At 38.4% G+C, this 115,343-nt stretch carries 111 protein-coding genes (2 of these 111 running past the window's edge); 49 read left to right on the top strand and 62 right to left on the bottom strand.

From position 1 onward, the window contains the following. The 3 genes in view from LVD16_RS07290 to LVD16_RS07300 are tightly spaced (each overlapping or abutting the next) and all read left to right on the top strand, a layout consistent with a single transcriptional unit that may run on beyond the window. Nucleotides 1-414, top strand: partial view of an NAD-dependent epimerase/dehydratase family protein gene (locus LVD16_RS07290; protein WP_233773264.1) — the 3' portion only. Its footprint begins 252 nt before the window's first position; 414 of the gene's 666 nt are visible here — the last part of the coding sequence; the start codon falls outside the window, past its left edge; its stop codon occupies nt 412-414. Continuing rightward, the gene (dtd, locus tag LVD16_RS07295) at nt 414-866 is read left to right on the top strand and encodes a D-aminoacyl-tRNA deacylase (RefSeq protein WP_233773265.1); all 453 of its coding nucleotides are present in this window, start codon (nt 414-416) and stop codon (nt 864-866) included. The genes LVD16_RS07290 and dtd overlap by 1 nt, the downstream gene beginning before the upstream one ends. Beyond that, the gene (locus LVD16_RS07300) at nt 863-1,189 is read left to right on the top strand and encodes a nucleotide pyrophosphohydrolase (RefSeq protein ID WP_233773266.1); all 327 of its coding nucleotides are present in this window, start codon (nt 863-865) and stop codon (nt 1,187-1,189) included. The genes dtd and LVD16_RS07300 overlap by 4 nt, the downstream gene beginning before the upstream one ends. On the opposite strand, the gene LVD16_RS07305 is transcribed toward LVD16_RS07300, so the two are convergent. The 12 genes from LVD16_RS07305 to LVD16_RS07360 all read right to left on the bottom strand — a co-directional run bounded on the left by LVD16_RS07305 (nt 1,190) and on the right by LVD16_RS07360 (nt 12,406). After that, nucleotides 1,190-1,897: a 2-phosphosulfolactate phosphatase gene (locus LVD16_RS07305; RefSeq protein ID WP_233773267.1), complete on the bottom strand. Its 708-nt coding sequence runs from the start codon at nt 1,895-1,897 to the stop codon at nt 1,190-1,192. A gap of 9 nt (nt 1,898-1,906) precedes the next feature. Continuing rightward, nucleotides 1,907-2,989 (bottom strand): glycine cleavage system aminomethyltransferase GcvT, encoded by a 1,083-nt coding sequence (gene gcvT / locus LVD16_RS07310; RefSeq protein WP_233773268.1) that lies wholly within the window; start codon nt 2,987-2,989, stop codon nt 1,907-1,909. A gap of 29 nt (nt 2,990-3,018) precedes the next feature. Then, on the bottom strand, nt 3,019-6,036 hold the full coding sequence (locus tag LVD16_RS07315; protein WP_233773269.1) for a tetratricopeptide repeat protein: 3,018 nt from the start codon (nt 6,034-6,036) through the stop codon (nt 3,019-3,021). A 9-nt stretch (nt 6,037-6,045) separates the two neighbouring features. Next, nucleotides 6,046-6,333, bottom strand: coding sequence for an Asp-tRNA(Asn)/Glu-tRNA(Gln) amidotransferase subunit GatC (gene gatC, locus LVD16_RS07320; RefSeq protein ID WP_233773270.1), 288 nt, complete (start codon nt 6,331-6,333; stop codon nt 6,046-6,048). Continuing rightward, nucleotides 6,320-7,054, bottom strand: a complete 735-nt coding sequence (locus LVD16_RS07325) for a lysophospholipid acyltransferase family protein (RefSeq protein WP_233773271.1) — start codon at nt 7,052-7,054, stop codon at nt 6,320-6,322. Before LVD16_RS07325 ends, gatC begins: the two co-directional genes overlap by 14 nt. Before the next feature lie 78 nt (nt 7,055-7,132). Beyond that, the gene (locus LVD16_RS07330; RefSeq protein ID WP_233773272.1) at nt 7,133-7,687 is read right to left on the bottom strand and encodes an acyl-CoA thioesterase; all 555 of its coding nucleotides are present in this window, start codon (nt 7,685-7,687) and stop codon (nt 7,133-7,135) included. Nucleotides 7,688-7,744: 57 nt separating this feature from the next. Continuing rightward, on the bottom strand, nt 7,745-8,338 hold the full coding sequence (locus LVD16_RS07335; RefSeq protein ID WP_233773273.1) for an SET domain-containing protein: 594 nt from the start codon (nt 8,336-8,338) through the stop codon (nt 7,745-7,747). 194 nt (nt 8,339-8,532) lie between these two features. Then, nucleotides 8,533-8,823 carry a hypothetical protein gene (locus LVD16_RS07340; protein WP_233773274.1) on the bottom strand — a complete coding sequence of 97 codons (291 nt, stop codon included), beginning with the start codon at nt 8,821-8,823 and terminating at the stop codon, nt 8,533-8,535. 83 nt (nt 8,824-8,906) lie between these two features. Continuing rightward, entirely contained in the window at nt 8,907-9,680 is a 774-nt protein-coding gene (locus LVD16_RS07345; protein WP_233773275.1) for an acyl-CoA desaturase, read from the bottom strand. 99 nt (nt 9,681-9,779) lie between these two features. Beyond that, a complete protein-coding gene (locus tag LVD16_RS07350) occupies nt 9,780-10,397 on the bottom strand; it encodes a sigma-70 family RNA polymerase sigma factor (RefSeq protein WP_233773276.1) in 618 nt (205 codons plus the stop codon). A gap of 59 nt (nt 10,398-10,456) precedes the next feature. Continuing rightward, a complete protein-coding gene (locus LVD16_RS07355) occupies nt 10,457-11,818 on the bottom strand; it encodes an MATE family efflux transporter (RefSeq protein ID WP_233773277.1) in 1,362 nt (453 codons plus the stop codon). A 33-nt stretch (nt 11,819-11,851) separates the two neighbouring features. Further along, the gene (locus LVD16_RS07360; protein ID WP_233773278.1) at nt 11,852-12,406 is read right to left on the bottom strand and encodes an NUDIX domain-containing protein; all 555 of its coding nucleotides are present in this window, start codon (nt 12,404-12,406) and stop codon (nt 11,852-11,854) included. 118 nt (nt 12,407-12,524) lie between these two features. On the opposite strand from LVD16_RS07360, the gene rnhB reads away from it, so the two are divergent. The 6 genes from rnhB (at nt 12,525) to LVD16_RS07390 (ending at nt 16,883) form a co-directional block, all read left to right on the top strand. Next, a complete protein-coding gene (gene rnhB, locus LVD16_RS07365) occupies nt 12,525-13,124 on the top strand; it encodes a ribonuclease HII (protein ID WP_233773279.1) in 600 nt (199 codons plus the stop codon). Nucleotides 13,125-13,130: 6 nt separating this feature from the next. After that, nucleotides 13,131-13,877 (top strand): NRDE family protein, encoded by a 747-nt coding sequence (locus tag LVD16_RS07370; RefSeq protein ID WP_233773280.1) that lies wholly within the window; start codon nt 13,131-13,133, stop codon nt 13,875-13,877. A 296-nt stretch (nt 13,878-14,173) separates the two neighbouring features. Next, on the top strand, nt 14,174-14,899 hold the full coding sequence (locus LVD16_RS07375; RefSeq protein ID WP_233773281.1) for a LytR/AlgR family response regulator transcription factor: 726 nt from the start codon (nt 14,174-14,176) through the stop codon (nt 14,897-14,899). A gap of 120 nt (nt 14,900-15,019) precedes the next feature. Next, nucleotides 15,020-15,406 carry a LytR/AlgR family response regulator transcription factor gene (locus LVD16_RS07380; RefSeq protein WP_233773282.1) on the top strand — a complete coding sequence of 129 codons (387 nt, stop codon included), beginning with the start codon at nt 15,020-15,022 and terminating at the stop codon, nt 15,404-15,406. Between the two features lie 141 nt (nt 15,407-15,547). Beyond that, nucleotides 15,548-15,697, top strand: a complete 150-nt coding sequence (locus LVD16_RS07385; protein ID WP_233773283.1) for a hypothetical protein — start codon at nt 15,548-15,550, stop codon at nt 15,695-15,697. Then, complete coding sequence (locus LVD16_RS07390; protein ID WP_233773284.1) at nt 15,669-16,883, top strand: hypothetical protein; 1,215 nt, start codon at nt 15,669-15,671, stop codon at nt 16,881-16,883. Before LVD16_RS07385 ends, LVD16_RS07390 begins: the two co-directional genes overlap by 29 nt. Nucleotides 16,884-16,944: 61 nt before the next feature. Here the strand turns inward: LVD16_RS07390 and LVD16_RS07395 are convergent, their stop codons facing one another. Both LVD16_RS07395 and LVD16_RS07400 read right to left on the bottom strand, forming a co-directional pair. Then, on the bottom strand, nt 16,945-17,637 hold the full coding sequence (locus LVD16_RS07395) for a LytR/AlgR family response regulator transcription factor (protein WP_233773285.1): 693 nt from the start codon (nt 17,635-17,637) through the stop codon (nt 16,945-16,947). Next, complete coding sequence (locus LVD16_RS07400; RefSeq protein WP_233773286.1) at nt 17,634-18,677, bottom strand: sensor histidine kinase; 1,044 nt, start codon at nt 18,675-18,677, stop codon at nt 17,634-17,636. Before LVD16_RS07400 ends, LVD16_RS07395 begins: the two co-directional genes overlap by 4 nt. Before the next feature lie 193 nt (nt 18,678-18,870). On the opposite strand from LVD16_RS07400, the gene LVD16_RS07405 reads away from it, so the two are divergent. The 11 genes from LVD16_RS07405 (at nt 18,871) to LVD16_RS07455 (ending at nt 30,333) form a co-directional block, all read left to right on the top strand. Continuing rightward, nucleotides 18,871-20,130 (top strand): nuclear transport factor 2 family protein, encoded by a 1,260-nt coding sequence (locus LVD16_RS07405; protein ID WP_233773287.1) that lies wholly within the window; start codon nt 18,871-18,873, stop codon nt 20,128-20,130. 107 nt (nt 20,131-20,237) lie between these two features. Continuing rightward, the gene (locus tag LVD16_RS07410; RefSeq protein WP_233773288.1) at nt 20,238-20,834 is read left to right on the top strand and encodes a TetR/AcrR family transcriptional regulator; all 597 of its coding nucleotides are present in this window, start codon (nt 20,238-20,240) and stop codon (nt 20,832-20,834) included. Nucleotides 20,835-20,872: 38 nt separating this feature from the next. Next, nucleotides 20,873-21,760, top strand: coding sequence for an alpha/beta fold hydrolase (locus tag LVD16_RS07415; protein ID WP_233773289.1), 888 nt, complete (start codon nt 20,873-20,875; stop codon nt 21,758-21,760). A gap of 103 nt (nt 21,761-21,863) precedes the next feature. Beyond that, the gene (locus LVD16_RS07420; protein WP_305038999.1) at nt 21,864-22,574 is read left to right on the top strand and encodes an ABC transporter ATP-binding protein; all 711 of its coding nucleotides are present in this window, start codon (nt 21,864-21,866) and stop codon (nt 22,572-22,574) included. A 5-nt stretch (nt 22,575-22,579) separates the two neighbouring features. Continuing rightward, nucleotides 22,580-23,128, top strand: coding sequence for a cob(I)yrinic acid a,c-diamide adenosyltransferase (locus LVD16_RS07425; protein WP_233773290.1), 549 nt, complete (start codon nt 22,580-22,582; stop codon nt 23,126-23,128). Nucleotides 23,129-23,199: 71 nt separating this feature from the next. Further along, nucleotides 23,200-24,264: a branched-chain amino acid aminotransferase gene (locus LVD16_RS07430; protein WP_233773291.1), complete on the top strand. Its 1,065-nt coding sequence runs from the start codon at nt 23,200-23,202 to the stop codon at nt 24,262-24,264. Nucleotides 24,265-24,345: 81 nt separating this feature from the next. Next, entirely contained in the window at nt 24,346-24,840 is a 495-nt protein-coding gene (locus LVD16_RS07435) for a hypothetical protein (RefSeq protein WP_233773292.1), read from the top strand. A 68-nt stretch (nt 24,841-24,908) separates the two neighbouring features. Further along, nucleotides 24,909-26,010 (top strand): peptide chain release factor 2 gene (gene prfB, locus LVD16_RS07440; protein WP_233773293.1). Its coding sequence is split into 2 segments (ribosomal slippage): nt 24,909-24,968 and nt 24,970-26,010, totalling 1,101 coding nucleotides; the frame shifts between segments, so codons are not numbered across the junction. After that, on the top strand, nt 26,010-27,176 hold the full coding sequence (locus tag LVD16_RS07445) for an MFS transporter (RefSeq protein ID WP_255697873.1): 1,167 nt from the start codon (nt 26,010-26,012) through the stop codon (nt 27,174-27,176). Before prfB ends, LVD16_RS07445 begins: the two co-directional genes overlap by 1 nt. A gap of 92 nt (nt 27,177-27,268) precedes the next feature. Then, entirely contained in the window at nt 27,269-29,908 is a 2,640-nt protein-coding gene (locus LVD16_RS07450) for a PAS domain-containing protein (RefSeq protein ID WP_233773295.1), read from the top strand. A gap of 11 nt (nt 29,909-29,919) precedes the next feature. Further along, a complete protein-coding gene (locus tag LVD16_RS07455; RefSeq protein WP_233773296.1) occupies nt 29,920-30,333 on the top strand; it encodes a response regulator in 414 nt (137 codons plus the stop codon). 78 nt (nt 30,334-30,411) lie between these two features. On the opposite strand, the gene LVD16_RS07460 is transcribed toward LVD16_RS07455, so the two are convergent. After that, entirely contained in the window at nt 30,412-31,101 is a 690-nt protein-coding gene (locus LVD16_RS07460; protein ID WP_233773297.1) for a head GIN domain-containing protein, read from the bottom strand. 126 nt (nt 31,102-31,227) lie between these two features. On the opposite strand from LVD16_RS07460, the gene LVD16_RS07465 reads away from it, so the two are divergent. Both LVD16_RS07465 and LVD16_RS07470 read left to right on the top strand, forming a co-directional pair. Further along, nucleotides 31,228-32,124 carry a DMT family transporter gene (locus tag LVD16_RS07465; protein WP_233773298.1) on the top strand — a complete coding sequence of 299 codons (897 nt, stop codon included), beginning with the start codon at nt 31,228-31,230 and terminating at the stop codon, nt 32,122-32,124. Then, nucleotides 32,111-32,728 carry an IMPACT family protein gene (locus LVD16_RS07470; RefSeq protein ID WP_233773299.1) on the top strand — a complete coding sequence of 206 codons (618 nt, stop codon included), beginning with the start codon at nt 32,111-32,113 and terminating at the stop codon, nt 32,726-32,728. Before LVD16_RS07465 ends, LVD16_RS07470 begins: the two co-directional genes overlap by 14 nt. On the opposite strand, the gene LVD16_RS07475 is transcribed toward LVD16_RS07470, so the two are convergent. The 3 genes from LVD16_RS07475 to LVD16_RS07485 are packed head-to-tail and all read right to left on the bottom strand — an operon-like array spanning nt 32,725 to nt 35,936. Further along, nucleotides 32,725-33,363 (bottom strand): 3'-5' exonuclease, encoded by a 639-nt coding sequence (locus tag LVD16_RS07475; protein ID WP_233773300.1) that lies wholly within the window; start codon nt 33,361-33,363, stop codon nt 32,725-32,727. The two genes, LVD16_RS07470 and LVD16_RS07475, sit on opposite strands and share 4 nt — an antisense overlap. Further along, nucleotides 33,311-34,768 (bottom strand): Na+/H+ antiporter NhaC, encoded by a 1,458-nt coding sequence (nhaC, locus tag LVD16_RS07480; RefSeq protein ID WP_233773301.1) that lies wholly within the window; start codon nt 34,766-34,768, stop codon nt 33,311-33,313. Before nhaC ends, LVD16_RS07475 begins: the two co-directional genes overlap by 53 nt. Nucleotides 34,769-34,808: 40 nt before the next feature. Further along, nucleotides 34,809-35,936 carry an NAD(P)/FAD-dependent oxidoreductase gene (locus LVD16_RS07485; protein WP_233773302.1) on the bottom strand — a complete coding sequence of 376 codons (1,128 nt, stop codon included), beginning with the start codon at nt 35,934-35,936 and terminating at the stop codon, nt 34,809-34,811. An 84-nt stretch (nt 35,937-36,020) separates the two neighbouring features. On the opposite strand from LVD16_RS07485, the gene LVD16_RS07490 reads away from it, so the two are divergent. From LVD16_RS07490 to LVD16_RS07505, 4 genes are read left to right on the top strand one after another with little or no spacing between them, the layout of a single operon-like run. Continuing rightward, a complete protein-coding gene (locus LVD16_RS07490) occupies nt 36,021-36,530 on the top strand; it encodes a DUF4442 domain-containing protein (RefSeq protein ID WP_233773303.1) in 510 nt (169 codons plus the stop codon). A 40-nt stretch (nt 36,531-36,570) separates the two neighbouring features. Further along, nucleotides 36,571-37,050 (top strand): Mpo1 family 2-hydroxy fatty acid dioxygenase, encoded by a 480-nt coding sequence (locus LVD16_RS07495; RefSeq protein ID WP_233773304.1) that lies wholly within the window; start codon nt 36,571-36,573, stop codon nt 37,048-37,050. Between the two features lie 8 nt (nt 37,051-37,058). Further along, complete coding sequence (locus LVD16_RS07500; protein WP_233773305.1) at nt 37,059-37,445, top strand: sugar 3,4-ketoisomerase; 387 nt, start codon at nt 37,059-37,061, stop codon at nt 37,443-37,445. Then, entirely contained in the window at nt 37,442-38,365 is a 924-nt protein-coding gene (locus LVD16_RS07505; protein WP_233773306.1) for a GNAT family N-acetyltransferase, read from the top strand. Before LVD16_RS07500 ends, LVD16_RS07505 begins: the two co-directional genes overlap by 4 nt. On the opposite strand, the gene LVD16_RS07510 is transcribed toward LVD16_RS07505, so the two are convergent. The 3 genes from LVD16_RS07510 to LVD16_RS07520 are packed head-to-tail and all read right to left on the bottom strand — an operon-like array spanning nt 38,352 to nt 41,746. Beyond that, nucleotides 38,352-39,539 carry a glycosyltransferase gene (locus LVD16_RS07510; protein WP_233773307.1) on the bottom strand — a complete coding sequence of 396 codons (1,188 nt, stop codon included), beginning with the start codon at nt 39,537-39,539 and terminating at the stop codon, nt 38,352-38,354. The genes LVD16_RS07505 and LVD16_RS07510 overlap by 14 nt on opposite strands. Continuing rightward, nucleotides 39,540-40,817: a lipopolysaccharide biosynthesis protein gene (locus LVD16_RS07515; protein ID WP_233773308.1), complete on the bottom strand. Its 1,278-nt coding sequence runs from the start codon at nt 40,815-40,817 to the stop codon at nt 39,540-39,542. Next, nucleotides 40,814-41,746, bottom strand: coding sequence for a hypothetical protein (locus LVD16_RS07520; protein ID WP_233773309.1), 933 nt, complete (start codon nt 41,744-41,746; stop codon nt 40,814-40,816). Before LVD16_RS07520 ends, LVD16_RS07515 begins: the two co-directional genes overlap by 4 nt. A gap of 12 nt (nt 41,747-41,758) precedes the next feature. On the opposite strand from LVD16_RS07520, the gene LVD16_RS07525 reads away from it, so the two are divergent. Next, nucleotides 41,759-42,616 carry a glycosyltransferase family 2 protein gene (locus tag LVD16_RS07525; RefSeq protein WP_233773310.1) on the top strand — a complete coding sequence of 286 codons (858 nt, stop codon included), beginning with the start codon at nt 41,759-41,761 and terminating at the stop codon, nt 42,614-42,616. Here the strand turns inward: LVD16_RS07525 and rsgA are convergent. From rsgA to LVD16_RS07545, 5 genes are all read right to left on the bottom strand, one after another. Further along, entirely contained in the window at nt 42,613-43,530 is a 918-nt protein-coding gene (gene rsgA, locus LVD16_RS07530) for a ribosome small subunit-dependent GTPase A (RefSeq protein ID WP_233773311.1), read from the bottom strand. The genes LVD16_RS07525 and rsgA overlap by 4 nt on opposite strands. Beyond that, nucleotides 43,520-44,458 carry a 3-deoxy-D-manno-octulosonic acid transferase gene (locus tag LVD16_RS07535; RefSeq protein ID WP_306309403.1) on the bottom strand — a complete coding sequence of 313 codons (939 nt, stop codon included), beginning with the start codon at nt 44,456-44,458 and terminating at the stop codon, nt 43,520-43,522. The genes rsgA and LVD16_RS07535 overlap by 11 nt, the downstream gene beginning before the upstream one ends. 13 nt (nt 44,459-44,471) lie before the next feature. Next, nucleotides 44,472-44,768 carry a glycosyltransferase N-terminal domain-containing protein gene (locus LVD16_RS27840; RefSeq protein ID WP_306309388.1) on the bottom strand — a complete coding sequence of 99 codons (297 nt, stop codon included), beginning with the start codon at nt 44,766-44,768 and terminating at the stop codon, nt 44,472-44,474. Nucleotides 44,769-44,830: 62 nt separating this feature from the next. After that, nucleotides 44,831-45,460 (bottom strand): peroxiredoxin, encoded by a 630-nt coding sequence (locus tag LVD16_RS07540; RefSeq protein WP_233773312.1) that lies wholly within the window; start codon nt 45,458-45,460, stop codon nt 44,831-44,833. A gap of 29 nt (nt 45,461-45,489) precedes the next feature. Next, nucleotides 45,490-45,933 (bottom strand): Fur family transcriptional regulator, encoded by a 444-nt coding sequence (locus tag LVD16_RS07545; RefSeq protein ID WP_233773313.1) that lies wholly within the window; start codon nt 45,931-45,933, stop codon nt 45,490-45,492. 199 nt (nt 45,934-46,132) lie between these two features. Between LVD16_RS07545 and LVD16_RS07550 the strand changes: the two genes are divergently transcribed. Then, nucleotides 46,133-47,173, top strand: a complete 1,041-nt coding sequence (locus LVD16_RS07550) for a DUF6588 family protein (RefSeq protein ID WP_233773314.1) — start codon at nt 46,133-46,135, stop codon at nt 47,171-47,173. Nucleotides 47,174-47,229: 56 nt separating this feature from the next. Here the strand turns inward: LVD16_RS07550 and LVD16_RS07555 are convergent, their stop codons facing one another. After that, nucleotides 47,230-48,003, bottom strand: coding sequence for an enoyl-CoA hydratase-related protein (locus LVD16_RS07555; protein ID WP_233773315.1), 774 nt, complete (start codon nt 48,001-48,003; stop codon nt 47,230-47,232). Nucleotides 48,004-48,237: 234 nt separating this feature from the next. Between LVD16_RS07555 and LVD16_RS07560 the strand changes: the two genes are divergently transcribed. Continuing rightward, a complete protein-coding gene (locus LVD16_RS07560) occupies nt 48,238-48,729 on the top strand; it encodes a low molecular weight protein-tyrosine-phosphatase (RefSeq protein WP_233773316.1) in 492 nt (163 codons plus the stop codon). Here LVD16_RS07560 and LVD16_RS07565 read toward each other — a convergent pair. Then, nucleotides 48,716-49,966 carry an aspartate kinase gene (locus LVD16_RS07565; RefSeq protein ID WP_233773317.1) on the bottom strand — a complete coding sequence of 417 codons (1,251 nt, stop codon included), beginning with the start codon at nt 49,964-49,966 and terminating at the stop codon, nt 48,716-48,718. The genes LVD16_RS07560 and LVD16_RS07565 overlap by 14 nt on opposite strands. Before the next feature lie 87 nt (nt 49,967-50,053). Between LVD16_RS07565 and fbp the strand changes: the two genes are divergently transcribed. Further along, nucleotides 50,054-51,043 (top strand): class 1 fructose-bisphosphatase, encoded by a 990-nt coding sequence (gene fbp / locus LVD16_RS07570; protein ID WP_233773318.1) that lies wholly within the window; start codon nt 50,054-50,056, stop codon nt 51,041-51,043. Here fbp and LVD16_RS07575 read toward each other — a convergent pair. From LVD16_RS07575 to yihA, 3 genes are read right to left on the bottom strand one after another with little or no spacing between them, the layout of a single operon-like run. Continuing rightward, nucleotides 51,040-51,351 carry a hypothetical protein gene (locus tag LVD16_RS07575; protein WP_233773319.1) on the bottom strand — a complete coding sequence of 104 codons (312 nt, stop codon included), beginning with the start codon at nt 51,349-51,351 and terminating at the stop codon, nt 51,040-51,042. The genes fbp and LVD16_RS07575 overlap by 4 nt on opposite strands. Next, complete coding sequence (locus tag LVD16_RS07580; protein WP_233773320.1) at nt 51,351-51,794, bottom strand: DUF5606 family protein; 444 nt, start codon at nt 51,792-51,794, stop codon at nt 51,351-51,353. Before LVD16_RS07580 ends, LVD16_RS07575 begins: the two co-directional genes overlap by 1 nt. Nucleotides 51,795-51,847: 53 nt before the next feature. Further along, nucleotides 51,848-52,447: a ribosome biogenesis GTP-binding protein YihA/YsxC gene (gene yihA, locus LVD16_RS07585; protein ID WP_233773321.1), complete on the bottom strand. Its 600-nt coding sequence runs from the start codon at nt 52,445-52,447 to the stop codon at nt 51,848-51,850. A 188-nt stretch (nt 52,448-52,635) separates the two neighbouring features. On the opposite strand from yihA, the gene LVD16_RS07590 reads away from it, so the two are divergent. The 4 genes from LVD16_RS07590 (at nt 52,636) to LVD16_RS07605 (ending at nt 57,094) form a co-directional block, all read left to right on the top strand. Beyond that, nucleotides 52,636-54,807, top strand: coding sequence for an OmpA family protein (locus tag LVD16_RS07590; RefSeq protein ID WP_233773322.1), 2,172 nt, complete (start codon nt 52,636-52,638; stop codon nt 54,805-54,807). Nucleotides 54,808-54,918: 111 nt separating this feature from the next. Further along, nucleotides 54,919-55,644, top strand: a complete 726-nt coding sequence (gene ubiE / locus LVD16_RS07595) for a bifunctional demethylmenaquinone methyltransferase/2-methoxy-6-polyprenyl-1,4-benzoquinol methylase UbiE (protein WP_233773323.1) — start codon at nt 54,919-54,921, stop codon at nt 55,642-55,644. Further along, complete coding sequence (gene porT / locus LVD16_RS07600) at nt 55,593-56,330, top strand: type IX secretion/gliding motility protein PorT/SprT (RefSeq protein ID WP_441715993.1); 738 nt, start codon at nt 55,593-55,595, stop codon at nt 56,328-56,330. Before ubiE ends, porT begins: the two co-directional genes overlap by 52 nt. A 5-nt stretch (nt 56,331-56,335) precedes the next feature. After that, nucleotides 56,336-57,094 carry an SDR family NAD(P)-dependent oxidoreductase gene (locus tag LVD16_RS07605; RefSeq protein WP_233773325.1) on the top strand — a complete coding sequence of 253 codons (759 nt, stop codon included), beginning with the start codon at nt 56,336-56,338 and terminating at the stop codon, nt 57,092-57,094. Here the strand turns inward: LVD16_RS07605 and LVD16_RS07610 are convergent. From LVD16_RS07610 to cdd, 12 genes are all read right to left on the bottom strand, one after another. Next, nucleotides 57,086-57,727 carry an alpha/beta hydrolase gene (locus LVD16_RS07610; protein WP_233773326.1) on the bottom strand — a complete coding sequence of 214 codons (642 nt, stop codon included), beginning with the start codon at nt 57,725-57,727 and terminating at the stop codon, nt 57,086-57,088. The two genes, LVD16_RS07605 and LVD16_RS07610, sit on opposite strands and share 9 nt — an antisense overlap. 62 nt (nt 57,728-57,789) lie before the next feature. Then, complete coding sequence (locus LVD16_RS07615) at nt 57,790-58,221, bottom strand: hypothetical protein (protein WP_233773327.1); 432 nt, start codon at nt 58,219-58,221, stop codon at nt 57,790-57,792. Nucleotides 58,222-58,239: 18 nt separating this feature from the next. After that, the gene (locus tag LVD16_RS07620) at nt 58,240-59,139 is read right to left on the bottom strand and encodes a hypothetical protein (RefSeq protein ID WP_233773328.1); all 900 of its coding nucleotides are present in this window, start codon (nt 59,137-59,139) and stop codon (nt 58,240-58,242) included. A gap of 75 nt (nt 59,140-59,214) precedes the next feature. Beyond that, nucleotides 59,215-62,298, bottom strand: coding sequence for an ATP-binding cassette domain-containing protein (locus tag LVD16_RS07625; RefSeq protein WP_233773329.1), 3,084 nt, complete (start codon nt 62,296-62,298; stop codon nt 59,215-59,217). Nucleotides 62,299-62,354: 56 nt separating this feature from the next. Further along, complete coding sequence (locus LVD16_RS07630; RefSeq protein WP_233773330.1) at nt 62,355-62,717, bottom strand: DUF1987 domain-containing protein; 363 nt, start codon at nt 62,715-62,717, stop codon at nt 62,355-62,357. Between the two features lie 38 nt (nt 62,718-62,755). Then, a complete protein-coding gene (locus LVD16_RS07635) occupies nt 62,756-63,286 on the bottom strand; it encodes a SiaB family protein kinase (RefSeq protein WP_233773331.1) in 531 nt (176 codons plus the stop codon). A gap of 105 nt (nt 63,287-63,391) precedes the next feature. Further along, a complete protein-coding gene (locus LVD16_RS07640) occupies nt 63,392-66,991 on the bottom strand; it encodes a PAS domain S-box protein (RefSeq protein WP_233773332.1) in 3,600 nt (1,199 codons plus the stop codon). A gap of 11 nt (nt 66,992-67,002) precedes the next feature. Further along, entirely contained in the window at nt 67,003-67,863 is an 861-nt protein-coding gene (locus tag LVD16_RS07645; RefSeq protein ID WP_233773333.1) for a GAF domain-containing protein, read from the bottom strand. Further along, nucleotides 67,863-68,456 (bottom strand): chemotaxis protein CheB, encoded by a 594-nt coding sequence (locus LVD16_RS07650; RefSeq protein WP_233773334.1) that lies wholly within the window; start codon nt 68,454-68,456, stop codon nt 67,863-67,865. The genes LVD16_RS07645 and LVD16_RS07650 overlap by 1 nt, the downstream gene beginning before the upstream one ends. 16 nt (nt 68,457-68,472) lie before the next feature. Continuing rightward, nucleotides 68,473-69,291, bottom strand: a complete 819-nt coding sequence (locus LVD16_RS07655) for a CheR family methyltransferase (protein ID WP_233773335.1) — start codon at nt 69,289-69,291, stop codon at nt 68,473-68,475. Nucleotides 69,292-69,371: 80 nt separating this feature from the next. Continuing rightward, nucleotides 69,372-71,786 (bottom strand): PAS domain-containing protein, encoded by a 2,415-nt coding sequence (locus LVD16_RS07660; protein ID WP_233773336.1) that lies wholly within the window; start codon nt 71,784-71,786, stop codon nt 69,372-69,374. Between the two features lie 65 nt (nt 71,787-71,851). Beyond that, a complete protein-coding gene (cdd, locus tag LVD16_RS07665; RefSeq protein WP_233773337.1) occupies nt 71,852-72,334 on the bottom strand; it encodes a cytidine deaminase in 483 nt (160 codons plus the stop codon). A 119-nt stretch (nt 72,335-72,453) separates the two neighbouring features. Here cdd and LVD16_RS07670 point away from each other — a divergent pair, with 119 nt between their 5' ends. Beyond that, complete coding sequence (locus tag LVD16_RS07670) at nt 72,454-73,785, top strand: saccharopine dehydrogenase family protein (protein WP_233773338.1); 1,332 nt, start codon at nt 72,454-72,456, stop codon at nt 73,783-73,785. On the opposite strand, the gene LVD16_RS07675 is transcribed toward LVD16_RS07670, so the two are convergent. Continuing rightward, on the bottom strand, nt 73,782-74,297 hold the full coding sequence (locus LVD16_RS07675) for a HEAT-like fold family protein (RefSeq protein ID WP_233773339.1): 516 nt from the start codon (nt 74,295-74,297) through the stop codon (nt 73,782-73,784). The two genes, LVD16_RS07670 and LVD16_RS07675, sit on opposite strands and share 4 nt — an antisense overlap. Nucleotides 74,298-74,351: 54 nt before the next feature. Between LVD16_RS07675 and LVD16_RS07680 the strand changes: the two genes are divergently transcribed. The 5 genes from LVD16_RS07680 to LVD16_RS07700 all read left to right on the top strand — a co-directional run bounded on the left by LVD16_RS07680 (nt 74,352) and on the right by LVD16_RS07700 (nt 76,783). Beyond that, a complete protein-coding gene (locus LVD16_RS07680; protein WP_233773340.1) occupies nt 74,352-74,828 on the top strand; it encodes a DUF456 domain-containing protein in 477 nt (158 codons plus the stop codon). An 85-nt stretch (nt 74,829-74,913) separates the two neighbouring features. Next, nucleotides 74,914-75,378, top strand: a complete 465-nt coding sequence (locus LVD16_RS07685; RefSeq protein ID WP_233773341.1) for a Spy/CpxP family protein refolding chaperone — start codon at nt 74,914-74,916, stop codon at nt 75,376-75,378. Nucleotides 75,379-75,385: 7 nt separating this feature from the next. Continuing rightward, the gene (locus LVD16_RS07690) at nt 75,386-75,985 is read left to right on the top strand and encodes an RNA polymerase sigma factor (protein WP_233773342.1); all 600 of its coding nucleotides are present in this window, start codon (nt 75,386-75,388) and stop codon (nt 75,983-75,985) included. A gap of 5 nt (nt 75,986-75,990) precedes the next feature. Beyond that, nucleotides 75,991-76,314, top strand: a complete 324-nt coding sequence (locus tag LVD16_RS07695; protein WP_233773343.1) for a hypothetical protein — start codon at nt 75,991-75,993, stop codon at nt 76,312-76,314. Beyond that, the gene (locus LVD16_RS07700) at nt 76,307-76,783 is read left to right on the top strand and encodes a Spy/CpxP family protein refolding chaperone (protein WP_233773344.1); all 477 of its coding nucleotides are present in this window, start codon (nt 76,307-76,309) and stop codon (nt 76,781-76,783) included. The genes LVD16_RS07695 and LVD16_RS07700 overlap by 8 nt, the downstream gene beginning before the upstream one ends. A gap of 4 nt (nt 76,784-76,787) precedes the next feature. Here LVD16_RS07700 and rnhA read toward each other — a convergent pair whose 3' ends face one another. From rnhA to LVD16_RS07725, 5 genes are all read right to left on the bottom strand, one after another. Continuing rightward, nucleotides 76,788-77,249 carry a ribonuclease HI gene (gene rnhA, locus LVD16_RS07705; RefSeq protein WP_233773345.1) on the bottom strand — a complete coding sequence of 154 codons (462 nt, stop codon included), beginning with the start codon at nt 77,247-77,249 and terminating at the stop codon, nt 76,788-76,790. Continuing rightward, nucleotides 77,249-77,818: a MarC family protein gene (locus LVD16_RS07710; protein ID WP_233773346.1), complete on the bottom strand. Its 570-nt coding sequence runs from the start codon at nt 77,816-77,818 to the stop codon at nt 77,249-77,251. The genes rnhA and LVD16_RS07710 overlap by 1 nt, the downstream gene beginning before the upstream one ends. Nucleotides 77,819-77,901: 83 nt before the next feature. Further along, complete coding sequence (locus tag LVD16_RS07715) at nt 77,902-79,563, bottom strand: M1 family metallopeptidase (RefSeq protein WP_233773347.1); 1,662 nt, start codon at nt 79,561-79,563, stop codon at nt 77,902-77,904. Between the two features lie 173 nt (nt 79,564-79,736). After that, nucleotides 79,737-80,354, bottom strand: coding sequence for a bifunctional nicotinamidase/pyrazinamidase (gene pncA / locus LVD16_RS07720; protein WP_233773348.1), 618 nt, complete (start codon nt 80,352-80,354; stop codon nt 79,737-79,739). An 8-nt stretch (nt 80,355-80,362) separates the two neighbouring features. Then, the gene (locus LVD16_RS07725; RefSeq protein WP_233773349.1) at nt 80,363-81,772 is read right to left on the bottom strand and encodes a nicotinate phosphoribosyltransferase; all 1,410 of its coding nucleotides are present in this window, start codon (nt 81,770-81,772) and stop codon (nt 80,363-80,365) included. A gap of 181 nt (nt 81,773-81,953) precedes the next feature. Between LVD16_RS07725 and ahcY the strand changes: the two genes are divergently transcribed. Beyond that, nucleotides 81,954-83,255, top strand: coding sequence for an adenosylhomocysteinase (gene ahcY, locus LVD16_RS07730; protein ID WP_233773350.1), 1,302 nt, complete (start codon nt 81,954-81,956; stop codon nt 83,253-83,255). Nucleotides 83,256-83,307: 52 nt separating this feature from the next. Here the strand turns inward: ahcY and LVD16_RS07735 are convergent, their stop codons facing one another. From LVD16_RS07735 to LVD16_RS07750, 4 genes are all read right to left on the bottom strand, one after another. Continuing rightward, nucleotides 83,308-84,141 (bottom strand): phosphatase PAP2 family protein, encoded by an 834-nt coding sequence (locus LVD16_RS07735; protein WP_233773351.1) that lies wholly within the window; start codon nt 84,139-84,141, stop codon nt 83,308-83,310. Between the two features lie 34 nt (nt 84,142-84,175). Beyond that, entirely contained in the window at nt 84,176-85,906 is a 1,731-nt protein-coding gene (locus tag LVD16_RS07740) for an MASE1 domain-containing protein (protein WP_233773352.1), read from the bottom strand. 129 nt (nt 85,907-86,035) lie between these two features. Further along, nucleotides 86,036-87,352 (bottom strand): sensor histidine kinase, encoded by a 1,317-nt coding sequence (locus LVD16_RS07745; RefSeq protein WP_233773353.1) that lies wholly within the window; start codon nt 87,350-87,352, stop codon nt 86,036-86,038. A 5-nt stretch (nt 87,353-87,357) separates the two neighbouring features. Further along, nucleotides 87,358-88,725, bottom strand: a complete 1,368-nt coding sequence (locus LVD16_RS07750; protein WP_233773354.1) for a sigma-54-dependent transcriptional regulator — start codon at nt 88,723-88,725, stop codon at nt 87,358-87,360. Between the two features lie 202 nt (nt 88,726-88,927). Between LVD16_RS07750 and LVD16_RS07755 the strand changes: the two genes are divergently transcribed. Together LVD16_RS07755 and LVD16_RS07760 are read left to right on the top strand one after the other, a co-directional pair. Continuing rightward, a complete protein-coding gene (locus LVD16_RS07755) occupies nt 88,928-91,330 on the top strand; it encodes an ABC transporter permease (protein ID WP_233773355.1) in 2,403 nt (800 codons plus the stop codon). Nucleotides 91,331-91,352: 22 nt separating this feature from the next. Then, entirely contained in the window at nt 91,353-93,755 is a 2,403-nt protein-coding gene (locus LVD16_RS07760) for an ABC transporter permease (protein ID WP_233773356.1), read from the top strand. A 40-nt stretch (nt 93,756-93,795) separates the two neighbouring features. Here LVD16_RS07760 and LVD16_RS07765 read toward each other — a convergent pair whose 3' ends face one another. Together LVD16_RS07765 and LVD16_RS07770 are read right to left on the bottom strand one after the other, a co-directional pair. Further along, entirely contained in the window at nt 93,796-94,098 is a 303-nt protein-coding gene (locus tag LVD16_RS07765) for an HPF/RaiA family ribosome-associated protein (protein ID WP_233773357.1), read from the bottom strand. A gap of 13 nt (nt 94,099-94,111) precedes the next feature. Then, the gene (locus LVD16_RS07770) at nt 94,112-94,258 is read right to left on the bottom strand and encodes a lmo0937 family membrane protein (protein WP_233773358.1); all 147 of its coding nucleotides are present in this window, start codon (nt 94,256-94,258) and stop codon (nt 94,112-94,114) included. A gap of 154 nt (nt 94,259-94,412) precedes the next feature. Between LVD16_RS07770 and LVD16_RS07775 the strand changes: the two genes are divergently transcribed. From LVD16_RS07775 to LVD16_RS07785, 3 genes are all read left to right on the top strand, one after another. After that, nucleotides 94,413-95,234, top strand: a complete 822-nt coding sequence (locus LVD16_RS07775) for an aminotransferase class IV (RefSeq protein ID WP_233773359.1) — start codon at nt 94,413-94,415, stop codon at nt 95,232-95,234. A 10-nt stretch (nt 95,235-95,244) separates the two neighbouring features. Further along, nucleotides 95,245-96,018: an exodeoxyribonuclease III gene (locus LVD16_RS07780; protein WP_233773360.1), complete on the top strand. Its 774-nt coding sequence runs from the start codon at nt 95,245-95,247 to the stop codon at nt 96,016-96,018. Nucleotides 96,019-96,123: 105 nt separating this feature from the next. Then, nucleotides 96,124-97,083, top strand: a complete 960-nt coding sequence (locus LVD16_RS07785; protein ID WP_233773361.1) for an aspartyl protease family protein — start codon at nt 96,124-96,126, stop codon at nt 97,081-97,083. A gap of 51 nt (nt 97,084-97,134) precedes the next feature. Here LVD16_RS07785 and LVD16_RS07790 read toward each other — a convergent pair whose 3' ends face one another. Both LVD16_RS07790 and hemA read right to left on the bottom strand, forming a co-directional pair. Beyond that, entirely contained in the window at nt 97,135-97,905 is a 771-nt protein-coding gene (locus LVD16_RS07790) for a S1/P1 nuclease (RefSeq protein WP_233773362.1), read from the bottom strand. A gap of 70 nt (nt 97,906-97,975) precedes the next feature. Then, nucleotides 97,976-99,247, bottom strand: a complete 1,272-nt coding sequence (gene hemA, locus LVD16_RS07795; protein WP_233773363.1) for a glutamyl-tRNA reductase — start codon at nt 99,245-99,247, stop codon at nt 97,976-97,978. Nucleotides 99,248-99,463: 216 nt separating this feature from the next. Here hemA and LVD16_RS07800 point away from each other — a divergent pair, with 216 nt between their 5' ends. Together LVD16_RS07800 and LVD16_RS07805 are read left to right on the top strand one after the other, a co-directional pair. After that, nucleotides 99,464-100,369, top strand: a complete 906-nt coding sequence (locus tag LVD16_RS07800; protein WP_233773364.1) for a helix-hairpin-helix domain-containing protein — start codon at nt 99,464-99,466, stop codon at nt 100,367-100,369. 110 nt (nt 100,370-100,479) lie between these two features. Continuing rightward, nucleotides 100,480-104,511, top strand: a complete 4,032-nt coding sequence (locus tag LVD16_RS07805; RefSeq protein ID WP_233773365.1) for an AAA domain-containing protein — start codon at nt 100,480-100,482, stop codon at nt 104,509-104,511. On the opposite strand, the gene LVD16_RS07810 is transcribed toward LVD16_RS07805, so the two are convergent. From LVD16_RS07810 to LVD16_RS07825, 4 genes are all read right to left on the bottom strand, one after another. Then, nucleotides 104,506-105,327 carry an ion transporter gene (locus LVD16_RS07810; RefSeq protein WP_233773366.1) on the bottom strand — a complete coding sequence of 274 codons (822 nt, stop codon included), beginning with the start codon at nt 105,325-105,327 and terminating at the stop codon, nt 104,506-104,508. The two genes, LVD16_RS07805 and LVD16_RS07810, sit on opposite strands and share 6 nt — an antisense overlap. A 13-nt stretch (nt 105,328-105,340) precedes the next feature. Then, entirely contained in the window at nt 105,341-109,588 is a 4,248-nt protein-coding gene (locus LVD16_RS07815; protein ID WP_233773367.1) for a CHAT domain-containing protein, read from the bottom strand. Between the two features lie 120 nt (nt 109,589-109,708). Then, the gene (gene scpA, locus LVD16_RS07820) at nt 109,709-111,838 is read right to left on the bottom strand and encodes a methylmalonyl-CoA mutase (RefSeq protein WP_233773368.1); all 2,130 of its coding nucleotides are present in this window, start codon (nt 111,836-111,838) and stop codon (nt 109,709-109,711) included. After that, the gene (locus LVD16_RS07825; RefSeq protein ID WP_233773369.1) at nt 111,838-112,968 is read right to left on the bottom strand and encodes a methylmalonyl-CoA mutase family protein; all 1,131 of its coding nucleotides are present in this window, start codon (nt 112,966-112,968) and stop codon (nt 111,838-111,840) included. The genes scpA and LVD16_RS07825 overlap by 1 nt, the downstream gene beginning before the upstream one ends. A gap of 271 nt (nt 112,969-113,239) precedes the next feature. On the opposite strand from LVD16_RS07825, the gene dnaA reads away from it, so the two are divergent. Further along, nucleotides 113,240-114,664 (top strand): chromosomal replication initiator protein DnaA, encoded by a 1,425-nt coding sequence (dnaA, locus tag LVD16_RS07830; protein WP_233773370.1) that lies wholly within the window; start codon nt 113,240-113,242, stop codon nt 114,662-114,664. Here dnaA and pdxR read toward each other — a convergent pair. Further along, a protein-coding gene (gene pdxR, locus LVD16_RS07835) for a MocR-like pyridoxine biosynthesis transcription factor PdxR (protein WP_233773371.1) crosses the window boundary here: on the bottom strand, nt 114,661-115,343 show its 3' end. 772 nt of this gene lie beyond the right edge of the window; the window shows 683 of its 1,455 coding nt (coding positions 773-1,455); its start codon lies beyond the right edge, outside the window; it ends in the stop codon at nt 114,661-114,663. The two genes, dnaA and pdxR, sit on opposite strands and share 4 nt — an antisense overlap.

The raw sequence follows: 115,343 nt of genomic DNA on the forward strand, positions 1-115,343 counted from the left end.
AAGGAGCAGTTTCGAAAGATTGACTATGAATACCCTCTAAAAGTAGCTGAGATGCTTCCTGCAAAAAAGGACGTTCAGTTTCTGATTGTCTCTGCCATGGGCGCTAAAAGTTCTTCGAAGATATTTTACAGCCAGGTGAAAGGTGAAGTGGAAGATGCTTTGAAGCTAATCAAGTTCAAAGCTTTACATATATTTAGGCCCTCTTTATTGTTGGGTGATAGGGAAGAAAAAAGAGCGACAGAAAAAATTGCTATAATACTTTTTAAGGTGTTTGAATTTGCCTTTGTAGGGCCATTAAAGAAGTATAAAGGAATTGAAGCTAAAAAGGTAGCCGAGGCTATGTATGCTTCAGCAAAAAAGAACTTATTGGGGCTACATGTCCATGAATCAATAGAAATAGAAAACATAGTTTAATGGTTGCAGTAATTCAGCGTGTTACCGAGTCATCGGTGAAGATAGAAGGAGAGGTAAAGGGAGAAATAGGCTTAGGACTTACCATACTTTTGGGTATAGAGGAGGCTGACAATCAGGAGGATATAGAGTGGTTAAGTCGGAAGATAACTAACATGCGCATTTTTAATGATGACGAAGGTGTAATGAATAAAAGTGTGCAGGATGTTGAGGGAGATATATTGCTGATTAGTCAATTTACGCTTCATGCCAGTACTAAGAAAGGAAATAGGCCATCATATATAAAGGCCGCCAAGCCGGACGTGGCCATTCCACTTTATGAACAGTTCATAAAGCAAGTGGAGGCGGACCTGGGTAAATCAGTACAGACTGGTGAGTTTGGAGCGGATATGAAGGTTTCTCTGGTTAATGATGGCCCTGTAACTATTATTATTGATACAAAGGATAAGAAATGACCCTGGAAGAAGCTCAGAAGATCGTAGATGAATGGATTAACACCACTGGTGTGAGGTACTTTAATGAACTGACCAACACTGCCATTCTCACAGAGGAAGTAGGGGAGGTTGCTCGTATTATGGCCAGAAGATATGGCGAACAATCCGAAAAGGAATCTGATAAGAATAAGGACCTTGGCGATGAAATGGCTGATGTGCTATGGGTGCTCATCTGCCTGGCTAACCAAACCGGGATAGATCTTACCGAGGCTTTTAAAAAGAACCTTGAAAAGAAATCTATCCGCGATAAAGATAGACATAAGAATAATGAGAAGTTGAAGTAATTAAGCGCTCAGGCAGATTTCGCCATCTCTAATTACTGGCACTACATCATATTCATCCATTTTCATGCAAAACTCAATGTCCTCATGTATGTTGAGGTTATTCAATCTTTTAGCATGAGAAGAGCCTTTGATAACATCAAGCAACTGAGCTTCAGAGTATTCGAAGGCTGTGTGTGCGAAAAGCGGTGCATCGCATTCATTTACGAACTCGCCTTTCAGCCTTTTTACCAAGGCTCCTGCGAATAATGAATCTTCCATATTCACTTTACCTTTCCAGCCAGCACAGAAGATCAGAGCGTCTTTGTCCTGCTTTTTTAGGTAGTCAGCCACAGCTGATATGTTTAAGAAAGATCCAATGATGATTTCAGCCGCTTCGGCAGATTTTTCTATGGCTACGGTGCCATTGGTGGTGGTAACGGCCACTTTCTGGTTTTTAACATTCTCCGCCATATAGTCGAAAGGAGAATTGCCCAAATCAAAGCCTTCTACCTTAATGCCATTTCTTTCTCCGGCAATGAAATATCCTTGCTCACGCATTTTAATGCAGGCATCTCTATCCGCAAAAGGACGGATGGCCTTTACCCCGTGTGCTATGCCGGTAGTCATGCAAGAGGTGGCGCGCAGAATATCTACGATCACCACCACTTTACCTTTTAGATCAAATAAGTGTATAAGCTCAGGGCTTAAACAGACATCTATTTTTTTCATATATGACTCTTAGATCAGAGGTAATTTGTTTACAACGGCCTTTAAAGCCTTATTTCGTACTGATATGAAAATCTCTGACCCGCTTGTAGCAAATTCTTTCTCCACATAACCTAGACCAATTCCCTGACCTAGCGTTGGAGACATGGTGCCTGAAGTTACTTTTCCAATTACCTTACCTTCACTATCATGGATTTCGTAGTCTTTTCTAGGAATACCTTTGTCTTCCATTTTAAAGCCTACAAGCTTTTTAGTTACACCTTCTTCTTTTTGTGCTTTCAAAGCTTCAGAGTTAGTGAAGTCTTTAGTGAACTTGGTGATCCAACCCAGACCAGCCTCAAGAGGAGAGGTAGTGTCATCTATGTCATTTCCATAAAGGCAATATCCCATTTCCATTCTTAAAGTATCTCTGGCACCTAATCCGATAGGCTGAATGCCTTCTGGCTCTCCAGCTTTAAGGATTTCGTTCCATATTTTTTCTGCGTCAGAATTTTTCACGTAAATCTCAAATCCACCTGCACCTGTATAACCGGTAGCCGACATGATTACGTCAGTTACACCACCGAACATACCTACTGTGAAGTGATAAAATTTGATAGCTGAAAGATCAGTTGTAGTTAGTTTTTGAAGCACTTGAACAGCCTTTGGTCCTTGCACTGCGAATAGAGACATGTCATCAGATATGTTAGTCATATCCACACCTTCAGTATTGAATTTAGAAATCCAATTCCAGTCTTTTTCTATATTAGAGGCATTCACTACAAGCATATACTCTTCCTCAGCCATTTTGTAAACCAGAAGGTCATCTACAATACCGCCGTCTTCATTGGGCAGGCAAGAATACTGAGCCTGACCAATAGTAAGCTTTGAAGCATCATTGCTGGTCACGCTCTGGATCAGGTCTAATGCCTTTGGTCCTTTAAGCATAAATTCACCCATGTGCGATACATCAAAAATACCCGCACCTGTTCTCACCTTCACATGCTCCTCTATGTCTTTCGTGTATCTTACAGGCATGTTATAACCTGCAAATGGAACCATTTTGGCTCCTAGCTTTTCGTGTATATCGTTAAGCTGTACTTTTTTTAATTCCATGGATTTTAATTTAAGGCCTTAGGCCAGGGTTAAAAATTTGCTTCCTCTTCTGCCACCTGTTTTACCAGCTGGTTATAATCATTTACAAAGTTTTGAAAAGCCTTATCAGAGATGAGAGGCTTTAAATCTTCCATGCTTAGCTGAGCATAATTGTCTAGCTGAACACGCGCGCACTGCAAAATATATGCTTTTAAAAGCTTTACTGATCTAGGATTGATCTCAATAGCATTGATCAAAATATTATAAGCTTCAAACTTATCACTTACATTTAAGAAGTTTGCTGCCGCAATAGTTGCCTCTTCTTTAAATGGATTCATATAGGCAATCAGTTTGTAGTTTTCAGCAGCCTTGGTGGTATCTCCACTGGCTTCACTTACTAACCCACTGAAATAATGCTTTTCTATTGCGTGCTCCTTGTCAAATTCAATGCCTTGGTTAATCTTGGTGGCCAATCCGCGAACGTTGCCTTGTGCAGCCAGCATGTTGAGCTCAAACCATTGTATCTTGTCAAATAGAGTCTTGTCAGTGATTTGTAAGCCGGCAACAGAAGCATAGATATCAATGGCAGCTTCATTTAAGTCCTTCTTCCAGAGCTTGTTAGACATATCTAAAATAGCCTGACCTTTGTAGTTGGCATCTGTAATATTGTCAATCAGACCTTTAAAGAGAGTAGTGTCTTTATAACTAAGCTGATACCTGAGGAATAAATACTTTTTATTGTCCGGTAAATCAGAAAAACTCTGCTGTGGATTGAGTATCTCTAACATCATTTTGGCTATCTCACGAGTGCCTTCTGGTCCGGTAGAAGATAATTTAACCCATTCTTCCATAGCTTGCGGAATGTGGCTGGCTTCTGTTAAAGCAATAGCTTTGTTGAATGGAGCATCTTTGAAGAACCTTTCTGAAGCCCAGGAGAAATGATCAATAGCCGTTTCTGATGCTCCTTGCTCCAGAGCCCATAAGCCCAAAGTATTAAAGAATTTACCTCCCTGGATAGGACTGTTGTTAGCCAACCAGTTAAGTTTTCTAAAAGCCTGAGTGATATTGTTTTGCTTGTACCAATTGATGCTAAGTCCGAAAGAAAGCATCTCATAAGCCTCAGCATTTTCTGGTCGACTGGCTAAGCTTAAAATAGGTTTGCTGCTAAGGGAGTCAGTAGCAAAAAGCTGATTGAAACTCTGGTTGTATAAAACGGAAGCTTCTAAAAATGAAAGGCTTGAGTCTTTCGGCCAGTAGTCAGATGAGAAATGATCTCTGTTCTGATTGTAAAGTGCCAATTCATTATTCATAGCAATAAGATCTCCCTTACTATCCCAATCACTAAAAATAGAGTCAAGATCTATATCTAATTTGTTTTTAGCCAACAATGCTACCAGGTTGCTTTGCGCCGTCTTGGCAGTGATCTCGTAGTTGGTGGCTTTTTCAATATAGAAAGATGCAGTGTCTACAATGTTGGTTTTAGCGTAAACTATACCGAGGTTGTTCTCTAGTCTGGGATTGTTAGGAAGTTTAGCATTACCTTCATTCAAAGTGAATAGAGCATCAAAGAAGTTGCCTTGAGTAAGATACAGATTGCTTAAGTTGGCGTATGCCTGAGGTGAAGGGTTTTTAGCTATTGCTGTTTTGTAGTTGATAGCCGCATTAATATCATCTCCTCTCTTTTCGGCCAGGTTGGCTAGCATATAGTGAGATTTATGATTCTGATAACCATAAAAAGCTCCTTGCTTGTAGTAGGTGTCAGCCAGTGGAAATTCACCATTAATGTAGTGCATGTCAGCTATGCTGTTATAATATGCTGAGTAGCCTTTATGCACATAGATGCTCCATCCTGCTGTGAATACTAATGCAGCACAGGCAATAAGGCCCGCAAAGCAATAAGTGAAATACGGCATATTGCTAGGCTTGTAAAGCACTTTGTACACTTGCATATTTTTGCCTAGTGGCTCTATAAAATTGCTGGTGATGTAAACCAGGAAAATCACGCCAAATCCCAAATGAGCATATATGATAACATCTTCGATAACATATAATGCGGGATCATTAAAAGTAGCCGTGAAATGTGCTATAGTGGCAAAGCATACCACAAACATGATGATGAAAATCAAAGCTCCATTTACTGAAGCCCCTAAAATATTGGCAAATTGAGCAGCTCTTCTCTGGAATCCCCAAATGCCTATGATGGCAGAAACCGCTAGTAGTAAATAGGTATTGATATAGACAATGTTCCAATCAATAATACCTCTGTCATGCAAATAGAGCAATAACACGTTGATCAGGTAAATAGAACTGATCAGGTAGAAATGAGTTAATGAGTTTTTGGAGCTGGCACTGTTTGATCTGGTAAGTAGATAAACAAAACTAGCAATGATCTCATGCGAGACCATGATGATGAAAACCAGTGACACTAACAGCGGGTTGATTATGCCATAAACAGACATGTAAAGGAACGGAGTGTTCACTTCAGCTGTATAGTAAATAATCGCTCCGAGCACTAAAGTGATAAGAGTGAAGGTGGCTAATCGTGTTAGAAACGAGAAGCTATCGTTAATTTTATTAAAGAAATAGGCCGCTGAAAAATATATAAGAATGGTGCCTATTAGTCCCCACTTTTGAGAACTCCCGAAGAGTAGCAGCACTTCAAATTTAAAATTGACCAAAAGGCCGAGGAATACAGTAAGACCCACGAAAAACCAGAAACTTGGTAAGTCAGATACTACTGTAATGAAAATAACCATCCCAATAATGGTAATGGCAAACAGTAAATAATAAGACGTGGGAGAATATAGAGCCTCTGAACCAGTGAAATTCTGAAAAAACAGAATGTTATCATCGGTGGTGTTCAGGGTAAAAGGCCCTAGTTTAAAAGAGTCTATGAGGGTGCTGATACGTTCAGTCTTGGCCATGGTGTCCCAGCCAATAATTCCTTCTGTACCAATAAAATAGTTGTAGCCAAACCAAACTAATGTGCCTGCTGCCATCAGTAAAAGCAGAAGGTATACTGCCTGCTGCGGTTTTGGCCATTCTTTCCAAAAAAGCCTGGATTGCATAATAGTAATTTACTCTAGAACTTTAGGTACTCTGAAATAGTCAGAGTCCTTTTTAGGGGCGTTTTCAAGCGCTTTTTCATGGCTTAGATGTGGTTTTACCTCATCTTCTCTTAAAACGTTTATTTCATGAGACATGGTAGTGAGAGGTTTTACGTCATCAGTATCCAACTCATTGAGTTTTTCTACCCAAGTAAGGATCTTCGTCATATCAGCCATCATTTCCTCGGCGGTGTCCTCGTCAAACTCCAACCTGGCCAAATGGGCTATTTTATTCAGAAGGTCTCTATCTATATTCATGTAGTTGTTTATTTAATTCAGCACTAATTATATCATAAGTCTTTTGTTTTAGCATGGGCAGGTCATCAATAGTTAACCCTTCAGTGCTAATTGGCTCATGATAAATGATCTTCATTAAATGACGCCAGGGCAACAAGGTGTGCTCTGGCAAAATTATCCAATTAAAGGGAATTGTTACAGGAATAATATCAATTTGTTTATCTATGGCTATCCTGAAAGCACCGTCTTTAAAGCGGGTCATTGAGGGTGGTTCTTTAGTAAGAATGCCACCTTCAGGAAATATAACCAGATTCTTGCCCTGATCAATAGCTTCTCCTCCTTTTACAAAAGTAGAATAACGACTTTTTAAGCTGTTGCGGTCTACCGTTATGTGAAGCCTTTTATACATAAATCCGAAAAGAGGAATCTTCTCCATGTCATTTTTGCCCACAAAAATGCTGTTGAAAGGATTTAGGCCCATGGCAGGAATATCCAGATAGGAAGCATGGTTAGGGCAGAAAACATAGCGCTTTCCTTTCTCTCTTTTGAATCTCACTTCGTTTTTGAAAGGGATGAATATCAAGGTCAAAAAAGAAGCGGCCCACCAGCGATTAGCTCTGCCTACCCATTGGTGCTGACTAGGGAATAATACCGGAATCATAAGCAGAGGGAAGAAAAGAGCAAAGAGTAACGCGAAAGCTAAAATAGCATAAGCAGCATGGATACCGCGTATGAGCTTCATATATAAAATTTTATGGTTAAGGCTATGAGGCGAATATAAATGTTATCATTCAAATATGAATTATATTATCACCATGATTTATGAGTCGAACTGAATTATGCATTTTTGATCTTTAATTAGTAGAAGGGCCTTATCAAGATCTAGAGCTGCCTTGGTCTCATCCATTTTTTGATTAAAAGAAAACTTTAGCTCTTTTCGCTTCATGGCCTCAAAGAATCGCCTCACTTCTACTTTATTCTCAAGAATGAGAGGAGGCACTGAGGTAGGTTTGTCGTGATCATCTTTAGCTACCATGGTCACGTAAGAAGTATTGGTATGTTTTACGCTGCCGAGCTTCACATTTTCAGCTATCACCTTTATGCCTATAACTAATGAGGTGTTTCCCACATAGTTAACAGAGGCTTTTAATGATACCAAATCTCCCACGTCTACAGGTTGTAGAAACTCAACATTATCTACAGATACCGTTACGCAATAGTTGCCTGCGTGTTTAGAAGCACAGGCATATGCCACTTTGTCTATCAGTGATAATAAAATACCACCGTGAATTTTACCCCCAAAGTTGGCATATGCCGGTATCATGAGCTCAGTGATAGTGGTCTTAGAATAACTTACTTTTCTTCCAGGTTGCATGCCTTTAAGATAGTATTTAATTTAAATTGACCCTAAAAAATTGATCTTCTCTTTCTTTTAAGCGCTGGCTGCATGATAATAGCAGGTGATCAGAGAGTCCATGCTTTCTTCACCGGCTATAATAGCTTCAATTTTATTCCATCTCAAATCATCAATCAAAGGCCTCAATGGCTGCTGATGCTTCAGGATTTTCATAAATGAAGGGGTTAACTTTTTATCCCAGATTTTAGAATACTTTAAGAGGTCGTCTGGGTAAACTACTTTTCTTTTCGTGCCCTCGGGGATGCCTCTAAAAGGCTCACTGATATTCAGATAGCCGTAATCATCAGTGAGTTGCTCTCCGGGGTGAATGTCTCTAATGGCGATTTCAAAATCATAGGGTGTGGTAAAGCAGTTAGAGTTAAAGCTATGATTTACAAAGCGGCCATTATCCCAGCACAGTACATAGTTGCCTTTGTTGTTTCTGTAACTGTAGGTGTCTAAAATATCTTTGTAGATATCGTCCAAAGCATCGAGCTGCATTGGGGTGAATTCTTGATCCAGTTTGTCTAGTGCCCAGGTGATAGTGCCGGCAGGTATAAAACTAGTGGCAATTACTCCATACCCCAGTTCCTTGCTGATGTATTGAAGTCTTGTGTTAGGGTGAATCATTTATCTTATTAGGTCATAGACTATAAGATAAGTACAATATATAATTAGTTGTATCAGGTAGTTGCCATTATTTTTTCGGGGGAATTCAAAGTAATGTTTTGCCGTGGGTGCAGCGGTGTTAAATTTTCATTGCAATGTGCTTATTCTCAGATATATACTAACGATTATTTGTGCTGATTACAGTTTGGAAATCTTTAGCCAAGGTTAGCATCTAAGGCTTCGCTTTCAAAACTTTTGCCTTTTCTTCCTGCATTTTTTGCTATTAGATAAGAAATGAAGCCGCCCAAGCAGGCACCAGCCAAAGCACATACATAATTTATAAGTACATCGTCGAACAGGATATCGCTAATCACTGCTCCTGCTAGTTCCAGTCCCACCCACAGAATGATAGTGATTAAAATGAATAGCAAAGGTTTTAATCCCTTTTTCTTAACAATCGCAATATTCGTTTTACATAGAAAAATGATGGCAATAATCTCTAACATCTCTTTAAGGTTTGTACAAAAAATAAGGGTGACAATATATTAAATATCATCACCCTCTACAAGAGATATATTTTACTAAAGCCTTAGGCTGCTACCTTATTGGCTTCTGATAATTCTATTTCTTTAGGCTTCACTATTTTAACAATACCTACTTTGTCAAAAATCTTAATGGCAATGTAAGTAGGGTCAATTTCGTGCCATCTTACCCCACCGAAGTTAGCTCTGTTGCCATGCTTGTGGTGATTGTTATGATAGCTTTCTCCCATCATAAGAAAATCAAATGGTAGGAAGTTTTTGGATGTATCCCCAACTTTATAGTTAGTGTAACCATACTTATGAGCAAACCAGTTAATTATTGCTCCGTGAATAGGAGAAAGTAAAAACTGGATAGGTAATAATAACCATAACCACCAGTGTGTGGCGAACACAGCGTATACTGTAATATAAACACCGGCCCAAATTAATCTAGAGAACCATGATCTGGCAAACTTGTCAAATGCAGGCCACTCCGGCACATCTTTAGTGAATCTTGAATCTACTGTTACCTTTTTGCTGGTAATGTCAGAGTAAATAGTTTTTGTTTTCCACATCATTTTCCAAATGCTCTCATCGTATTTAGGAGAGTGTGGGTCATTAGGTGTATCTGCATAGGCATGGTGCATGCGGTGCATAATACCATAACCGTAAGGGCTCAAATAGTTAGATCCCTGGAAGAACCAGGTAAGTACGAAGAATACTTTCTCCCAGCCTTTGCTCATAGTAAAAGACTTATGAGAGGCGTATCTATGCAGGAAAAAGGTTTGGAAAAATAGCGACAAGTACCAATGCGCTACAAAAAATATCAGTATTACTTCCATCGATTATTTTGTTTAGTATGCGTACAAAGGGTGATGTAAAAGCCCTTTTACCTATAGACAGCACTTTTTTCAGTTTGTGACAAAAAAGATGAAATTTTTTTAAAAATTACTTTCTAGCTTGTCCATGATTTCCTGCTTCACGTTTTTTATAAGATCTGCAGGTGACCCAAAATGGCAGGCCTTTTTAAAGCTTTCCAGTAAATTGGTCTGCGGTAGGTCTATTTTTATCTTACTAGTTTCTTGTGAGAGTTTGTCCTTCGCCCTGCTAAATAGCTGGCGGCAGTTGTCTTTCTTTTTATCGAAAATAATCTGAAGCTCTTCGTATTCAAAGTTGAAAAACTCACGAAGTAAATAAATGCCTTTTTCCACTGGCTCCAGCTTTTTATGAATAACATCCAGGGCAGCAGAAATTTCGTTTTCCATATCAAAGTTGAAAAACTCCTTTTCCTTATACCAGTCTATCAGTTCGGCAGGCTTAATGTTTTGAAGGCATTCATCTTTCTTTCTTTTTAAGGTTTCAAGATGATTCAAACAATTATTGGTGACTGCTCTTATAAGATAAGCCTTGGTATTTTCTATCTTTTCTGTGTTGATGGTAAGCCATTTTAGGAAGGTGTCCTGCACAATATCTTCTGCATCAGCAAGTGACCCTACCATTTTGTAGGCAATCTGCTGCAATACAGGCTGATACAGTGCTATCGTCTGGCTTTTGTTCATGAACCTCAAAGATACACCTTAATTTCAGCAAAAAACAATATATGTACTGCTTTAAAGCATTATTTGAGGTTTTGTCGGGCGGATAGTTTTCGTGTAAGTATATAAAATCTTGTGATCATTATACTTGCTACCAAGGAAAGCCCGATTAACAGCCCATACCACACCCCCTGAGCTCCCATGTCCATGTGAAATGCCAGATAATATCCGATAGGAAGAGCTAAAACCCAGTAGGCAATAAATGTAAGAATTGTAGGTGTTTTTACGTCTTCCAGACCCCTCAGGGCACCAAGAGATACTACTTGTATGCCGTCAGATATTTGGAATAATCCCGCGATTATAAGTAATGAGGAGGCGAGCTCAATTACTTCAGCATCGTTGATGTACAATGTGGGTAGCCAATACCTGCCTATGATAAATGTAAGCGCTGTGGCAGACATAAACATGACGGCCATGATAAATAGCGTAGAAGCAGCGATTTTTAAGGTACCAATGTTCTTTTTTCCCAGCTGATTACCTACTCTAATAGTAGCAGCTGCAGATAGCCCGGAAACCATCATATAACTTACTGCGGCCAGGTTTATCGCAATTTGGTGTGCGGCAAGCTGCTTGGTGCCTATCCAACCGATCATAATTACGGCAAAGCCAAATGCGCCTACTTCAAACACAAATTGAAAACCAGCAGGGAGACCAATGGAGAGTAGTTTTTTGAAAATCTTCCTACTGTAGTCACCCAGGCTAAATCCTGATCTATAGGCTTGAAAAGCCCTTCCTTTGTAAATATATAGTACCATCCATAAAGCCAATATTACCCTGGCTATAAAAGAGGCCCAGCCGGCGCCATTCAGCCCCATCATAGGTATGTTCAGACTGTCTGAGCCATAAATGAATAAATAATTTAAGCCTACATTGGCCAGGTTAGACCCTATCACCACAATCATGGCTTGCTTGGTGAAAGATAGCCCTTCGGCAAACTGTCTGAATGTTTGAAATACCATCAGAGGTATTAAAGACAGCATGATGATATTCAAATAAGGAATGGAAATTTTTACCACTTCAGGGGGTTGATTGATGTGGTAAAGTACCGAACTGCCCAATTTTACCCCAATAAATAGAATTATGCCGGTAATGACATTTATAACCAGAGCATGTTTAAGATATGAGCTGGATTTCTCAGTGTCTTTTTCTCCATCCGCGGCAGCTACTAGTGGAGTGATGGCATAGGAAACACCAATCCCAAACATCAATAGAAGATTAAAAACTACCATGGCCAATGAGGCTCCTGCTAAAGGTAGAGCGCCGAGCCTGCCCACCATCATACTATCAGCTACGTTTACCATCATATGGCCGAGCTGGCTAAGCATAACCGGGTAGGCAAGAAGGAAATTCTTCTTTAAATGACCTATAAATAGCTTTTTTTTCATGAGTTAGGGGCAGTAATTGTAGTATTCTAAAAATTATATGCCGAGTATTCTGGCCACTTTTAATATGCCTGCCACACTCATACTGTCGGTAATTTCCTGATTCATCACCATCTCCAAAGCGTCTTTAAAAGGCAGCTTTTTAAGTAGTAAATCAGATTCTGATTCTTCAAGATTTTGCTCGCCCATACTCAGGTCACGTGCTAGAAATATCCTGCCTTCCTCATCTGTCACTGAGTTTGAGGTGTGAAAGCGCATGATCATTTCCCATGAATTGGCAGATAAACCGGTCTCCTCTTTTAATTCTCTCTTAGCGGCATCTAGCGGGTCTTCTTTTAAAGGGCCACCGCCTTCAGGAATTTCCCAGGAGTATTCATCTATTGTGTATCGGTATTGACCAACGAGCCAGGTGTTGCCCTCCTCATCTATAGGAATAATACCAATGGCCTTATTTTTAAAAAACACCTTACCATAAATGCCTTCACCGCCGCCAGGATTAATAATCTGGTGCTCCTCAAGCTTTATCCAGGGATTATCATAAATCTGATTGGTTGATAGCGTTTTCCAGGGATTTTCATTGGTGTTTTTCATAAAGCGGATACATTGAATCGGCTGCAAAGCTATTAAATACTAGGTAGCAGTTACGAGGTGTGCGTTAAAAGTAGGTTAATATTTTTGGTTGTAACGGAGGTCATCTATTTTTGTTAGCATGTTATTATCGTTTTTTAGTGAAGACAAAGTAGAGGCAGGCTGCGACGAAGCCGGTAGAGGCTGCCTTGCAGGACCCGTAGTGGCAGCAGCTGTAATATTACCCCGAGATTATAAGCACGACGTCTTAAACGATAGTAAGCAGCTAAGCAGAAAGCAGCGAGAGCTTTTTCGCCTGGAAATAGAAAAAGAAGCCATAGCTTGGGCTGTTTCTTTCGTAGATAATAACGAAATTGATGAGGTGAATATCCTTAACGCTTCATTTCTGGCCATGAATAGAGCAGTAGATCAGCTTACAAAAGCTCCGGAACTATTGCTTATAGATGGAAACAGGTATAAACCACACAATGAAATTCCTTTTGAATGTATCATAAAAGGTGACGGAAAGTATTACTCCATAGCCGCCGCTTCTATCCTGGCCAAGACTTATCGTGATGAGTATATGTACGATTTGGCTGAGAAACATCCTGAATATCAATGGAATAGTAATGTAGGTTATCCTACTACTGCTCATAGAGCGGCTATAAAAGATTTTGGGGTAACGGATTATCATAGAAAATCTTTCAGATTATTACCCGAACAGTTAGAGCTTTTTGAATAAAAACCCATGTGTTTAATACTTCTGGCATATAAGACTCATCGTGAATATCCACTAATTATAGCGGCCAACCGTGATGAATTTTATGACCGGAAAACTGACCATGCGCATTTCTGGGAAGATCATGATCAAATACTGGCAGGGAGAGATCGGGAAGCCGGGGGCACTTGGATGGGTATAACCCGATCGGGTAAAGTGGCCATGCTCACAAACTATCGGGACCTCTCCCATATCAAGGAAGGAGCTCCTTCACGTGGTCACTTGGTATCTGACTTTTTGAAAGAAGATATAGAAGCAGAGACCTACTTGCGAGAAATTGAAACCGTAGGAAGGAGGTATAATGGCTTTAATCTTATTTGTGGAAGTGCAGATGAACTTTATTACTATGGTAATTATCAGGAGGGCGTGCATGAGATCAAGCCTGGTATTCATGGATTAAGCAATGCTTTGATGGATACACCATGGCCTAAAGTAGAAAGAGGCAAAAAGGAACTAGCTGATCTCATTGAGAAAGACGAACTCAGGGTGGAGGATTTTCTGGAAGTGCTTCATGATGATATAAAAGCTCCTGATGATCAGCTGCCGGAAACGGGAGTGGGGATAGAAATGGAACGCATGCTCTCACCTATGTTTATCAAAAGCCCGAATTACGGTTCCAGATGTTCTACTGTAGTATTGGTTAAAAAAGATGGGTCGTTCAGCTTCTTAGAAAGGACTTATGATCGAGAGGGAAATAAGAGAGATTATATTTTTTGATAGAAAGGGAATAATACCCTTGACTGATATTGTCAGAAGTTTTTACATTTGAAAGAACCTCATTGAACCTGAGTGTAGTGTATTTATTTTCTACAACACTAACCAAATTCACTCATGGTATATCCATTATTAACATACTGTTTTTAGTCAGATAGCCATTGAACTTTCGTGTTTCGAGTAGGTCAGATTTTCTGATAATCGGAGATGTAGTTAGGTGTATTTGGTGTCATTATTTAGTGCGATGAATGGTCTGTACAGGTCATCCAGAGCTAGTTAGGAAATTAAATTAGATAGAGATGAAAAGCAACCTAAACCTTATTGTAGTAGAAGATGATCCTATTATTGCTGAAGACATAAGAGAAACACTTATACATCTGGGGCATCATGTAGTAGACTGTGTATATAATGCTGAGCAATGCCTGGCCCTGTTAAAATGTAGTAAGGTAGATATGCTAATTATGGATGTAGATCTGGGTAGAGATGAAATGGACGGTATTTCTTTAGCCAGAAAGGTGAAGCAGGAATACGGATATCCCTTTATATTTCTCACTTCATATTATGACGATGATACTTTGAAGCGTGCAGCAGATACCCAACCAAGAGCTTATGTGCTCAAACCTTTTGTTGAGAAAGACTTAAAAGTTGCTTTAGAAGTATCCATGGCCAGAAACGCTATTAGTAGGAATGTTACAACGGGTCATAGTTATGAAAATGATCGGCTCTTCGCTAAAGATCATGGTGTGCTGCAAGCTATTGCTATTAAGGATATTATCTACTTTAATTCTTGTGATAATTACTGTTACATTTTCGTGAAAGGAGCCAAGTATATGGTGCTCCATCGATTAAAAGATTTTCTGGATTTATATGGTCATTATGGGTTTCGACAGGTACACCGCTCTTTTGTAGTAAACCTCCATCATCTGGACCAAATCACTGAAGATTATGTCCATTTAAATGATTATAAAGTGCCTATAGGAAAGTCTTACAAGAAAGACTTTTTAAACAGCCTTACGGTGGTATAACTTTTACCAAGTTATAAGCATACTTCACCAATTATTAGCCAATGATGGCCAATTATTCATTGATTGTAGCTAACGGGATGTGGATCTTGTACACATGTTCAACCCACAAAAAGTTTCAATATGATAACGCGCATCAATGATCTAGAAGAGGAATTAGTAGTAGAGGATGCTTTTCCTAAATTATTCCGAATAGCAGTACCTACGCTTGAAGGAATAACCTTCGTTTCTGTAGAAAAAATAATTTTTTGTAAGGCAGATAGCAACTATACTGAGTTGATTATGACTGACCATAAAAAGTTATTAGTTGCCAAGAGTCTCAAGCAATTTGAAAGAATATTAATGGGCTCTGGTTTTTTTAGAATTCATCATAACGCCATAGTGAACCTGAGCCATATACAAAAATATGTGCGAGGCAGCGGCGGTTATGTTGTGCTTACTGAGGGGCATCACCAGGATGTGTCCCGACGGCGAAAACACTCTTTTCTAAAGACTGTAGATTACCTCTAGAATAAAGCTCCTTATGGAGCTTTTTTTATTTCACATCCACTTGCTAACCGGAGTGTTCCACTTGCTCATTGGTGGTATGAAGGCCTTCCCCGACTGCCTAATTTCAGGTTTATATACATTTTTAACTAACTAAATAAATTTATGAAAACACTTAGCAAATCATTAATTCCTGTGGCTATGAGTCTGCTTGTGATGGTGGGAGCTATCTCTTCTTGTCAGGAAGAAGAAATAGCAGCTCAGCAGGAAGAAAAAGGTCAGGTGGATGCTTTTTGGGGGAAGCACCATGGCTAGAACTGATGGAAAGGCACAAATGGCAGATGTCCTGGCGCGATCCTTGGCAAAAAGCTTAAGAGATGAGAGAGTACGAGCTCTTGTAAAGCGAGAAGTTTTAGAGAAACGGGATGGAGATTATAATGTGCTTTTTGCTCGTATAAAAGATGTAATAGTTCCTAATTCTAATACTCCATTTTATGAGGTATTGGGAAGAAACAGTGGTATGAATAAAGATCAATGGAAGCAGTATTTAGATGAAGTAGAAAGTAATTTTCCATTATTACAAATCGCAGTACCTGAGTTGCCTGAAATTAAACCTGAAGAATGGAATATTGGTGAGCACATACCAGCGGTCGCTATCAATAATTTAGCAGGTTATACACCTACATTAAAAGGTTATTCTAATGAGGTAGAGCCTATGCTGTTTGATACTGATGTGCCTCCGGAGGAACTTACAGTTGTGGTAAGTGAGAACGAACGACTATTGGTTTTTTCTGCGCATGGACCTGATATTGAAATTCCTCCTTTCTATTACAATAAGCTCCATATCCTTATTGAAAAAATAAAGTATTATGATTGGAAATGGTTACACTGGGATGACGGTGGCTTCGGTGATGGGGATGATGATGGAGATGACAACGGTGGAGGATCTGGAGGAGATACAGAGGTTGACTGCGATGGTAAAGATGGAGATAGAATTACCAATAATGATAAAGATAACTATAACAAATGGAAGTTTACAACGTCCAAGAATGCAAAGAAGGCTGAGCCTTGGGCTTCAGGGGCATTTGAAATGAGAGCAGTAATTATTAGATCGAATGTTTCTAATGAATCTCTTGTGAAGATTGAGAAATTTGTAATAGCCCCTCGAGCAGACGTTATAGATTGTAATGCATGGGGAAATAACTGTAGTTTATTTTGGTTTAATGTAGACGCCGAAGTCATTACCTGGGAACCCGAACTGCATGGTTTAGAAATGATGTATGAATTTATTGAGGAAGATTCAGGTCCTGATATCACTCTTACTCTTGGGGCAACACTTCAAGCAACAGAGGCTTTGGAAATTGAAGGTGGTGTACAGGTGAATATTCCTGTAAACCATGATAAATTGGGTAGCTCAATAGTTGAATACTGTGATAATACTGACGGAGAAGGAACGAAATATAACACCGGTTCACTTTACTTCTACGTAAACCAGCAATAACCAAGTCAATGTTTAGTACAAATAAGTTGAGGTGTTCCAATGGGGGATGCCTCAATTTGCTTTATAACTTCTCCTCAAACTCTTTGCTCACACTCTCTTTATATTGTTCACCTATCGGTATTTCTATATCATCAATTTCTACATCTGCTTTGGTGAAAGCCGTCACTTTTTCGGTGTTGATAATATAGCTTCGGTGAATTCTCAGAAACCTGTTATCCAGCTGATTATGAAAAGCACTGAGGCTTGTTTTGATGAGAAACTGTTCGTCATGCTTTACTATTTTCACATAGTCCTTTTGGCTTTCAATGTATAAAATATCCTGAAGCAATAGCTTGATATTCTTCTTGTTACGCTTTACAAAAATGTATTCTTTAGTAAGATTGTCTAGTTTGGAACCACCACTGGATAAGGTGAAAAACTTCTCTATGGCCTGAAAAAACCGCTCGAACACTATGGGCTTCAGTAAATAATCAACTGCATTGAGTTCAAAACCCTGAAGTGCGTAATCTCTGTGAGCGGTGGTGAAAATTACCTGAGGCTTCTCATGGAGGTTTTTGATGAAATCGGTGCCTTTCAGAAGAGGCATTTCGATATCCAGGAATATCAGATCTATAGTTCTGGTTCTCAATACCTGATGTGCTTCAATGGCATTGGCGCAAGAGGCAACCAGTTCTAAACTAGGTACTCGTGAAATGTGCTTCTCCAATAATTCTCGAGCTAGTTCTTCATCATCTACTACCATACATCTGATCATGATAATTCTAGTTTTAAGGTAACTTTAAAAAACTCCTGCGTTTCCTCAATATGCAAATGGTGCTTTTCAGGATAGAGTAAATTCAGTCGTTTCTTTGCATTGGCTAATCCAATGGCCTCTCTGTTTAGTTGTGGCCCATCGGAAACTATCTGCGGTTTACTGTTCCTTGCGGTGAAAGCAATTATTTCAGAAGAAGCCTTCAAATCAATATCAATACTTGCTACTTTAATTTCCTCTTTTACCCCATGTTTAAAAGCATTTTCAATGAAAGTAAGCATAAGTAGAGGCGCTATTTCTGCAGTGGATTCTACCTTATGAGTAAAATGTACTTGAAGCCTTTTTCCATATCTCACTTTCTCCAGCGCTAAATAATTTTCCAGTAAACTAATCTCTCCACTTAAAGGCACAAACTGGTCGTTGCACCGGTAAAGCATATAATCAAAGATGTCCGAAAGCCGGGCGATGACATCAGGCGTGTCATCAGACTTTTTTAGTGCCAGAGTATACAGGTTGTTCAGAGTATTGAAGAGAAAATGTGGATTGAGTTGGTTTTTAAGCAGATTGAGTTCTGTGATTTTTTGTTGCTCTCGTAGCTCTACCAATTCCCGTTGTCGGGTATAGTAAGACCAGGAGGCCAGTAATAGGGTAGGGAAAATATGCCAGATGATTTCATTAAAAAACACTTTGAAGTCGGTTACACGCCACCAGTAGCTGGCATCAGGCACACGAAATGAGGAAGCATATTCTATTTCCAGATAGTAATATCTAAGGGTAATCATTAAAGCAAATGACAAATACAGATAGGCCAGCACCGATAATGTAAACAGGATTTTATTTTTATGCAGTAGCTTCGGCACCAGCAGATATAAAATTCCATAGGCGCTAAACATCTGTGATAGCAGCTTATAAAAATCCAGAATCATCAAAGTGCTTCTGTCTTCTACTAAAACCCAGGCTGTGCTAACATAAAATACGTAGATGCAAATCCAAAAAAGGACATGACGGACATAGGTTTTTTGTAAAAGGCGGGATAAGGTCATCTATAATGGTTTGGAGGTAAATATATAATTAAAAGATTAATCCTAAGTCTGAGAAAGTAAAGGTTGGGCCATATGAACTGATGGTTGGTAGACTGTAATTGATTGTTTGTAGGCAGTTGTCTCCAGTACGTCTATTATTTGTAAGTAGCATGCCACTAAAAGATAGATTAGGGCATAATCTAAAACGAATCAAATGATGACCAATCTAAAAATCAACCTGCTACTGAGTTTATCGATAGTAATCTTCACGTTAAGTCATGCTTCAGCTGAAGAGCATTATTACCGCCAGCTTTTGTACAATCATGTCTCTCCTTATGTGCCGATTGTAGGTATTCATGAAATAAGTAAAGAGGAGGCCATGGGCGAGTCTCACTACCTTTTTAAGTATGACAAACAAGGAAGAATAAGCGAAATTATCAGTAATTATTATCTGGACGGGCGACTTCATTTTTTAGCGTCTATAGGTGCATATAGAGCAGTGTTTACTTATGAAACAGGCAAAGAAATACGCACTTATTATGATAAAAACAATCAGAGAATAATCAATGCAATGAATGTTTATAAGGAAGTCTATAATGTTGATAGCAAGGGATTTAAATATGCTCTGCATTATTATGATCTGGATGATGAACCTATGGAGTCTGTTTGGAATATCTCCAGGTATGAGTGGAAAAGACATAAGAATATGGTAGTGGAAAATCGCTATAACCTAAAAGATGAACCAATGCAGATCTCTTTGTTTTTTGAATTTAAAACAACGGGCATTGTGTATGATAAAAAAGGTTGGCCAAAGGCACAATACAATCTGAATGATGACTTGGAAATAACGGATAATAGCATTGGCGTAGCAGCCTATCTGGATGAATATGCTGAAAATGGTGATCATGCAAAAGTATCATATCATAATAGCAATGGAAATTTGGTGCTGAGCATGAAAGGAGGTTGTGCAGTAATTGAAGCGTATTATAATGAGAATGGCGTGGAAATAGGGAGCACTTGTTTTGATGTTAACAAAAATGAAATCAAGAAGATAGATGTCAATGAGGTGAAGCTGGCAGCACTAGCCAGTGTCAGGGATTCTGCCGAAATAAAAAGAATAGCTTTGGATTATATGGTTGCTCTCCAAGAGCAGAAACCTGAGCTGATGAGAGACGTAGTACATCATCAACTATCGCAGAAGACCTTCGCTTTTAACAGAAGGGAAAAGAAAGAGGAGGTACAGAATACAAATTATGATGAAATGGTGGAGAGGGCGACATCGTTTAATAAGGCCAATAATATGTTTCCTCAAAGCCCCGCGAATCAGATAGTGGTGCTTGATATTTATAACAGGATAGCCACGATAAAACTAGTATCTGATAGCTGGGTGGAATATATGCAAATGATCAAAATGGAGGATAAATGGAGTATTATCAATCAGGTATGGCAATATAAAATTCTTAAACTCTACTAACTGTCGTAGCCTAAAATAGAGCCCGATGGACCATTGTTAAGTCGGGCTCTTTTTGAAATGAAAAGTTATTTATTTACCTTAGAGACCAATCGGTCTTTTTTGAATTTATGAAAGGAGCAGCAACCAAGGATAAGATCATCAAGCAGTCGGCAGAGTTGTTTAATATTTATGGCTATCACGGCTGTTCGTTAAATCATATTATGGATGCTACCCAATTAAAAAAAGGAGGCATTTATAATCATTTCAAAAATAAGGATGAAATAGCTCTGGAGGCTTTTAACTATAACTACAATCGTGTTTTAAAGCGGTTTAGAGAAAGGCTGGATAAGGATACCACTTCTTTGCAAAAGCTTCATTCTGTGATAGATGTGTTTGTTTCTTATTATGATGATCCTATGGTGAAAGGTGGAGGCTGTCCAATTTTCAATACGGCCACAGATTCTACCAATACCCATCCGGAGCTTAAGAAAAAAGCGCAAGAGGGCATCAGGGGTTTACAGACTTACATAGAAATAAAACTGAAGGAAGGAATAAAGGCCGGTGAGTTTGTTAGTGATATTGAGCTGTCAGAGATATCGACACTTTTTATAGCCACTTTAGAAGGAGCGTTGATCATGTCTCGTTTGCACGATGATAGAAAAAGTATTGATTTTGCCGCAGATTATCTGCGTAAATATATAGTTGATAAGGTTTTAGCAAAATAAAAAATTTTGACCAAAAACAGACCGATCGGTCTTTAATTATGAAGAAAAAACAAATTAAGCCGCCTCTTGCCCTGCGTATGGTAGGGTGGTTATTTCCTAAACTTGAAAAAGTAGCTCCATTTTTGGCCAAAAGGTGGTTCGTTCGAGTGTTTTTCACGCCTGTGAGATATAAAATGCCTTATGGAGAGGTGGATGCCATGAAAGAAGCCAGCATTCATCAGCTGGAGTTTGAAAATAAGAAAGTACAATATTATAAGTGGGGTACAGGCAAGCCTATCTTATTCTCTCATGGTTGGATGGGGCGTGGCACCCAATTTAGAAAGTTCATTCCTGTGTTTAACCAGGCCGGATATCAGGTAATATCTTATGATGCTACTGGGCACGGAAAGTCAGAAGGAAAAAAATCTCACCTAATGGAGTTCGTAGGCATTATCGAAAAGCTTCATGAATTGGAAGGGCCTTTCGAAATGATAGTAGGGCACTCTCTTGGCGGCGTGGCTTCCATGCATGCTATCCACAGAGGCCTTCCCACAGATAAGCTCGTGATGATAAGTAGCCCTACAATTGCTGATAAAATTGTAGGAGAATTTCTGTTGAGGTTAAATGCTTCAGACGTTTGTAAAGATTATTTTGAAGCTTACATCATGAAGAAATATGGTAAGCCTTTTTCTCACTATTCGGCTTCATATATCGTGCAGAGCCTCAGGCCTGTAGACTTACTTCTTATTCATGATGAAGATGATCCTGAAGTAGGTATTGAAAACCCTGAAGCTATCCTTTCTTTATATCCATCAGCCACTCTGGTGAAAACTCAGGGCTTGGGGCATACCAGAATTCTAAAGGATGAAAAAGTGATAGAAGCCTGTCTCAATTATTTAAAAAAGGAGGCTTCGTCGGTCGAGGCAATTAATCACTCAATAGGATAATTTACCGTTCAAGTAATATTTATACACTATAGAGCAGGCCTTTACGTTATTAGCGGTTGATAGCAATATTTATTATTTTTGAAAAGATCAGCCTTTATTAGATATGACAAAGATTATTGAAACAAGCGAAATTTCTAAGATTTATAAAATGGGTACACAAACAGTGGAGGCCCTTAAATCTATTTCAATCAGTATTGATAAAGGTGAATATGTAGCTTTTATGGGACCTTCTGGTTCTGGTAAGTCTACGTTAATGAATATCATCGGCTGCTTAGATACCCCAACTAACGGTACTTACATTCTTAATAATCATGATGTAAGCGACCTTACTGAAAATGAGCTGGCTGAAATCAGAAATAAAGAGATTGGTTTCGTATTCCAAACCTTTAACCTTCTTCCAAGAGCATCTTCTTTAGAAAATGTGGCATTGCCATTGATTTACGCTGGTTATGGAAAAGCTGAGCGTGAAGAAATTGCTATGGAAGCGTTAAATAACGTAGGGCTGGGAACAAGATTTGATCACAAGCCTAACGAGCTTTCTGGTGGTCAGCGCCAAAGGGTAGCTATTGCTCGTGCTTTGGTGAATAACCCGAGTATTATCCTGGCGGATGAGCCTACAGGTAACCTGGATACCAAAACCTCATATGATATTATGGACCTTTTTCAGCAACTGCATGATAAAGGGAACTCAATCATTATGGTAACTCACGAAGATGATATTGCTCACTATGCTCATAGAATAATTAGGCTGAGAGATGGATTGGTAGAAACAGATGTGATCAATGAAAATGTAACTCGACCTGAGCGAGTATGAGCTAAATGAAGATATATACAAAGACGGGAGATAAAGGAAGTACTGCCCTTTTTGGTGGGCAGCGTGTTTCAAAAGCAAACTTAAGAATAGATACTTACGGTACAGTAGATGAGCTTAACTCATACATCGGCCTGGTAAGAGATCAGGAGGTGAATGAAAGTAGAAAGGATTTTTTAATAGAAATTCAAGACAGGCTTTTCACTCTGGGATCTATCTTAGCCACTGAGCCCGGAAATACCAAGGTAAAAACCCCACCTCTTACTGATCAGGATATTGAAGCCCTGGAGAAGGAAATAGATAAAATGGATGAGGCTCTCCCACCCATGCGCAGCTTTGTGCTTCCAGGTGGTCATCAGTCAGTTTCTTTTTGTCATGTCACCAGGTGCGTTTGCCGCAGAGCGGAGCGCCTTACAGTGGCACTAGCCGATCTGGAAGAGGTTCAGCCCAATGTAATTCAATACCTTAACAGACTTTCAGATTATCTATTTGTGTTAGGTAGAAAAATGTCTGCCGAACTGAATGCAGAAGAGACTCCCTGGAAACCAAAAATGTAGAAAAATTCAGCTTCGGTCCTGAATTTTTTTGATATTTTTGTTAACCCACCATAGAATTAAATATTTACGTTATGATAGATACTCACAATATAAACGTACAGAAAATAGATAGTAGTAAAATAGGTCAGGTAGACTTTAATAATATCCAATTTGGTAAAGTTTATTCAGACCACATGTTTGTAGTAGATTATAAAGATGGCGAATGGAAGAATCTGAATATTAAGCCATATGCGCCAATCACTATGAGCCCGGCTAACCCTACCTTGCATTATGGGGTGTCTATCTTTGAAGGACTAAAAGCTTACAAGCATGAAAATGGCGATGTGGCTGTTTTTCGTCCAGATAAAAACTTTGAAAGACTTAATTTCTCAGCGCGCAGAATGTGCATGCCTGAGCTTCCAGAGTCAGTTTACTATGAAGGTTTAGATACCCTTTTGGCTTTGGATAAAGCATGGGTGCCTTCTGTTACTGGTACATCGCTGTATATCCGTCCATTCATTATCTCTGATGATGATTTTATTGGCGTTACTCCTTCTTCAAACTTTAAGTTTATGATCATTACCTGTCCGGTAGGTTCATACTATGCCAAGCCGGTAAGAGTGAAGATAGAAACAGATTTTGTAAGAGCGGTACAAGGTGGTAGCGGCGCTTGCAAAACAGGATGTAACTATGGACCAACCCTTTATCCGGCTCAGCTTGCAAGACAAAATGGTTATGATCAGCTGGTTTGGACAGATGGTAAAGAACATAAATATGTAGAAGAGTCAGGTACTATGAACCTGATGTTTATCATTGATGGTAAGCTTATAACACCAGCCACTGGAGATACCATTCTTAACGGTATTACCAGAAATAGTGTGATTAATATGGCTAAAGACTGGGGCTTAGAAGTGGAAGAAAGAAAAGTAGAAGTAGCTGAGGTGATCTCTGCTATTAAAGACGGATCATTGCAAGAAGCATTTGGTGCGGGTACTGCTGCTACCATTGCACATATTGAGCTTATCGGTTTTGATGGTACAGATTACACTTTACCTCCAGTTGAGAACAGAGAATTCTCAAATAAGGTGTTAAAAGAGTTAGATGATATTAAATACGGCAGAACTGTAGATAAATTCGGCTGGTTAAGAAAGATATAAACACAATAAAATTTCTAAAAAGAGGTTGCTAATTCAGTAACCTCTTTTTTTTGTCTTCGTTTTAATAATTTAACTAATCTAATGAATTATATGAATCTTAAAGTGACGATGCTTTTCGTTCTCTGCCTGCTATTTTCTCATTTTACGTTTGCCCAGCGCAGGCTCATAGTAGCAAAGAAATTTCGTCCTCCCAAGTATTCATTCTATGAAGGCCAAACCATTAGATTTAAAATAAAAGGCGAGAAATATTGGAATAAGGGCCTAATTCAGGGGCTTGGTGATGATTTTATAAGAATGCACTATGCTAAGATCATGCTTAGCGAAATTGAAGCCATTGATATAAGATCTCAGCAAAAGAATTTTTTAAATACACTTACCGGCATTTTAGCCATAGGGGCTATTGGATTTCCCGGGCTGGATACTATTAATGGGGTATTAGTGCATGGTGAAAGTGTAGATGGGAAATCATGGCTCATAGGAGCATACCTGGCTACGGGCGCTGTTATTTTATACTTTATACAAAAGCGTAAGGTGAAAATTGGTAAGAAATACCTACTTAGGGTGGGGGAAATTTAATCCTGGATACATGTCTTTATATTTCTTATTTAAATCCTAAATTTGCGTCTTTTAAATTAATATAGAATATGACTACAGACGAGTTGAAAGACTTGAAGGCGCGAATTGAAGCCTTGAGGAGGTATCTTTGACTACGATAAAAAGTTAGCCGAAGTACAAGAAGAAGAGCTGGTTACCGCCCAGCCCGGTTTTTGGGATAACCCTTCCGAAGCCGAAAAAATAATGAAAGGCATAAGAGCCAAAAAAACCTGGACAGATAGCTTTACCAATGTTTACACCCTTATGGAAGACCTGGAAACTCTAAACGAGTTTTATCAGGAAGATGAGGTAAGTGATGAAGACATGGATAAAGAGTATGCCAAAGTTGAGAAAGCTGTAGAGGATCTTGAGTTCAAAAAGATGCTAAGCAGCGAAGAAGATCAGCTGGGAGCTATTCTGGAAATTAACCCTGGAGCCGGTGGTACCGAGAGTCAGGACTGGTCAGATATACTGAATAGAATGTACATAATGTGGGGTGAGTCTCACGGGTACAGCGTAAAGCAGGTAAACTATCAGCCTGGTGATGTAGCTGGTATTAAATCTGCCACTCTGGAAATTGAAGGTGATTTCGCTTACGGTAATCTTAAATCAGAAATTGGAGTGCACCGTTTAGTGCGTATCTCTCCATTTGATTCCGGAGGTAGAAGACACACCTCATTTGCTTCAGTATATGTATCACCGATTGTGGATGATGACATAGAAATTGAAATTAACCCTGCGGATATTGAGTTTCACACTTCTCGTTCGGGAGGTGCCGGAGGTCAGAACGTAAACAAGGTGGAGACTAAAGTACAGATTACACACAAGCCTACAGGCATAGTGGTAGTTTGTCAGGTAGAGAGATCGCAGCTTGCTAACCGTGAGCGTGCTATGAAGATGTTGAAGTCCAGACTTTATCAAATGGAGCTTGAAAAGAGAAATGCTCAACGTGAGCAAGTGGAAAACTCCAAAATGAAGATTGATTTCGGCTCGCAGATCAGAAACTACGTGCTGCACCCTTACAAATTAATAAAAGATGCCAGAACAGGCGTGGAAAGAACGGATGTTCAAAACGTGCTTGATGGCGACCTGGATGATTACATAAAAGCCTTTCTTTTAGGCTATCAGGACCAAAAAGGAGATAATAATTAATGAGAGACATTGCGGCAAAGCAGCCAAAAACTTACACACTTCAATTTTGGCTGCTTTGCGCAAGTTCTTTTTTGTTCTTCGCTAGTTTTAATATGATAATTCCGGAGCTTCCGGATTATCTCACTTCACTAGGCGGTGCTGATTATAAAGGCTGGATTATAGCCATATTCACCTTAACCGCCATGTTATCCAGGCCTTTTAGTGGTAAGCTGGCAGACAGCGTAGGGAGAATACCTGTGATGATGGTCGGTGCTATTGTGTGCTGCATTATGGGGCTGTTCTATCCATTAGTGGCTACAGTGTCAGGCTTTTTTATACTCCGATTTTTTCATGGCTTTTCTACAGGTTTTAAACCTACAGGAACGGTGGCCTATGTAGCTGATATAGTACCAGATCATAGAAGAGGGGAGGCTATGGGGCTGTCAGGAATGTTCGGAACATTGGGTATGGCCAGCGGTCCGGCATTAGGAAGCCAGATAAAGATTTGGTTTTCCTTAGATGTAATGTTCTATACTTCCTCAGCTTTAGCCATTCTTTCTATTCTTATTTTGATTGGCATGAAGGAGACCTTGCAGAACAAGCAGAAATTCCATTTAGGCCTGCTTAAAATTTCATCTTCAGAGATATATCATCCTGATGCTATAATTCCTGCGGTGGTGCTGGCGCTCATGGTATTTTCTTTTGGGCTCGTGCTGACCATAGTACCAGACTTTACTGATTATTTGGGAATAGAAAACAAAGGAGTCTACTATGCTACTTTTACGGTTTCATCTCTGGTAGTGAGAATCTTGGCTGGTAAAGCCTCAGATAAGTACGGAAGAATAGTAGTGCTTCAGGTGGCATGTGTGCTTTACGCCGCTGGTATGATAGTTACTGGGCTCTCTACTAACATTTGGTGGTTCCTAAGTGGAGCTATATTGTTTGGCTTGGGTACCGGTATGAACTCACCAACCATTTATGCCTGGGTGGCAGGCAGATGCGATTTTAAAACCCGGGGAAAAGGCATGGCTACCGCTTTTATTGGCCTGGAACTCGGTATTATGCAGGGTTCTATATTTTCTGCAGAAATTTATAATAACAATCCTGATAATTTCTTTTTAGCCTTTTTAGTGGCTGCATTGTTAGCATTATCGGCTTTACTTTTTTTGCGTAAAAAAAACGGCTAATTCCGTTTATCAAATAATAATTACTTACGCTAAACGCTGCCGTATTTCTTTTTATATTAACTTTTCTAATAGCTATACTTTACTATAATTGAATGAATATTCATAAGGAGGTTTTAGATCATGTGGAGGCCGGTGTAGAGTATTTCACGGCTGTGCGCGATGCTGATAATCAGCTTGTTGACTTTAAGTTGGAATATTATAATCGTGCTGCAGTTCCTTTTGTGCCTATTGCAAATATTTCAGATGCTGAAGGCACTACGCTAAAGACCAAATTTCCCCCTGTAGCCGTGGCGTATTTTGATAACTATGTGCAGGTAGTGGAGGAAGATATCATATTTGAAAGCGAAGAATTTCATGATAAAAGCAAGCAGTGGTATCATGTAGTGGCTAAAAAGCTTGGAGATGGTCTGCTGCTCAGTTTTACCGATGTTACTGGTAGAAAGGATATAGAGCAAGAATTGAATAACTCAAATAGTGAGCTTCAAACGCTTCTTAATCATAATCCTGCCTTTATTGTTCGTCTGGATGAGCATCTCAGGTATCTATATGTTAATAAGGCCGTTTTAGATAGGATAGGCTTGCGTTACTCACAAATGCATCAGCAGAATATCAAAAAATTCTACCCTATATCCGAAATAGATGCTTTCGTAGAAGGTGTTGCAGATGTTTTCAAGGAAAAGGCACAGCAAGTTCGCTTTACCTCTATCACCAGAGATAATCAGGTTATTTATTATCAGACACTCATGCTTCCGGAATTTGATGATGATGGCAGGGTAGTTTCTGTTCTTAATATTACCAGAGATATTACGGATCTTAAAAACGCTGAAATCAACTTAAAGCAAACAAAGGAAAAGTTTGAAATGATCTTTAATAATGCCTTTCAGTTTATGGTATTATTGAATAAGGAAGGAAAAATACTGGAGGTAAATCAAACGGCACTGGCGGCCAGTGGATATAATTCAGACGATTTGTTTGGTAAATTCTTTTGGGAACCGAAATGGTGGTTTTACAGAAGAGATGATGAGTTTTTGAAGCAGGTGCTGCATAAGGTTTCCAGAGGGGAGTTTTATAGGGATGAGATTGAAATTAAGGTGCTGGGACGCCACATGATTCTCGATTTTTCTCTAAAGCCTGTAACGGATAAAGAAGGTAATATTCAATATATCATAGCCGAAGGTAGAGACATAAAAGAGTTGATCGATACAAGGAAGCAACTGCATGAAACCAGTAATTTTCTTCAAACCTTGGTTGCCCATATTCCTGATGGTATAGCCAGGCTAAATAGTAATGATGAAGTCATCTATCTCAATAAAAATTGTGCTGAAAGGTGGCATTTGGATCCAGATAAATATCACGGCATTTCCTTTTATGATATACAGATCCCTGAGCAGAAGAAGGCTTTATTTGAGCAGAACTTAAGAAAAGTAAAGGAGAGTAAGCGTACTGAAAGCTTTATGACAGCTATAGACGGCAATTATACCTATGTAGCCTTAAGTCCGGAGTTTAATGCAGAAGGTGAGGTAGTTTCTGTTCTGTCGGTGAGCAGAGATATTACAGAGCTCAGGCAGAATCAAAATGCACTGGAGAAGATCAATAAAGAACTTACTCACACCAATGAAATGCTCATAAAGGCTCAAAATGATCAGCAAAAGCTGTTTGATCAGCTCATCGCATCTGAGAAGCAGACCAGAACTTTAGTGCAGCATTCGCCTAACGTGATTATTCGCCTATCGCCAGATTTGAAATATAAATTTGTCAACGACTCATTAACTCAATATACAGACTTGTCTATCCTCACTTTTGAGGGGGTGGATATACTTGCCATGAGTTGGCCTAAAGGAGCTGTAAATGATTTTGAAGAACTTCTACTTGCAGCCAAACAAGGAGATAAGCAAAGGGTAATAGAGTTTCAAGTAGGAGAAAGAGTGATTCACGGCATGTTCAATGCAGTGCCGGAGTATGATATTAAAGGGAAGCTGGAGAGTATACTGGTGATAATGACGGACTTAACCGAGCAGAAAGAATTTGAAAACCAGTTAATACTTCAAAAGGAAAAATTAGAAGAAGTAAATGCAGATTTAGAGGCATTTACCTATACTGTTTCTCATGACTTACGTACACCCATAAGGGGTATTTTAGGACATAGTGAAAAACTGAAGGGCGAGAATCTTAACGAAGATATGGAGAGAAGTCTTGCGGCAGTTCAGAAGAATGCTAAAAAAATGGAAGTCTTGATAGATGAGCTTCTGGCATTTTCCAGAATAGGCAGGTCAGAAATTTATAAGGCCTCGATAGATATAAAAGATGTTTTCAATGAATCTCTATCAGAGCTAAGCCATCAGCACGAGTTTAATTATGAAATAGCCTCAAATATGCCTATTATAAGGGCAGATAAGCACATGCTGAAGCAGGTGGTCATTAATCTTTGTGATAATGCTGTAAAATATAGTAAAAAGGTAGAGTCACCGAAAATTAAAGTGAGCTATTTCACTGATGATCATGGACATATCGTTTATTGCATTGAAGATAACGGTATAGGTTTTGAACAAAAGTATGGTGATAAAATCTTTGAGGTATTTCATCGTTTACATACAGAAACTGAATATCCTGGCGTAGGTGTAGGCCTGGCTATTGTAAAGCAAATTATAAATAAGCACAATGGTGAAATTTGGGCTAAATCAGAGCCAGGAAATGGTACCACGGTTTTTTTCAAAATACCAGATAAAAAATAACCTAAACTTGAATGGATAAACAGTATTATGTAATTGTAGAGGATAGTGAAGATGACCTGGAATTTATCTTAGACGGGTTAAGAAAAGTAACTAACACTTTTGAACAAAAAGTACTTACTGACGGTAGACAGGCAGATCATTTCATTACCGATTTGATTGATATGAAGCGTGAATTGCCAAAGATGATGTTACTTGATCTGAAACTACCTATGCTTACAGGACTGGAAATTTTAGAAAAATTGAAGGGACATGAGTATACAAGAAAAATCCCTGTAATTATTTTCACCTCTTCTCAGTCTCACGGAGATGTGGAAAAGGCATATGAAATTGGAGTGAATGCCTTCGTAGTGAAGCCGATAGATTATAAGCAGTTTATATTAGCAGCTGAAAATATAGGCAAATTCTGGCTGGGCTATAATATATAAAAGGCCGGCTCAAAAGTGTAATCTTTGCAGATTAGGTCTCCACTTTTGAGCCAGCCTTTTACTATTTATTCTGAGTAATTAAATTTTCCTTACTGACCCGCTACCTGCAGTTTTGCTGTTTACTTTTTTAGGATTTCCTTTATAATGAACACTTCCGCTTCCGCTAATCCTGGCATCTATAGACTCCTCGGCGTAAACTTCGCAGCTTCCTGATCCTGAAATACTTACGCTGTAATCTTTGGCTTTAAAGTCACTGGCCATAACATCTCCTGATCCACTCACTGAAGCTTCTACAGAATTGGCTTCACCTTCCAGTTTCACTTTACCTGATCCTGAAATAGAAATATCTACATTGTCAGAGCTGGTTTGGATCTGAACTTTACCAGATCCACTTACTGACACTCTTAAATCATCAGTTTTGAATTTATTCTGACCGTATATTTTACCTGAGCTGGAAACGCTGAGTCCTTCTATGGAAGGCATTGTAATATAAACTGTTAAGTCATCATCGCTAGACCAGTTAAACCATCCACTACCTTCTTTTTTAATTACTAGCTTGCTGCCTCTTACTTCTGTTTCTACCTCTTTCAGTACATCATTAGAGCCTTCTAAAACTACCTTATATCCATTGCCTTGAGTAACATAAACTTTACCTGCAGTGCTTAGGTTAACAGACTTAAAATCAGATACTGATCTCTCTTCTTTCTTTTGAGCTAAAGTGGCAGTAAAGCATGCTACCACGAGCATTAAGGTTGATATAGTTTTCATATTTTGAGTTGTTGTTTATTATTAAAGACTAGCACGGTGAAAAAAGGTTGCATCATCGCCTATAAAAAGAGTCTTTTACCTAATATTTTCTCAAAAAGTCGCTTTCTTTGTGCCTTTTGAGCGGATATGAGTGGAATAATACTTTGTGTTTTAATGAATGTGGGCATTTTCACCTGCTTTAAGATGTATGCCAGGTTTAAGGTGAATACCTTTCATGCTATTACCATTAACTATTTGGTTTGTGTGGTTACAGGACTAATCTCTGCAGGCGATGGTAGTTTGGATTTTATTACCAAAACTAATGAGACCTGGTGGTGGATGGCTCTTTTTCTTGGGTTTGTATTCATCGGTACTTTTTACCTGATGGCCAAAACCACGGAAGTTTATAGCATGACCGTGTCAAGCATAGCTTCTAAAATGTCTTTGATTATACCGGTGCTGAGCAGCATTTTCATTATAGGTGTTCAGGCTAAGACCTACACTTCATTGAATATTATAGGTATGGTGCTGGCACTGCCGGCCATATTTCTCAGTTCTTATAAAAAAGGAGGAGATAAAAAGGCGTTCAAATTTAGCTGGGAGCTCATGCTGCCATTACTGGTTTTTGTGTTGGGTGGACTTATAGATTCGTCCATTAATTATAGTAATCATTTTCTGCTCAAAGCTGATGAAAAGGCAGATTTTTCAATCATGATTTTCCTCTTTGCAGGAACCACAGGAAGTATTTTAATGCTATTGGAACGAGAGCCGCTAAAGCTTAAAAGCGTCATTGCAGGATTAGCTTTGGGGATCATTAACTTCTTTTCTATCTATTTCTTATTGGTCGGTCTTTCCTCTTTTAACAATGATGGGGCATTTGTATATCCACTGATTAATGTGGGCATCATTGTGATAAGCTCTTTGGTCTCCATCATCTTTTTCAGAGAGAGGTTATCTGTTAAAAATCAAATTGGAATTGCTTTGGCCGTTTTGGCGATATTCCTAATTTCATACCAGGAGATATTATCTTATGGAGCAGGTTGATCATTTTTTTACCGTAGAAGGAGTTTCTGAGGGACTTTATAAGGAGAAGGGCAGTAAGTTCATTGCTTATGCCTACCCTGTAAAGAATGAGGAGGAAGTGAAGGAAACGCTCCTGGAACTAAAGAAGCAGTACTATGATGCCAGGCACCATTGCTATGCCTATATGCTAGGTGCCGAAAGAAAAGACTACAGGGCCAATGATGATGGTGAGCCCAATCATTCTGCCGGCGATCCTATACTCGGGCAGATCAACTCTAAAAACCTTACCAATGTGCTGGTAGTGGTTGTGCGATATTTTGGTGGTACCAAGCTGGGAGTCAGTGGTTTAATTAATGCTTACAAAGTATCTGCTGAAGAAGCACTGAGCACAGCTAAAGTCATTAAAATAGATGTAACCAAGTCTATTCACCTGGAATACACCTATGAAGATACCAATGACGTGATGAAGCTGGTATCTGACTTTAATATTGATATTACAGATCAGAAGTTTGAAGCCGCATGCGCTATGAAAGGAGAAGTGAACATTAACCTTGTTCACCAACTCCAGGAAAAGGTGCAGCTTCTGCAAGATCTAAGCAAAAACGTAAAGCTTACTATAGATTAAATGTAGCCTTTCTTTTCCAGCTCATTATACATTTCTATGCAAACCCACGCGTCTGTAGCCGCATAAAACAATTGTTTTTCTGATAGTATTTCACTTTCCCAGTTAGAGATTTGGGCACTTTTAGAAACCCTAAAACCAAGAATAATAGCTACTAGCTTTCTTAAGCCATTGCTTTCAATACCAATCTGTTTTACTGTTTTATTTAACTCTAAAAAGCCAGCGGGTTCGAAATGGGTGAGTTTTTGCAAGTCTTTAATGTCATCTCTAAGGGCAATGCCGATTTTAAGAATAGCCTCATTAGATAAGAAACTGATAATTTCAGAAGTTAATCCTGTAATATTCACTCTAATAAGAAATACCTCTTTATCAGTAGCTATCTGAATTAAAGATACATCATTAAATTCCCCCTTTTTAAAAGCGGGTTTTGTCTCCGTATCAAAGCCAACGGTTTTACATTTATTGATTTTGGTAAAAGCCTTTTTTACACCTTCTTCGGTGGTAATAACATGAATCTTCCCCTCGTATCGTTTTAAGTCGAGTTGGTTAATCTCCTCACTACCTATTGTTTCAGGATAGGTAGATTTAATTTTCTTCTTTCTCGGACTTGTCGATCTTTCTGATTTTGATATTGGCATACGCAAATAATATTGTCATAAATGGACTTATAAGGTTGAAAAAACAGTAGGGTATGTATGTTAGAGGGTCTACCCCGAGCGTACTTGACTGATAGGCACCGCAAGTGTTCCATGGAATCAGCACCGAGGTAACTGTTCCTGAGTCTTCTAAAGTACGGCTTAGATTTTCTGGAGCTAAACCACGCTTTTTGTACTCGCTACTAAACATTCTGCCCGGTACCACTATGGCTATATACTGGTCAGATGCGGTTAAGTTAAAAGTGATACAGGTTCCGGCAGTGGCTGCTACCAATGATCCAGTAGAATGAGCTAGTTTGATAATTGATTCTGCTATTTTTTTAAGCATACCATTTCCTTCCATTACACCGCCGAAAATCATAGCGCAGATGATGAGCCATACGGTTGGTAAAATGCCTGCCATACCGCTTGAGGATAATAATTCATCCACCATTGCATTATCAGTAGATATGTTAATTTTCGTAAACATGGCCTTCATTATGCCCTTATAGGCCGCCTCAAATGTGAATGAGTCAGCTTCTGCCACCATTTGGATTACATTAGGCTGAAATATCAGTGCAAAAACACAGGCTAATAATGTTCCTACAAGCAAAGCAGGTAAAGCGGGTACCTTCTTAACAATTAAGAAAATAACGGCTGCAGGTACTATGAAAAGCCAAAGGTTAATGTCGAATTTGCTTGCGATAGCGTTTTGAACTTCGGCTACTGAGTTTATTGCCGAGTTACTATCTATACTAAAACCCCATATGAAAAATATGATAAGCGTTATCACCATTGTGGGGCCAGTGGTGAATAGCATGTATCTGATGTGAGTAAACAGATCAGTACCTGCCATTGCTGGGGCTAAATTGGTAGTGTCAGAAAGGGGAGACATTTTATCTCCAAAATAAGCACCTGAAATTACAGCTCCTGCTATTATTCCAGAACCAAGGCCTAAAGCCTGACCTATGCCCATTAATGCAATACCGATAGTAGCCGTCGTAGACCATGAGCTACCCGTGGCTATTGATACCACTGCGCTCACGATACAAGCAGCAAAAAGAAATATAGTAGGGTTTAATATGTCTAATCCGTAATAGATCATGGCGGGAACTACACCACTAAGCAGCCAGCTTCCAGCTAAAGCACCGATCATAAGTAATATAAGAATAGCGCTCATTGCAGAACTAATACTCTTTACAATACCATCTGAGACTTCATCCCATCGGTAGTTGAGTTTAATCGATAACACAGCACCTAGAGCAGCAGCAAAGATCAAAGCCATTTGATTCGGTCCGAAAGAAGCATCTCCTTCAAAAAAAGCTACGTTGGCAGCTAACAGGATTACAAGAAAGATAATGGGTACTAAAGAAAGTAAAAGTGAAGGCTCCTTGTGCTCTTTGTTCATGTGTTAGGGGTTAGATTGTCGAATATAAAAAAAGATTTTGTTAAACCATCATATCGGCCAGATTCTCACCTATTTCTGTGCCAATGGCTACTCCCATGCCTCCCAGTCGGAAGCCAGCATAAACATTTTCGCTGTGCTTTAGCATGACAGGCTCCTTATGATCACCAAAGGCCATGATGCCAGACCAGTAGTAATCAATGTCATAAGAAGTGTCGGGAAGTAGGTCAGTTTTTAATGTTTCCTCAAGTTTAGTAGTTATTTTATCGTTGACGCCAAATTCAGTGGTACTCTCCGCTTCTTTGTCGAAGTTTCGGGCTCCACCCAATATCAATCTGTTGCCGAAGTTTCTAAAGTAATAATAGCCCTGATCCATGTGAAAAACACCTTTTAACTTAAGCGTATCAATTGGCTTTGTGATCAAAACCAGGCCTCGGCCAGGAGAAAGGTCAGATTGAGGTAGTAATTTTTTTGTGAAAGCATTGGTGCATATAGCTATTTTTTTGGCTTTAAAAGCTGTGGTGTCATACACCTTATCTTTCACGGAAACGGTAACAGCATTACCATCATCCTCAAAACCTGTTACTTCAGCCCCGGTGATTATGCTTATGCCTTTGCTTGTAGCATATTTAATAAGGGACTTCATCATTTTCCCGGTGTCTATCTGCCCTTCAAATGGTGAGTAGATCACAGATTTTATGCTATCAGCATTAAAACCGAATTTGTTAATGAGCTTATTATCAATCAAAAAGGGTAATCCCGAAAATATTGGAGATAACAAGCGATTAACAGCTTCTATATCATTTAGGTAGGGCAGTTCTTCTTCTCTGATGAGTTCGTATCCACCATGGTTTTGATAGTCAATGGCATCATCACTGAGGCGAGCTCTAAGTTTTAAAAGACCATTATACCTTTGGGAAGCTAGCTGGTAAGTGCGCTCGGGGCCTATGGTTTTGATATCTTGAAGTAGTTCGGTAAGGCTACCAAAACATGCAAATCCGGCATTTTTGGTACTTGCTCCAGAAGGTAAAATGCCTCTTTCTAAAACGGCTATGGAAGCGGCAGGGTCTTTTTCTTTTATTGATATGGCGGTGGAGAGGCCCACGATTCCGCTACCAATAATTAAATAGTCATAACTTATAAATGACTCTTTTTCCCAAACACTTAACATAACCTGTTTACTTTTAGCGCCTTCAAAGATATGGAGTTGAGCTTTATATTAATTATATTTTCCCTTTAAATCAGAAATAGCGCTATGAATATTAAGAATATTGTTAAAAAAGCAGAATCTTCTGGATTTTACTTATGGATTTTGAACCAGGGATTAAACAAAATGATCCCTTTTAACAAGCCGCACGGTTTTAAAGTGGTCAAGATCAATGAAAAAAGCATTCAGACGGAGCTGCCTTTTAAGAGAAGAAACTTTAATCACATAAGAGGATTGCATGCTTGTGCACTGGCTACGCTTTCTGAATTTACCACTGGTTTTTTAATGGTGTCTCGCTTAGATCCCAATAAGTTTAGGATCATACTCAAAACTTTAGAGATGGATTATCACTATCAGGGAAAAATGAAAGTGTCAGCTACTTTCGAAATAACCGATGAGTGGCTGGAGAAGAATATCTATGGGCCTTTGAAAGATAATGACTCTACAGTAGTGATATGCGAAGTGAAGATATTTGACGAGAAGCAGAATCATATTTCTACCGGAAAGGTACATTGGCAGGTGAAATCATGGGAGAAGGTGAAGACCAAAGTGGCCTGATTTAACTCGTTATTTTGTAAATTACTGTAAAAAAAAAACCATGCGAAAAATAAACAAACTACTGCTGGAGTATGGTGAAAGTCATCAAAACCCAACGAATAAACAGGTGCACTGGATTTGTGTGCCGCTGATCTTTTTTAGTATTGTGGCTCTGGTGTGGTCCATCCCTTCGGACTCACTCAGAGATTTTCTGGGTAGCAATAATCCTTATGTAAACTGGGCTGGCTTTATACTGGCGCTTGTTTTCATTTATTATATTACGCTATCAATACCTTTAGCTGTGGGAATGCTGGGATTTTCCATATTATGCTTGATAGTTTCTAACGCTCTGGATCAATATATATCCTTTCCTTTATGGGGTATAGCGCTTATTATTTTTATCATTGCATGGGTCGGCCAGTTTTTTGGTCATAAGGTAGAAGGGAAGAAGCCTTCCTTTTTTAAAGATGTTCAGTTCCTTATGATCGGACCAGCCTGGCTGATGCATTTTATTTTTAAGCGTTTAGGAATTAGTTATTAGAGGGATTTTTGGAAGCACAGATTATTCAGTTAAAAACTTCTGTTAGCAAAGGGGGAGAACTTTCGGTGATAGATGAAGAACAAATACCTTTTCAGGTGAAAAGATCATATTGGATTTATAACCTGAAGGAAGAAGCGAAAAGGGGCGGCCATGCACATATAAATTCAGATCGTGTTTTGGTATGCCTACAAGGAGAGGCTGAAATAGTGCTAACTAATAAGGACAATAAAAAGGCTCGTTTTATACTAAATAACCCTGGTGAAGCCCTTTATTTTCCATGTCAGCACTGGATAGATATGACTTGTAAACAAGGAAGTATTCTTATGGCGCTTACTTCATGCGCTTTTAAAGATGATTTGCTGGAAACTGATCTGGATAATTTTCTAGCTTCGTGAAATTAAAACCTTCTCAGCGGTTTGAGGTAGAGAAGTATCCATTTTCTATTAACCTTAAGGCTGAGTTTCTGTATAATTATCAATCGTATCTATCTAATTATCAACGTGATAATCTCTTTAGGTTCTCTTTAATTGAGGAAGATACTTACCTGGTTTATATTTACTTTTGCTTATGTGATAACCAAGCTCAAAACGCTCGCTTCTCTGGTGTAGGTGGGTTTGAAGGTGCTGAGGTGAATAGTGAAAATATATCCTTGCTACTGGGTTCTTTATCTGATTGGGGTAAAGCTAATGGTATAACTGCCTTCACTATTAAAATGGCTCCCGAATTTTATCTGAAAGATAGTGTTTGTTTGAAAGATGTTGGGAGCCTGGAGCTGCTTTATTCAGAATACAATCAGCACATAGAAATATCCTCTGAGCCCTACATTAATCTACTGAAAAGGAATGAGCGAAAGCGTCTCAGAAAATGCCAACGTGCTGGCTATCAATTTAAAAAGCTTACTGTAGAATTCTTGCAGCAAGCTTATGAGGTGGTGAAAACTAATCGGGAACTCAAAGGATATCCTGTTACCGTCACTTATGATCAGTTACTGCTGATGTTTCACAACTTCCCTGATCAATATTTACTATTTGGTGTTTTTGATGAAGCCAGGTTAATTGCCGTAGCGGTGAGTATAAGAGTATCTGAAAATGTTCTTTATAACTTCTATCACGGTGATGATTTTGAGTACCGAAGAGATAGTCCGGTGGTTATGGTAATCAATGGAGTCTATGAGTATTGTCAGGAAAATAAGATCCAGTACCTGGATCTGGGCATTTCTTCAGTGCAAGGAGTGTTAAATGAAGGTTTGAGTCAGTTTAAAGAAAACTGCGGAGCTCTGCTTTCTCGCAAAGAAATCTTAATCATGAAAGTGTAGCTGATTGATAGATTTGCATAATCCGAGGCACCAGCGCTTCACTAGAATAGAAATTGGAAAAATGAGCTTTAATCTCATCGGCTTTGAATTGATCTTTATGCTGAATGAACCATTTTATTTCATTAGCAATAGCTTCAGCAGATAAGTCTTTAACCAACCTTCCAGTGCCTGGATTTATGATATCTAATGGTCCCCCAAAAGGTGCTGCAATACTTGGGATGCCTGCTGCCATTGCCTCTATATAACTCACCCCGAAAGACTCTAACTTACTAGTAAGTATATGACAATCAGATGTCTGCATTAACTCCAAGACCTCTTTTTTTGATAATTCCCCCATCCAGATAATGGGGTTTTTGCTTCCAATTGATTCACTGAGTTCCTGCATGGCTGCTAAGTCCGGTCCTGAACCAGCTATTTTCAGTTGACAGTTAGGTTGATCAACCAGAGCCCATGCTCTGATCAATTCTTCTATCCCCTTTTTTTTAGCTATGGAGTTGGCGTAGCAAAAAGTGGTTTTAGATTCCTTTGTAAAAAGGGTGTCGGTAGGTGTATTTATGAAATTGGGAACTACTTCGATATTACAACCAGGAACGCTTGCGTCAATTTGCTCCTTTAGATAGTTGCTTACTACTAAAAGTTTCGAAGCATCGCGCATAGACTCTGCTATTTCTGGTAACATTTTTCCAGAAGCATCCAGATGATATTTCTGAGGAAAAGGAGCCATGTGCTCTGTCAGAATATATGGAATTTTAAATTTTTTTGATAGCTCACGAGCAATCACACCTGCTGGGTAATTAATATGGGCATGAATGACATCCACTTTGCCAGAATGAATCTGAAACTGACTCAGGTTGAATATGTTAGCCTCAATTTTCTTTTTAATGTTACCACCTTTAATACGCTGATGAAATGAAAAGGCAGGAGTGAAATACTCTTTTACATTCGGGAGTAAAGCGCTTTCATCAGGGCTTGAGCTTTTTAATAGTTTCCTAAAACTGCTAATTGGTTTTTTAACATACAGCAGGTAATCTTCATCGTTCTGTCCCCATAAGCTAATGGCAAATTTACTGTCTGGGTAGTGCTTGGCTAAACTTAAAGTCTGCACTTTGATGAATATGCCATTAAGCCAGTTGCTCTCTGAAGGATACCATGATGGAATTACAAATACATTCATTTAGGCGGACTTTTGAACATGGGTGCGCTCCCATTTTTTTGCTTCTTTCAATAAAAAATAATTATACAATAAAATGTTTAATATCTCCCCGATAGTTAATAGATAAATGCCGGTTGTTAGATCGTAATAGCTGATGCCAAAATATAGTAAAGAAGTTCTGGTCACCAGTAAGAGGCTGCCGAAAATAAGACCATAATACTGTTTGTTCAAGGCCGCCATGGCCCCGCTGGTAGGTGTGCTCATAAACATAAAAAAGAGCATGGGGCTAATGATGGATGTAATTTCCCCTGCTGTTTTCCACTCATTTCCAAAGAGGATATTAAATATAAAGGGGCCTAAGAATAAGCAAATTGTGAATACGGGAAAACCTATCAAAGCCAGAAGTTTCCAGCAGTTTTTTATTTCCTGTATTATAGGTTGGTTTTTGCTGGTGAGCTCGCCCACTTTCTTATAAAAAATATTGGCAATGCTTACGCCAATTACAGCTTCTGGTACACTTAGAATTTTATAGGCCAAAGAAAACTGTCCCGTTGCGGCTTGTGATGCTAGAATGGAAATAATAAAAATCGGAACCTGACTGCTTACCCTCTCCACCAGGCCGCTGGGTAATGAATACATGGGGAAGTACTTATATTTTTTAGCAATGGCCTTGGCTTTTAATTGAAAAAGAGACTGCCATGCAAAGCGGGTTTTTGCAAGGGAAATGAAGAATATTGGGGCCTGTGAACTGATTCCGGCAAGCACTAATGGATTTAAGAACCTCCATTGAAGAAATGAATAAGCTATGGCTGTGGCTTGAAATGAAAGCCTTTCAGTCACTTTTAATATTGCAATGAGCTTAAATTGACTTTTTTTAATGAAAAACCAGTGTGCCATTTGATGATAAGTCCCTAAAAATACAGCGATAATAATAGCCCAGTAAATGGAGGTGGATAGCTTTAAATCAAAGTATTGTGGGATGTTAAATAGGTTAAGGATGCAAAGGAGAACACAGAAGGTTAGAGTAAGTGCTAGTATCAGCCTGATCAGTTGATTCAGTTCTTTTCTGCCCTTTGTAAGAACAATGGCTTTGTTATAATGCAAGCTTGAAATGGAAATGAGTATTATAAAAATGCTTTGATATACGGAGAACTCTCCAAATTCAACATCGGTATATAGTCTGGTAATGATAGGGTAGCCGGCAAGGGTAATGAGCATGCCAATTACGTTTCCGATAGTTAGCACCCCGGCATCTTTAAAGTAGCTTTGAATAAATGGAATATTTAAAAAGCGCTTCAAAGACCGATTCGTTTAGTGAATTTTCTTACTGCCAGCAGGCATTTAAACAAGGCTGATTCGTGCCTGTAGATAGAATATTTCTCTTCTTCGGCTCCAAAACTTTTGAAATAATCAGCTATACTATTTATGTGCGACCCCTTAAAATCTAGGGTCAGCTCTGTGTTGGCATAAGTCCGAATTACATGGTCCATAATTAAGCTTTTGGCTTGCATCCTTTTGCCATCATTATTGGTGGCGCTTAAAAAACATATTAACCTTTTATTATGCTTAATTAAAAAGGTCTGACTAAGTGCCACTCCATCTTTATTCGCTGCTATCAAGAATCCGTTTTTATTTTTGATACACTGTTCGATCAAACGTTTTATCGTTAGAAAAGTCTCCTCACTCACTCCTCCCAATATTTTGGGAGCTATTTCTTTTCTATATGCTACAATAAATCCTTCAATATCAGTATTTTGTGTGATTTCTGGATTATGTTTCAGGCCTTGTTTTAATCGCTGCTTTCTGTCTTTTCTGTAGCCATCAGCCAGTATCGAATAGTCCTTATTTAGAGGAAGTATATAATTTGAAGCTTCTGTAACAGGGAAGCTTAATTGAAGATCTTTTTTGAAAGGGTATTCAACCGAGGCAAAATGCTTATTGAGATAGCTAAATACTTCATCTATAATCTCTTTATTGTAGTGTCCATAAATACCAAGTCGCTGAGCCAGGATAGGCGAAGGGTGAAGATCAAGGCCATATCGCTTAATGCTCAGGAGTGGCATTATCATTTCATACTGATTCTCCTTTTCTATCACCAGTGCTTCCCATGCATGATGGGTTATATTTAGAAACCATGAACACACATATACATCTTCGCAGCTATGTTGCAAAAGGCAAGCATCCCACTTTTTTTTATCTATTTGTGTATGTTTAAGGTGTTTTAACAATGCTTTTAGTTTATGTCTTCAGGTCCTCTGGTGTCAATTATATGTCTTTGCTATAATCATGCTCGGTTTGTGGAGGAGGCCGTGCAATCTGTTATTCAGCAAACATATAAAAATATCGAAATTATTATGGTAGATGACGCCAGTACTGATAATAGTAAAGACGTGATCAATGGAATTGTTAAAGCATATCCGCAAATAAAATTCTTACCTCTTGAAAAGAATATCGGTAATTGTGCGGCTTTTAATTTAGGGTTTAGTCACGCATTTGGTGATTTTATCATAGATATGGCCACTGATGATGTACTCCTTCCGGAAAGGGTGGAGAAGGGTGTGAGTTCCCTAAGGGCAGCAGGAAGTGAATTCGGATTAGATTTCACAAACGCTGAAATAATAAATGAGTCAGGAAATTTGATGAGCTACCACTATCCGATGGATGGGGAAGGGAAAAGTAAAGTGACAGTTCCTTCCGGGGATGTCTTCGCTAATTTGTTGGGGCGCTATTTTATTTGCCCTCCTACTATGATGTACACCCGGCAGCTGGTAGAATTTTTAGGCGGTTACGATGAGACGTTAACTTACGAGGATTTTGACCTTTGGATTCGATCATCTAGAAAGTATAAATACGCTTACACTGATGAAGTGCTGGTGAAAAGAAGGGTGGTGAAAGGCTCGAAAAGCTATTTGCAGTTCAAAATTGGTAGTCCCGACCTAAGAACTACATATAAAGTGATGCAGAAGGCGAAGGCATTGCTGCAAACTGAAGAAGAGAATGTCATTTTTAGAAAGAGAGTCTTTTATGAAATTAAAGTTGCTGTAAGGTACCTTAACTTTTCACTAGCCCGGGATTATTATAAGATGCTTAGAGTTTAGCGTCTGTTGTCATCGCCTTCAAGTATGCTGAGGTAGCTGATGTATCTGCTTTCTGAAATCTCACCGTCTTCAACTGCTGCAAGAACAGCACATTTAGGCTCATGGGTGTGTGTGCAATTATAAAATTTACACTCAGTTTGTAAATCCCTCATTTCTGGAAAATAATCTGAAAGCTCCTCTTTTTCTATATCAATAATACCCAGCTCTTTGATGCCCGGAGTATCGATTACAAAGGTGTCTTTTTCAATTTCAAACATCTCAGCAAAAGTAGTAGTATGCACTCCTTTCTTTGCGAAGTCAGAGATGGCGCCTGTTTTTTGGTCGATATGAGGAGCTATTTTATTGAGTAAGGTTGATTTACCTACGCCACTGTGCCCTGAAAGAAGGCTTTTCTTCCCTCTTAAAGCATTCAGAACAGCATCCAGATTTTCATTGTTTAGTGCTGATACCTTTAAGCATTGTATGCCAATAGTCTCGTAAATGTCAATGATTCCATCAAGCAAGTCCTGATCTTCTTCGCTTACCAGATCCACCTTATTAAAAATGATAATCTGAGGTATTCTAAAAGATTCTGCCGATACTAAAAATCTGTCTATGAAACCTAAGGAAGTTTTTGGGTAGGCCAGGGTAACAATGAGAACGGCCTGATCAAGATTGGCCGCTAGTATATGTCCGTGGCTTTTTTGCTTTACAGACTTTCTAATGATATAATTCTCTCTCGGTAAAATCTCTGTGATCACTCCTTCTGTATCATTTTCGAGAGTAATATCAACTTGATCGCCCACAGCTATTGGGTTGGTAGTTTTAAAGCCTTTTAATCTGAGCTTGCCTCTGGTGCGGCACTGATAAGTTTTCGAGTCTTCAGCAAGCACATCATACCAGGAGCCAGTCGATTTTAATACTTCACCCTTCATTTTTTAGCGTTTTGCAGTATTGAATTATTTTTTCCGTGGCTCCCACATGGTCTTTCACGTAATCTTCATTTACCTGGCTGGCAATGATATAAGTCTTTGGCTCCATAAACTGGTAAAACTGAGATCTTAATTCGTCGTAATTATCTACTGCAACAGCTCCTCCTAAATTCACTAGATCTACGGCCTCTTTAAATTTTGTATAATTCTTGTTTCCGAAAAATATGGGTAAGCCAAAGGTGGCTGCTTCCAGAATGTTATGTAAGCCCTGCCCAAAAGCACCGCCAATATAAGCAAAATCGCCGTATCCATATAAGCTGGAGAGCATCCCAACATTATCAATAATTATGACCTGACGGTCTGAAAGGTCTGTAGAGTCATTAATCTGTGAATAGCGAATAACTTTTTTGGCCACCTCATTCTCTATCCTATTTATGAATTTATTCTCGATCTCATGAGGAGCAATGATAAATTTTATGCTCGAATCATTTATCAGAGGAAGTAAAACTTCAAAATCTTCAGGCCAGCAGCTACCTACTACGAAAAGCTTTTCAATCCCTTTAAAACTATCAATATGCGGTATGTCTTTTTTCTGCTTTACTATACTTACTACCCTGTCAAACCTGGTGTCGCCGGAAACAGTGACATTGTTAATTGAAATGCTATCAAGAAGTTTTTTGGAATTTAAATCCTGAACAAAAAAATGAGAGACATGGCTCAGAATTTGTCTCTGAAATGATCCATAACCCTTAAAATAGATCTGATCAGCTCTGAATATAGAGGATACTGACAACATTGGGATATTTCGCTGATTCAGCTCTTTCAGATAATAGTGCCAGAATTCATACTTTACAAATATAGCGAGCTCAGGATTGGTTATATCTAGAAACTTTTTAGCGTTATAAGCCGAATCAATGGGTAAGTAATAGATATAGTCTGCCTGGTCATAATTTTTTTCTCACCTCATAGCCCGAGGGGGAGAAGAAGGTGAGCAAAATTTCATACTGAGGAAATTGCTTTTTAAAGGATTCAATGATGGGGCGTCCTTGTTCAAATTCACCTAAAGAGGCACAATGAAACCATGCCAGCGGTCCTTTCTTTTGCTTTAGGTCCTGCTCTAATCGAGGTAATAAGTTTTTGCGTCCTCGTATAAATAGCCTGGCTTTATGATTAAAAAGCGAGGCAAAACGAATAAAGATGCTGTAAAAAACTATAAATAACCTGTAGCTGAGCTTACCCATAGCGCAAAATTAAAAAAGCCCACCGCAATGCAGTGGGCTTTTCTGAAATATTCTACTATTAATTAGTTAGAAGCAAGGTAGCTAGATACACCATCTCTGGTAGCTTGCATAGCTTCTTTTCCTTCTTCCCAGTTAGCAGGGCAAACTTCACCGTGCTCTTGTACGTGATGCCATGCATCAACAATTCTTAACATTTCGTCAATGTTTCTTCCTAGAGGAAGGTCATTGATGGTTTCATGTCTTACTACACCTTCTTTGTCAATGAAGAAAGTACCTCTGAATGCTACAGGAGCACCTTCGAATACTAAATCACCTTCTTCAGTGTAGCTCCAGTCACCTGCTAATACACCATAGTTGTTAGCTACTGTCTTAGAAGAATCAGCTACTAATGGATAAGTAACACCTTCGATTCCACCGTTATCTTTAGCAGTTAATAACCATGCTAGGTGAGTTTCTTCAGTATCGCAAGAGCATCCTACAACTTGAACACCTCTTTTCTCAAACTCAGCTAATTTAGCTTGGAAAGCGTGGATTTCAGTAGGGCAAACAAAAGTGAAATCTTTTGGGTAGAAGAAGAAAATAACTTCTTTTTTACCGATGTAATCAGCTAAAGTGAAAGATTCTACGATTTCTTCACCGTTAATTACAGCGGGAGCATTAAATACAGGAGCTTTTTTTCCTACTAATGACATAATGTTTGTTTGTTTATTTTATTCTAAAATTATTTTATGTTCACGTCCTTTTCAGGATCTATCTTGTCTCCGTTAATCTGGAGAGTGATATTTTTTATTTTCAGATTGCTAACCTTCTTCTTTTTGAAAAAATTAATGATTACATCATTCAGCTCTTCGTCATAGTAATCAATAATCTCTGAAGTATTGGCGCAATAGATATGTCCATGGTTATCTAACTTTGGATCATACCTCATCTGACCTTCATGAGTAGATACCTTAGCAATAAGACCCTTCTCTACAAATGTTTCAGCAGTCTTATAAACAGTGCCCAAAGATATACTGGGGCATGACTGTTTCACATAGTCATAGATCTGCTCCACACTAGGATGAGAATTCATCACGTGTACAGCTTCCAGTATCACAGTTCTTTGGTGGGTCACCTTAAGACCTGAATCACTGATTTTGGTCTGTATGTCCTCGTATCTATTCATAATTAATTCCTAAATGATAATTATTCTTATCTAGGAAATTGTATTGCAAAGCTAGGGAATGGAATATCAAAACGCAACCGACACCTATATTTTTTTGGTTACCATGTTTACAGATCAGATATCAAGGACATAAACAGCAGATTATTAGTAGGATTAGTCTAATCTTATTAAATTATATTACTAACCATATTTAAGAAAAATGTCTAAGAAGATTTATCTAGTATTAATTGTTAGTCTATTTAGCACCTCAACCATATTCGCTCAGGATAATATCGGTGAATTCCTGGAAGCAGGTGTAGAAGACGCAAACACGTTGGTTGAAGGTTATGTATCTCCATTTATGAAGGGCTTTGGTACTGGCCTGGGTAGTGGCTGGCTAAACACAGCAGAGGCTCATAAAAAGTTTGGGTTTGATTTAACAGTAACAGTAAATGCTGCTTACGTTCCAGACAAGGATCTATTTTATCAACCAAATTTGATTAATGGAGGTTATGCTCCAGGTTCACCGACGCAGTCACCAACTATTTTTGGTTCTGATGCTGATTCGGATATACCTACTTATGAGTATTCTTACGAAGAAGATGGGGAAACTTATACTGGTACATTCGACGCTCCTGAAGGCTTGAACATTAAAGATGCTATTGGTATGCAAGCCGTACCTGTGCCAATGGCTCAGCTTGGAATTGGCCTTTTTAAGAAAACAGATCTCAAAATAAGGTGGACTCCTGAAGTAGATGTTGAGGATGGATCATTTAAGCTTATTGGATTTGGTGTAATGCATGATGTAAAGCAGCATATACCAGGAATGAAGAGATTGCCTTTTGATCTATCTGTATTTGTAGGCTATACCAGTCTTAGCTTTGATATGCCTATTGATGAGCAATATAGCGGTAATGGTGGTGGCGTTAACATGCCTAATGGTCTAGGTCAGTTTGATGTTAATACATGGACAGGGCAGGCTATCATCTCAAAGAAATTTTCAGTACTTACAGTCTATGGCGGTCTTGGATTTAACAGTGTTAAATCAGAGCTAGCTTTAAAAGGTGATTATGAGGTTTATGATGACTCTGGCTCTATCTCAGTGTCTGGTACTGATCCTATCGGGCTTTCTTTCAAAACCGGTGGACCAAAACTTAATGCAGGATTTAGACTAAAATTAGCGATTGTAACCTTACACGCTGACTATACAGTTCAAAAATATGACGTGTTATCAGTGGGATTCGGTTTCTCAGTGAGATAAAAATATTACGTGAAAGTAAAAGGGGCTATCTCTGTGAAGAGTAGCCCCTTTTTAATTTATTCTCCTTTATAATTCGGCTTTCTCTTTTCTATGAAAGCCTGCATTCCTTCTGTCTGATCTTCACTTGCAAAAGCGAGATAGAAGTTTTTTCTTTCAAAATGAAGACCTTCTTCTAAATGAGTTTCAAAGGCTCGGTTAACTGCTTCCTTCGCCAGCTGAGCTGCCACCGGAGACATACTGGCAATGCTTGAGGCTACAGACACGGCTTCATGCATGTACATTTCTACCGGAACCACTTTATTAACTAATCCAAAGGAAAGCGCTTCATCAGCAGATATGAATTTGCCCGTAAGTACCATTTCCATGGCTCTGGCTTTGCCAATAGCTCGGGTTAATCTTTGAGTTCCACCGGCTCCAGGCATAACACCAATCTTTATTTCAGGCTGGCCAAACTGAGCCGTTTCAGATGCAATGATCATATCGCATGTCATGGCTAACTCACAGCCGCCGCCAAGGGCAAAACCAGAGACAGCAGCTATTAGCGGCTTCTTTGTTTTTTTGATTTGATCCCAGGTACTAAACTGATCTATTTTAAGCATATCAATGGCTGATTTATTAGCCATTTGCTTAATGTCAGCTCCAGCGGCAAAAGCTCTTTCATTTCCTGTGAGAATGATCACTCTCACATCGTTATTATTATCAAGCTCAGCTAAAGTTTGCTTTAGCTCAGTCATTAATTCAAGATTGAGAGCATTTAGCTCATTAGGTCGGTTTAATTCTATTAAAGCAATATATTTTGCGTATTGCTCGGTCAGTTTTATGTATTTCATAGCATGAGGGTTTATGCTAAGAAAATGAAAAGCCGCCTTTTTTCAAAGACGGCTTCAACTAACCATACTAAACAGGTGAGTAAAAAAAGTGCTATGTACCGTTTAATATGGCAACGGGGGGATAAGTAACCTTTTAATGAACCATTTGTTGGTTTATATTTGAGAAAGTTAGATAATAGTGGTCAGCAATGAATCCAGGGCTGTTTTTTGAATAGAAAAAAATAAATCTTACATATGGTAAACGTACTTTTTGTTTGTCTCGGAAATATATGCAGATCTCCTTTGGCTGAGGGAGTTTTTCTGAAAGAGATTAGGAATAGAGGGGTTGAGGGCGAATTTAACGTTGATTCCTGTGGTACAAGTAAATATCATATAGGTGAACAGCCTGACTCACGTACTGTGGCTAATGCCAGAGAAAATGGTGTTCATCTGGATCATAAGGCACGTCAGTTTTCAAAGGCAGATTTTCGTGAATTCGATTATATAATGGTTATGGATAAGGCCAATCTGGAAGTGATAGAAAGACACGACCAGAATAATAACTACTCGGAAAAATTTCACCTTATGCGTGACTTTGATCCGAAATTTAAAGGAGAGGATGTACCCGATCCTTATTTTGGTGGCGAATCAGGCTTTCAACATGTTTATGATATAGTGAAAAGGTCCGTAGATAATTTTCTAGACTTTCTCATTAAAGAGCATAAAATTCAGATTAAGGAGCAATAAGAGCTCTATAATTATTTCTACTAATCTGCTCTAAAAGTATTTTCTTATCCTTTCTATACTCTTGCAGCGTGCTAGGCTTATAGTTTTTCAGGGTAATTAATTGTAAGCCGCTATTATATCTAATATCAAAGTGATCCTTTAGAGATACCATTAGCTTCTGAATCTTCTTCATATCATTATCAATTACTATTGAAAATGATATAGCGGAATTCTGCATAATATTAATCTTAATGTCATTTTCAGAAACAGTTTTGAAAATGAGACTAAGGTTATCTTCATTGATGAAAGTGAAGTCTACTACCTTAAAAGAAAGAAGACACTGATCATTCTTTATAATTATGGTAGGAGGTAGGTCTGTCCTGAGCTTGCAGTCATGAATAATGGTGCCGGGTTCATCAGGGTGATCAAAGCTTCTTACATAAAGAGGAATGCCCTTATTCGCCAGAGGCTTAATGGTTTTAGGGTGAATGACAGTGGCTCCATAGTAAGTCATTTCAGCAGCCTCCTGATATGGCAGTTCATCAAATAGTATGGTGTCGGCTACTTTTTTAGGGTCTCCGTTTAGTATGCCTGGCACATCTTTCCATACGGTAACTGATTCAGCAGAAAGGCAAGAAGCAAAAATGGCAGCGGTGAAATCAGAACCTTCTCTACCCAAGGTGGTAGTTAAGCCGTTATCAGCTCTACCAATAAATCCTTGTGTCACCAAAATTTGATCTTTGGCAAGCTCTTTTACATCATGCTTAATTAATTCTTCCGTTACCTTCCAGTCTACATGGCCTTCTCTAAAACTATTACTGGTTCTTATATATTCTCTGGCATCTAACCATAGAGAGGAGGTTCCCTTCAGATTGAGGTAATTAGTGATTATCGTGGACGAAATTAACTCTCCTACAGATACTGTCTGATCGTAAAGTTGATCAAAAGGCATCTCCTTATTTAATGTTGTGCGGAGCTCGCTTATTTGATCTATAAGTAGGTTGAAAATATTATGATCAGAAGGAAAAAGCTCCCTGCAGATATCCATATGATATTCTAGTAGAGATTTTAAATTCTCATCCTGAGCTTCTTGTTTCGCCTTGTTAAATAATAAGCTTTCAAGGTTATTGGTAGTTTTTCCCATGGCAGATACCACCACCACTAATTTTTCAGTGGCATTATTAGCAATAATCTGACACATATTTTTAATAGCATCTGCATTTTTGATCGAGGCTCCACCAAACTTAAATACTTTCATAGGGAAAATTGGACAGTAATTTTTAAGTGTTTAATTTCGGTACCAAGTTGCAGTTAAAATTTCAAAAACTAAAGACTTTACGGATTTATGGAAGATTCCAGGATTGCCTTGCCCATCGGTACCACGCTGGATAGATTTATCAAAAAAAAACAGGACGAGTTTCAATTTGCTACAGGAGAACTTTCGCAGTTGCTGAGGGATATAGCACTAGCAGGAAAGGTAGTAAATAGAGAGATTAACAAAGCCGGACTTATAAATATCATCGGCCCCATCGGAGCACAAAATGTGCAGGGAGAAGATCAGCAGAAACTGGATGTATTAGCTAATATCAGGTTTATCAGAGCACTTACTAAAGGTGGCGAAGCCTGTGCTATTGTATCTGAAGAGGATGAAGAGATCACTGATCTGGAGAATGATGGTAAATATGTGATAGCCATAGATCCATTGGACGGTTCTTCTAATATTGATGTGAATGTTTCAGTAGGAACCATATTTTCAATATACAGAAGATTTACACCGGTAGGCACACCTATTACTAAGGAAGATGTATTGCAAAAAGGAGCGGAGCAAGTAGCGGCTGGTTATTTGTTATATGGCTCTTCTACCATGTTAGTGTATACCACAGGTCATGGTGTAAACGGGTTCACCTATGAACCTTCTTTAGGAGAGTACTTTCTGTCCCACCCGGATATGACTATACCAGAAGATGGTAAAGTTTATTCTGTAAATGAAGGTGGTTACAAGAGCTTTCCAAAGGAAGCTAAAGACTACATAGAATATTGCAAGGATAGCAAGTTTACAGCTCGTTATATCGGTTCGTTGGTAGCTGATTTTCATCGAAATATTTTGAAGGGAGGCATATACATGTATCCTCCAACGTCTTCTTCACCATCAGGTAAATTAAGACTTCTTTATGAGTGTAATGCTCTGGCATTTATAGTTGAGCAAGCAGGGGGAGTAGCCTCAGATGGTAAAAGAAGAATTTTAGAAATAGAGCCTGATGAATTACATCAAAGAGTGCCACTATATATCGGCTCAAAAGCTATGGTAGAGAAGGCTATTTCTTATTATTCTTAAGAGGAGTATTTGAGCCTTGTTGCTGCTTTCTCCATTTCTCTATTTAAAATGAGATCTGTAATGGATTCAGCCAGGAGTTCAGGCTTTTCCATGGCAAGCGTAGATTTTAATTTATTCTCATCTATATCTATTCGATAAAGCGAATTAAGAAGACGGTTTAAATCTGTATTGAGAAGAGAATTAATTACCGGAATCAACTTAGCTTTTAATTCATCAAAGCTGTTAGTTGATTCCGGTATAATATTTTGTTCTAAAGAAAGGTCTTTGACTACCAGTTCTATGGTGCAAGTCAATTGACGATCTGTCATTAATCTTCTTTTGATTCCTCTTTCTTAGATTTTTCTTTTTTATCCTGCTCTTTTAAAACATCAGGAGCATTAGCTCTCAAGGCATTGTACCAGTTGATCACTTTCTTTATGTCAGAAACATAAACTCTTTGGTCATCATAGTTAGGTATAATGTGTTTGATAAAAGCCTTCAATTCATCAGGCTCAGATGTACTGGTTACACCCAAATCATCATCAAATTCATTAAATATTTTTTTGAATACATCCCCTAAAGGAATAGAACCTTCCTGGTCAGTAGTATAGATTGAAATATCGCTCAATACAGATATTCTCTGCGTAGCGCTGGCAACTAATTTTTGCTTTTTATCATCTAATGACTCTAAAATTACTCCCGTACGGGTAGGCTTTACAATTTTAAAAAGTCCTCCTTTTCCTGAAACTGATGCTATATCACTATATTCCATATACTTCTTAAGGTTGTGTTTTTAATTAGGGCGCAAAATTAGTCAATATTTTACTATTTACTAGTCGAAATCAATTCTTCTAAATAGCTTAATATTTCTTCTTTACCCTCTACTTTAAATGAGGATGATACGAAGATAGGGGGTAGTGTCTCCCAGAACTTTTTCAAAAATCTCTTATACTTAGCCACAGAAGATTGTGTCTTGTTTTTGGATTGCTTATCAGACTTCGTGAAGATTAAAGCAAAGGGAATTCCTTCTTCGCCTAGCCAGTTGATAAAATCCACATCAATGGGTTGTGGATCTAACCGTGAATCAATCAAAACAAATAGTGAGACCAAAGTTTCTCTTTCCTTCAGGTAGTCATGTATCATGGCTCCCCATTTCTCCTTCTCTGTTTTAGCTACCTTGGCCCATCCATATCCTGGTAAATCCACAAGATACCATTCATCATTAATAAGAAAATGATTGATAAGTTGCGTTTTTCCCGGTTTCCCAGACACTTTGGCAAGTTTGCCATGGCCAGTGAGCATATTGATAAGCGAAGATTTACCTACGTTAGATCGGCCAATAAATGCGAATTCAGGTAAGCCTGTTGTAGGGCACTGTTTGTGGTCGCTGCTACTCGTTATAAAACTCGCTTTTTTGATTTTCATTTTATTGAAACTATTGATTATATTTAGTTTTTAAAGGCCTATTTAGATTTTTTATGTTAAAGTAATACTTGAATTAATAATTATCTCTATTTTTATAGGCTTATATAGAAGATGTTACACCCAGGTGACTTAAGCTAATTTTTTTTAAACTTATTTTTTTTAAATTGGGCAGCAAATATCATTACAAAATGTATAAAGGGCTTAAATTTTTATTTTTTTCTGTATTCTTTTTTAGTTTAAATTATATAGGATTTGCGCAGGAGGTTTCTCAAGAAAACAAAGATCTGGCTAATACATATGTAGAAACGGCAAAGGAAATCTTGACCGCTACGCAAGCATTAGATCAGGCTCGTGAAATGTACGTTCTCGCAGCGGAGACAGACCCTACAAATATTCAAGCTAATTACAGCGCTGGAGATGCTTACTTACGCACAGTAGGTAAAGAGAAGGCGGTAAACTATTTCCTTCAGGTTTTAAACTTAGATCCAGAATATCGCTTTGATATCATGTATTATATAGGTCGTAGCTATCAGTATGGGATGGAGTTTGATAAAGCTCTTGAATATTATGGCAGATATCGAAGTAAGTTAGTTTCCAGAGATGGATACAGAGGAAGAGATAAAACTCCCCTAAATGAGGTGGAACGAAGAATTTATGAATGTGAAAATGCACTTGAATTTGTAGCGAACCCTTCGCATTTCTCCATTGTAAACGTAGGAACAGCTATTAATTCAGAGTTTGAGGACTATGCCCCGGTACTCAATGAGGATGAAACTATGCTGGTATTTACTTCAAGAAGAAGGGAAGGTAACTTAAACCAGAACGTGGCTCCGGATAACAAACCGTATGAAGATATTTTTATTTCTCGTAAAGTAGACGGAAAATGGGAGTATGCTCAAAACATTGGTGAAGTAATTAACACAGAATATCATGGATCTGATCTGGCGCTTTCTGCGGATGGTTCCAGATTGTTTATATACAAAGATGATAACAACGGAGATATTTATGTTTCCGAAAGAAATGATGATGAGACTTGGAGCTATCCGGAACCTTTAAGTGAGAATATTAACTCTGAAGGATTTAAGGAAAATGCAGTGTCAATGAGTCCCGATCAATCAATATTGTTCTTTGCGAGCGATAGGCCAGGAGGAATGGGAGGAATTGATATTTATTATAGTATCAAGAACAAAGCTGGTGAGTGGACTCGTTCAAAAAACATTGGATCTGTTATTAATACAGAATATGATGATGATGGTCCATTTATCGACTATGATGGAAAGACACTCTATTTTAGTAGTCAAGGTAGGAAGGGTATGGGAGGCTATGACATCTTCAGGACAGTATATGACAGTGCTGCACAACAATGGAGTGAACCTGAAAACCTGGGTTTCCCTATCAACACGCCCGATGATGATATCTACTTTGTAAGTACCAAAGACGGGAAAAGAGGATACTATGCCTCTGTTCGTGAAGACGGCCAAGGATATACTGATATTTATATGGTGACAGTTCCTGATGGTGATGAGAACCTGAGAAACTTAACCACCAAGAGAGATAATACTGAAGAGGAGCCAGAACCTGAAAATCCTGATAGGATCGCTAAAGTAGATGTGGAAGAAAATCCTGTTGAAAACACAAATTTAGTTGAAGAAGAACCGGTTGAAGAGGAGCCTGTAGAGGAAGAACCTATTGAAGAGCCGGAGCCAGTTCAGGAAAAGCCAGTTGTATTACAGCCTGTAACAGTTACAGTAAAAGTAGTGGATTCCAATGGTGAGCCTTTAGATGCCAAAGTGAGTATGAAGAGCGCTTCTAACGGTCAGGTGGCTGGTAAGCGAAGAGTTAGTCAGGGTGTTTATGAGTTTAATGTTACAAGCTCTGATCCTGTTACCTATAATCTTTCGGTTGAAAATGAAGGTTATGTTTTCGAAACTCAGGAGATAGGAATTAGACCAGCTACAGGAGATCCTCAATCTATGGCAAAAACCATAACCATGCGTAAGCTTCAATTGGGAACAAGGGGAGTTCTAAGAAATATTTATTTCAACTTCGATAAGGCTACATTCTTGCAAGAATCTTATAATGAGTTGAATAAGCTGGAAACTATGATGACGCAGAATCCTGGTATGCAGATTGAAATTTCTGGTCATACTGATAATATAGGATCTAAAACGTATAACAAATTCTTGTCTCAGAAAAGAGCAAATGCAGTAAAAGACTTCTTAGTGAAGAAGGGAGTAGATGCTCGAAGAATTTCGGCTGTAGGATATGGAGAAGAGAGACCTCTAGCTAGTAATGATGATGAAAAAGAAGGTAGAGAGCTCAATAGAAGGGTAGAATTTAGAGTTACTGGAGGAAAGTAACTAAGTAAAATAATCATAATGAAGGGAGCTATTTTTAGCTCCCTTTTTTATTATACAGGATTTAATGGGATATTTGCAGCCCAAAGTTTTATTTAATATTAAAGTAAGTTCATGTCTTCAGTTTTACCTTACAAGGAGCAATCAAGTGGAAAGAAGGAGCAGGTTGCTAACATGTTCAATAACATTAGCAAGAAATATGATTTCCTAAATCATTTTCTCAGCATGGGTATTGATATTGTGTGGAGAAAGAAAGCTATTAAAATGCTTAAATCTCATCAGCCTAAACAGATTTTGGATATTGCTACAGGTACTGCAGATTTTGCCATCGAGTCATTAAAGCTCAATCCAGATGCTGTTATCGGAGTAGATATATCCGAAGGTATGCTTGAGGTAGGTAGGAAAAAACTAAAGGAAAGAAAACTGGATCATAAGATAGAGCTAAGATTAGGTGACTCTGAAAAGCTTTTGTTTGATGACAATAAGTTCGATGCTGTAATCGTTTCTTTTGGTGTAAGGAATTTTGAAAACCTGGAAAAAGGTCTTAGCGACATGTTCAGGGTTTTAAAGCCTGGAGGTAAAGTAGTAATCCTTGAGTTTTCAAGGCCGGCTAAATTTCCGTTCAAGAATATTTACAATTTTTATTTTAAAGCAATTTTGCCTAAAATAGGTAAAGTAATTTCTAAGGACAGAGCCGCTTATACTTATTTGCCAGAGTCAGTACAGGCTTTTCCTGATGGACAGAATTTTCTTAAAGTTTTAAATAAAGTAGGGTTCAAAAATACTAAATGCAGACCTTTAACCTTTGGCGTAAGCTCTATATACATAGGGGAAAAATAATCCTTTCGATTTTATTTCTGATTATTGCCACCAATTTGTCTTTTGGACAAAGACGGGTAGGTATGAATAACCCTAATTACGATGATAAATTATTAAGCTATGGCTTTTTAATTGGTATTCACACCTCAGCATATCAGCTTAAATATTCAGATACTTTTGTAACTGATTCATTAGATAATCTTTACTCAATAGATCCAAAATGGTCTGCCGGTTTTTCTCTCGGGTTTATTGTTAACCTCCGAGCTACTGATTTTCTAGATATCAGAGCACTACCTACGGTTGCTTTTTATGAGCATTCTTTAGAATATCAGGCCTTTGACGAAGCTCCATTTGTTGAAACGGTAGAAACCACGGTCGTTGAGTTGCCAATATTGTTGAAGTATAAGTCTGAGCGTAGGGGTAATACGCGGATGTATTTCGTAGGAGGCGTTAAGCCAGGTTATGAGGCAGCGGGTAAAAATGATGTGGAGGCAGTTGGGGATGATAACCTTAGTATAAAAGAATTTAACCTGTCATTGGACGTAGGGTTTGGTCTGGATATTTATTATCCGTTATTTAAATTTTCACCTGAGATACGATTTTCACGAGGCATGACCAATATGCTTGGACCAGCTGGAAATCAATTGAGTGCAGGTATCGATAAAATCAATACAAATACAATAACCTTGTATTTATTATTCCAATAAAAACCATGAGTAAAAGAAAGGCTTTAATCACAGGAGCTACTTCCGGTATAGGTTTAGCTACAGCTAAAACTTTGGCTGAAAATAACTTTGATATCATCATTTGTGGTAGAAGACTGGAGAGACTTAAGAGCCTTCAGGATGAACTATCTTCGCTTTGTGAAGTGAAGATACTCTCATTTGATGTAAGTAGGTCTAATGAAGTTAAAAAGGCCATAAACTCATTGCCTGATGATTGGAAAGTAATTGATGTTCTGGTGAATAATGCCGGAAATGCACATGGATTATCACCTATTCAAGATGGAAGCATTGAAGATTGGGATGCCATGATCGATATCAATGTCAAAGGACTTTTGTATATGACCAAGGAGGTTATTCCTGGTATGGTAGAAAGAGAACGAGGTCACGTGGTAAATATAGGCTCCATAGCAGGTAAAGAAGTGTATGCTAATGGTAATGTCTATTGTGCTTCTAAACACGCTGTAGATGCTATCAACAAAGGTATGTTGCTGGATTTAAATGCCTACAACATCAAAGTCACTTCTATCAACCCGGGCTTGGTAGAAACTGAGTTTTCCAAGGTTCGCTTTAAAGGAGATGAAGAAAGAGCAAATAACGTTTATAAGGGGTTTGATCCCTTGGTAGCTCAAGATATAGCTGATACAATATTATTTGTTGTAACAAGGCCCGCACACGTAAATATTAGTGATCTCACCATATTCCCGACTGCACAGGCCAGTGCCACTACAGTGAATAAATCAAAATAAGGATCCTAACGTTTCCTGATCAATATCGTGCTCACCATCGAAGGTGAGTACTTTGGGTGATATTCCTAGCTTTTGGGAGATCGCTCGCATCTCCTCTAATCTCTCTTCTGAAATAAACTGATCTGAAAGGCCATATACATAATGTATCTCTTTCTGTTGAAGAACCTCAGAGGCTTTCTCAAAATCCATGTCAGGTGGAAATACTCCTGCCCATAGTATGATTTTATCAAATGGTACTTGATTATCAACTACCCATCGACTGACGGTAGCAGCACCTTGAGAAAAACCGATAACCGATATCTTAAATGAAGTATTACCAATCTGCTCTTTAGTAGTACTGTATATCTCATTTAGATAGTTGATGTAATTATCAATGTCATTGAGCCTATCTTCTTTCGTCATCCAGGTAGCACCAACCCGACCTGAGAAACCTTGTAAATAAAATTTTGATAACCCTTCCGGGGCTATTAGGCAGGTGTAAGGGTTTTCTAGGATTTGAAATTTTCTTATAAAATACTTGGCTTGTTGACCATAGCCATGCAAAAGAAAAATTATTTGTTTGGTTTCAGAGTTTAGCTCTCCTTGTTGAAAATAGCGAGCGGAAAATCCAAATTTGATCCTTTTCTGTTCCATTTTGGGAATAAAAAAGCAGGTCTCTTATGGGAGACCTGCTTCATTTTATGTCTATATGAATACTAGCGTTTAAATCCTAAGGCACTTCCACCGCAGAATTGTGTGCTATTATCAAATGTATATTGAATGTAATAAATACCTGTAGTATTACATGGATAAGCTATAGCTGAAATATATTGTCCATTCACTTTGCTAGTTGCTACCTGATTTCTGTTGCTATCATATAGAGATACAACAATACCATCAGTGCTAGATCCAGTTGCGCAAACGTTGATCATATACTGTGTTCCTTTAGTGAATACGTAAGAGTACTCTACTTTAGTTTTAGCTCCACCCTGACCATCTATTTTATAACTTTTAAGAAAGTTAAAGCCAGAGGCTAATTTAGGTATACAGGCGTCTGTATATTGCTCAGGATTGCACTGTCCATTGGCGTGGCCAGAGAATAAAAAGAACAACCCCACAACAAATATTGAATAAATAGCCTTTTTCATATTATAAATGTTTTCCTCTTAACTAATTATTTTTTTTCTGATTGATGTAATGATGCTTCTAATGTTCTCTACATTTTCATCAGTTATTTTGATTTCGCTAGTGCTATTATCTTTAATAACCATTACACCATCAACAATTTCGAAGGTAGATTCCTGGTAAGTCTTAATGATCTCTACTGACTCATATTCCTTCTGTAACTTCTCCATGTCATTCAAAAGTGATGCCATATTTGGATCGCTCTCTTTATAAAAGGATAAAAGTTGCACTACGTTGTCTAAAATGATCTTTTGCTCACCTATGGTTTCTTTTAAATCCTTGTTAGAAGGATTCTTTTTTGATACTTCGCAAGTAATGTGCATAGCTTCAAGCCATCCTCCTGTAAGCGATAAAACGCTGAGGTTAGCCCTCTTTTGCTCTTGCAAATACTTGTTTATGTTATTGAAGTTTTGAGTTGTGATTAGTAAAAGTGAATCAAGGTTTTTACTATTAGTAGCCAATCTACCAATAGTTTCTATATCAAAAAACTGTCCGATGCTTAGGTTATCCGCAAGTTCTTTGATGGATGACATGTATTCTATACCATCCTGGTTTTGCTCATAAATGTTAGTGTATCCTAAGTCAGTACCGTAAATACCTAAATTTAAAGCTTTTCGATAGTTGCTGTTATATTTAGAAATATTATCTGGTGAGTTGAGAAGAGCACGATCATATTTGGTTCCAGATTCTTTTAGAAGTACCGAGATCTCTAATGGAGATGGTATCTGCTGGATAATGCTGCTAATAACTTCTTCAGATATGGCAGGTCCTTCTACCTCCGCAGAGTCAAGGCCTTCTAAAAAAGCGGCTTCATCAGGCTTTTTGCTTGAATTACAAGCAACAATAAAAATCAGAATAAGCCCTAGTGGTAATATCCTCATAAATAAAAAATTAAGTGATAACAAAATTATAAATTCATAGTTCTATTGCAAATAAAAATTCGGTTTAAGCCAACCTTAACTTGCCTTTTTGAATGAAAAATTGATTTTGCCAAACGCACTCAGACCCTTTCTCAAAACTTCAAAATAAAGCGTAATGTAAAGAATCAATGTCATCAACCAAATTACTATAGTGTTAAACCAGAAAGTATCTATCTCAACACCAAAGAAATATTTGGTCGGTGCAAAAAAATGTGTTCTATAATCAATAATATTTTCTGGCTGATCAGGTTCATTATATACTGGGTTTATCCTTTGAAGTAACTCCCCATTATGTTCCATAATCCTTTCTTTCACATTCACGTTCGTCACTAAATCTGCCAGACTTTCATTAAAGTATTTGTTTTTAAACTCATTAAGGTCATAATCTTCTTGCTGCTGAAGATTAAACATTAACTTCTCTCTCTGAGCTACAATCTTATTATAAATGTCTTGATAATGAGCCTTATAATTCGTGAAATAGTTAGTCAGAGTCTGGCTAACCTCTTCAGTATACCCCTCTCGGGTTAACTGTTTGTTTAAATCTAGCTTTTCGATCCCTTCTCTGTAGGAATCTTTTGCTATCTCATTACGCATAACAACGAAGTCCTTATCTACAATTTGTAAGATGGAATCATTGTCAGACTTATATTTGTCATTAATATAGTTCTGATACTCTTTTAACTCCTCTACTAAATAAGCCGCTTTAAAATCTGCTTGTGATTCAAATTTCTCATATTCATAATAAGGCTCTTCGTATGGGTTACTCTTAAATTGATTAACAGCTAAAGCCTCATATGCCCATCTTGAGGCCATCATATCAGCTACTAAAGGTACTTTGCCTTTAGTGCTAATTACATTATTCAGTTTATCAAAGCTGAATAATAGCCCGCTTAAAATCATTTGAGGAATGAGTAAAAGCGGAATCATTACATAAACTGTCACAGCCGAATTGAACGCGCTTGAGATGTTCAATCCGATTACGTTAGCTAAGCATGAGCATGTAAATAGCACAAACCAGAATGAGAAAGTCATTGCTCTGATTTCAAGAATCAGATCGCCTACTATTACGAAGGTTAAGGTTTGGATAGCTGAAAAAGCAAACAGTATGATAACCTTTGACATTAAATAACTATTCCAGCTAAGATTAAGGAAGGATTCCCGTTTAAGTATCTTTCTGTCTCTTATTATTTCTTCGGCACTCACGGTTAATCCCATGAAAAGAGCAACAACTATGCTCATGAGCATAAAGGCTGGGATGTTTTCGTTAAATCTGAAGATATATTCATCACCGTCAGGTGAGCTTTTATAACGTATGATAAAAGCTAATATAATCGCTAGGAGTGGAGCTTCTAATAAGTTGATTAACAAGTATTGCTTGTTACTTAACTTGCTTAAAAGATCTCTCTTTGTAAAGATAGCAGCCTGTTTAATCTTATTAGGGATGTTTAGAGAGTGTGGAGGCTCTTCTTTGACATCTTCTACTTTGCTAATAGAGAAGTTTTCCTGATAGCTGTCATTCCATTGCTTAGGATTTACTTTTCTCTTATTGGTGAGCTGGCCATATTCATCAACAACTTTGGCCTCTATAATATTGAATATTTGCTCGGGATTTACATTTCCGCAGACCTCACATTGTCCCCTTTGGCTATCTACCTGATTTGTTGCTTTTTTAAAGTAGCTAACCGCCTCAACCGGATTACCGTAGAAAACAGGGTATCCACCAGTATCCATGATATACATTTTGTCAAACATCTTGTAGATGTCTGACGATGGCTGGTGAATAACTACGAATATTAACTTTCCTTTTAATGAAAGCTCCTTTAGAAGATCTATTACGTTTTCAGAGTCTCTGGAACTTAAACCAGAAGTTGGCTCATCTACAAATAAAATGGCTGGTTCTCTGATCAACTCAAGAGCAATGTTGAGTCTCTTTCTCTGTCCTCCACTTATGGTCTTATCCAGAACGCTACCTACCTTCAAATCTTTTCTTTGGTCCAGACCAAGGCTTTCAAGCACATCTATAACACGCTTTTTAAGCTCTTCTTCAGTGTAGTCAGCGAAACATAATTTGGCGTTATAGTACAGGTTTTCATAAACCGTCAATTCCTCAATCAATAGATCATCTTGAGAAACATATCCAATAACACCATGGATTTGATCCTTATTCTCAAATATATCATAGCCGTTGATCTCTATGCTACCAACGGTTGGTTTTTCTATACCGGCTAATACGTTGAGAAGTGTAGTTTTACCCGCACCACTGGCACCCATAATGCCTATGAGTTTTCCAGGTCCTTCCGCTATTTGTACATCTCTTAAACCGAGACCACCATTTGGAAATCTAAATTCTTTAATGTGGGCGTTGAATGATAGTTTGGTAGTATTGAATTCTTCATTAAAAAGACCTATTAAATCACTGTAATATAGAGCTGAGCCCTGTGGTGTTTTAATGGTACTACCATGAGAGTAAAGATAAACCCGGTTCTTTTGCATGATAAATCCATTAAGAACAAGGTCATCTTTACCTATATATTTTGTGAAATACATGTCCACACTGTTAACCCTTAGGAAAATCAGATCGCCATGAATTTCTGTTTTAATGTGCTTGTATTCTTTTTCCCCATCAATGTCCTCCTTATTGGCAATAAGAACATCACTGTAGTTGATATTCTCGATGTTTTCTTGAAGAACAAATGCTTCTATGAGCTTGTACTCATCTTTAACGATGTTAAATACAGTACTAATTGTATCAATAATCTCCATTCTCTGAGGAGTGAAATTTTTATCAGCTCCTACGAGTTCTAAGATTTTAATTAGTACAACAACTTTCTGCTTTTGAGTAAGTGTCTTATTAATTTTTTTACACAAGCCAAGAGTCTTCACTGAGTCACGAACAGAAGTAAGCTTCTTTTTCTTGACTGGCTCTTCTTCACTTTGAGGCTCCTCAGAATATCCTGAGAATTTATCATATAGCTCAAGATATTCTTTTACAGAATCCTGATCTAGCTCTTGTTTAAAAAAACTAATAACAAAAAGCCTCTCCTTTTCCGTAACACCTCCATCTTGCTTGGTTATAATGGCGAATAACTGGGTAAGAGCTTTAAGTATTTCCTCACTCATAAGTACGTCCTCCTACAGGGAGAATTTAGCAATAGTTTAAAAAATAGAATAAAATATTAGTAAGTTTTGAACTCGAATGGTATCTCTACCAACTCAGAGAACTCCTCACCAGCCTCTTCCATATCTTCATCATCTTCATGGAAGTACCAAATAATGTTTACGCCATCAATATCTTCCAATGCAGACAATACATCTAATATAAGTTTAGATGAAGCTGTATTGAAGTATTCTAGTTTAAACATGAAATCGGTAGAAGGGTTAGGAGCTTTAGAGTACTCTTCTATCCAATCTAAAACAGGTTGATAGAATTCTGCAGAATCTTCAGGAAGTGATCTTCCAGAGATTTCATAAATACCATTTCCTTTATCTAATATTATTTTTGGGGTATCTTCAGTTCCTTCTAAATTAAGTATATCCATTGTTTGAATGTTTTTAAAAAATAGTTGTTGTCAATTATTTAAGCTCTTGAAATGCATGATTTCAGGCAGAAGAATGAGTTTCCATCTTCCATTTCCAGGAAGTCAAACCCTAATTTCTGACCAGATTTACGCGCCATGTCAACAAAGCCTAAACCAGCACCACCTTTATCTGAAATTTCAGTATTTCTGATGATGTCCTTGTATAATGCTTTCAAACCATCCTTATCTAAATCATTGATTTCTTTAAGTCTGGATTTAAGGCCTTCTACATTTTCCTTTCTAATAGGGTTTCCAGATATGATGATGTACTCATCCTGGTGTTTACCTATCATGAATATTGCAGAATGATTGTTAGTTACCTCATCAGCATGTTTAACAATATTCTGAAGACACTCTACCATCACATTAAACACTTTCCTTTTAATGCTTGATTCTTCTCCCGATGAATCCATATTACGCTCTGCCATAGCCAGCACGGACTTGGTTATTTCCTGAGTAAATTCACCTTCATAAACCAAGATAAGATTGTGATCTTGCATGGTTTGGTGTAAGTCGAAAATATACTTCATAAGTTGTTCTATGTTTATTCTTATTGCCGATTTTTTTTAAAATTCCTTATTTATCAATCGGAGGCGCATTAAGACCTCCAAAATACTACATTTAATCAATAATCTCTAAAATTTTATTCCTATTAATAAAACGTCATCTGTTTGCTTCTCATCACCTCTCCATTCTTCCCACTCTTTATCGATGATTTTGTAAGCGTCTTTCATCGATTTTTCATGGATTTCTGTAATAATGGTTCTGGTTCGTTTAGGGCCATATTTTCTATTGTCCGGTCCTCCGAATTGATCAGGGAATCCATCAGAACAGAAGTAGAAGGAATCTCCCTCATTTAATGCAATCTTATGACTGGTGAAATTGGTTTGGTTCTTATAGATACCTCCACCTATAGCGAACTTATTACCTTTGATTTCAATCATTTCACCATTTTGCATTACATATAATGGTCTGTGAGCTCCTGCGTATTCAACGGTACGCTTTTCAACGTTGATCTTACAAAGAGCTATATCCATACCATCTTTAGTCTTCGAATCATCTTGATCTTGTCTTAAAGTGGTAGTAACACCTTCATCCAGCTGATCTAAGATTATACCAGGATCAGATATTTTTCTACTTCTTACAATATCATTTAGTAGGAAGTATCCTATTAAAGATAATAACGCTCCTGGTACACCATGTCCTGTACAATCTACAGCAGCCATATAAATGTCATTTCCTACCTGCACATACCAAGGGAAGTCACCACTAACTACATCCTTCGGTTTATACAAAATGAAAGAGTCAGGTAATATCTTGTTAATGACAGAGTTATTAGGAAGAATAGCATTTTGGATACGCTTGGCGTAGTTAATACTATCCGCAATCTTTTTATTCTTATTCTGAATTTCTAACTCAATGATTTTACGCTCAGTAATATCGTGAGATACTACTAGAACTGATTCAATATGCTGTGATTCATCATATTCCGGGATAGCATTCACCTGCATTACACGGTCTCCCATTTCAGAAGGGAAGTCCATTTCAGTAGCTACCTTGTCATTAGATGAATTTACCTCTTCTACTATTCTTAACCATTGTTCTAAAACTTTTCCGTTAAGGTCCGTTTCGCTCACATTATGATTAATGTATTCGTTAGGTTTGTTTCCAGTATATTCTTCAATGATTGGGTTGATATAAGAGATAGTATCAGATTCTAATCTGGCAATTAAGTCAGGTGAATTTTCTGATAAGGCCTGCATCTTACTTCTCATTCTTTGCTCCTGCTCAGCCCTTCTTCTTTCAGTAATATCCGTAGAGTTAACTATTAAGCCGTGGATGGCTGGATTCGACATGAAGTTAGTACCTGTAGATTCTAACCAGATGTAATTACCTTCTTTAGTTTTGTACTCATACTGAATGGTTACTTGCTCTTCTGGGTTTGCCTTCAGCTGGGTAAACATATTCTTAAATGCTTCCACTGCTTCAGGATGTACCTTGTCAACATCAGTTACACCCATCATTTCCTTCTGAGAGTATCCTAAAATAGGCTCTACAGATGGACTGATATATCTGATGGTCTCATCTTCTTCATAGATAGTGATTACCTCAGAAGCGTTTTCAAGAAGAAGCTGCATTCTCTTCTGCGTTCTGTTCACCTCTTCAATTTGCTCTTCTAGTTTGTTGTTAGAGTTTTGAAGCTCTTCCTGAGTGGCCTGCATTTCTTCAGCATTCTGTCTTAAGATCTCCTGCTTTTCTTGAAGTTCAGCACTCATGGTTTGAGATTCCTGTAATAGCTTACGTGTTCTCTCGTTAACTTTAATGTTGAATACTGTTCTTGCCAGAATTAAACTCAGCTCCTCTACGAACTTTACTTTGCCCTGATCAAACTTCCCAAATCCTGCAAATTCTAGTACACCATACACCTTTTCGTCAGTTATCAATGGCACTATTAATAAGCAAGTAGGCCTTTGATCTCCTAAAATTCCGGATGTGATTGTTACATAATCTACTGGAATTTCGGTTCTTAATATAGTGTCTTTTTCAGCTGCAGCCTGACCGATTAATCCTTCTGCAAATTTAAACTTGGACTGTAAGTGTTTTTTTCTGTTATAAGCAAAGCTTGACTTCATTTCAAGAGCAGGTGCACCTTCATCATCATTGATTACATAGAAGGCTCCTTGAACAGCTCCGATTTTATTGATGATATATTTAATAGTTTCATCACCCAGAGTCTCAAGATTATCATGAGCTCTTAAGATCTCGCCAATTTCTGCTACCCCTGTTACAATCCAGTTGCGTTGCTTATCTCTCTTTTCAGCTTCAATTAGGTTATCCCTCATGTTTACAAGAGATATACCCAAATCATCGTCATCACTGATAGGCTTAAAGTTAGCATCGAAGTTTCCTTCACCAATTTGCTGAGCAAAACGCGCAGTGCCTTTAAGCGTCTTAACCAAATAATTAAGGCTAACTGCCATTGTACCTAGCTCGTCATTTGATTGTTTTTCTACTTGTTCTGGTAAAATACCATTTCCTACAAGTTCCAATGTTTTCTTAAGCGAGTTTAATGGCTTAGTTAAGTATTTTGAGAATATTAATGAGATTAATGTTGCCAGAATAGCTACTATTAACCCTGAAGCTAAAAGTTTGTATAAAAGACTATCAATCTCATCAAAGATTTCATTGCTGTCGATTTTAGCAACCAGACCCCATTTTACATTTGGGATAGCTCTCCAAGCCGCTACAGTTTCCACACCTCTGTAGTCATCTGTGTAGCCGGCTCCATCCATTCCTCTTACAGATTGCTGCACAGCCACGGAAAATTCAGCTTCTTTTCTACTAACAAATGAACTGTCAGAGCTATTTCTAGGATGATTTAAGAAGTTTATATTTTTAGTGGTAGTATCAATTCTTGCAAGGATGATTTCACCAGTTTTACCTAAACCTGTAGTGTCATTTATAGACTTATAGATAGGATCCATTCTTATTTTTATGAAAAGAAGAGACTTCTTTTCTGATGGATGTGTTATTGGTGCTCCTGCATAAATAAAATCAGACTCACCGTCGTTATCTATATTACTAAAGTAGATATCATTAACTGCGTTATCTAGTATACTAGTAGATGAGAAGTTATTTGAGGCATCTACACTGGCATCTGTGGAGAATAAAATCTTTCCGGTAGTTCGTGTAATGTAAATGTCAGCGTAGTTGTTAATCTTTTTAAGATTTTGTAGCCATTCACTTACCTCTTCATTGGATATAGTTGAGGCTGGAGCGCTCATTTCTTCCATTCCACCGAAGCCCATGTCAGCCATTGATTCATCAGGTGCAGAACTCATCATATCCATCCCGGAATCCATCATGTCCATTCCAGAATCCATCATATCCATACCGCCTTCCTCGGAGGTAGTTTCTTCAGTGGCATCACCCATGTCTGGTAAAACCATCATATCCATGCCCATGCCGCCGGCTGGTGCATCATCTATGTTAACCCCTTCTTTTAGGATTTTAGAGTTTTGTAGCAGCTTTAGATTAGCAATTACATGGTCAAAGTTAGATTCTAATTTTTCCGCCTTACTGTCAGCGATTACACTAAGGTTTTCAATATAATTATCGCGAATAGTGTCTTTGGTAAGCTTATAGGACAGAAAGCTGATGGCAAGTACAGTGAGTATTACTACTGCAATTACCAGAGCTGTGATTTTTTTACTTATAGTCAGTTTATTAAACATAAATATATTTTTTATGCCTCGTTATTTCCTTTTGATTTATCTGATGCTGGCTTTTTAAGCTGGTAGGTCATTTTGGATTCTTTCTCCAATACTTCCAGTGCCTGCGTAAATTGTCTGAATGCGTCGTTAACCATTCTTTCTTCAGTTTTGCCTAGTGAGGTAAATGAAGCTATCTCCACTACGCTATGAAGCTCATCTTTGTAAATGATTGGAACAATTAATAAATGAGTAGGAGTAGAGGCACCTAACCCAGACACAATTTTTATATAACCATCAGGAATATCGTCTATTAAAATCGTTTTCTTTTCAAGAGCAGTTTGACCAACCAAACCTTCGCCAAATTCAAATTGAAGGGTTTGAGATTCTGCGAGTGCTAAAGCGTAAGAAGCTTTTAGAGAGAGTATCCTTTTGTCTTCTCTTTCTTCGGCCTTATAAAATGCTCCTAGCCCAGCTTCCATTTGCTTACAAACTTCATGTAGAAGATTTTTAGCTAGTTTACTTTCTTCAGTTTCCTTGGCAAGTAAGGTTTTTATAGCATTTAAGTCTAATGAGTGCTCATCATCACCATTTTCATCAGTGCTGGCACCATTGGCAGATTGCGAATTCTTCTTTTTTTCTACATAGATCACCTCTTGTGTAGAATTTGATAAAGCAATAACTAAACTCCCAAGGCCAAGCAATAAGGTGATGCCTGCCACTATGTATAATTTAAAAAATACGGGTTGTGCAGCTGGTAGTTGAGATATATTGATTACCCCACTTTGATAGATGAGGTCATCTTGTAATTGAAAAAGAACATAAGCCGTAAAAAGCATGCCGGCTACATAAAGGCTAATCAGAGCAATGTTCAATTTTCTGAATTTTAACTCCATTATTTATAATGTTTATTTAACTCTGAAAAAAAATTAACGATATCGTCTGTTTTAAGTACATGATCTATTGTTGTTACATTCATAGCGGCAGTAGGCATAGTATCTATCATACATTCTGATGGCTCCTGCACTATGGTGAGACCGCCTTTTTCTTTGATATATTTCATGCCCAGAGCACCATCTTTATTAGCCCCTGAAAGGAGAATGCCGATGAGTTTGTTTCTATATACATATGCCGCTGTGCCGAGTGTTATATCTATGGCTGGTCTCGAATTATTTATCATCTCTTCAGTAGATAGGCTAAAGTAATTACCTAACTCTATGGATAGATGGTAGTTAGCTGGTGCAAGGTAAACCTTTCCACGCTTTATATTTTCCTTATCAAAGGGTTCTGTTACCTCCATGATGCTCTTGATAGAAAGTGCTTCCACAAATCCATTCCTAACATGCTTGAGCCTATGTAAGCACATGATTATTGGTAGAGGAAAATCTGCCGGGAGCTGTGATAAAATCTTCACAATACCCTGAAAGCTTCCTGCAGAACCACCTATCACTACGGCCTTATACCTATTATTTAAATCAAAGCGACTCATCCCCAGTATACCCTGCTTAATCTTTAATTTTCTTATATACCTTCTCTTCGTTGTTTACCACTATGAATTTATTAGCTATATCACACCAGATCAATGATTCTTTGGAACCAATAGCCAAATAACCGTATTTAAATAAGCTTTCGTGGAATTTGCGAAGAACATCATTCTGCAATGTCTGATTAAAATAGATCATCACATTTCTGCAGAGTATAAGGTCAAACTTGTTGAAAACATCTCCATTTACAAGGTCATGCTTTCTAAAAGATACATTTTCTACCAGGCTTTGGTCCATCACTGCCCTGCCTCCTACTTCCTTAAAGTAATCTTTAAGCGTGCTGTTACCTTGATATCTAATGTAGTTTTTTTCGTTTAACTCCATGTTCTTGATATTGTACTCTCCGGCTTTCGCTCTTTCCAATATCGTGGTGTCCAAATCGGTGGCTATGATAGATACCTGATCATGGATGCCCATTTCTTTAAGCAATATGGCCATAGAAAACACCTCTTCGCCAGAGGAGCATCCCGCATGCCATATTCTGATTTTCTGATGGTTTAAGAGAATAGCAGGTATAATATCATCTCTAAGGACTCTCCAGAAAGGAGGATCTCTGAACATCTCGGTAACATTTACCGTGATTTCATTAAGAAAATCATCTAAGAATTGTGGCTCATTCAGCTTTTTTATCAGTATGTCTACTGTGATATTTTGAAGCTCCAGTATTCTAAGTATTCTCCTCTTGAATGAAGACATAGCATAGTTAGTGAAGTCATAGTTGTATCTGGTTTTCACTAACTCTGTGATCTTCTTTAAATCTGCAATATCAATTTCCTTCATTATCTATTGTGCCAACTGTTCTTATAAATTAAAGAACTTATTAAAAAATCTTGTACAAGTACTTTAGTTGTCTTTAGTACTTAAAACCAAATAATGTGAATATGATGATTGCTTTGATCAGCGTAGATATTCACTTGTTTAGTTGCATGGTTAGTCTTAAAGCTCACTTCTTTTGTCACGAATGTATTCCATTCAGTTTGGGTTAATACGGTTTTGTCTATTAAGGTATCTGTCTCTTTATGAATTAATTCACTTTTTTCTACTTCTAAAAAATTAAGGGCATTTGCGTTAATGTACGATATTTTTTCTTCGTTATCTATAATAATAATATTAGCTATTTCTTCAAAGGCTTTTAGTGAGGTTTCTGCAGTTTGTAATTTCTTATCGAGCTGCTCCTGAGTAATTTGTAACTCTTCAAGGTGCTGTCTAAGCATTGCTTCTACTTCATCTATGTTGCCTTCTCCTTCGCCAACAAGATCATTTTTAACATCTGTAATATCTTTAGAAGTACCGAACGTACCCATACAGTTACCTGCTTTGTCAAAGAAAGGAAGTTTTGTGGTGAGAACCCACTGGTCAGTGCCGTTGGCCACTAACTCATGAACAAGGTTATTTACAAAACCTTGACCACTTTTAATGATTTCTTGTTCTTCGTTGAAAAACTTACTTGCCGCTTCATGCGCATGGAAGTCAAAATCTGACTTGCCAATCATTTCATCTACGCTGAAAGGGAAGAGCTTTTCCATGGATTTACTTATTCTAATAAACTTGCTTTCCAGGTCTTTAAAGTAGATATAGTCAGGAAGACTATTCATTAATGCGTCCAAGAGTGCTTTCTCCTTAATGAGATCTTCCTGCATCTTGTTGTTATCATTCATCTGCCTCTGTAGCTGCTCTTGAGTGGCTTGCAGCTCTTCCATATTTTGTCTCATCTCCTCTTCCTGGCCTTGCATTTGCTCGGCTAGCTCTTGAGATTCTTCTAAGAGGTGTTTGGTACGTTGGTTGTTTTTAACGCCGGCTATGGTGCTGGCTATACTCTCTCCCAGCTTTTCTACAAACTCTATTTCATATTGCTTGTACTCGGTGAAGGAGGCCAATTCAATGACTCCATAGATCTCATTATTGATTTTCAATGGTACCAATAATAGCGACTTTGGATTGGCGTTGCCTAGGCCGGAAGTTATGCTAACATATTCATCTGGCACTTCCAGTAAATAAATGGTTTCTTTTTCCTGGTAAGTTTGACCAACCAATCCTTCACCTATTCTGTAGGACTTGGTGTCATATTTTTTGCTGTCAAAAGCAAAAAGCGAAACAAGCTCTAACTTTATATTCTGAGAGTCTTCTTCATCTATAATGTAGATGCCACCTTGGTTAGAGTGAGTGTATTTTACGAGGTTAGATATAATTATATCACCAAGTTTGGAAACACTGTCATCAGTAGATCTTAAGATGTCTACGAATTTGGCAAGCCCTTCTGTAGTCCATTTTCTTTCCTGATCAGCTATTTCAACCTTTTTCATTTGCTCTCTCATCAGTAAAAGAGCTTTTTCAAGGCTTTCGTCTCCTACGTTTTCTTCACTGATGCTTTCTAGCTGAGCGTTTAACTGACCCTCTTCTATGCTTTTAACAAAGCTTGTTGCACTTTTTAGGTTCGTTACAATCTTATTAACGGCATTAGTTATTTTAATTATCTCCAGAGGAGCCTGGTCAATAGACGTGATATCAAGTTTGCCGTTACTTACATCTTCTGTAGACTTACTGAGTTTATCTAAAGGTTCTACTACCTGTTTTTTAATGAAAGTGTAAACGAAAATAATTGCTGCCGTAAATAGCAGTAGGAACACAAATAAGATGAAAGTGAGATAAGAATGATCTTCTTTTTTAGCCTCTATCTGTTTGGTGCTTAAAGCATGACTGAGCTTGTTTATTTTTAAAATATCTTCCTGAATGTGGTTGTTTGCTCTTATTACTTTGGCATTATTCAAAACTAAAACCTTTTGTGAGGTTTCTGTGGTGTATGTGTTGAGCGAATCATTTAAAGGAACCTGACGAGTTTCTTCTACTAGTGAATCGATTTTTAAAGGCTCATAAAGCAGGTCCTCTATGTGAAGTGATGTGCTTTGCCATAACGCATAAATTTCACTTTCAAGCTCCTCGCTGCTAAATTCACTGAGGTTAGTGCTGTCAGTAACAATGGAAATCTCAGAATCAGGATTGTTTCCTATTTTATTAACAATGCCATTGATCTCCGATCTGGTTGATTCTAATCTAAGTTTAGCAGCTTCACCATTTATATAAGCACTGCTTTCTCTTTGAAATTCCTCTGTGAGAGTTTGCAGTTTTCTAAGCGCATTAATCCTCTCCGTATCTTCTAATAGATTCTTTTGGTAGTGATCTATTAAAAAAAAGTTAGTGAGTGCCAATAGAAAAAAAGCAAAGCATAGAAAAAGTATTTGCTTGCCTATTGATAAATTTTTCAGATCAAGGTTCATTTAAAAAAATGTCTTTAGGAAACACCTAATTTACAATTACAACTAAAGAAAGAAAATAAAAAACTTTACAATGAATGTTTGTTAAAGCAAAAAGGTAATAGGACTTTGGTTGATTTTGTGATAACCCACTGATTATAACTACTTTGTATTATTACATTTATATTAGATTCTTGCCTTGTTTCAGTCTCTAATAATACCTGTCTGCAGCCCCCACAGGGTGTTACAGGTACAAACTCTGATTCACCTTTTCTTTTAGCGGTAACAGCCACTTTTTTTATTTTCTTACCAGCATAATTTGCACCTATAAAAAATAGAGCCACACGTTCAGCACATAAGCCCGCTGGGAAAGATGAGTTTTCCTGATTAGACCCGGTGACTACTTCACCATTTTCCAATAATACTGCAGCTCCCACCTGAAAATTTGAATACGGTGAATATGACGTATCACAGGCCTGCTCTGCTTTCTTTATAAGATCCTTAACTTCCTCTTCAAGTTCGGAAAAAGAATATGTTGAATATTCTGTGTTTCCAATTAATTCTTCTGCCATAATTCGTCTTCTAGTAGTGCAATATACTATCTCATGGCAACTAGAAAAATTTTATTGGTAAGAATTCTAAAAGCATTTTTGAATTGGTTTACTTTGGATCACCTCAAAAATAGACGAATATGAAGCGAATTTTAATTTTAGGTGCGGGTAGATCCTGTACCTCTTTGATCGATTATCTGTTAGAAATTTCTCAGGAAAATCAGTGGATAATTAGAGTAGGAGATTATTCTGAGGAGCTGGCTCATGAGAAATGCCACGGATATGAAAATGGACAAGCTTTTCAATTTGATATAAATAATGCCGAACAGAGAGAGCGAGAAATAAGTGCAGCTGACATTGTGGTCTCTATGCTTCCTGCTAAGTTTCATCCGGTAGTGGCAAAAGTTTGTCTGGCCAACAGCAAGCATATGGTAACAGCCTCTTACGTTTCTGATGAGATGAAGGCTTTAGATGCTGAGGCTAAAGAAAAAGGACTAATTTTCTTGAATGAATGTGGTCTGGATCCTGGTATAGATCATATGTCTGCCATGAGAGTGATAGATAAAATAAGAGAGGCTGGACATAGATTGACGGCATTTGAATCTTTCACAGGGGGCTTATTAGCACCAGGTACTGATGAAGGAAATCCTTGGGAGTATAAGTTTACCTGGAATCCCAGGAATGTTATATTGGCCGGTCAGGGAGTAGTGAAGTTTATTCAAGAAGGCACTTACAAATACATTCCTTATCAAAAACTCTTTAGAAGAACAGAACAGGTGCATATACCCGGTTATGGTTACTTTGAAGGTTATGCCAACCGTGATTCTCTGAAATATCTGGATGTTTACGGTCTTAGGGGAATCAATACTATATACAGAGGAACTTTTAGACGCCCTGGGTTTTGTAGAACCTGGGATATTTTTGTGCAGCTAGGAGCTACAGATGATACTTATGAAATGGAAGGCGTGAAGGATATGTCTCACAGGGCTTTCATAAACTCATTTCTGTACTATAACCCTAATGATTCGGTGGAGTTGAAACTGGCACATTATCTTCAGTTGGAACTGGATGGCCCTGAGATGAACCGATTAAAATGGTTGGGAATATTTGATAACACACCTGTAGGTTTAGATGCAGGAACTCCGGCTCAAATACTAGAACATATTCTTAAGAAAAAATGGACTCTGAACAAGGAGGATAAGGATATGATAGTGATGTGGCACAAGTTCGAATTTTTAGAAGGTGAGCAAAAAAAGGAAATTCACAGCACCTTTGTAGCCATTGGGGATGATGATGTGCACACTTCCATGTCAAAGACTGTGGGTTTACCCATTGCGATAGCTACCAAGCTGATTTTACAAGGAAAGATAAATAAACCCGGTGTGAAGATTCCGATAGAAAAAGAGATTTATAATCCTATTCTTGATGAATTGGAGTCTCTTGGTTTTGAAATGTCTGAGAAGGAGGTTTAATATTTACTTATTTGGAGTAATACTTTCTTAGCTCGACTTTTAAAGCCGGCAGAGCCATATGGAAGCTGATCTTCTATAAGAATTTGAAGTTCGTTTTTAAGGTCAGGTTCCTTTTTGCAGATTTTGGCTAAAATGGTCATAGAGAATGCCTTTACAGCTATAGGCTCATCTTTAGATGCTAAAAGCCCAAAGCATATATCTGCGGCTTCACCTAATAAATGGTCGGGTATTTCTATATTTTGAAGTACTCGTACCGTATTTCTTTTTACCGCTACGTGAATATTATTTCTGAGATTTAGAATAAGCTCATCTAAATGATTATTTAAAAGCTCTGGATGTTTTTCTGCACAGTGGCTAACTACCCAGGCCGCTCTTTGAGTCACTCTATATTCTTTGCCCAAAAAAAGGCTCATGAGTTGATTAAACTTTTTCGAGTCACCTCCAATATAGTCAGCTATGCGGATGGTATTTTCTTTAGAGTGCTCTTTTAATAATTCGATTTTTAATTCCATGTGAAGGAATTTGAATGGATATTTATAAGAGGTTTCATTTCTGAAATAAATATAATGGATTTAATTATTCTTATAGCCGCTGCCATCCTTTTGATAGGAGGTGTGGTAGGCTCCTTCCTTCCTGTATTACCCGGCCCACCCCTGGCCTTTTTAGGGTTACTTATTATGCAACTTACTGATGAGTATAAATTCTCAGGTAATTTCATTTGGACCTGGTTAGCTATAACTGCGGTGGTTACCGTACTAGATTATGTGATACCAGCGTATGGCACAAAGCGGTTTGGTGGGAGTAAATATGGAGCCTGGGGTTCTATGATTGGGCTGGTGGCAGGAATTTTTCTTCTGCCAATCATCGGAATTATTGTAGGGCCTATGCTTGGTGCTTTTGTGGGGGAATTAATAGCTGGGAAAACATCATCCCAATCTTTAAGGGCTGCCTGGGGATCTTTTCTAGGTTTTTTAGCGGGTACTTTTTTAAAGTTAACGGTCTGTTTTATAATGATTTACTATTATCTGGATCAAATTTTTTAATTTTTTTTTGAGTAAGAGCGCAAGTTTTGAAATGAGGTTGGCATCTAATAAGAAAACAAAAGATGTTAAACTAAATTTTATAAAGATGAAAAACTCAAAATTTAAAGTAATGCTAGTGGCCTTGTTTATGGTGGGAAGTAGTTTAGCAGTATTTGCTCAAGATGGTGATCCGAGGCCTGAAAGACACGAGAGAGGTAAGAAAGAATGGTCAAAGAAAGGGAATCATCAGAGGGGAGGATTCATTCCAAATCTTACAGAAGAACAAAAGACAAAGATGAAGGATTTACGTATGGCTTTTCAAAAGGAAACCATGCCTATGAAAAATGATCTTAATGAAAAGCGCGCTAAGTTAAGAACATTAACTACGGTAGATTCTCCGGACATGAAAAAGGTTAACAAGCTCATAGAAGATATGGGTGAGGTGGAAGTGAAACTTCATAAAGCTAAAGTGGCGCACCAGCAGGAGGTTAGAAAGCAGCTTACTGAGGAGCAACGTATAGCTTTTGATAGTCATTCAGGTAAGCGCGGAAGACACCACGGGAGAAAGTAATTAGTATTTGAAAGCAATAGATCAGATAGATAAGCATGAGGCAGATGAGGAGACGGTTCGTCTCCTCCAATCTGGCAATGAGGCGGCTTTTCGGCAGTTGGTTGAGGCTTATCAGAACAAAGTGTATAACCTTTGTTTGGGTTTTCTGAAAAACGAGACTGATGCAGAAGATGTGGCTCAGGAAGTCTTTGTGGAGGTCTATAGATCTATTCATCAATTTAACAACGACTCAGGTTTGGGTACCTGGATTTATCGCATATCCGTAAACAAATCCTTAGAGTTTCTTCGCAAGAGTAAAAGAAAAAAGCGGTTTAGCTGGCTAACGTCTATTTTTGGCAATGAAGAGGTCTTGGAAAGTCAAACGGCTGATTTTGAGCATCCTGGAGTTTCACTAGAAAATAAGGAAAGATCCAAAATTTTGATGGAACACATAGATAGGTTGCCCAAAAACCAGAAAGTGGCATTCACCCTGCATAAGTTAGAGGATTTGAGCTATAAAGAAGTAAGTGACATTATGCAGGTAAGTATTTCTTCTGTGGAGTCTCTTATGTTTAGGGCGAAGAAGAATTTGAAAAATACGCTTAAAGATTATTATAAAGAATTGTAGCTGATATGGAAAAGACAAGAATTGAAAAAGAGGTAGATAGTACAATGTCCAGTATGGATAACCTGGAACGGGCCACTGTAAAACCTTTTTTCTATACGAGGCTACAAGCCAGAATGAATAAGGAAAGGGAATATGTAACTAGTGCGGGATGGAAGTGGTCTATGGCAGCGGTGATTCTGCTATTGGTAATGAATGCCTTTACACTTCTGCAAGTAGATTCTACTGATTCGGCAGAGGGGAATAGTGATGAGGTGGAATTGCTTTCGCAGGAATATTCTGTGAGTACTTTTGATATTTATGAAGAGGACATAATGATTGAAAATGAATAGAAATAGATTATTAATTATACTGGTAGCCATATTGGTGGTGATGAATGCAGGATTGCTTTCATTCCTATGGCTGAATAAACCAGATTATAAACGCACCAGAGGAGATAGGGAGCGCCAGAAGCGGGTGGAGAATTATTTTAGTAAGAAATTAGACTTGTCAGAAGAACAAGAACGACTGTTTGAACAGCAAAGGAAAAAGCATTTTCGTGAAACCAGAGCTTTAATGAAAGATATTCAGGCAGACAGGGAAGAGATGATAACCATGCTTCAAAATGGTGCTGATTCATTGGCTATAGAACAGGTTTTGGCGCGGATAAATGAAAAAAATAATGATGTAGAACGCTTAAACTTCTGGCATTTAAGAAACTTAAGAGAAATATGTGATGATAATCAACAAAAGCGTTTTGATAAGATTATGCACAGAATAGGAGAGCCTCGACCCAATCAGAGAGTCAGGTCGAGACCTTAATGCTTTATTGATTTTCGTAGCCGTGGTCTACTTGAAGGTTGGGCCCCTCCGCTGCTTCAACGGCTAACTGATCGCATCTTTCATTTTCAGGTATACCAGCATGGCCTTTTACCCACTTGAAAGTGACCTTGTATTTGTTGTATAAGGGGATAAACTGCTGCCACAAATCAGGGTTTGCTTTATTTTTAAACCCTTTTTTCTGCCAGCCCCATATCCAGCCTTTTTCCACAGCATCTACCACATATTTTGAATCAGAATATATAGTTACAGGCGTTCCTTCCCTTTTTAATGCTTCCAGCCCTTTTATTACGGCCAAAAGCTCCATTCTATTGTTGGTGGTTTTTCTAAAACCTTCTGCCAGTTCCTTGCGGTAGGGTTTTCCGTTTACTTTAGCTAAAAGTACCGTGCCATAGCCACCTGGACCAGGATTGCCTCTGGAAGATCCGTCTGTATATATAGTGATCATTAAATAAGTATATGGTCTTTAAATATTTTAACAGCTATAGCCAAAAGAATGATTCCGAAAACCCTTCTTAAGATGCTAAAGCCTGATTTACCCAGCTTTTTCTCCAGCCAGGAAGTCGATTTTAAGACAACATAGACAAATATAAGATTAAAGACTATCCCGGTTAAAATATTAGGGGTTTCATATACAGCCCTTAATGATAAAATAGTGGTGAGCGTTCCTGCTCCTGCTATCAGAGGGAATGCTAAAGGTACTATAGAACCAGCCGCCCCACCTTCAGAATCATCTCTAAACAAGGTGATACCTAATATCATTTCCATAGCCAGAATAAACATGATAATAGCCCCAGCTACGGCAAATGAACCAACGTCTAATCCAAAAAGCTTTAGAATAGACTGCCCTAAAAATAAAAACGCGATCATTAAAATACCGGAAATTAGCGTGGCTTTACCAGAATGGATGTCACCTTCTTTCTTCCGAAGATTGATAACGATAGGTATTGAACCCAAAATATCTATTACTGAGAATAGAATAAGAGTTACTGAAAAAATATCCTTGAAATTAAACATGGTGCAAAATTAGTAGAATAAATCCCGCACCAAGTCAGTTCAAAAATTAATTTTTAAAGAAGTTTTCAACACCTAGCTAACTTTTAATTACCCATTATATTGAGGGTAGCTATATAGAAATTCTTATCTACTTTAATTTCGGCGTTTTCTGGAATGTTGGTAGTAGGCGTCCAATGTGTTTCGGCTTCTACCCAGGTTTCTTTGCCGTTTACATAGAGTTTTACAGGCATGTTAAAATCTTCAACCGTATTACTCCATTTGCAAAGAAGGGTATTACCCATTAATCGGTATTGTAAAATAGGTATTTCAACCGTTCTTAGGTACTGATCGAAAAAGGGTTTTAAGTCTTTTCCTAGTTGCTCACTCAGGTAGTTTTCTATCTCTTCGGTGGTAACTGTAGCATGATAGTACTTTTCATTCATTCCTCTTAGGGCGCTTCTCCACTTGTTGTCATCATTGAAAAGTTGCCTTAAAGTGTGAAGCATGTTAGCTCCTTTATAATACATATCACCTGATCCACTGTAATTTACATCGTAGTATCCGATGATTGGTCGGTCGTTTAAAATGGACGATCTTGTGCCTAGCACATACTCGTTTGCCGCTTCTTTGCTATAAAAATATTCTAAGAAAAGTGTTTCAGAATAGGCTGTGAACGACTCATGGATCCACATGTCGGCTATATCTTTGTAGGTGATATTATTAGCAAACCATTCATGACCTGATTCATGGATGATGATGAAGTCAAATTTCATTCCCCATCCACTTAAGCTTAGATCTCGGCCTCTGTATCCGTTGGAATAGCCGTTTCCATAAGTTACTGAGCTTTGGTGTTCCATACCTAGATAGGGCACTTCTACAAGCTTATAGCTATCTTCATAAAATGGATAGGGACCAAACCAATATTCAAAGGCCTCTAGCATTCTGGTAGCATCTTTAAATTGCTCCTTAGCCTTGCTCAGGTTATCTCTCAATACATAATAGTTACAATCTAATTCGCCTTTTTCGCCATTATATTGCTCGCTGAAATTAACGTAATCACCAATATTAATATTTACACCGTAGTTGTTAATAGGATTAGTCACTTGCCAATGGTAAGCCTTGGTTTTTTCAAACTTGTTCTCCTTTACTTCAATCAATCTACCGTTAGAAACTTCGACCAAATCTTCTGGAACTGTAACTATAATGTCCATGCCATTATCTGGCTCGTCATACATGTGATCTTTGCAAGGCCAAAACATGCTGGCTCCTTCACCCTGACAAGAGGTAGCAATAAAATCTTTGCCATTGGCGTCTTTAGACCATGTTAGGCCACCATCCCAAGGAGGATTTTTCGCTACTCTGGGCTTTCCGCCATAATAAATGGTAATTTCTTCTGTTTTTCCCTCTTTTTGCTTCTTGTCTAATGTGATGAAATAGGCATTTCCATCCCTTTTAAATTCTAGCTCTTTTCCTTTCTGCGTCACCTTTTTTATGTCCATTGGTGGTTGCAAGTCTATTTGCATTACCTGACCAGCCTTTAAAACCTCATAAGTGATGGTGTTAGAACCATCAATAGATTGATTCTCAGGTTGTACCAGTGCCTCAAGCCTGTAGTGTTTTAGGTCCCACCAGGCTCGTTCAGGTGTAATGGAGCCTCTCAGACTATCCTGATGATTAAAGACAGGTGTTTCTCCTGATTTAATAACTTGTGCGGAAACAAGGCTTGTGGTAAATAGAAAGTAAATAGTGTATAGCAGATATTTCATAATTCGTATCATCTTAAGAATAGCGAATATATGAAAGTTTGATTACTAAACGGGGGAAAGTTCTTTTAACGGGATGAGGTAAATATTAATGGGCGAAAAAGTGAGTTTCTCAATAACCCAAAACACCTCTCTTATAAAAAAGTAAGGAAGGCCTAATGACCTTCCCTTTGATATTATAAAAAGCTATCTATCTTCTGGCTATTGACTACAATGCCTCTTCGCTTTTCAAATTCTTCTAAGGCATTAGCATAAGCTTTGTGATCTAAAGGTTGAGATAAATCCTGGATGAGGTAGCTTCTAAAGCCTTCTTCAATAGCATCTTTAGCAGTGAAAAACACGCAAATGTCACCTGCTAGCCCGCAGAAAAAGGCATCAGTAACGCCGTGCTCCTTTAGATAGCCGGTTAGTCCGGTGCTCTTTCTTCTTCCATTATCAAAAAAGCCGCTGTAGCTATCTATTTCTGTGTCCATCCCTTTCCTGAAAATGGCGGCTACTTTATTCATATTAAGGTCCGGATGAAATTCAGCTCCTTTGGTTCCTTGTACGCAATGGTCTGGCCAAAGCACCTGATCAAGCATTTTGAGCTTTATTTTTTCATAAGGTTGCTTACCCTCATGGTTAGAGGCAAAACTCTTATGGTTTGCAGGATGCCAGTCCTGAGTGGCCAGAACAAGGTCAAATTTACTTTGTAATTCATTTATGCCTGGAATAATTCTATCTCCGAACTCTACTTCTAACGCCCCTCCAGGGGTAAAATCATTTTGTACGTCTACTATAATTAATGCTTTCATTGCTTTGTCTACACTTTATACTTTTGCCTTAATTCGTCCCTCAAGCTTTTAAGCTCACTACTTATACCTATTTTGTAAGTATGTGGGTATTCGAATCTTTTGTATTCAACTGGTAAAAGACCCAATTGCTCCTGTGAGTATTTCTTTATTTCCGTGAGGGTAGGAGCTCCGGAGATGTTCTTGCCATTTTCGAAGACCTTATTTAAGGTTGGTTTTTTCTGTATATTTCCAATATGCATGTTCTTATGGGGCTCATAAGGATGGTGCATTTGGGTAATGTCAATTTCACCTTCAAGGCCTACGACATCTGCTCCATATAACTGCCCTTCTTCATCATAAAGTCTCCATACCTGCTTTCTATGAGGTAATGTAGTCTTTGAAATGTTTTCTGATAGCTTAATTCTTGGCTGTCCGTTATGATAGCTTAGTTTGTAAACTCCATCGAAGGCGCCATCAGGTTGGCCTGTAACCAGGTTAGTGCCTACGCCATATATGTCAATGGGTGCCTCCTGGTGCATTAAACTCTTTATTACAAACTCATCCAGCTGATTGCTGGCAGCAATTTTCACATCATGAAAGCCCTCGTCATCAAGCATTTTTCGAGCCTTTTTGGCTAGATAAGCCAAGTCACCACTGTCTAATCGAATGGCTTTTAGCTGATGCCCTTTTTCTTTCATTTCTTTAGCCACCTGAATGGCATTCGGAACACCACTTTTCAGTGTATTGTAAGTGTCTACCAATAAGATGCAATCATCAGGCCTTCCATCCGCAAAATCTCTGAAAGCACTTATTTCATCTTCATAGCTTTGGATGAAAGAGTGAGCCATGGTGCCTGAAACAGGTATGCCATATTCCTTGGCTGCTGATACGTTGCTGGTGGAATCAAAACCGCCAACCATAGTGGCTCTTGAAGCAGAAAAACCACCTAAACCATGAGACCTTCTAAGGCCAAAATCACTAAGTATCTTATTAGGAGCCACTTGTCTTATACGTGCGGCTTTGGTGGCAATTAATGACTGGAAGTTGAGAATGTTAAGCAGCAAAGTTTCTATGATCTGCGCCTCCAGCATGGTAGCCTCTACTCGTAAGATTGGTCTGTTAGGGAATATTACATCTCCTTCGTTTACACTGTAAATGCTTCCATTGAACCTGAAGTCTTTCAATGAATCAACATAATCCTTATTAAGACCTTGATCCTTAAGGTATTCCAGGTCTTCTTCAGAGAATTTAATATCTTCCAGTATTTCTAATACATCTTGCAGGCCTGCGAATACAGCATACCCACTTCCGTAGGGGAGTTTTCTGAAAAAGTAATCAAAGGTTGCCGATGAATGGGCCGTTCCTTTAAGGTAATATACCTGGCCCATAGTGAGTTGGTACAGATCAGTATAAGTGGCGGTAAGGTTAGTGAGCTTCATAGTTGCGCGAAGATAACAAACTAGGTGAGAATCGGTTTAGAATATAGTTGGTAAACCTCATTTAAGGGCGATATTACTTTTGTCTAAGTCCTTATTAGAATTGTTCTTGTAAAAGCTTTATCGTATCTTAGAGGCTTAAATATCGACTCTTTTTAACAAACAAATATTATCTAATAGTACCATGATTGAGGAAAAATTAAAGTACAAAGTAAAAGATATTTCTCTTGCTGCCTGGGGGCGAAAAGAAATAGAACTTGCAGAGGCAGAAATGCCAGGTTTAATGGCGTTGCGTGAGGAGTATGGAAAAGAGAAGCCTTTAAAAGGCGCTAGAATTGCAGGTTGTTTACACATGACTATTCAAACTGCTGTTTTAATTGAAACTCTAGTAGAGTTAGGTGCTGAGGTGACTTGGTCATCTTGTAATATTTTCTCTACACAAGATCATGCTGCCGCTGCTATAGCTGAAGCAGGTATTCCTGTGTATGCATGGAAAGGAATGAATGATCAAGAATTTGATTGGTGTATAGAGCAGACTTTAGTTTTCCCTGATGGACAGCCTCTAAACATGATTCTTGATGATGGTGGAGACCTTACTAATATGGTATTTGATAAATATCCTCAGTATGTAGAAGGTATTAAAGGTCTTTCTGAAGAGACTACCACAGGAGTTCACAGATTAATAGAAAGAGAAAGAAAAGGAACACTAGTTCTTCCTGCAATCAACGTAAATGACTCAGTTACGAAATCTAAATTTGATAACAAATACGGATGTAAAGAATCATTAGTTGATGCTATTAGAAGAGCTACTGACGTTATGATGGCTGGTAAAGTAGCTGTTGTAGGTGGATATGGTGACGTAGGTAAAGGTTCTGCTGCTTCTTTAAGAGGTGCTGGAGCTAGAGTTATCGTTACTGAAATTGATCCTATCTGTGCTTTACAAGCTGCAATGGACGGATTTGAAGTGAAGAAAATGGTAGACGCAGTAAAAGAAGCGGATATCGTGGTTACTGCTACAGGTAACAAAGACATCGTAGCAGGTGAGCACTTCGAACTAATGAAAGACAAAACCATCGTTTGTAACATTGGTCACTTCGATAATGAAATTGATGTAGCCTGGTTAAACAAAAACGCTGAGAAGGATGAAATTAAGCCTCAGGTAGATAAGTATAAATTGAGCAATGGAAATGACATTATTCTATTGGCTGAAGGTAGACTTGTAAACCTTGGTTGTGCTACTGGTCACCCTTCATTTGTAATGTCTAACTCATTTACAAACCAAACTTTGGCGCAACTTGAGCTTTGGACTAATACTGATCAGTATGAAAACAAAGTTTATACTTTGCCTAAGCACTTAGATGAGAAAGTAGCCAGCTTACACCTTTCTAAAATTGGTGTAGAGCTAGATGTTCTTTCCACTGAGCAGGCTGAATACATTGGTGTAACAGTGGAAGGTCCTTATAAGCCAGAAGCTTACAGATACTAATAGATAAGAGAGTATTGAAAATATGGAGCCTCGCAGATTTGCGAGGCTTTTTTTATTTAAAAGAATATACAAGACCCATTCCGTTATTGGTAGGGGCAAAGCTTAAAGAGCCAATTCTGCTTTCTTTTATCTTAGGGTAGAATTTTAAGACGCTTTCTGCACAAGCTATACCTAAGGCTGAACCAAGCAGAATATCTGAAAACCAATGTTGGCCTTCGTAAATTCTAGATAGGCCTGTAACTACTGGAACAGCATAAAAAACAATTTTCAGAGCCAGTGGCTTTACCTGATGTGCTAAAATCCAAGCAGATGCTAATGCTAACATGGTATGGCCGGAAGGGAAAGAGTGATATGACGCTCCGCCATCAAGTGGTTTAAAGGAGTAAGGTCCCTCTCCGCTTCGAGGTCGGGCTCTACCGCTCAATTCTTTTAAGGCCGTCTGAATAAGACCAGAGGTAGTTACAGAAGCAAAAAGCATCACGCCTGTATCTCTAAGCCAATCATTGTTGCTAATGACTCCGGCACCCCAAACGGTAAGCATAAATGGGTAATTATTTTCAGGTTGGCCAAGAAAATCTCCTACTTTGGCCATATCATCCAAAGGGCCAGATGGATTATCTCTGAAGAACTCATAGATAGGCTTGTCTGCCGTGCTGGCCAGAGCTGATATGGCTATGGCTCCTCCAAATTGAAACCATTGTTTTTTTTGCCAGTGAAATGGCCTGGAGTAGGTTTTTAAAATAGTACGCCCAGTGTTGGATGCATCAAAGGTTATTCTTTTAAAAAAAGGTTGTTTTACTGTATGCACAGAATCAGAAAACTGAGCATTTACAGTTGTTGAAGTAATGCACACACAAGCGAGGAGGAGATAGTATAAATGTTTCATATTAGCCTTCTAAACAGGGGCTGAATATAAATGTTTATCCGGTAAGATTGGGAATTTCAAGGTTAACAGTTGTGCCTTCGTTCTCCAAAGATGAGATGTTTACGTTTCCTCGTAGTTTTTCAATGGTTTCCTTAACAATATAAAGGCCTAATCCCGAACCGGCATTGTCATCAGTGGCTCTATAAAACATATCAAAGATTTTCTTCATATGCCTTTTGGGAATGCCTTGCCCGTTGTCATGCACCTGAATTTTTGCAGTAGCCTCATCTATCTCTACATCAATTTTAATCATAGGATTATCCTCTCTGCTATATCTGATAGAGTTTGAAATGATGTTGTTGAAAATTACTTTGATTCTTTTCTTATCTGAGATGAAGCTATGTGTTTGTGAGATATTGATTTCCTTAATCACGTTTTTGTCTACCGCACTGTACTTCAGCTGATCGAATATTTCCGTTATCAAATTGTCGAAATTGATCTGATCTCTGCCCACATCAAGTCTGGAATTTCTAGAAAGGTCCAAAATATCCTGAATGAAATTATCCTGCCTTTCTGCGCTGTCAGCTATCATGGAAAGGTACTTCTGCATCATTTCGATGTCATTCTCTTTTGTGGCCAGGTTTACAATGCCCAAAACTGAGGCAATTGGCGCACGTAGATCGTGAGAAACGCTGTATACAAAATTGTCGAGCTCTATATTGGCTTTACGGAGTTTACTGTTGCTTATTTTGATGGTTTCTTCAGATTTTTTCCGCATCCTTATTTCTTCATGTAGCTCTTCCGTTCTCTCACGCACTTTTTGTTCTAGCTTTTCATTGAAGACCTTTATTTCTTCCTGAGCCACTGCACGTTCTCGCACCGTCGCATAAAGGATTAGGGTAGAGATGCTTACCACACCAGTAAAGATTTGTAAAATACTGCGTGAGTCATATTCTGTGGTTAGTGAAAATGGTCCTAATTTATTGATGGTGAAATAGATAGCAATGAACGAAACGATAAGAATGCCACTCATTGTGGTTTGTAGGTTGAATCGGAAAGCCAGCCAAAGTAAGAATGGCATAACTAAAAATGGAAGTGATTTTTCAATAGTCTCAGAAAAGTCACTGTACTCCATAGTAAGTAAAATTACTGTGAGCATGCCCACAAAAATGACAGCCTCCAGTGTTCTGGACCATGATATTTCCAGTTTAAACGGTGCCGTCCAGGAGATGATAAATGGCGTAATGATAAGTACGCTGATCACATTGCTAAGCCACCAGCTTGAGAAATAAGAGGTGAAATCTTCCAGCTCTAGAAGGTTGTTGGCCCACATGCCTAATGAACCTATTCCAGAGCCAATGATGCACATACACAAGGTGACAAACAGGAAAATGAAAACATGGCCTGTTTTGTAAAATGGGTTTCTTACCCGAATAAATTTGCTAATTAAATAATATCCGAAAAGGGCTTCGCAGGTATTACCAATCGAGGTAATCACTAATGCCATAACTACGGAGAACGAAAAGGGGGTGCCCTGAAAAAGAAATACCATAGCATAGGCTATGAGCGATCCGATAGTAATGGCGGGCCAGGTTTTGTGCTTAAATAAAATAAGCAGAGCCAATGCTAGGCCTGCTGGAGGCCATAAGGCAATGATTTTTGATTCCGAAAAGGATAATAGTAAGCCAAACTGAGCTGAAAGAAAATAGAATATGGAAACAGCGACTATCTTTAAGTCATCACTGTTTTTAACTCTGGCGAGAATCTTTAAAGTTGAGGCATTCATGTCTGTATTTATTGGCCAACCAGACATCAGTACAAGTACGTAATATAGTTATAAATTTGGTTTTAACAATACAAAGTATTACAAATCAATGCTTTTGCTGAATTGCTGATATGTAAGAAAGTGCTACGGCTAAAGCTCTATTCTGAAAATTGTTTCATCATTTTCGCGTACGGCCGATAATGTACCATTATGCAGCCTTACTATTTGCTGTGATAATGCCAGGCCAATACCTGAGCCATTCTTCTTGGTGGTAAAGAAAGGAATAAATATTTGATCCAGTTTATCAGGAGTGATGCCCTTGCCATTGTCTCTAATTTCTAAGAATGACTCATCTCTTTGGAAGAGATTAATTGTCAGTACTGGTTTTTCCTGATCTTCCATAGCTTCTAAGGCGTTCTTTATCAGGTTAATAAGTACTTGCTCTAATAATTTGGGGTCCGCAGTGGCGATAAAAGGTGTGGATTCTGAATTGAACTTTAAATCAACTCCGTTTAAGTGGGGTTGGAGTAGTATCAGCACATTATTAATCAGACGATCCAACTGTATGTTTTCGAATTTTGGTGTAGGAACCTGAGTTAGGCTTCTATAAGCTTGGGTGAAAGATTGTAATCCAATACTTCTGTTTCGAATGGCATCTAAGCCTTGTAATATTTTTCCAGTAACCTCTGGTTTGAAGGGTTCTTCTTTGCTGGTAATCTGATAGAGCGTGTCTGATAATGAGCTAATCGGCGTAACAGAATTCATGATTTCATGAGTAAGTACCCTTATCAGTTTTTGCCAGGCTTCCATTTCATTGGCATCTAACTCATTCTTAATATTTTGAAATGAAATGAGCTTATGATACTTTTCTTTTAAAATGAATTCAGAAGCGTGGATATTTACATGAAGCAGTTTATTATGTATGTTGAGTTTAATAAGTTGATGCTCTCCAGGCTTCAGCGCTCTTACTGCTTGAAAAAGCTCGTTGCTAATTTGCTGTAAGCCACTCAGATATAATAGCTGTGGTCTATCTAGCAGGTCTTTGAATGCCTGGTTGATCAGATGTATTTTTTCATTTTTATCATAGCTCAATATGCCAACACTTATATGTTCTACCAGAGCTTCCAGATATAAATGATGCATTTCTTTCTCAGAGTTGATCTGCCGAAATTTATTGGTGATCTGATTGTAGGTTCTATGAAGCTCGTTAAATGATTTACTATTTCCAGACTCAGAAAAGGTGGTGGTAAAATCGTTTTGCAAGAGAGCAGTGAGAAAGGATGTGAAATTTCTATTGGTTTTGTCAATAAAATAAATGAACTCAAACAAAGCAATGGCAACAAAAATCACCAAATAAACACTTCTCAAATACTTCTGCTCCAACAGAAGGTAATAAATCAGCAGTGCTAATATGCAGGTGATGATGAGTATTCTTATGATTACTTTAAGTCGGAAGTTGCGTGACATAATACTTACTTTATATTGTACTTGTCCATTCTTCTATACATTGATCCTCGGGATAAGCCCAGCTCTTTGGCGGCATGACTAATGTTTCCTTGATGCTTTTTAATGGCATTATGTATGGCCCAGGCTTCCAGATTTTCAAGGTTGTAGTCATCAAAGGCTTTATCTATTTCCTGATGAGACAGAAAAGCAAAGTCGGCTTGGGTAAGCTCATTGCCATCACTGAGTATGACAGCTCTTTCTATGGCATGCTGAAGTTCCCGAATATTTCCTGGCCAGTTGTGGGTCTGAAGTCTCTTTATAACCTCATCTGAAATTGCTAGATCTTTTTTATGATACTTATGTCCGTAGTGATTCAAGAAATGATTTACCAGTAATGGCAAGTCAGCTACCCGCTCTTTTAATGGTGGAATAGTTACTTCTACTGTATTAATCCTGTAAAGTAAATCTTCTCGGAAGTCACCATTTTTCACCATTTCTTTTAGATTACTGTTAGTAGCACAAATCACCCTTACATCTATGTCAATAGCCTGATTAGTACCTAGTTTAGTGACTTTTCGGTTTTGTAGCACGGTTAGCAGTTTGGCTTGCAGGGAAGGTGACAGGTTGCCAATTTCATCTAAGAAAATAGTGCCGCCAGAGGCTGCTTCGAAGCGTCCGGTACGGTCTTCTTTGGCATCAGTGAAAGCTCCCTTTTTATGGCCAAAGAGCTCACTTTCAAACAGATTCTCAGATATGGAGCCGAGATCAACACTGATAAAAACCTGGTCAGCTCGGTTAGAGGCTCTGTGAATAGCCCTGGCAGCCACTTCTTTGCCAGTACCATTTTCACCTAAGATCAGAATATCAGCATCAGTAATGGCAACTTTACTAATGATGTTCATAATGCCTTTCATGGCTTGAGATTTCCCAATCATATTAGAAAAGGCAGAGTCTGCCGCCTTTGAAAGAGCTTTGGTTTTAGACTCCAGGCTTTTGATTTTTTTCTGCTGAGCAGATAGAGAGAGTGCCGTTTGTACTGTGGCTAGTAGTTTTTCATTTTGCCATGGTTTCACTATGAAATCAGTAGCGCCTTCTTTCATAGCTTCTACCGCTAGATTTACTTCTCCATAGGCCGTCATTAGCAATACCTGAGTCTCAGGAGAGATTTCTTTGATGGTTTTTAACCATTTAATACCTTCTTTTCCAGAGGTTTCTCCTTGTTGAAAGTTCATATCTAAAAGCACAAGATCATAGGTGGCTGATGATATCTCTTCTATAATTAGCTCAGGACTGTTTAGCGTAGTAATGTCTTTGAAATACTGCTCAAGAAACATTCTAGCTGAAAGCAGAATGAAGTCATCATCATCAATTATCAATATCTTTCCAGTGGCCATATACAGAACTTGTTTGCGTAAATCTATTTAATAGGTTTTAAAAAGCCATGACAGCTGTCCACTGGTGGGCACTTTAATGTTCTATAGATGAACATCGCTAAAATTAAGCTAATACTAATTTTAATTTAATTAATTGATTATCAGTGTTTTAAATTAATGGCATTGTATTAGTAAAGGGGGTTTAATAATTATCGGCCATTCTATGCTAACCAATTTTATAAAAATAGCTTTCAGAAATTTATTGAGGTTTAAAGGTTATACTTTGATCAACCTGTTGGGCTTGTCCATTGGTCTTACTGTGGGCATTCTTATTATGCTGTTTGTGGTGAATGAAACCTCTTTTGATAAGTTTCATCAAAAATCAGATAGAATATACAGAACGGTTACGCTCATGGATGAGTCAGATGATCGAGAAGGTTATGCTGGCATGGGTTGGGGTGTTGGTCATCAGTTAAGAACTCAATTTCCGGAGGTGGAGAGTGTGGTTTATATTAAAGATGCATCATTTTTAAACGTGCTAGATCAGGGTAAGCGCTACGAGCAAAGTCTGTATTTCGCTAGTCCTGAGATGTTTGAAATATTCACTTTTAATTTCAAGGAAGGTGATGCTGCATCTGCTTTAGAAAAGCCAAATACGGTGGTCATCACAAAAGAAATGGAGTCTCGCTACTTTGGTAATTCAGAAGCCATCGGTAAAGTAATCACTTTTAGCGATTCTTCTGAATATGAAGTAACAGCTGTAATAGAGGACATTCCAGTAAATTCTCACATCCAGTTTGATATGTTGCTGTCTTTCGCTTCCTATGAAAAGCTTAGTCCAAATTTTACCTACAGTGGGGGCTGGGGTAATTTGAATGTATTCAATTATGTTTTGCTTAAACCGAATGTGAAAGTATCAGCTTTTCGAAAAAAGGTGGAGGATATTTATAATATCAATGCCGGCGAAATGCTTAAATCTTTTGGAGTAAGCTGGAGGGTAGGCATTGAGCCTTTAGATGAGATTTATTTAAGTTCTAACATCTCTAATATTTTCGGTCCCAAAGGATCTATGGATCAGGTGTGGTTAGTCTCTGCTATTGCCATTTTCATTATCATTCTCGCTTGCATCAACTTTGTTAATCTAACCACGGCTCGTTCGGTATACAGAGCCAAAGAAGTGGGGCTTCGTAAAGTGGTTGGTTCCTCTCGTGGTTCTCTGTTTTGGCAGTTTCTTAGTGAGTCTTTCTTTCTTACATTCATAGCATTTTTATTAGTGATCATCATTTTGGATATGATGCTACCATTCTTTAATCATTTGATGGATAGGAACTATGAATTGATGCAATTGCTTTCATTACCAGTGCTTTCTGGAGCTATCTTGTTGGTTTTTGGAATCACTTTTCTCGCTGGTTTCTACCCTGCGTTCGTTCTTTCTGGCTATCAACCTAATGCTATTTTAAAAGGCAATATGTCTTCTTCTAGAAAAGGGGCTGCTTTGCGTAAATTTTTGGTAGTGTTTCAGTTTGTCATCTCTTCCGGTTTAGTGCTGGCAACGCTCATAGTGATAGATCAGCTTAATTTTATGAGAGATCAAGAGCTTGGATTTTCTCAAGAGCAAATCTTAGTGCTTGACTTAACCAGATTAGATAACACCAGAAATGTGGAGTCCTTTAAAAATACTTTAAAGATGCAGTCTCAAATATCTTCAGTTACTTTCACCAATGCTTTGCCGGGCCGACCTGGCTGGCAGGGACAGGTAGCCATGCCTGAGGGTTTTCCAAAGGATAAAAGCGTTACTACTGAATATATGGCTGTGGATGAAGGCTATTTAAATACCCTTCAACTCCAACTAATAGCTGGCAGAGATTTCGATTTAAAAAGTATGGCCGACTTAAAGGATGGTCTGATTATTAACGAAACCTCAGTGGCTGAAATGGGGTGGTCTACACCTGAAAATGCTATTGGAAAAAAGATTACTTCTCCCTCAGGCTACCCTGAAGGTACGGTGATAGCCGTAGTAAAAGATTATCATGGTATGGGCCTTCAAGAAAAAATATGGCCTAAAGTGATGGATTATAATCCAAAAGCTTCATCATACTTAGCTTTAAGGTTGTCTACCCAGAACCTGAGCGGCTTGGTGCATGATATAGAGTCTTCCTGGGCTGACTATTTCCCAGGTTATGAGTTTGATTATTACTTCATGGATGACGATTTCAACAAGCAATATGCTCATGAAGAAAGGCTTATAAATGTGCTTACATTATTTACATTCCTTACCATCATTGTGGCTGCAATAGGTCTGCTGGGTTTGGTCTCTTTCATGGTGCTTTCCAAAACCAAGGAAATAGGTGTAAGAAAAGTGCTAGGTGCCAACAGCTGGAACATTACCAAGCTAATTTTTAAGGAATTTATAGTTTTAATATTAGTGGCCAACTTGCTGGTGGTTCCATTTGTATGGTACTTTGGACAGCAATGGCTGGAGCAGTTTGCTTACCACATGAGCATCAATCTATTGATATTTCCACTTACCATTATAATCACCATTTTCATGGCTATGCTGGTGGTGGGGTATAAAACCATCAAGGCGTCACTATTGAATCCTGTAGAGACTCTAAGAGCAGAATAACAACAACTCAAAATACAACGACATGTTTAAGAATTATATCAAAATTGCCATTCGCAACCTAAGGCGGCATTTATCCTATTCGGTGATCAATATCATAGGGTTAACAGTGGGGCTGACAGCAGCATGCCTTTTATTTATGTATGTGGCAGATGAACTATCTTATGATAAAGGTTATAAAAAATCTGATAGGATCGCCCGTATTGTAGAAACCGAAAAAGGAGCTGAAGGCCAGGAGAAATGGGCGTTTACTAACTATAAGATGGGGCCTGCTCTAGTTGAGGAGTTTCCTAATGTGGTAAATCAAGTACGCTTAATGCAACCATTTGGTCATTTGGATATTGAATGGAAGGGTGAGCGAATAGCGGAGCGCAGTTGGGTGATGGCTGATAGTACATTGTTTGATATTTTAGATTTCGAATTTATTGAAGGAGACCCAAACACAGCGTTGAAAGATCACAACTGTGTGGTGATTAGAGATGAAATTGCCAGGAAATACTTTGGAGATGAGCCAGCTCTTGGAAAGGAATTGCCATTTTATCAGATCGAACCTTTAAAGGTAACAGGAGTTATAAAATCTCAAGATAATGTAACCTACAGAGCAGATCTGATACTGTCTTATAATAGTGGCGTTCTAAGTAACCCGTATTTTAAGGCTGCTAAAGAAAGTTGGTATAGGTTTTCTACCACCACATTTGTTGAACTGGCTTCTCCTGAAGATGTAAATGAAGTTAATCAGCAATTACCCGCTTTTGTGGCTAAACATAGAACTGTAGAAACCCCTTTAGGAGATCCATATTTACAGAGTTATGAAGATATCTATCTAAACTCAGCAGATATTGAGTCAGGTTCTGATGTAAAAGGCAGTTGGTTCTATATTTATTTATTCAGTGCTGTCGGTATTTTCATTTTACTCATCGCTTGTATCAATTATGTAAATTTAGCAACAGCCAGGTCTACCGAAAGAGCCAGAGAAATAGGAATAAGAAAAGTCTCTGGAGCCTACAAGAAGCAGTTAATAGGGCAGTTTCTTAGCGAATCGGTTCTGATATCAGCCATTGCTTTCATCTTATCGGTTGGTTTGGTAGATGTGAGCCTGCCGTTCTTTTCTGTAATTGCGGGCAAGCAGATCATTATGGACGCCGATAACTTTGTGAGTATTATTCAGATGCTTTTTGCTATGGCATTGCTTACTGGTCTTATTGCTGGATTATACCCTGCTTTCTACCTTGCAAGTTTAAAACCTTCACAAACTTTAAAAGGTGAGATGTCAACCTCAAGAGCAGGTCTGGTATTGAGAAAGGCTTTAGTGATTTTTCAGTTCACATTATCTATTGTGATGATTATTGCTACCATAGTAATGTATCAGCAGTTGGATTTTGTAAATAACAAAACTTTAGGGTTTGACAAGGAGCATATACTGGTGATAGACATAAATGCCAGTAATGTTAGGAGAAACTTCAAGGCCATGAAGGAAGAATTTGGTAAGGTTTCTCAAGTAGAGATGGTAGCTACTTCTTCACGCCTGCCAGGAGATTGGAAGCATATAAATGAAGTAATAGCTAAAAAGTATGGTTCCGAATCTGACTCATTAGATAGCTATTTCATGAATTTCGATGAAGATATGATGGCTACTTATGATTTGAAACTGGCTGCAGGCGAGAATTTCAAGGGATCATTAGGAAGTGATTCTACGGCTATCATGATCAACGAATCTGCAGCTGCCAAGTTATTTGGAGATGATGATCCTGTAGGACGAAAAGTGATTGTTAATGATATCCCGTATGCTTTTAATGTGGTGGGTGTAATCAAAGATTTTAATTATCAATCACTTCATCAGCCCATAAGACCTTTGTTGATTGGCTATTACCAAAATCCAGTATCCGAAATAGATTATTTTTCGCTCAAAATATCACCTAATTCAGATTATAAGGCAGTAGTTGAGGCTGCAAAAGGTATCCATAAGAAGTTTGATGAATATACTTCTATGGAATATCATTTCTTAGATGATCAGCTGAACCTTTTTTATAAGGAAGAAATTAAAGCCCAGCAGATTTTTCAAATAGGAGGATTTATAACATTGCTTATAGCATGCATGGGGCTCTTTGGTTTGTCATCTTATCTGTTAAGAAAGAAAGTGAAAGAGGTGAGCATAAGAAAAGTTCTCGGAGCCAATGCTTATCAGCTTTTCATTCAACTGTCTAAAACTTTTGTGGTGCAAGTGATCTTAGCCACATTAATGGCGGCGCCTCTTGCCTGGTGGCTTATGACTAGCTGGTTAAGTTATTTCACTTATAAAGTAGATGTTCAGCCAACGGTGTTTGTTATAGCTGGCTCGGTAGGGGTAATAATTACGATTTTCACTACTGGATATCAGACTATTAAGGCTACCAGAGCCAACCCGGTTACTACTTTAAAATCTGAATAATAAATCAAAAGCTCCAGGTGATTTCACCTGGAGCTTTTGATTACCTCTTTTCGTAAAGTATATCTTTTCTCTTCTTAATCTGCCTTTTTAGTTTTTCTACTACTTCCATCACAGATTCTCTGAAGCTCTCAGACTGATGGTCAGCGTAAAGCGTGGGGCCCGGTAAGAAAAGTTTTATCTCAGCAATTTTTGTTTCGTCGTGGTTGTCTTTTACAGACTTGAGATAGACGTCCACTCCAGTGATCTGGCTATCGAGTTTTGTTAAATGCTTTAAACGATCTTCCACAAAGTCAATAAGCTCCTTATTAGCACTAAACCCAATTGTTTGTATATCAGTTTTCATAAATAGTTAGTTATTAGCGTCCTCCAATTAGTCTAAGTAATAATATTACTACTGCTGCTACTAACAGCACATGAATGAGCCATCCCAGATCAAAGTAAAAGAATCCGAAAAACCAGCCCAATATCAAAACGATGATGACTATTAGAAAACAACCTCTCATAATATTTAATAGTTTTTAGGATGAACTGGCGGCTATTTTCATGCCATTAGAATAATCAACTCTATTTCATAATATGGCCGGTTGGCGCTGTGGAAATTTATTACCGATAACCTCTTTTTTCTACAATTTCAATTACTTTTAAACTATGTATTGCATGGTAAACGGTAAGTTGATTGAAGAGAGTGCTGCTACGCTGAGCGTGAAGGACTTGAGCGTTTTAAGGGGCTATGGTATTTTTGATTTTTTCCGTACGGATTTTCATAGACCTTTATTTTTAGAAGACCATTTGCAGAGACTGCAATATTCTTCTGCCAAGGTATTTCCAGACCATCCATTAGATATGGAAGATGTGAAAAAGCAAATTCTTGATTTGCTCAGTATCAATAAAATGGCCTTTTCTGGAATTAGAATAGTAAGAACGGGCGGTGAAACCAAAAACGGTTATGACGTTGGAGATCCAAATCTTATTATCACCCAGGAAGATATTAGCTTCCCTTCATCAGAGAAGTATGCAAATGGAGTGAAATTGATTTCACACGAGTTCCAGCGCGAATTGGTAGATGTAAAAACCATTAGTTATATGACCAGCATTTGGCTACAGCCTCAGGTAAGAAAGCATAACGCCTATGATATCATCTATCATCAGAACGGAAACCTAAGTGAGCTAACCCGAAGCAACTTTTTTATAGTGGATAAAAATGGAGTATTGGTAACTCCGCCATCCAATATTTTAAAGGGAATTACCAGAAAGAAGGTCTTGCAGGTAGCTGGTGATATTATGGAGGTTGAAGAAAGGCACATTCATTTAGCTGAGCTCGCAGAGGTGCAGGAAGCCTTCTTAACCGGTACTACTAAGAAAGTTTTGCCAGTAGTAGAGGTAGATGATGTGGTTATAGGAAATGGAAGACCCGGTGAACGAACTAAAGAGCTAATGCTTAAATTTGAGCAACTGGAGAAAGATTATTTTAAACAATAAACAGAAATAGATGAGTGCGAAGAAGATAGTGTCATGGAATGTAAATGGCATTAGAGCTATTATAAAGAAAGAATTTATTGAAAATGTAAATAAAATGAGCCCTGATATTCTGTGTTTGCAGGAAACGAAGGGCGCAGTGGAAGATGTGAAAACTGCTTTGCAGTTAATGACAGATTATAAAATTTACGTTAACTCTTCAAAGGCTAGAAAAGGCTATAGCGGTACTGCCATACTGTCAAAAGAAGAGCCCATTTCTGTAGTTTATGATCTAGGTATGGAAGAGCATGATCAGGAGGGAAGGGTAATTACCGCAGAGTATGAATCGTTTTTTCTGGTAAACGTTTATACTCCTAATTCAGGACAAGGCCTAAAAAGATTAGACTATAGACAAACCTGGGATGAGCATTTCCTCGCTCATCTTAAGAAGCTAGAAGAAAAAAAGCCTGTAATCCTATGTGGAGATCTAAATGTAGCTCATCAAGAGATAGATATAGCCCGGCCAAAGCAGAACTATAACAAGTCCGCAGGCTTTACCCAGCAGGAAATCGATGGCTTTGGAAGATATCTTGAAGGAGGATTTGTAGATACTTTCAGACATTTCTACCCTGAAGAAGTAAAGTACTCATACTGGAACTACATGTTCAATGCACGAGCAAATAATGTAGGATGGAGAATTGATTATTTCCTTGTGAGTAAAATTATGATGGATCAGGTAAAGGCGGCTCATATTCATAATGAATACTTAGGGTCAGATCACTGCCCTGTAGAACTAGAGTTAGTCTAAGATCCTTTTTTAGGTAGGTAATTCGTAAGAAAAACCACCAATTTGCGTGATTCGGTTGTTGTTGTTTTTGTCTAAGTTAGAGTAGGTCAAAACAACAACAACAACATGTATTACATTTTTAACAACCATCCCCGGCTGGTCCGGAAGAGGTATGTACTTACCTGGGTCTTGCTGCTGCTATCAACAGCACTATTTGCCGATAAACTCGGATTCAATTTCACCAACAACAAAAAGCAAACTAAAATCAAGTTTAAGATTATTGATAATCTTATTGTGATGCCGGTCAGCATTAATGATAAGCTAAGAGTAAACCTTATTCTTGACACTGGAGGCAGAACTTTGGTGCTATTTGGAAGGAGGTTTGCCAAAAAGCTGGATGTAATTCCTAATAAAGAGGTGATCCTCAATGGTTATGGGAAAATGCACTCCCGAAAGGCTGAGCTCTCCATTGGTAATAAAGTGAATGTAGCTGATGTGGAAGGGAGAGGTATCGGAATTATAGTTACGAGTGACAAGAATTTCTTTCCAGATTCGAATTTAACGAACATTCATGGCATTATTGGCTATTCTATTTTTAGTCGGTTTGTGGTCATGATTGATTACAATAATCAGGAAATCACACTGAGTGAGCCTACTAATTTCTGCAGTGATAAGCTAAGCTTTAATCAGATGGATTTAGTAGTGAAGGACACCAAGCCCTACATTAGGGCCAGCTGGGCACATCATAATTATCAAAAAGATGCCTTCTTTCACATAGATACAGGCTCTGCCAGAGAGCTGATTTTATTTATGAAAGATGGTGAAGCGCAGGAAGAATTTCTGGAAGAACGAACCTGGGTAGGCAAAGGGTTAAATGGAATTATATCAGGTTACAGAGGGGTGGAGGTAGACCTTGCCTTACGGAGTGACGATGTAGAGAAGATAAGCCCTTATTTTATTAATAGAGAGTTTTCTAATAGAGAAATAACAGATGCCGCAGGCTCAATTGGGGGAGGTTTTCTGAAGAACTACGTAATCATATTTGATTACGTGAATGAGAAATTTTACTACAAGAAGGTTGCTTGAATTTTGAGTTGTGAAAAAGGGTAGTCTGCGAAGACTACCCTTTTCAATCTCTTAACCATAAATATCGTTAAGAACACCTGCCAGGCGAATACCTGCCTGTTCTAATCTGTGTTTCACTGTTTTCCAGTTTTTGTAACGATACTCGTAACTCAAATTAATCTTTTCCTCATTAGGCAAATCGTATACCTGATTTCTTAGCTCCATAGACTCATAGGCCCAATCACGTACGCTAGCGCTTTGCCATTTTTTAATTTCTTCTTTGGTGGCATGGTCCACTACATCTCCAAGCTCTGAGTAGCTGTAGTTTTCAGAATCAATCATACCACTATCCCACACGCTGTGTAGGTTAGATGAATTCCAGAACCACTTTAGCTTTACAGCATTTCCACCGGTATCATCACCTGTGCCTACATGTAGTGGCTGATGAATGTCTCCAACAAGGTGCACTAGCATCTTAATGTTCTGAGCTTCTTGCTCTTTGCTTAAACCACCCTTTTTAAGTTCGGCAATTACCCTTTCAATAGTGGCTATGATATCGCCATCAGGGTTTTTTTCTGCCTCTTCATAAGTTTTTCCGTTAGGGATAGTTACCCAGTGCCAATCGTGGGTGTGATCAAAGGAGTCATCAGACTTAATATCATCCATCCAGTTGCTCACGGTAGAGAGTGACTCTCCGTCAAGTACTTCTTCAAGATGTTTCTTTGCTTTTTTTGATAAGTGCTTTTCAGCTACATAACCAACTACACGGTGACCCGTCATACCCCACCCAAATACCTGAAAAGATATAAACAGGCATAAGATAAACGCTACTTTCTTTCTCATGCTAAAGATTTATTAATTATTAATACCTCCAAATGTAGGTAAGGAAGATTAAAGTAATATGAAGATGGGGTTATTTTTTAACCTCTGTCGACTGTTTTTCCAGGTCGAAAAGATCATTAAGTACATCAATAAGTGTTTCAGCCTCACCTCTTTGGCAAGCAGCTTTAAGCTGAAGTACAGGCAGCTTCATCACTTTTTGCATCATGCTCTTAGTTACCTTCTCTATGATCTTGGCTTCTTTAGCATCGGCATTTTTCAGGAATCGTGCTATCTCTTCTTGTCTGATGTCTTCCAAAGCATTTTTCAGCTTTTTAATGGTAGGAGATACCAGCATTTCTTTAGACCAGTTGTTGAATTCAGCAATGGCCTCATTGATGATGCGCTCTACATCCGGAATAGAAGCTATTCTTTTTTGAAGAGCCTCAGATGTTTTGCTTTGAATATTGTCAATGTTGTATACTAACGCTCCAGGTACATCTTCAATGTTCATCTCTACACTTCTTGGTACAGATAAATCTATGAAGAACTTAAAGGAAAGTATATCTAGCTTGTTTACTAACTCTTTTGTAATGAAAGGTTTATCTGAAGCTATAGATGAAATAACTACATCTGCATTTTGTATTGCCTCAAATACCTGATCATAAGGAGATACCTTGAAGTTGCATTCTAATGCAAGCTCCTGAGCTTTTTCCTCAGTACGGTTAGTGATATAAACTTCAGAAAATTTAGAACCTACCAGATTTCGGCAAACATCTTTACCAATTTCTCCAAGGCCTAAAATTAATATCTTAGGGTCACGAATATCTTTGGTAATATCTTCTGCTAGCTCTTTAGCAGCATAAGAAACCGAAGCAGCACCATCTCTGAATGGTGTTTCTTGCACTACTCTTTTATTAGTGAAGAAAATGGTGTGCATAAGTCTATGAAGAAATGGACCTGCCATATCCTCATCAGCACTCCACTGATAAGCTCTTTTTACCTGATTAGAGATTTGAAGATCACCCACTACCTGAGCGTCAAGACCCATGGCTACTCTAAACAAGTGCTTCACGGCCTGGTGATGATCAATTTGGCTTTTGAAAAAATCCTTTATGAGAGAAACAGCAATACCTTTTTGTAAGGCAATACCTTGTAAAATAGCATCACTTTGGTCTGTTTCTGAAGTATAATAGATTTCTGTGCGGTTGCAGGTAGATAATATTAAAACATCATTAGCGGTAGAATATTCACTAATGTATCTCAATAATTGCTTAATGTGCGCTTCATCTAACGCAAGACGCTCCCTGATGTTAATAGGAGTATCTTTAAATGTTAAACCAAGTACTTTAAAACTTTCCTGCATCTCTATCTAGTTCGTTCGCAAATTTAATTAGTATAACTATACTTTGAAAACTAGTCAGTTATTTAGAACTCTTTTAAATAATGAAAAAGCCCATCTTCAAATCTACCTGAATTCCATCATATAAATACTGATAAGAATCAGTTTAGTAAACTACTAATGTCAGTATTTCAGCAAAATCTGCTTTATCAACTTGAAAAACTAATATAATTTCAATTTATGAAAAAGAAACTAATTCGCTGGGCCCGATCTTCCTTTGGTTTATCCAGAGTGGAAGCCAATGGAATAGTTATTTTTCTTCCCCTTACGCTATTTATCATCATGATACCATCCATCTACAAGCTCTTGCTTCCAGATGTGACTCATCCTAATGACTCTGCGAAACTGGATGAACTCATAGCTCAAATAGAAATAGATTCCTCAAGTCCAGATATTAAACAAAGAGAGTGGAAAATAATTCCTTTCAATCCTAACAATATTACCTATGCTGAGCTGCTTGATTTTGGGGTGAATAAATATGCCGCTAAAAACTGGACCAATTATACGCAAAAAGGAGGCGAATTTAAAGGAGTGAGCGATTTGGAGAAAGTTTATGGAATTCATGATGATGAGTTAGAGCGTTTGTTGCCATTCGCTCAATTTCCTGAAAAAGTGGCCAAAGCACCTTTGAAGAAGGAGTTTATAAGGCCGTATGATAGTGGGAGTAAACCCGAAAAACGGACTTATGCAAAATTTGATATTAATAAGGCAGACTCTACTGATCTAAAAAGACTAAGAGGAATTGGTACAGCTTATGCCAATAGAATTATAAAATATAGAGATGTACTTGGTGGATATGTAAATAAAGAGCAGCTCAAAGAGGTCTATGGACTTAAGTCTGAAGTGCTCCAAGGTCTGGATACGTCAATATTTATTTCTGGGGGCTTTGATCCTACTAAGCTGGACCTTAATAAGGCCAGTGAGTATGATCTTTCTAAACATCCATACTTAAGGAAAAAGCATGCTTCGGCTATTATAAACTATCGCTACCAGCACGGAGAGCTACACAGTTTGGACGAATTGTATAACATTAAGCTGCTTGATTCGTTGACCATTCAGAAAATAGCTAGGTATGTAAGCTTTTAGTATTATTTCAGGATTTATAAAATAGATTCTAAAGACACATCTCTAATCAAGACATAATTTTACACCTAGTTTTTAAAATTTATCGGTAATTTTCGCTTCTTTAGGGTAATATGCACGATCTGCTTAAATCTTATCTAAACCGGCTTACCAATCTCACTGCTAATAACCGGTCTTTATTATTACTTCGCTTACCATCAGAGCAATACCTGGACATTCAGGACTTTAATTTCGTTACCAAAGGAGGTTCTTTTGAGATTATTGAGTCGCTGATAGCTGGTAAATCGCTCACCCTTTGCGCGCAAATGGATAGTAGAGATGAGGAGGTGAACGTGGTGAGCAGAAAGCTCAAGAAGATTAATCGTGCTGATAAGTTTATATATGATGAGCGTGGTTCAAAGGATCTTTATGTAGGCTGGCCGTTCCTCCGAGGAAAGCTGGCGGATGGTACGCTGATCAGGTGCCCCTTGCTTTTTTTTCCTGTAGAAATTCAGCTGGTAAATAATCACTGGCGCATGCAGCCACGGAATGATGCCGGTGTTACATTGAACAAGTCCTTTCTTTTGGCTTACTCCTATTATAATAAGGTGAAAATCCCAGATGAACTTCTGGAACGAAACCTGGAGGACTTCGATACGGATAGCACCGTGTTTAGAACGGCTTTATATCAGCTTTTCAAGGATAGTGCGATAGAGATTAACTTTAACCAGGATAATTTTCAGGATGTCCTTCAAAACTTTGAAGAGTTTAAAAAGGCAGATTTTGACGATAATGAAAAGATAGGAGAGCTTAAATTATATCCTGAAGCTGTTTTGGGGATATTTCCTCAGGCAGGCTCTTATCTGGTGCCTGATTATATGCACCTCATTGGGAATAACCATGTATTGGATATTGAGCAGTTTTTTGAAAACAGATCACCATTCGAGAAAAATGAAAAGCAGGGGCCGGACTATTATTTTCTCAATAGCGTAGAGGAGGAGAAGACTTTCACACCTTTCAAGATGGATGCCTATCAGGAAAATGCGCTAAAAGCCATTAAGAAGGGTAATTCCATTGTAGTTCAAGGCCCTCCGGGAACAGGGAAGTCACAGCTTATTTGTAATCTCATTTCTGACCATATAGCCATTGGCAAGAAGGTATTAGTGGTGTGCCAGAAAAGGGCTGCTCTGGATGTGGTATACAACAGGATGGAAGAGAAGGAGATGAACGATTTCCTCGGTTTGGTGCATGATTTTAGAAATGATAGAAAAGATATATATCATAAAATAGCCAAGCAAATAGAACGAATTGACGATTATAAAATTCGTAACAATGGCTTGGATGCAATACAGTTGGAAAGAAAATTTCTTCAGGTTAGTCGCAGGATAGACCAGATTATTGAAGAAATGGAAGAGTTTAAATTCGCCCTTTTTGATGAGAGCGAATGTGGAGTTGCCGTGAAGGAGCTTTACCTTACATCAGATGTGGAAAAGCCTACGGTTAACTTAAAGCAGGAGTACACACACTTTAGGTTTGAAGATCTACCAGCCTTTATCAATAAGCTTCATTATTATGCGCAATATGCTGAGCGATTCAATAAAACTGAATATGTGTGGCGTGAACGCAGGTCTTTCGAACATTTCAAAATCTCTGATCAGCAAAGGTTAATGACTATTTTGGAGGAGATCCCTGCCTATCAGGAGGAGATTTCTGACAAGCTGGAAGCTGTGATTGGCGAACGCTGGAGCTTTGAAGATGCTGAATTGATATTGCAGAAAAGGCAATTCATTATTGAAATGCTGGGTATTCTGAAGAACCCAAAAGCCTATGAGTACTTCAGGCACATGATGTCATATCCTGATGATGAAACAAGTAATCTTTGGCTATCGAATACGGAAAGGGTGCTGGTAGAATGCTATCGCGGTGCTGGCCCTGAAACAACCTTGCCTGCTGATCAATTGGGAAGGTTCCAGGAAGCACTTCAGAGGAATTTGGTAGCTCGTAGAAGTATATTCAGGCTTTTACAGTGGAAGCTATTCTCTAAAGATAAGGCCTTAATTAAAAGGGTTCTTGTGGCTAACGGGCTGAAGGGTAACAGAGATGGCTTTAATATAATGGTGGAGAAAATTGATAACAGGCTGAACCTGGAGCATAATCTCACCAAATTAAAGCAGCGTAATTGGATTACAGCTGTGCCGGCCACTTATGAAAAAATACATATCCAAAACTGGTTTCACCTTCAAAAGCTCTCTGTTAAAGCTAAGTTGATCTTTAACTCTCTCAGAAATTTCAAGGAGTACTTTAATGTGCAGAAGCTTTCATTTGCAGAGCTGCAGGAGAAAATTGAAGCTATCTTCAGCATCACTAAAGATATACCTGCTAAGAGAGTAGAATGGGAAACTTACCTCACGCCAAAGCAGGTGAGTACATTATTATCTTATCCTGAACGAGGTGCTGAAATGATGGCGGTGCTGAAGAAGGATTTTGATGCCCTTTGTGAATACGATAAGTTGAAGAATGAGATGACTTTGCAGGAAATGCAGGTCATTGATAAGGTTATCGATGAGGTGAAGGAGCCAAGTGTGGAGGCTGTGGAAGAGCTTTTTCAAAATAGCTTAAGAATAGCCTGGATTGAACATATTGAAACTAAGTATCCTATTTTGAGGTCTGTCTCATCCCTTAAATTCCAGAAGTTAGAAGCAGAGCTACAAAATAATGTGCGAGAGAAGCTGAACGTAAGTAATGACATGCTTCTCCTTCGTGCGCGTGAGCGGACTTATGAAAATCTGGAGTACAACAGATTAAATAACATGGTCACTTACAGAGATTTACATCATCAGGTGACTAAAAAGCGTAGAATATGGCCACTGCGTAAGCTTATTGCTGAGCACTATGAAGAATTATTCAAGCTCATTCCATGTTGGATGGCGTCACCAGAGTCTGTCTCTGCCATGTTCCCGATGCGTGAAATGTTTGATCTTGTCATTTTTGACGAGGCTTCTCAGTGTTTTGTAGAGCGAGGATTGCCTGCCATGTATAGAGGAAGGCAAATAGTAATTGCTGGTGATGACAAGCAGCTAAAGCCTAATGATCTCTATCATGTCCGCTACGAAGAGGAGGATGAGGATTTGGATACGGCATTAGAAGTAGATTCACTACTGGAGCTGGGAAGTCAGTATCTGATGAGCATTCAGCTTCAAGGTCATTATAGAAGTAAGTCACTGGATCTGATAGACTTTTCTAATCGTCATTTTTATGGTGGGAACTTAAGACTTCTGCCTGATTATGATGTAATTAATAATAATGAACCGGCTATTAAGTACATTAAATTAGATGGTGTTTGGGAGAACAACGTCAATGCGATAGAGGCCGAGAAAGTGGTAGATGTACTTCTTGATATCCTTGATCGTACGCCATTTAAAGATGTGGGAGTAGTAACATTTAATGCTAAGCAGCAGCAATTTATCTTAGATCATCTGGATCAAAGATGTGCTGATACGGGCAAAATCATTCCTGCCAACTGGTTTGTGAAAAATATTGAGAATGTTCAGGGTGATGAGAAAGACATCATTATATTCTCAACAGGCTATGCCCCGAACGCTGATGGTAAAATGATGATGCAGTTTGGTAGTTTAAATGCTGCCAACGGAGAGAACAGGCTAAATGTGGCAGTAACAAGGGCCCGTGAAAAAATAATGGTTGTGAGTAGCATTATGCCTCAGCAGCTAAAAGTAGAGGACACTAAAAATGAAGGCCCTAAGCTGTTGAAATCTTATCTTGAATATGCATGGAAGGTTTCTGAGGGTGAGTTCAAGCCTTCACCTTACCCTGAGAAAAAGCATCATTCAGAGTGGTATTTGAAGAAGAAACTAAAGGAATGGAACGTTACCCGTGGTGATGTCTTCACTCTGGAAGAGGAATTGCCATTTGCAGATCTTACCGTAAAGAGTGATGATGAACACCTTGGTCTTATTATCACAGATGATGATCTTTACTATCAAAGTATTTCAGTGAAAGACCTTCATGTTTATACGCCTTTTGTGCTGAGTAAAAAGCAGTGGGATTTTAAAGGTATCTATAGCCGTGAGTATTGGAGCAACAGAGAGCAGGTACATGAGTTGATTTACCGATTTGTAAATCATAACATGGCTAAGAAAGACTCATAATCTGCCACCGCACTTTTTACAATATGCAGCATCAATGTCGTGTCCTTCGGCACTGCAGTGCGGGCATGACTGAGTATTTACCGGATGATGTTTCTGCTGGCTCATTTCTGCTGAAACAATACCTGTGGGAACAGCTATAATTCCATATCCTAAAATCATAATTAGTGTGGCAAGCGTTTGTCCTAAGGTAGTATGAGGAGCAATATCTCCATACCCAACCGTGGTAAGTGTTACCACTGCCCAATAGATGCTTTTAGGGATGCTGGTAAAACCATTTTTACCTCCTTCTATCATGTACATCATGGTGCCAAGCACTACTACCATGGCAAAGACACCACCTATAAATACTATGATTTTGGCTCTGCTGGCTTTTAAAGCCGTTGTGAGCTGGGTGGCTTCACCCATAAATCTCCCTAGTTTAAAGACTCTGAAAACTCTGAGTAGGCGAAAACTTCTTATCACTAAAAGGCTTTGTGCACCTACGAAGAATAAGCTCAGAAATGTAGGTACTATGGATAAGAGGTCTATAAGTCCGAAGAAGCTGAAGGCATATTTCCATGGCTTGGTAACTACCAGTAGCCGAGCGATATATTCCAGCGTAAACAGAATAGTGAAGAACCACTCAATGACATATAGCAGTTCGCCATGCTCAGCTTTGATATGAGCCACGCTCTCCAGCATAACCGCTAGCACACTTAGTAAAATGGCTACCAGCAGTGTTACATCAAAAGCTTTACCCCAAAAGGTGTCGGCCTCAAAGATGATTTCATGTAATTTATACCTCCAGCTTTGGGTTTGCGTGTTCTCTTCAGTCATATATGTCACAAAACTAATCTAAGCCAATCATAATAAAAGAACCCCAATAGATCGGGTCTGGGTATTTTGTACGAAGTTCTTTTTTAGCATCCACAAAGGCTTGTCTTTTTGTGTTTCCTTTTTCAATCCAGTTTTTATAGAAGTTGGTCATTAACTCCTGAGTAGCGGCATCGTCCACTTTAAACATGCTCATAATCAGTGATTTAGCGCCAGCTACCAGGAAAGCTCTTTGTAATCCATATACTCCTTCGCCTACTTCAAGCTCGCCTAAGCCTGTTTCGCAGGCACTTAAAACTACCAATTCTGTCTGGTCAAAGTTGAGGTTCATAGCCTCGTAAGCGGTAAGAATGCCACTTTCCAGATTGTAGTTATAAGCGGTTTTGTTTAGAAGATCACCAGCTCCTGTAAGTAGTAACCCAGTTCTCATTAAAGGGTTTTCATTCACCTGCATTTCACCTCGAGTGATTTGGTCAGTGCCTTCTAGTTGTTTAATAGGTGTGAAGAAACCGTGTGTAGCAATATGGAAAACTTTAGGGTTATCCAGCTGCTTGATTTGCTCTTCCTGGGCTTCTTTTTCTGTGTAAGAATTGGTAGTCCATCCTTCTGTGCGCAATAATGATTTTAATGAACTGACCTCCTTGGCCGTACCAGGAAGCTGATTGATACTACCTGAGGCTGATGCTGTATAGAATTCTGGGTTGCCAAACATGGTGGCCCTTTTTTCCTTTTGAACAAGTTGAGTAGTTACCTGCCTTAAATAAAGATCTTTGGTGTTGCTTACCAGAATAATGTTAGAATTGTCGATTACATATTTTCCGTCAGGGGTTGGAATAGCCTCCAGATTGAGCTGGTTGTAAACCCCATCGGCTGATAAGTAAATGGTAGGGTAGGCGCCAGCTATTTTCTCAATAGGCTCCCAATACTTTTTATAAGAATATTCGTCTCTGATTTTGAATAAAATACTGTTTCTATAGAATTTGAAATACTTAGTCTCAAGATCATGACCGTTGTTTATAAGGATAACTTTCGGCTCAGCCTGGTTGCTCTTGTCCTTAATATACATGGCGGCATAAACCACTGAATCAGTAAATACCCTGTCGAAATAACGATACCTCACCATTTCTATGGCTATTTCATTAGCCTTAAGAGCCTGCTGAACATGTTTCCACTCAATGGTTTTTTCTTCTATGCTGGAGCTGAATAGCTGTGATTTCTGGCTAAGCTCTTTCTCTAATCGCTCTACTTCCTGAGATAAAACAATCGGATCTATCTGATTTTCAGCTAATTGTTCATTTGTCATGGAGAGAGCATCGGTAAGACTTTCCTTCTTTTCCATCCACGAATTATACACTCCTTTTAATTCATCATCAGTGCTATTTAAGATCCTCTCTTTAATCTTAATGGAAGAGTTTAATAAAATGGCCTTAGTTAAAAGTGCATTGTTAAATACCTCGCCTATGATATCAGGATCTTCATCTTTAAGCTTAAAGGCAAGGGTGTTGTAGAACTCAAAATCAGGCTTTATGGTGTTCCAATATTTTGCTTTTTCACGCTCACTAAGTGCTGGGAAATAGGTTTTTATAAATGCTCTGTAGTTGGCCAAAGCTTCTTCAATGTACTTTCTGCTAGACTTGGTGTCGCCTTCCATGTAGTATACTTTGCTAAGCTTGGAAAGTACTTTTACATATTCAGGATGATTGCGGTTGAAGAACTTTTCGTAAAGCTTTTTAGACTTATTGTAATGCTCTTCTGCCTGATCATATTTTCCTTGATAGTAATAGATATCGCCAGTAAGCGTGTAGATACCAGCGGCATTAATGTTGTTTCTACTGCCTACCTTGTTTTCCCAAATGTTTTCCGCAGTCTTTAAGGCTACGAAAGCTTCTACGTATTTCTTTTGAGCAATAAAAACCTTGGCCTGCTCTGTAAGAATGTTTGCATATTGCGGGTTTTTATCGCCCAATTTGTTGAGGATAATCTCTTTACCTTGCTCCAAAAGTTTAGCAACTTCATTAAGATCATCACCATCATAAAATTTAATAATGGCTAGTTGGCTTAGGCTTTTACCCACTTTTATGTGTTGCTTTCCAAACTCCTTGGTTTCAATATCAATGGCCTTTTTTATGTTTTGCTCACCTTTTTCATAATCACCAATGCTGGTATAAACCTCAGCTAAAAGAATAAGAGCAGGAGAGGTTTTGGTGGAGTTTTCTCCAAAGGTTTTTACTGACAGATCAAAGGCTGTTTTAGCGAATTTTTCAGCCTCAGGATAGTTTCCTTTAATTAATTCCAGCTTTCCGCTGCTCACTAAAGGACCAATTAATCTTCTGGAGGTGGCTCCAAACCTCTTTTTGTAGCTCGCGATGATCTTATCCAAAAGCTTTTTGCTATCCGAATATTCTCCGAGAGTCATATAAAGGTCCACCATTTTCTCAGCAGAGTTCAGGTCATTGTAGTTGCTTTCTAATTCAGCTCGGCTCACCCACTTTTTTGAATCAGATATGAGATCTTCGGCTTCATCGAAAAGACCTTGGATGGCTCTTAAGTCGGCTTTAGTTTCTAGTGCATTTACATAATCCAGTACGTATCTTTCGTCTTTTCTTTTCTCCTCCAAAATGGTAAGAGATTGATTAATATTATCAGCAGCTTCTTCATAGGCGCCCAATTCTATATTTAGCTTAGCAATATTATTGAGCTCTACACCATAAGCGGGATCCGTATCCTGAAACTTTGCCCGAGCTGTATTTTTAGCTTTTTCCAGCGTTTCATTAGCTTTTGCATACTGATCGGTGTTGGCGTAGAGTAGCGCTATGTGGTTAAGAATTTCTATGTAATCTTTATGCCATGAACTGATTTGATTTTCGACTACGCCGTAAAAGCTTTCATTGTAAATGTTCTCAGCCTCCTTTATACGATCGGTATAATCCAGATAATAGTTGGCTTGTTCAATTTTTCCAAGATGATACTCAGGGGAGTTCGTGCCGTAAAGCTGAGCTTTGATCTCAAGTATATCGCTAAGGTTTTGTTCTGCAGCGGGGTAGTTCTCCTCCTGAAGTGCCAGATGATAAAGGAACTCCAGTACCTCAATAGTCTTTTTATGTGTTTTAGGAAGGTTTTGAGTGTTATTAACTATAGAAGCCGCTTTAATGGCTAAATTTCTGGTATTATTATGAGCTAGCTTGGAATCAAACTCTATGGTTTCCAGATTGATGTAATGCAGGCTGGAACGTTTGAAATTTCTCTTAATGGCTTTTTCATATTCCACTTTTACGTTTCTATACTTACTCTTATCTTCTTCCTTTAGGTACTGCTTTAACAAGGATTGGTACAGGTCAAATGCCAAATAATGAGATTCTTCGTGCTGTTTTAAGATCTGGCTGAGGCTTCTGTCAAACCTGGTTTCTTTCGGCATTTTGGCTTCCAAGCCATTTTCTATGAGGAATTGTCCAAAGAGATATTGATTTTCAACGTAATAGGCACTGGTTCTACTCAGGTTATCGCTAATCCAGGTTTCTGCCTTAATGAAGGCACTATCAGCGCTAATGTAATTCCCCTTTTTTCTAAAAGTGTTAGCCTTCAGGGTTAAAAGGTGAGCAAAAGTGGCCAGTCGAGCCTCTATTTCTTCATCGGAGAGCCTTCTGGTTTTAATCTTCCCATCTTCTACGTAGGTTTCTTTATTTACCTGTACAGTCTGGTAGCTTTCAATCAGGCTGTTTAGCAAGGTGATGGCTTCATTATAATACCCTTGTCCTGACAGGATCTCAGCTTTTACAGCATCAAGCTCAGCTTTAATATTATCATTTAAATTGCCGGAAGTTTGTAATGAGGATTCAGCTGAATTTAATTGCTCCTGGGCCTTCAGGTAATTGCCATATTGAATGTAAATTCTAGCAATTTCCAGCTCATTTTCAGCGTGTTCCAGGCTGCCGTTGCTGTTGGCTTCTTCGCTTAAAGTAATGGCTTTTTCTAAATACTCCTCAAAGTTCGCCAGCTCACCCTGAGCCAGTCGATAGCGAGCCATTCTTAAATAGTAGATAACTAGAAAGTTGTTGGGCCCTTTTTCCTTTTTGGTTAGCTTCTTCTTAAACTTTTCTATGTCCTTAATAGCCTTGGCGTAATCACCTTCTTCGTAGCTTTCATCCGCTTTTTCTATGCTCTTATCCCAATTCTGACCTAAAGTTGGGGTGGCGAAAAAACATGCAAAAAGAATAGTGGCCGTAAGTAAGCCTTTAAGGGGTTTAATATTTGTGTAGCGTAACATAAAAAAATCGTTTAGGAGCCAACGAGACGGTGCAAAATTTTAAGCATAAAACACCTCCCTAACCAAAATACTAGTTAGTAAAAAAAACTTTATAATTCTACTTTTTTAGTGGCTAAGCCTCTATTCTTCAAGCAATTTGTTGAGTATATCCTTGGCTGCCTTGGCTATAACAGTGCCCGGACCAAATACACCAGCAACCCCTGCTTCATATAGAAAGTCATAATCTTTTGGAGGTATTACGCCACCGGCTATTACCATGATATCTTCTCTACCCAGATTTTTAAGAGACTGGATGAGTTCAGGGATCAACGTTTTGTGCCCTGCTGCCAGGCTTGAAGCACCTATCACATGCACATCATTCTCAGTGGCTTGTCTGGCCACTTCTTCAGGTGTTTGGAATAATGGTCCAATGTCTACGTCAAAGCCCAGATCTGCAAAGCTTGTGGCTATTACCTTAGCACCTCTGTCGTGTCCGTCTTGGCCCATTTTGGCTACCATAATCCTGGGTCTTCTTCCTTCCAGCTCAGCAAACTGATCTGAAAGTGCCTTAGCTTCTTTAAAGTTGCTATCCATTTTTGCTTCTTCTGAATATACGCCTGAAATTGATCTGATGGTGGCTTTGTGTCTTCCAAATTCTTTTTCCATAGCATCAGATATCTCACCTAATGAGGCTCTTTCTCTAGCAGCAACAACCGCAGCTTCCAGTAAATTGCCTTTCTCTTCTCCTGAAGCTATTCTGCTAATTCTCTCTAATGCAGCGGCCACCTTTTCCTTATCCCTGTTCGCTTTAAGCTCCTCTAATCTTTTGATCTGCTGCTCACGAACTTTGGTGTTATCTACTTCCAATATGTCGAAATCAGGTTCTTCATCAGTTTGGTATTTATTTACACCTACTATTATGTCTTTCCCTGAATCTATTCTAGCCTGCTTTCTTGCAGCTGCCTCTTCAATCCTCATTTTAGGAAGGCCACTTTCAATAGCTTTGGCCATACCTCCTAACTCTTCCACCTCTTCTATTAAAGACCAAGCCTTCTGAACTAACTCATCTGTGAGGCTTTCTACATAATATGAGCCACCCCAGGGATCAACCACCTTAGTAATATTGGTTTCCTTTTGAAGGTAAAGCTGCGTGTTCCTAGCTATCCGCGCAGAGAAATCTGTGGGAAGAGCTATTGCTTCATCAAGGGCGTTCGTATGTAAAGACTGTGTGTGTCCTAGTGCTGCGGCTAAAGCTTCAGTGCAGGTTCTTGCCACGTTGTTATATGGATCTTGTTCTGTTAAGCTCCAACCAGAGGTTTGGCAATGCGTGCGAAGTGCTAATGATTTGTCATTTTTAGGATTAAACTGCTTTACGAGTTTTGCCCATAGTAATCTGCCAGCCCTCATCTTGGCTATCTCCATAAAATGATTCATACCGATAGCCCAGAAAAAGGATAGTCGGGGAGCAAAATCATCAATATCTAATCCTGCTTTTATCCCTGCTCGAATATACTCCAATCCATCGGCAAGGGTATAGGCTAGCTCAATATCAGCAGTGGCACCAGCTTCCTGCATGTGGTAGCCGCTGATACTGATGGAGTTAAAGCGTGGCATATTCTGAGAAGTATATTCAAATATGTCAGCGATAATCTTCATGGATGGCAAAGGAGGGTAGATGTAGGTGTTCCTCACCATAAACTCCTTTAAGATATCATTTTGAATAGTACCGCTTAAGTCCTCCTTTTTTACCCCTTGCTCTTCTGCAGCTGCTATGTAAAAGGCCATAATTGGAATTACAGCACCGTTCATAGTCATAGAAACAGACATTTTATCCAGTGGTATTTGGTCAAATAACACCTTCATATCCAGGATTGAATCTATTGCTACTCCCGCTTTGCCCACATCTCCGGTTACTCGCGGATGGTCTGAGTCATACCCTCGGTGTGTGGCAAGATCAAAGGCTACAGACAGACCTTTTTGACCCGCGGCCAAGTTTCGTCTGTAAAAGGCATTAGATTCTTCGGCGGTAGAAAAACCGGCATACTGACGAATGGTCCAGGGCCGTCCTGCGTACATAGTACTGTATGGTCCTCTTAAATAAGGCGGAATGCCTGCACTATAATTAGTATGTTCCAGTGTTTTAAAATCAGCTTCTGAATAACCTGATTTTACCTCTATTTTTTCAGCTGATTGCCAGGTGGGCTGATTTGAAAGATCTTTCGCTTCAGGCTTAAACTGGTTATATTTTATTTTATCGAAATCTGGCTTCATTATTCTTCGTTCAATTTAGATTGAAACTCGGTCCACGCTTGCTGGCTTATTTGGTCAATAAGTGTTTCCAAATAATAAGATCCTGCTACAGGATCATTCACCTTGTTTAAATAAGCTTCTTCCTTCAAAATCAGGCTTGTGTTCACGGCCATGCGCTTAAGTAGCGAGCTATCCTCATCAGAAGGTTTTATTAAAATACCATTGCATCCACCAATGATGGCAGCCATGCAGGCTGTGGTAGACTTGAGTAGGTTAGCTTGTGGCTCATAAGCTTCATTGTTCCATGCGTGAGATGTGCCTAAAATATATAAATCTTCTGGTAAAAAGCTTTCATGTCCATAAGCCTGAGCTATTTGATACACCAGGCGTCTTATCGCTTTGATTCTGGCGATTTCCTCAAAATACCCTGTGCTAAGAGGGACATTTATAAACAAAGAATCAAATATCTGCTGGCTGGTAACGCCTTCATCAGTAAGATTTTCGATGGTGTGCACCAGCGATGTGAGGCCATGAGCTACTGACTCCGTAAAGCTTAGATCTGACGGTAGCTCAATTTGTATGCTCTTCAAATGCGGAAATGCTTCCAGATTTGTGTTGCTTAGGTACTCATCACTATTGCTACTCATTATGAGGCCTACAATATCTTCGGCTTTAAAGTTAGAATCAGCTAAAAAACTTACATAGTTGTTAAGGTGTGTTTTAGCATTTTCTGAAAGCATTAAAGAGATGTTGCAGTAGGCGGGAAGTATGTCTTTTAGCAGTTCATCAAAGTTGACAATCTTGTTTTTTTCAAGATCAAAAATAATTCCTGTCGCACCGTTGTTGAGTGCTGCAAGGGCAATTTCATTGGCCTCTTTTTCAGAGTTTACTTTTAATAATTGAAAGTTGTCCCAATATCTCGACTCGCCGTTCGTTTCTCTATTGTTAAAAAGCCTATTATCAAAGTGAGATTGTTTAAAAGTGATGTCACTATTATCATAGTAAGGATTTAAGGTTATTTTAGGGTCTGGTTGCCACGAATACTGCTCAAAAACGTTGTTCCCTTTGAGGTCTTTTTCTGTGACTTTCAGCCATTCATCTTTAGAATTAGACTTGAAATCTTTGAATAGTTCCTTATGTCGATTACTCATGATTTTCTATGTAAGGTTATCTGGTAAAGTTACCCGTTTTTAATTAACTTGAACAGTTATGTACGATAACCGATGAAATTGTAAAAATTAAGGTTAGAATATATATAATATAATATGTGTCTTTCGCATGAAGAAAAAATACCCGGAAAAATTTCTTTGTAAAATAGAGCTATAGGTCTCTTTTAAGTTCGTGATTTTTTTCTCAAATTTGTTACCCTTTTCTCTAAAAGGCGAAATTATTAAACCATTCTATTTATTAGATTAGCAATACATGAGCACTGAATGTGAATCAGTATGGGAGGATTGCCTGCGGGTAATCAAAGAGAGCGTGGCTGAGCAGAGTTTTAACACTTGGTTCAAGCCGATATCTCCACTAAAATGTGCGAATGAAGTACTCACAATTCAGGTGCCTAGTCAGTTTTTCTATGAATGGTTAGAAGAGCACTACGTGCATGTACTAAAGAAGGCGATCACTTCTGTGATGGGGCCAAATGCACGTCTGGAATATTCGGTTATCGTAGATAGAGGTAATAGCAAGAGTCAGCCACTATCTGTAAACCTGCCGAATCGTACTGCTCCTAAAAACGGCAACTTCAATGCTAACGGAACTAAGGATGATTATGTGTCTCCATTCCAGCTGAAGTCCGTAGATTCTTTATATCAGGAATCTCAATTAAATCCGAATAATACATTTGATTCTTACATCGAGGGAGATTGCAATAGGTTGGCAAGATCTGCTGGTTATGCAGTGGCTCAGAAGCCTGGTGTTACTTCATTCAATCCATTGATGTTATACGGCGGTGTTGGCCTTGGTAAAACTCACCTGGTGCAAGCCATTGGAAATGAGATAAAGAATAACAAAGTAAACAGCTTTGTATTATATGTGTCTTCTGAGAAATTCACCAATCAGTTTATTGATGCCCTGAGAAATAATAAGATTCAGGAGTTTCAAAACTACTATATGCAAGTTGATATCCTCATTATTGATGATGTTCAGTTCCTTGCAGGCAAAGAAAGAACTCAGGAGATTTTCTTCCATATTTTTAATCACCTTCATCAGGCAGGTAAGCAAATAGTGATGACTAGTGACTGCCCTCCGAGAGATCTTAAAGGTCTTCAGGAAAGGTTGCTTTCTAGGTTCAAATGGGGACTTACTGCAGATTTACAGCAGCCTGATTATGAGACCAGAATTGCCATTATTCAGCGTAAAATGCAATCTGATGGTATTTATATTCCTGAAAATGTAATTGAATATCTGGCTTATAGCGTAGATACCAATATCAGAGAGCTGGAAGGTGTGCTTATTTCACTTATTGCGCATGCTTCTTTAAGTCGGGTAGATATTGATCTGGAGCTGGCAAAGCAGACTTTGAAGAATATTGTTCATGATATAGAAACTGAGGTAGGTATAGACTACATTCAGAAAACTGTGAGCGAATACTTTAAGGTAGATGTAGACTCACTCAAGGATAAAATAAGGAAGAAGGAAATAGTAATAGCACGTCAGGTGGCTATGTATTTTTCAAAGGAATATACTAACCATTCTTTGAAGTCCATTGGTTATCACTTCGGTGGTAGAGATCATAGTACTGTAATACATGCAGTACAGTCAGTGAATGATATGATGGATACTAACGCCCCTTTCAAATCTCAAGTAGAAGAGCTGAGAAAAAAGCTCAAAATGAAAGCGGTTTAAATAATCTCCTTCAATATATCAAAAGCCCTATCCATTTCTGATGGTGTTAATGAAGCAAATCCTAGTCTCATAGCGTTTTGCTCTTTCACATGCTTTTTGTCTACATTTAGATGTAATCCTCTTTCATTGGCTCTTTCTAATAATTCATGAGGTTTCAGCTGATCTTTGAAGATGGTCCATATGGCCATGCCACCTTCGGGCATTTCGAAATCAGCATGAGGTTTAAGATGTTGCTGCATCAGTCTGTAAAAATGGTCCTTCCGATGAGAATACTCCCTGATTACCTTTTTTAAATGACGGTCTAGCTCACCAGATTTTATGCTTTCAGCTATAACTCTCTCCACAATCTGGTCACCCTGACGATCAACAATTCTGCGTGCTCTGGATAGAGATTCTATCAGTTGTGGGCTTGCCGCTACGTAGCCAACCCGGATTGTGGGTGCATAAATTTTACTGAATGAGCCTATGTAGGCTACATGTGCGCCGCCAAGATTTAAGCTGGCAAGTGGTAGGAGAGGGCTGCTATTGTAATGAAAGTCATAGTCGTAGTCATCTTCTATAATGAGGAAATTATACTTGATGGAAAGCTCTAGTAGTCTAATCCGCCTTTCGTTGGATAAGGTTACTGTGGTGGGGAAATGATGATGTGGGGTGATGTAAACCAGACTCACTTTTTGTT

This window comes from Fulvivirga ligni, from assembly GCF_021389935.1.
Taxonomy (GTDB): domain Bacteria; phylum Bacteroidota; class Bacteroidia; order Cytophagales; family Cyclobacteriaceae; genus Fulvivirga; species Fulvivirga ligni.

Bases quoted from the DNA above. Each gene is read 5' to 3' on its own strand.
- LVD16_RS07370 (WP_233773280.1), top strand. From the start codon at position 13,131: ATGTGTTTAATACTTCTGGCATATAAGACTCATCGTGAATATCCACTA.
- fbp (WP_233773318.1), top strand. From the start codon at position 50,054: ATGGAAGATTCCAGGATTGCCTTGCCCATCGGTACCACGCTGGATAGA.
- LVD16_RS07775 (WP_233773359.1), top strand. From the start codon at position 94,413: ATGGTAAACGGTAAGTTGATTGAAGAGAGTGCTGCTACGCTGAGCGTG.
- LVD16_RS07640 (WP_233773332.1), bottom strand. From the start codon at position 66,991: ATGTTTAATAAACTGACTATAAGTAAAAAAATCACAGCTCTGGTAATT.
- LVD16_RS07545 (WP_233773313.1), bottom strand. From the start codon at position 45,933: ATGAATAGATACGAGGACATACAGACCAAAATCAGTGATTCAGGTCTT.
- LVD16_RS07490 (WP_233773303.1), top strand. From the start codon at position 36,021: ATGAATATTAAGAATATTGTTAAAAAAGCAGAATCTTCTGGATTTTAC.
- LVD16_RS07350 (WP_233773276.1), bottom strand. From the start codon at position 10,397: ATGAACAAAAGCCAGACGATAGCACTGTATCAGCCTGTATTGCAGCAG.
- LVD16_RS07645 (WP_233773333.1), bottom strand. From the start codon at position 67,863: ATGGAGTTAAAATTCAGAAAATTGAACATTGCTCTGATTAGCCTTTAT.
- LVD16_RS07740 (WP_233773352.1), bottom strand. From the start codon at position 85,906: ATGAATGCCTCAACTTTAAAGATTCTCGCCAGAGTTAAAAACAGTGAT.
- LVD16_RS07725 (WP_233773349.1), bottom strand. From the start codon at position 81,772: ATGAAGCTCACTAACCTTACCGCCACTTATACTGATCTGTACCAACTC.
- LVD16_RS07455 (WP_233773296.1), top strand. From the start codon at position 29,920: ATGGATAAACAGTATTATGTAATTGTAGAGGATAGTGAAGATGACCTG.
- LVD16_RS07755 (WP_233773355.1), top strand. From the start codon at position 88,928: ATGCTAACCAATTTTATAAAAATAGCTTTCAGAAATTTATTGAGGTTT.
- hemA (WP_233773363.1), bottom strand. From the start codon at position 99,247: ATGCAGGAAAGTTTTAAAGTACTTGGTTTAACATTTAAAGATACTCCT.
- LVD16_RS07430 (WP_233773291.1), top strand. From the start codon at position 23,200: ATGATAGATACTCACAATATAAACGTACAGAAAATAGATAGTAGTAAA.
- LVD16_RS07790 (WP_233773362.1), bottom strand. From the start codon at position 97,905: ATGAGAAAGAAAGTAGCGTTTATCTTATGCCTGTTTATATCTTTTCAG.
- LVD16_RS07410 (WP_233773288.1), top strand. From the start codon at position 20,238: ATGAAAGGAGCAGCAACCAAGGATAAGATCATCAAGCAGTCGGCAGAG.
- LVD16_RS07825 (WP_233773369.1), bottom strand. From the start codon at position 112,968: ATGAGTAATCGACATAAGGAACTATTCAAAGATTTCAAGTCTAATTCT.
- LVD16_RS07420 (WP_305038999.1), top strand. From the start codon at position 21,864: ATGACAAAGATTATTGAAACAAGCGAAATTTCTAAGATTTATAAAATG.
- pncA (WP_233773348.1), bottom strand. From the start codon at position 80,354: ATGAAAGCATTAATTATAGTAGACGTACAAAATGATTTTACCCCTGGA.
- rsgA (WP_233773311.1), bottom strand. From the start codon at position 43,530: ATGAAGGGTGAAGTATTAAAATCGACTGGCTCCTGGTATGATGTGCTT.
- LVD16_RS07770 (WP_233773358.1), bottom strand. From the start codon at position 94,258: ATGAGAGGTTGTTTTCTAATAGTCATCATCGTTTTGATATTGGGCTGG.
- LVD16_RS07425 (WP_233773290.1), top strand. From the start codon at position 22,580: ATGAAGATATATACAAAGACGGGAGATAAAGGAAGTACTGCCCTTTTT.
- LVD16_RS07815 (WP_233773367.1), bottom strand. From the start codon at position 109,588: ATGTTACGCTACACAAATATTAAACCCCTTAAAGGCTTACTTACGGCC.
- LVD16_RS07405 (WP_233773287.1), top strand. From the start codon at position 18,871: ATGATGACCAATCTAAAAATCAACCTGCTACTGAGTTTATCGATAGTA.
- LVD16_RS07340 (WP_233773274.1), bottom strand. From the start codon at position 8,823: ATGTTAGAGATTATTGCCATCATTTTTCTATGTAAAACGAATATTGCG.
- yihA (WP_233773321.1), bottom strand. From the start codon at position 52,447: ATGAAAATCAAAAAAGCGAGTTTTATAACGAGTAGCAGCGACCACAAA.
- LVD16_RS07805 (WP_233773365.1), top strand. From the start codon at position 100,480: ATGCACGATCTGCTTAAATCTTATCTAAACCGGCTTACCAATCTCACT.
- LVD16_RS07390 (WP_233773284.1), top strand. From the start codon at position 15,669: ATGCTTTTTGGGGGAAGCACCATGGCTAGAACTGATGGAAAGGCACAA.
- LVD16_RS07710 (WP_233773346.1), bottom strand. From the start codon at position 77,818: ATGTTTAATTTCAAGGATATTTTTTCAGTAACTCTTATTCTATTCTCA.
- LVD16_RS07355 (WP_233773277.1), bottom strand. From the start codon at position 11,818: ATGAAAAAAAAGCTATTTATAGGTCATTTAAAGAAGAATTTCCTTCTT.
- LVD16_RS07395 (WP_233773285.1), bottom strand. From the start codon at position 17,637: ATGATCAGATGTATGGTAGTAGATGATGAAGAACTAGCTCGAGAATTA.
- dnaA (WP_233773370.1), top strand. From the start codon at position 113,240: ATGAGCACTGAATGTGAATCAGTATGGGAGGATTGCCTGCGGGTAATC.
- LVD16_RS07325 (WP_233773271.1), bottom strand. From the start codon at position 7,054: ATGAAGCTCATACGCGGTATCCATGCTGCTTATGCTATTTTAGCTTTC.
- LVD16_RS07510 (WP_233773307.1), bottom strand. From the start codon at position 39,539: ATGAATGTATTTGTAATTCCATCATGGTATCCTTCAGAGAGCAACTGG.
- ubiE (WP_233773323.1), top strand. From the start codon at position 54,919: ATGTCTTCAGTTTTACCTTACAAGGAGCAATCAAGTGGAAAGAAGGAG.
- LVD16_RS07630 (WP_233773330.1), bottom strand. From the start codon at position 62,717: ATGGATATACTTAATTTAGAAGGAACTGAAGATACCCCAAAAATAATA.
- LVD16_RS07660 (WP_233773336.1), bottom strand. From the start codon at position 71,786: ATGAACCTTGATCTGAAAAATTTATCAATAGGCAAGCAAATACTTTTT.
- dtd (WP_233773265.1), top strand. From the start codon at position 414: ATGGTTGCAGTAATTCAGCGTGTTACCGAGTCATCGGTGAAGATAGAA.
- rnhB (WP_233773279.1), top strand. From the start codon at position 12,525: ATGTTATTATCGTTTTTTAGTGAAGACAAAGTAGAGGCAGGCTGCGAC.
- LVD16_RS07450 (WP_233773295.1), top strand. From the start codon at position 27,269: ATGAATATTCATAAGGAGGTTTTAGATCATGTGGAGGCCGGTGTAGAG.
- ahcY (WP_233773350.1), top strand. From the start codon at position 81,954: ATGATTGAGGAAAAATTAAAGTACAAAGTAAAAGATATTTCTCTTGCT.
- LVD16_RS07675 (WP_233773339.1), bottom strand. From the start codon at position 74,297: ATGGAATTAAAAATCGAATTATTAAAAGAGCACTCTAAAGAAAATACC.
- LVD16_RS07655 (WP_233773335.1), bottom strand. From the start codon at position 69,291: ATGAAGGAAATTGATATTGCAGATTTAAAGAAGATCACAGAGTTAGTG.
- LVD16_RS07460 (WP_233773297.1), bottom strand. From the start codon at position 31,101: ATGAAAACTATATCAACCTTAATGCTCGTGGTAGCATGCTTTACTGCC.
- LVD16_RS07635 (WP_233773331.1), bottom strand. From the start codon at position 63,286: ATGAAGTATATTTTCGACTTACACCAAACCATGCAAGATCACAATCTT.
- LVD16_RS07565 (WP_233773317.1), bottom strand. From the start codon at position 49,966: ATGAAAGTATTTAAGTTTGGTGGAGCCTCGATCAAAAATGCAGATGCT.
- LVD16_RS07380 (WP_233773282.1), top strand. From the start codon at position 15,020: ATGATAACGCGCATCAATGATCTAGAAGAGGAATTAGTAGTAGAGGAT.
- LVD16_RS07800 (WP_233773364.1), top strand. From the start codon at position 99,464: ATGAAAAAGAAACTAATTCGCTGGGCCCGATCTTCCTTTGGTTTATCC.
- LVD16_RS07650 (WP_233773334.1), bottom strand. From the start codon at position 68,456: ATGAGTCGCTTTGATTTAAATAATAGGTATAAGGCCGTAGTGATAGGT.
- gcvT (WP_233773268.1), bottom strand. From the start codon at position 2,989: ATGGAATTAAAAAAAGTACAGCTTAACGATATACACGAAAAGCTAGGA.
- LVD16_RS07335 (WP_233773273.1), bottom strand. From the start codon at position 8,338: ATGATTCACCCTAACACAAGACTTCAATACATCAGCAAGGAACTGGGG.
- LVD16_RS07700 (WP_233773344.1), top strand. From the start codon at position 76,307: ATGAATAGAAATAGATTATTAATTATACTGGTAGCCATATTGGTGGTG.
- LVD16_RS07620 (WP_233773328.1), bottom strand. From the start codon at position 59,139: ATGAGGATATTACCACTAGGGCTTATTCTGATTTTTATTGTTGCTTGT.
- LVD16_RS07695 (WP_233773343.1), top strand. From the start codon at position 75,991: ATGGAAAAGACAAGAATTGAAAAAGAGGTAGATAGTACAATGTCCAGT.
- LVD16_RS07540 (WP_233773312.1), bottom strand. From the start codon at position 45,460: ATGTCATTAGTAGGAAAAAAAGCTCCTGTATTTAATGCTCCCGCTGTA.
- LVD16_RS07685 (WP_233773341.1), top strand. From the start codon at position 74,914: ATGAAAAACTCAAAATTTAAAGTAATGCTAGTGGCCTTGTTTATGGTG.
- rnhA (WP_233773345.1), bottom strand. From the start codon at position 77,249: ATGATCACTATATATACAGACGGATCTTCCAGAGGCAATCCTGGTCCA.
- LVD16_RS07735 (WP_233773351.1), bottom strand. From the start codon at position 84,141: ATGAAACATTTATACTATCTCCTCCTCGCTTGTGTGTGCATTACTTCA.
- LVD16_RS07680 (WP_233773340.1), top strand. From the start codon at position 74,352: ATGGATTTAATTATTCTTATAGCCGCTGCCATCCTTTTGATAGGAGGT.
- LVD16_RS07610 (WP_233773326.1), bottom strand. From the start codon at position 57,727: ATGGAACAGAAAAGGATCAAATTTGGATTTTCCGCTCGCTATTTTCAA.
- LVD16_RS07615 (WP_233773327.1), bottom strand. From the start codon at position 58,221: ATGAAAAAGGCTATTTATTCAATATTTGTTGTGGGGTTGTTCTTTTTA.
- LVD16_RS07465 (WP_233773298.1), top strand. From the start codon at position 31,228: ATGAGTGGAATAATACTTTGTGTTTTAATGAATGTGGGCATTTTCACC.
- LVD16_RS07780 (WP_233773360.1), top strand. From the start codon at position 95,245: ATGAGTGCGAAGAAGATAGTGTCATGGAATGTAAATGGCATTAGAGCT.
- LVD16_RS07305 (WP_233773267.1), bottom strand. From the start codon at position 1,897: ATGAAAAAAATAGATGTCTGTTTAAGCCCTGAGCTTATACACTTATTT.
- LVD16_RS07580 (WP_233773320.1), bottom strand. From the start codon at position 51,794: ATGGAATATAGTGATATAGCATCAGTTTCAGGAAAAGGAGGACTTTTT.
- LVD16_RS07575 (WP_233773319.1), bottom strand. From the start codon at position 51,351: ATGACAGATCGTCAATTGACTTGCACCATAGAACTGGTAGTCAAAGAC.
- LVD16_RS07445 (WP_255697873.1), top strand. From the start codon at position 26,010: ATGAGAGACATTGCGGCAAAGCAGCCAAAAACTTACACACTTCAATTT.
- LVD16_RS07605 (WP_233773325.1), top strand. From the start codon at position 56,336: ATGAGTAAAAGAAAGGCTTTAATCACAGGAGCTACTTCCGGTATAGGT.
- LVD16_RS07485 (WP_233773302.1), bottom strand. From the start codon at position 35,936: ATGTTAAGTGTTTGGGAAAAAGAGTCATTTATAAGTTATGACTATTTA.
- LVD16_RS07475 (WP_233773300.1), bottom strand. From the start codon at position 33,363: ATGCCAATATCAAAATCAGAAAGATCGACAAGTCCGAGAAAGAAGAAA.
- LVD16_RS07745 (WP_233773353.1), bottom strand. From the start codon at position 87,352: ATGTCACGCAACTTCCGACTTAAAGTAATCATAAGAATACTCATCATC.
- porT (WP_441715993.1), top strand. From the start codon at position 55,593: ATGCAGACCTTTAACCTTTGGCGTAAGCTCTATATACATAGGGGAAAA.
- LVD16_RS07810 (WP_233773366.1), bottom strand. From the start codon at position 105,327: ATGACTGAAGAGAACACGCAAACCCAAAGCTGGAGGTATAAATTACAT.
- LVD16_RS07300 (WP_233773266.1), top strand. From the start codon at position 863: ATGACCCTGGAAGAAGCTCAGAAGATCGTAGATGAATGGATTAACACC.
- gatC (WP_233773270.1), bottom strand. From the start codon at position 6,333: ATGAATATAGATAGAGACCTTCTGAATAAAATAGCCCATTTGGCCAGG.
- LVD16_RS07315 (WP_233773269.1), bottom strand. From the start codon at position 6,036: ATGCAATCCAGGCTTTTTTGGAAAGAATGGCCAAAACCGCAGCAGGCA.
- LVD16_RS07590 (WP_233773322.1), top strand. From the start codon at position 52,636: ATGTATAAAGGGCTTAAATTTTTATTTTTTTCTGTATTCTTTTTTAGT.
- LVD16_RS07670 (WP_233773338.1), top strand. From the start codon at position 72,454: ATGAAGCGAATTTTAATTTTAGGTGCGGGTAGATCCTGTACCTCTTTG.
- LVD16_RS27840 (WP_306309388.1), bottom strand. From the start codon at position 44,768: ATGGGTAAGCTCAGCTACAGGTTATTTATAGTTTTTTACAGCATCTTT.
- LVD16_RS07560 (WP_233773316.1), top strand. From the start codon at position 48,238: ATGGTAAACGTACTTTTTGTTTGTCTCGGAAATATATGCAGATCTCCT.
- LVD16_RS07765 (WP_233773357.1), bottom strand. From the start codon at position 94,098: ATGAAAACTGATATACAAACAATTGGGTTTAGTGCTAATAAGGAGCTT.
- scpA (WP_233773368.1), bottom strand. From the start codon at position 111,838: ATGAAGCCAGATTTCGATAAAATAAAATATAACCAGTTTAAGCCTGAA.
- LVD16_RS07360 (WP_233773278.1), bottom strand. From the start codon at position 12,406: ATGAAAAACACCAATGAAAATCCCTGGAAAACGCTATCAACCAATCAG.
- LVD16_RS07555 (WP_233773315.1), bottom strand. From the start codon at position 48,003: ATGAAATACATAAAACTGACCGAGCAATACGCAAAATATATTGCTTTA.
- LVD16_RS07375 (WP_233773281.1), top strand. From the start codon at position 14,174: ATGAAAAGCAACCTAAACCTTATTGTAGTAGAAGATGATCCTATTATT.
- LVD16_RS07525 (WP_233773310.1), top strand. From the start codon at position 41,759: ATGTCTTCAGGTCCTCTGGTGTCAATTATATGTCTTTGCTATAATCAT.
- LVD16_RS07385 (WP_233773283.1), top strand. From the start codon at position 15,548: ATGAAAACACTTAGCAAATCATTAATTCCTGTGGCTATGAGTCTGCTT.
- LVD16_RS07495 (WP_233773304.1), top strand. From the start codon at position 36,571: ATGCGAAAAATAAACAAACTACTGCTGGAGTATGGTGAAAGTCATCAA.
- LVD16_RS07550 (WP_233773314.1), top strand. From the start codon at position 46,133: ATGTCTAAGAAGATTTATCTAGTATTAATTGTTAGTCTATTTAGCACC.
- LVD16_RS07400 (WP_233773286.1), bottom strand. From the start codon at position 18,677: ATGACCTTATCCCGCCTTTTACAAAAAACCTATGTCCGTCATGTCCTT.
- LVD16_RS07330 (WP_233773272.1), bottom strand. From the start codon at position 7,687: ATGCAACCTGGAAGAAAAGTAAGTTATTCTAAGACCACTATCACTGAG.
- LVD16_RS07435 (WP_233773292.1), top strand. From the start codon at position 24,346: ATGAATTATATGAATCTTAAAGTGACGATGCTTTTCGTTCTCTGCCTG.
- LVD16_RS07345 (WP_233773275.1), bottom strand. From the start codon at position 9,680: ATGGAAGTAATACTGATATTTTTTGTAGCGCATTGGTACTTGTCGCTA.
- LVD16_RS07470 (WP_233773299.1), top strand. From the start codon at position 32,111: ATGGAGCAGGTTGATCATTTTTTTACCGTAGAAGGAGTTTCTGAGGGA.
- LVD16_RS07760 (WP_233773356.1), top strand. From the start codon at position 91,353: ATGTTTAAGAATTATATCAAAATTGCCATTCGCAACCTAAGGCGGCAT.
- LVD16_RS07625 (WP_233773329.1), bottom strand. From the start codon at position 62,298: ATGAGTGAGGAAATACTTAAAGCTCTTACCCAGTTATTCGCCATTATA.
- LVD16_RS07415 (WP_233773289.1), top strand. From the start codon at position 20,873: ATGAAGAAAAAACAAATTAAGCCGCCTCTTGCCCTGCGTATGGTAGGG.
- LVD16_RS07785 (WP_233773361.1), top strand. From the start codon at position 96,124: ATGTATTACATTTTTAACAACCATCCCCGGCTGGTCCGGAAGAGGTAT.
- cdd (WP_233773337.1), bottom strand. From the start codon at position 72,334: ATGGCAGAAGAATTAATTGGAAACACAGAATATTCAACATATTCTTTT.
- nhaC (WP_233773301.1), bottom strand. From the start codon at position 34,768: ATGAACAAAGAGCACAAGGAGCCTTCACTTTTACTTTCTTTAGTACCC.
- LVD16_RS07750 (WP_233773354.1), bottom strand. From the start codon at position 88,725: ATGGCCACTGGAAAGATATTGATAATTGATGATGATGACTTCATTCTG.
- LVD16_RS07715 (WP_233773347.1), bottom strand. From the start codon at position 79,563: ATGAAATATCTGCTATACACTATTTACTTTCTATTTACCACAAGCCTT.